General features: G+C 57.9%; 70 protein-coding genes and 7 pseudogenes. 30 read left to right on the forward strand and 47 right to left on the reverse strand.

Annotation, left to right across the window (positions count from 1 at the left end; genetic code table 11):
• The 4 genes and pseudogenes from IB263_RS34000 to IB263_RS32535 form a co-directional block, all read right to left on the reverse strand.
• A pseudogene (locus IB263_RS34000) lies at nt 1-200 on the reverse strand (DUF4118 domain-containing protein); the annotation flags it as partial.
• Between the two features lie 250 nt (nt 201-450).
• A complete protein-coding gene (locus IB263_RS32525; protein WP_029742525.1) occupies nt 451-1,218 on the reverse strand; it encodes an SDR family NAD(P)-dependent oxidoreductase in 768 nt (255 codons plus the stop codon).
• Between the two features lie 192 nt (nt 1,219-1,410).
• On the reverse strand, nt 1,411-1,674 hold the full coding sequence (locus tag IB263_RS32530; RefSeq protein WP_049810946.1) for a hypothetical protein: 264 nt from the start codon (nt 1,672-1,674) through the stop codon (nt 1,411-1,413).
• Between the two features lie 535 nt (nt 1,675-2,209).
• Nucleotides 2,210-2,689, reverse strand: a complete 480-nt coding sequence (locus IB263_RS32535) for a MarR family winged helix-turn-helix transcriptional regulator (protein ID WP_192439563.1) — start codon at nt 2,687-2,689, stop codon at nt 2,210-2,212.
• Nucleotides 2,690-2,735: 46 nt separating this feature from the next.
• On the opposite strand from IB263_RS32535, the gene IB263_RS32540 reads away from it, so the two are divergent.
• The 4 genes from IB263_RS32540 (at nt 2,736) to IB263_RS32555 (ending at nt 7,377) form a co-directional block, all read left to right on the forward strand.
• The gene (locus IB263_RS32540) at nt 2,736-4,253 is read left to right on the forward strand and encodes an FAD-dependent oxidoreductase (protein ID WP_060520177.1); all 1,518 of its coding nucleotides are present in this window, start codon (nt 2,736-2,738) and stop codon (nt 4,251-4,253) included.
• A complete protein-coding gene (locus IB263_RS32545; RefSeq protein WP_060520149.1) occupies nt 4,250-5,224 on the forward strand; it encodes a zinc-binding alcohol dehydrogenase family protein in 975 nt (324 codons plus the stop codon). The genes IB263_RS32540 and IB263_RS32545 overlap by 4 nt, the downstream gene beginning before the upstream one ends.
• Nucleotides 5,221-6,453, forward strand: coding sequence for an MFS transporter (locus tag IB263_RS32550; RefSeq protein ID WP_060520150.1), 1,233 nt, complete (start codon nt 5,221-5,223; stop codon nt 6,451-6,453). The genes IB263_RS32545 and IB263_RS32550 overlap by 4 nt, the downstream gene beginning before the upstream one ends.
• A 327-nt stretch (nt 6,454-6,780) precedes the next feature.
• Entirely contained in the window at nt 6,781-7,377 is a 597-nt protein-coding gene (locus IB263_RS32555; RefSeq protein ID WP_029742815.1) for a DUF308 domain-containing protein, read from the forward strand.
• A 127-nt stretch (nt 7,378-7,504) separates the two neighbouring features.
• Here IB263_RS32555 and IB263_RS32560 read toward each other — a convergent pair whose 3' ends face one another.
• Nucleotides 7,505-8,446, reverse strand: a complete 942-nt coding sequence (locus IB263_RS32560) for an AraC family transcriptional regulator (RefSeq protein ID WP_029742814.1) — start codon at nt 8,444-8,446, stop codon at nt 7,505-7,507.
• Nucleotides 8,447-8,537: 91 nt separating this feature from the next.
• On the opposite strand from IB263_RS32560, the gene IB263_RS32565 reads away from it, so the two are divergent.
• Nucleotides 8,538-9,515 (forward strand): oxidoreductase, encoded by a 978-nt coding sequence (locus IB263_RS32565; RefSeq protein ID WP_029742813.1) that lies wholly within the window; start codon nt 8,538-8,540, stop codon nt 9,513-9,515.
• Nucleotides 9,516-9,782: 267 nt separating this feature from the next.
• On the opposite strand, the gene IB263_RS32570 is transcribed toward IB263_RS32565, so the two are convergent.
• From IB263_RS32570 to IB263_RS32590, 5 genes are all read right to left on the reverse strand, one after another.
• Nucleotides 9,783-10,229 carry a carboxymuconolactone decarboxylase family protein gene (locus IB263_RS32570; RefSeq protein WP_029742812.1) on the reverse strand — a complete coding sequence of 149 codons (447 nt, stop codon included), beginning with the start codon at nt 10,227-10,229 and terminating at the stop codon, nt 9,783-9,785.
• A gap of 94 nt (nt 10,230-10,323) precedes the next feature.
• The gene (locus tag IB263_RS32575) at nt 10,324-10,764 is read right to left on the reverse strand and encodes a cupin domain-containing protein (RefSeq protein WP_371814290.1); all 441 of its coding nucleotides are present in this window, start codon (nt 10,762-10,764) and stop codon (nt 10,324-10,326) included.
• 10 nt (nt 10,765-10,774) lie between these two features.
• On the reverse strand, nt 10,775-11,527 hold the full coding sequence (locus tag IB263_RS32580) for an SDR family oxidoreductase (RefSeq protein WP_029742810.1): 753 nt from the start codon (nt 11,525-11,527) through the stop codon (nt 10,775-10,777).
• Nucleotides 11,528-11,538: 11 nt separating this feature from the next.
• The gene (locus IB263_RS32585) at nt 11,539-12,051 is read right to left on the reverse strand and encodes an Rrf2 family transcriptional regulator (RefSeq protein WP_029742809.1); all 513 of its coding nucleotides are present in this window, start codon (nt 12,049-12,051) and stop codon (nt 11,539-11,541) included.
• A 122-nt stretch (nt 12,052-12,173) separates the two neighbouring features.
• Nucleotides 12,174-13,058, reverse strand: a complete 885-nt coding sequence (locus IB263_RS32590; protein ID WP_244496893.1) for a zinc-binding dehydrogenase — start codon at nt 13,056-13,058, stop codon at nt 12,174-12,176.
• Between the two features lie 275 nt (nt 13,059-13,333).
• On the opposite strand from IB263_RS32590, the gene IB263_RS32595 reads away from it, so the two are divergent.
• Nucleotides 13,334-14,959: an ISL3 family transposase gene (locus IB263_RS32595; RefSeq protein WP_089046219.1), complete on the forward strand. Its 1,626-nt coding sequence runs from the start codon at nt 13,334-13,336 to the stop codon at nt 14,957-14,959.
• Here IB263_RS32595 and IB263_RS32600 read toward each other — a convergent pair.
• From IB263_RS32600 to IB263_RS32620, 5 genes and pseudogenes are all read right to left on the reverse strand, one after another.
• Nucleotides 14,947-15,438: a hypothetical protein gene (locus tag IB263_RS32600; protein WP_210338368.1), complete on the reverse strand. Its 492-nt coding sequence runs from the start codon at nt 15,436-15,438 to the stop codon at nt 14,947-14,949. The genes IB263_RS32595 and IB263_RS32600 overlap by 13 nt on opposite strands.
• Nucleotides 15,439-15,923: 485 nt before the next feature.
• The gene (locus IB263_RS32605; RefSeq protein WP_060520151.1) at nt 15,924-16,715 is read right to left on the reverse strand and encodes a hypothetical protein; all 792 of its coding nucleotides are present in this window, start codon (nt 16,713-16,715) and stop codon (nt 15,924-15,926) included.
• Nucleotides 16,716-16,827: 112 nt separating this feature from the next.
• Nucleotides 16,828-18,144 carry an alpha/beta hydrolase gene (locus IB263_RS32610; RefSeq protein ID WP_371814291.1) on the reverse strand — a complete coding sequence of 439 codons (1,317 nt, stop codon included), beginning with the start codon at nt 18,142-18,144 and terminating at the stop codon, nt 16,828-16,830.
• 99 nt (nt 18,145-18,243) lie between these two features.
• A pseudogene (locus IB263_RS32615) lies at nt 18,244-18,609 on the reverse strand (arylsulfatase); the annotation flags it as partial.
• A pseudogene (locus IB263_RS32620) lies at nt 18,610-19,060 on the reverse strand (SUMF1/EgtB/PvdO family nonheme iron enzyme); the annotation flags it as partial.
• A 690-nt stretch (nt 19,061-19,750) separates the two neighbouring features.
• Here IB263_RS32620 and IB263_RS32625 point away from each other — a divergent pair.
• The gene (locus IB263_RS32625; protein WP_244496894.1) at nt 19,751-20,728 is read left to right on the forward strand and encodes an AraC family transcriptional regulator; all 978 of its coding nucleotides are present in this window, start codon (nt 19,751-19,753) and stop codon (nt 20,726-20,728) included.
• Nucleotides 20,729-20,791: 63 nt separating this feature from the next.
• Here IB263_RS32625 and IB263_RS32630 read toward each other — a convergent pair whose 3' ends face one another.
• The 4 genes from IB263_RS32630 to IB263_RS32645 all read right to left on the reverse strand — a co-directional run bounded on the left by IB263_RS32630 (nt 20,792) and on the right by IB263_RS32645 (nt 25,592).
• A complete protein-coding gene (locus tag IB263_RS32630) occupies nt 20,792-22,777 on the reverse strand; it encodes a mechanosensitive ion channel family protein (RefSeq protein WP_060520153.1) in 1,986 nt (661 codons plus the stop codon).
• Nucleotides 22,778-22,979: 202 nt separating this feature from the next.
• Entirely contained in the window at nt 22,980-24,422 is a 1,443-nt protein-coding gene (locus IB263_RS32635) for a DUF1254 domain-containing protein (RefSeq protein WP_029742861.1), read from the reverse strand.
• A 46-nt stretch (nt 24,423-24,468) separates the two neighbouring features.
• Nucleotides 24,469-24,738: a hypothetical protein gene (locus tag IB263_RS32640; RefSeq protein ID WP_371814293.1), complete on the reverse strand. Its 270-nt coding sequence runs from the start codon at nt 24,736-24,738 to the stop codon at nt 24,469-24,471.
• A gap of 53 nt (nt 24,739-24,791) precedes the next feature.
• Entirely contained in the window at nt 24,792-25,592 is an 801-nt protein-coding gene (locus IB263_RS32645) for a DUF2092 domain-containing protein (protein WP_082566492.1), read from the reverse strand.
• A 1,650-nt stretch (nt 25,593-27,242) separates the two neighbouring features.
• On the opposite strand from IB263_RS32645, the gene IB263_RS32650 reads away from it, so the two are divergent.
• Nucleotides 27,243-27,455, forward strand: coding sequence for a hypothetical protein (locus IB263_RS32650; protein ID WP_134888074.1), 213 nt, complete (start codon nt 27,243-27,245; stop codon nt 27,453-27,455).
• A gap of 548 nt (nt 27,456-28,003) precedes the next feature.
• On the opposite strand, the gene IB263_RS34395 is transcribed toward IB263_RS32650, so the two are convergent.
• The gene (locus IB263_RS34395; protein WP_246811152.1) at nt 28,004-28,216 is read right to left on the reverse strand and encodes a hypothetical protein; all 213 of its coding nucleotides are present in this window, start codon (nt 28,214-28,216) and stop codon (nt 28,004-28,006) included.
• Nucleotides 28,217-29,035: 819 nt separating this feature from the next.
• Between IB263_RS34395 and IB263_RS32655 the strand changes: the two genes are divergently transcribed.
• Nucleotides 29,036-29,296 (forward strand): hypothetical protein, encoded by a 261-nt coding sequence (locus IB263_RS32655; RefSeq protein WP_034796848.1) that lies wholly within the window; start codon nt 29,036-29,038, stop codon nt 29,294-29,296.
• 366 nt (nt 29,297-29,662) lie between these two features.
• On the opposite strand, the gene IB263_RS32660 is transcribed toward IB263_RS32655, so the two are convergent.
• Nucleotides 29,663-30,301 (reverse strand): hypothetical protein, encoded by a 639-nt coding sequence (locus IB263_RS32660; RefSeq protein WP_060520155.1) that lies wholly within the window; start codon nt 30,299-30,301, stop codon nt 29,663-29,665.
• Between the two features lie 849 nt (nt 30,302-31,150).
• On the opposite strand from IB263_RS32660, the gene IB263_RS32665 reads away from it, so the two are divergent.
• Nucleotides 31,151-31,351, forward strand: a complete 201-nt coding sequence (locus IB263_RS32665) for a hypothetical protein (protein ID WP_029742820.1) — start codon at nt 31,151-31,153, stop codon at nt 31,349-31,351.
• Between the two features lie 399 nt (nt 31,352-31,750).
• Here IB263_RS32665 and IB263_RS32670 read toward each other — a convergent pair whose 3' ends face one another.
• The 3 genes from IB263_RS32670 to IB263_RS32680 all read right to left on the reverse strand — a co-directional run bounded on the left by IB263_RS32670 (nt 31,751) and on the right by IB263_RS32680 (nt 33,624).
• Nucleotides 31,751-31,984, reverse strand: a complete 234-nt coding sequence (locus IB263_RS32670) for a hypothetical protein (RefSeq protein ID WP_029742822.1) — start codon at nt 31,982-31,984, stop codon at nt 31,751-31,753.
• A 256-nt stretch (nt 31,985-32,240) separates the two neighbouring features.
• The gene (locus tag IB263_RS32675) at nt 32,241-33,353 is read right to left on the reverse strand and encodes an exo-alpha-sialidase (protein WP_089046318.1); all 1,113 of its coding nucleotides are present in this window, start codon (nt 33,351-33,353) and stop codon (nt 32,241-32,243) included.
• Nucleotides 33,337-33,624 (reverse strand): SemiSWEET family sugar transporter, encoded by a 288-nt coding sequence (locus tag IB263_RS32680; protein WP_049811000.1) that lies wholly within the window; start codon nt 33,622-33,624, stop codon nt 33,337-33,339. Before IB263_RS32680 ends, IB263_RS32675 begins: the two co-directional genes overlap by 17 nt.
• Before the next feature lie 829 nt (nt 33,625-34,453).
• Here IB263_RS32680 and IB263_RS34895 point away from each other — a divergent pair.
• Entirely contained in the window at nt 34,454-34,780 is a 327-nt protein-coding gene (locus IB263_RS34895; protein ID WP_089046307.1) for an autoinducer binding domain-containing protein, read from the forward strand.
• A gap of 116 nt (nt 34,781-34,896) precedes the next feature.
• Here IB263_RS34895 and IB263_RS34900 read toward each other — a convergent pair.
• Nucleotides 34,897-35,100 (reverse strand): annotated as a pseudogene (locus IB263_RS34900) (integrase); the annotation flags it as partial.
• Nucleotides 35,101-35,218: 118 nt separating this feature from the next.
• Between IB263_RS34900 and serA the strand changes: the two are divergent.
• Nucleotides 35,219-36,457 carry a phosphoglycerate dehydrogenase gene (gene serA, locus IB263_RS32690; protein WP_060520969.1) on the forward strand — a complete coding sequence of 413 codons (1,239 nt, stop codon included), beginning with the start codon at nt 35,219-35,221 and terminating at the stop codon, nt 36,455-36,457.
• Between the two features lie 255 nt (nt 36,458-36,712).
• Here serA and IB263_RS34905 read toward each other — a convergent pair whose 3' ends face one another.
• On the reverse strand, nt 36,713-37,057 hold the full coding sequence (locus tag IB263_RS34905) for a DUF982 domain-containing protein (protein ID WP_181432645.1): 345 nt from the start codon (nt 37,055-37,057) through the stop codon (nt 36,713-36,715).
• A 90-nt stretch (nt 37,058-37,147) separates the two neighbouring features.
• On the opposite strand from IB263_RS34905, the gene IB263_RS34570 reads away from it, so the two are divergent.
• Nucleotides 37,148-37,276, forward strand: a complete 129-nt coding sequence (locus tag IB263_RS34570) for a hypothetical protein (protein ID WP_255381751.1) — start codon at nt 37,148-37,150, stop codon at nt 37,274-37,276.
• Nucleotides 37,277-37,337: 61 nt separating this feature from the next.
• Here the strand turns inward: IB263_RS34570 and IB263_RS32700 are convergent, their stop codons facing one another.
• Nucleotides 37,338-37,559: a DUF982 domain-containing protein gene (locus tag IB263_RS32700; RefSeq protein WP_371814292.1), complete on the reverse strand. Its 222-nt coding sequence runs from the start codon at nt 37,557-37,559 to the stop codon at nt 37,338-37,340.
• A 59-nt stretch (nt 37,560-37,618) separates the two neighbouring features.
• Nucleotides 37,619-37,789 carry a hypothetical protein gene (locus IB263_RS32705; protein ID WP_089046309.1) on the reverse strand — a complete coding sequence of 57 codons (171 nt, stop codon included), beginning with the start codon at nt 37,787-37,789 and terminating at the stop codon, nt 37,619-37,621.
• Nucleotides 37,790-38,303: 514 nt separating this feature from the next.
• Here IB263_RS32705 and IB263_RS32710 point away from each other — a divergent pair.
• Both IB263_RS32710 and IB263_RS32715 read left to right on the forward strand, forming a co-directional pair.
• On the forward strand, nt 38,304-38,513 hold the full coding sequence (locus tag IB263_RS32710) for a cold-shock protein (RefSeq protein WP_029742828.1): 210 nt from the start codon (nt 38,304-38,306) through the stop codon (nt 38,511-38,513).
• 560 nt (nt 38,514-39,073) lie between these two features.
• Nucleotides 39,074-40,003 carry an NAD(P)/FAD-dependent oxidoreductase gene (locus IB263_RS32715; RefSeq protein ID WP_029742829.1) on the forward strand — a complete coding sequence of 310 codons (930 nt, stop codon included), beginning with the start codon at nt 39,074-39,076 and terminating at the stop codon, nt 40,001-40,003.
• A gap of 87 nt (nt 40,004-40,090) precedes the next feature.
• Here IB263_RS32715 and IB263_RS32720 read toward each other — a convergent pair whose 3' ends face one another.
• Nucleotides 40,091-40,351 (reverse strand): hypothetical protein, encoded by a 261-nt coding sequence (locus IB263_RS32720; RefSeq protein WP_029742830.1) that lies wholly within the window; start codon nt 40,349-40,351, stop codon nt 40,091-40,093.
• 77 nt (nt 40,352-40,428) lie between these two features.
• On the reverse strand, nt 40,429-40,680 hold the full coding sequence (locus IB263_RS32725) for a hypothetical protein (protein ID WP_029742831.1): 252 nt from the start codon (nt 40,678-40,680) through the stop codon (nt 40,429-40,431).
• Between the two features lie 604 nt (nt 40,681-41,284).
• On the opposite strand from IB263_RS32725, the gene IB263_RS32730 reads away from it, so the two are divergent.
• The 5 genes and pseudogenes from IB263_RS32730 to IB263_RS32750 all read left to right on the forward strand — a co-directional run bounded on the left by IB263_RS32730 (nt 41,285) and on the right by IB263_RS32750 (nt 46,195).
• Nucleotides 41,285-41,944, forward strand: a complete 660-nt coding sequence (locus IB263_RS32730; protein WP_029742833.1) for a DUF6766 family protein — start codon at nt 41,285-41,287, stop codon at nt 41,942-41,944.
• Between the two features lie 426 nt (nt 41,945-42,370).
• The gene (locus IB263_RS32735) at nt 42,371-42,658 is read left to right on the forward strand and encodes a hypothetical protein (protein ID WP_143556440.1); all 288 of its coding nucleotides are present in this window, start codon (nt 42,371-42,373) and stop codon (nt 42,656-42,658) included.
• 434 nt (nt 42,659-43,092) lie between these two features.
• Complete coding sequence (locus tag IB263_RS32740) at nt 43,093-43,596, forward strand: ferritin-like domain-containing protein (RefSeq protein ID WP_029742835.1); 504 nt, start codon at nt 43,093-43,095, stop codon at nt 43,594-43,596.
• A gap of 375 nt (nt 43,597-43,971) precedes the next feature.
• Complete coding sequence (locus tag IB263_RS32745) at nt 43,972-44,874, forward strand: hypothetical protein (RefSeq protein WP_060609069.1); 903 nt, start codon at nt 43,972-43,974, stop codon at nt 44,872-44,874.
• A 198-nt stretch (nt 44,875-45,072) separates the two neighbouring features.
• Nucleotides 45,073-46,195: pseudogene (locus IB263_RS32750) on the forward strand (zinc-dependent alcohol dehydrogenase).
• 249 nt (nt 46,196-46,444) lie between these two features.
• On the opposite strand, the gene IB263_RS32755 reads toward IB263_RS32750, so the two are convergent.
• From IB263_RS32755 to IB263_RS34410, 6 genes are all read right to left on the reverse strand, one after another.
• On the reverse strand, nt 46,445-46,627 hold the full coding sequence (locus IB263_RS32755; protein WP_060609066.1) for a hypothetical protein: 183 nt from the start codon (nt 46,625-46,627) through the stop codon (nt 46,445-46,447).
• 204 nt (nt 46,628-46,831) lie between these two features.
• Entirely contained in the window at nt 46,832-47,050 is a 219-nt protein-coding gene (locus IB263_RS32760; protein ID WP_060609062.1) for a hypothetical protein, read from the reverse strand.
• 113 nt (nt 47,051-47,163) lie between these two features.
• A complete protein-coding gene (locus IB263_RS32765; RefSeq protein WP_146243048.1) occupies nt 47,164-47,505 on the reverse strand; it encodes a hypothetical protein in 342 nt (113 codons plus the stop codon).
• 864 nt (nt 47,506-48,369) lie between these two features.
• Nucleotides 48,370-48,699 (reverse strand): hypothetical protein, encoded by a 330-nt coding sequence (locus IB263_RS32770; RefSeq protein WP_192439565.1) that lies wholly within the window; start codon nt 48,697-48,699, stop codon nt 48,370-48,372.
• A gap of 1,491 nt (nt 48,700-50,190) precedes the next feature.
• Nucleotides 50,191-50,496: a hypothetical protein gene (locus IB263_RS32775; protein WP_089046304.1), complete on the reverse strand. Its 306-nt coding sequence runs from the start codon at nt 50,494-50,496 to the stop codon at nt 50,191-50,193.
• A gap of 418 nt (nt 50,497-50,914) precedes the next feature.
• Nucleotides 50,915-51,382: a hypothetical protein gene (locus IB263_RS34410; protein WP_246811156.1), complete on the reverse strand. Its 468-nt coding sequence runs from the start codon at nt 51,380-51,382 to the stop codon at nt 50,915-50,917.
• Nucleotides 51,383-51,844: 462 nt separating this feature from the next.
• Here IB263_RS34410 and IB263_RS32785 point away from each other — a divergent pair, with 462 nt between their 5' ends.
• From IB263_RS32785 to IB263_RS34415, 5 genes are all read left to right on the forward strand, one after another.
• Complete coding sequence (locus IB263_RS32785; protein ID WP_192439566.1) at nt 51,845-52,204, forward strand: hypothetical protein; 360 nt, start codon at nt 51,845-51,847, stop codon at nt 52,202-52,204.
• Nucleotides 52,205-52,248: 44 nt separating this feature from the next.
• Complete coding sequence (locus IB263_RS32790; RefSeq protein ID WP_089046223.1) at nt 52,249-52,695, forward strand: hypothetical protein; 447 nt, start codon at nt 52,249-52,251, stop codon at nt 52,693-52,695.
• A gap of 333 nt (nt 52,696-53,028) precedes the next feature.
• Nucleotides 53,029-58,458, forward strand: a complete 5,430-nt coding sequence (locus IB263_RS32795) for a HAMP domain-containing protein (RefSeq protein WP_210337840.1) — start codon at nt 53,029-53,031, stop codon at nt 58,456-58,458.
• A gap of 10 nt (nt 58,459-58,468) precedes the next feature.
• Entirely contained in the window at nt 58,469-60,142 is a 1,674-nt protein-coding gene (locus IB263_RS32800; protein ID WP_060520799.1) for a response regulator, read from the forward strand.
• Between the two features lie 255 nt (nt 60,143-60,397).
• Entirely contained in the window at nt 60,398-60,838 is a 441-nt protein-coding gene (locus IB263_RS34415; protein ID WP_246801983.1) for a hypothetical protein, read from the forward strand.
• Between the two features lie 321 nt (nt 60,839-61,159).
• Here the strand turns inward: IB263_RS34415 and IB263_RS34420 are convergent.
• Nucleotides 61,160-61,387 (reverse strand): annotated as a pseudogene (locus IB263_RS34420) (CsbD family protein).
• A gap of 94 nt (nt 61,388-61,481) precedes the next feature.
• Entirely contained in the window at nt 61,482-62,348 is an 867-nt protein-coding gene (locus IB263_RS32810; RefSeq protein WP_110819832.1) for an alpha/beta fold hydrolase, read from the reverse strand.
• A 610-nt stretch (nt 62,349-62,958) separates the two neighbouring features.
• On the opposite strand from IB263_RS32810, the gene IB263_RS32815 reads away from it, so the two are divergent.
• Both IB263_RS32815 and IB263_RS32820 read left to right on the forward strand, forming a co-directional pair.
• Nucleotides 62,959-63,249, forward strand: coding sequence for a hypothetical protein (locus IB263_RS32815; RefSeq protein ID WP_034800005.1), 291 nt, complete (start codon nt 62,959-62,961; stop codon nt 63,247-63,249).
• Between the two features lie 47 nt (nt 63,250-63,296).
• Nucleotides 63,297-64,295: a YihY/virulence factor BrkB family protein gene (locus IB263_RS32820; protein WP_089046235.1), complete on the forward strand. Its 999-nt coding sequence runs from the start codon at nt 63,297-63,299 to the stop codon at nt 64,293-64,295.
• A 766-nt stretch (nt 64,296-65,061) separates the two neighbouring features.
• Here IB263_RS32820 and IB263_RS32825 read toward each other — a convergent pair.
• The 5 genes and pseudogenes from IB263_RS32825 to IB263_RS32845 form a co-directional block, all read right to left on the reverse strand.
• On the reverse strand, nt 65,062-65,955 hold the full coding sequence (locus tag IB263_RS32825) for a DUF72 domain-containing protein (RefSeq protein WP_090428909.1): 894 nt from the start codon (nt 65,953-65,955) through the stop codon (nt 65,062-65,064).
• Nucleotides 65,956-66,041: 86 nt separating this feature from the next.
• Entirely contained in the window at nt 66,042-68,357 is a 2,316-nt protein-coding gene (locus tag IB263_RS32830) for a glycosyltransferase family 4 protein (protein ID WP_110819831.1), read from the reverse strand.
• Nucleotides 68,354-71,532 (reverse strand): annotated as a pseudogene (locus IB263_RS32835) (glycosyltransferase). The gene IB263_RS32830 and the pseudogene IB263_RS32835 overlap by 4 nt, the downstream one beginning before the upstream one ends.
• Before the next feature lie 8 nt (nt 71,533-71,540).
• On the reverse strand, nt 71,541-73,883 hold the full coding sequence (glf, locus tag IB263_RS32840) for a UDP-galactopyranose mutase (protein WP_110819837.1): 2,343 nt from the start codon (nt 73,881-73,883) through the stop codon (nt 71,541-71,543).
• A gap of 39 nt (nt 73,884-73,922) precedes the next feature.
• Nucleotides 73,923-75,086, reverse strand: coding sequence for a glycosyltransferase (locus tag IB263_RS32845; protein WP_167550738.1), 1,164 nt, complete (start codon nt 75,084-75,086; stop codon nt 73,923-73,925).
• Between the two features lie 479 nt (nt 75,087-75,565).
• On the opposite strand from IB263_RS32845, the gene IB263_RS32850 reads away from it, so the two are divergent.
• From IB263_RS32850 to IB263_RS32860, 3 genes are all read left to right on the forward strand, one after another.
• Complete coding sequence (locus IB263_RS32850) at nt 75,566-76,075, forward strand: ferritin-like domain-containing protein (protein WP_060529765.1); 510 nt, start codon at nt 75,566-75,568, stop codon at nt 76,073-76,075.
• Between the two features lie 117 nt (nt 76,076-76,192).
• On the forward strand, nt 76,193-78,340 hold the full coding sequence (gene catE, locus IB263_RS32855) for a catalase C (protein ID WP_110819830.1): 2,148 nt from the start codon (nt 76,193-76,195) through the stop codon (nt 78,338-78,340).
• Between the two features lie 385 nt (nt 78,341-78,725).
• Nucleotides 78,726-79,055, forward strand: a complete 330-nt coding sequence (locus IB263_RS32860; protein WP_246811154.1) for a hypothetical protein — start codon at nt 78,726-78,728, stop codon at nt 79,053-79,055.
• Nucleotides 79,056-79,287: 232 nt separating this feature from the next.
• Here IB263_RS32860 and IB263_RS32865 read toward each other — a convergent pair whose 3' ends face one another.
• The 4 genes from IB263_RS32865 to IB263_RS32875 form a co-directional block, all read right to left on the reverse strand.
• Nucleotides 79,288-79,929 (reverse strand): helix-turn-helix domain-containing protein, encoded by a 642-nt coding sequence (locus IB263_RS32865; RefSeq protein ID WP_089046231.1) that lies wholly within the window; start codon nt 79,927-79,929, stop codon nt 79,288-79,290.
• Nucleotides 79,930-79,997: 68 nt separating this feature from the next.
• Nucleotides 79,998-80,339, reverse strand: coding sequence for a hypothetical protein (locus IB263_RS34005; RefSeq protein ID WP_162728871.1), 342 nt, complete (start codon nt 80,337-80,339; stop codon nt 79,998-80,000).
• Between the two features lie 90 nt (nt 80,340-80,429).
• Nucleotides 80,430-81,041, reverse strand: a complete 612-nt coding sequence (gene fixJ, locus IB263_RS32870) for a response regulator FixJ (RefSeq protein ID WP_192439567.1) — start codon at nt 81,039-81,041, stop codon at nt 80,430-80,432.
• Nucleotides 81,037-81,215, reverse strand: a 179-nt coding sequence (locus IB263_RS32875) for an ATP-binding protein (protein ID WP_246811155.1), incomplete at its 5' end; no start/stop codon positions are given. The genes fixJ and IB263_RS32875, both read right to left, overlap by 5 nt.

Below are 81,215 nucleotides of genomic sequence, written 5' to 3' on the forward strand. Positions count from 1 at the left end.
AGGATCCCGGGACCGATGCCCCCGATTGCGGCTGCAAGGAGGACGGGGGGCACGAAAAGAATGTAGATTGCCCGATCATCTAGAACACCCATTAGGAAATAGCGAAGGACAAAGGCAATCAAGACCGCGGTGGCGGCAAATCCGTACGCTTTGACGGGTGACGAATTTCTGTGGAGCACGCAATCCGAAATGGTGCGCATGAAGCCGGCCCGACCAGTGAGCATTATGTCTTCTTCCGCGATTCCCAGTTGCACTCGAACTGACGTTTATCATCCAGGCAATGCTGCTGTCACATGGAAAGCCGAACCTCTGCCTTGCCGAAACGGCGATTGGAATGTTGTTTCAGTCCGGATGATGGACCTGATGACGGTCGGGTTGGGGAACCAGTCTTGCGCTTTCGTGACTCAAGTGCCGGTCGCCCAGGGTGTCAAGGTCAGCGGCGCCACGCCCTTAATAGGCGCGAGTAAAACCGCCATCGTGCAGGATGTTCAAGCCTGTCATGTGATCCGAAAACTGCGAAAGCAATCCCTCGACCACGATCGCAACCTCGGCTGGCTCGCCATATTTGCGGAGTGGAACATTGTCCGTCTCGATGGCGAGCTGCGCCTCAAAGGAAATGCCGTTCTTCTGCGCCTTCGTTTCGAGTTTGTCTCGGTACCACGGAGAAAGTGTACCGCCGAGGGACAGGGTGTTGACGTGAATACCTCGGCTTCCAAGCGCGAAGGCGAGCGTTTTGGCTTCGCCGATCCAAGCGGTTCTGATGACGTTGGCCGTTGCGTAGTGGCCCAGGACTTGCGCTGACGAGATGCCGGAGATGATGACGATCTTGGCTCGCCGGCCCCGGGCGGGGTCCGGGTTCATGCGTGCGATCGCGGTTTTCAGCAACCCCAGCGGGCCGATGAAGCTTACCTGAAACAAGTGTCGCCAGACGTCAGGGGCGGGCATTGGATCGTCATCAGCATGCGGTTGCGGTGGCATGAGTACCACCCCATCGAGATTGACATGCTCGCTTTCCATTCTCGATGCGAAAGCATCGATGGCGCGATCCTCACCTATGTCGGTCGCCCATGCCCGGTGCGTTCCACCAAGATCCCCAGCTAAGGCATCGAGTTTGGCCTGATTGCGCGCCACCAGCATCAAAGAATGATGCGGGGCCATTCGTCGGCAGATTGCTTCACCGATGCCACCGGTTGCTCCGGTTATCAGATAGGTTCCCATTTATCGCTCCCCGGACCGCGCGGAAGTCCCACCATATTGCGACCGGCGCTATGAAGCCGTAGCCTCTGTCGTGATTAACTCGACCCTCGTCGCGCAGCTTTGCGGCCACAAAATTATTCCGCGCCGTGGTGTCGGGCAATCATGCAAACGGGTGAACACGCGGTCGCGGATGTTGCGGGTCCAGTCCCGGCGCTAGTGGAGAGTTTTGGGCCAGGTCACATCCACGAACCGTCCAATCGACCGAAGGTAAGTGATAATCTCAGACTTGAGGGATGCGCGGTTGCCGTACCGTTGGGCGATCCGTCTCAATTCCTCTTTGGCTTCTTGCTGCTCGTCGACGTCGCCAAGCACATACATGTCGTTGCCCACGGCGTTGATGTCGCAACCCGCCGCAATCACCTCGGCGACAAAACTCGGGATCTCATGGACATTCATGATACGCTTGCTGTCGGTCATGCAGCCTCGCTTGCTGAACGACAAACGAAGGCGAGGGCATCGGGTTCCGCGCCTCCGCGAGATTGATCTTTCCGAGCAAGGCGAGGTTACGTGTTTGATGTCATTTTAGCGCGCTCTCAATAACAACTGAATTGCCTACCGGAGATAGCCCACTGCGGGTTTCGCAGGTGTTTTCGCCATCCTGACTAGGCCTTCGTCCAGTGGCGGGAGTGTGGATTTCCACACCTTACCTTCTTCCGCGTTGGCGAAAAGCTAAACCAATGCAGAAAGCACGAATTTCTAAAGGTTGCCGGATGCCTGCGCACGATGTTCCTTACGCAACCGAAGGAAAGGACTCAGCCGGGAAAACGCAGGCGCCCTTCATGCTCGGCAAGGTAGTTTAAGTCATCGCATCGCGAGCATCACTGTCGGCATCCTGCTTCTCGCGCTCGCCGTTGTCGCGTTGCGTGTTTGCCTAACCGTTGGACGTTGGGTAGCGTTTCCACAAGTCGTGATGAGTGGTGAAGAATTCCGATAGATTAGCGATCCTTGACCTTCATGTCTTCTTATCGTGTCTGAACGCTTCGGCAAATCGGGACATCAGCCGCACCAGATCTTCAACATCCTTCTCCTCCCATGTAGCGAAGATCGCTCGGCACATCCGCTCGCGCGCTGCATCGAGTTTGTCGGTCATATGCTTTCCCTCCTTCGTTATGTCCGCTTCTCGAATGCGTCGGTCGGCAACGCTTCCCTTGCGAGCGACGAGACCCAGGCTATCGAGCTTACCGACTTGCCGACTAACCGTCGTGTAATCCAACCCTATGCGCTCAGCCAGCTCAACAACGCCGATCGGCCCGAAACGCTCGATGGCTATCAGGAGGCGAAACAGCGCGCGATCCAGCGTAATCCCTGCTTCACGCATGAGTTCGTCGTCGCGCTGGGGACGGTTCATCGCGCTGACGATCTCGATCAAGGCACCGTGAAGATCGCGCATCATCGCGGAGGTGCGTGTATTTTGCACATTGTTTGTTGACATCGGTCCCATCTCCATTTATGTGCATAATACACATATGGAGGCAGAGATGACAAATGATTTCGCTGCAGATGTACTCATCTGCGGAGCGGGTGCGGCTGGCCTGACGCTCGCCATTGAACTTGCGCGGCGCGGGGTTTCCTTCCGATTGATCGATCGGCTGAACGCGCCATTTCACGGGTCGCGCGGCAAGGGAATACAGCCCAGAACCCAGGAAATATTCGAAGACCTCGGCATTCTCGACAAGGCTGTGGCAGCAGGCGGACTTTATCCACGCCAACGGACCTATCGGGACGATGGAAGCTACAGCGATACTGACATGGGCGAGATCATTCAGCCAACGCCGGCGGAGCCCTACCATTTGGCGCTCATGGTTCCTCAGTTCATAACCGAACAGATTCTACGCTCGCGCCTGGCCGAACTTGGTGGCCGGGTTGAATTCGGTCTGGAGTTGAAGGGGTTCGAGCAAGATGAGGACGGAGTTACTGCCTTTGTTGCGCATAATGAGCGCGAAGAAATCATTCGGGCACGCTGGCTGATCGGCGCTGACGGCGGCAAGAGCTTCGTGCGACGATCTCTTGGGATCGGTTTTCCCGGGAGCACGCTTGATGCGCGTGCTGTCGTTGCCGACGTCGATCTTTCCGGGCTTTCCCGTGAGGTCGCTCACCGCTTCGCCAGGGGCGGCGACATGAGTTTGCAGATTTGGATCGGTCCGCTTGCCGGCACAGATCTGTTCCAGATCCAGGGACCTGTCGCGCAAGAAGCGCACGTGGATCTCACTCCCGCAGGGCTGACGAAGTTTGTCTCAGAGCGCACAGGTCAAAGCGACGTCGTCGTGCGCGCTGTCTACTGGGCCTCAGACTACGAAATGAACGCTCGCCTGGCTGACAGTTATCGGAGCGGCCGCGCATTCCTGGTCGGCGATGCTGCCCATGTCCATCCGCCGACTGGTGGCCAGGGCCTGAACACCAGTGTGCAGGACGCCTACAATCTGGGCTGGAAACTTTCTGCCGTGTTGCGCGGCGCGCCAGTTCGCTTGCTGGACAGCTACGAGGCAGAGAGGAGACCGGTCGCAGCCACCATGCTCGGCCTGGCAAGCCGCCTGCTTGACGCCCAGAAGCAAGGAGAGATGCGACGCGGCAGGGACGTCCGTCAGCTCGATATCGACTATCCGTTTTCCGGACTGTCGCTGAATTGCACGGCAACGCAGCCTTCTGTTCCTGCCGGCACGCGTGCTCCAGATGCACCCCTTCGCGGAGCCGGAGGACAGATCACCCGCGTCTTCGATCTGCTGAAGGGACCTCATTGGACCTTGCTGGCATACGAGTTCCCAAAGCAGACGGTCAAGTCACGTGCGGGATTGCACGTTCACCGGATCGGCTCCGATGGCGAGTTTTTCGACGCGTGGCAGCATTTCAAGGACGCCTACTCACTGATGCCGGGAGAGTGCGTCCTGGTCCGTCCGGACGGATACGTTGGCGCCGTCTTCGATGCCGAACGAGACGAGGACATAGAAAGCTATTTGGCTGGAGTGAACCTCACCTCTTTGCAGGAGGAACGCCGATGAAGGCGGCAATCGTCGCGGCGATGGGAAGGGAACCCGTTTTGGGTGAAGTCTCCCCGCCTGCCCCTCTCTTTGGAGAGAACTGGATCAAAGTCACCGCAGCCGCGATCAGCCATGTCGCCAAGGCGCGTGTTTCGGGTGCCCACTACAGCGCGAACGAGGTGTTTCCCTTCGTCGTCGGAATCGACGGCGTTGGCAAGCTCGATGACGGGCGTCGTGTCTACTTTGGTCTTCCCCGACCGCCGTTTGGAAGCATGGCTGAGTACGTGGTCGCAGCACCTCGCTTTTGTGTTCCCCTTCCAGACGACCTCGACGATTTTACTGCCGCTGCCGTTGCCAATCCGGGAGCTTCATCTTGGGCAGCGCTGACAGAACGGGCCCGTTTGCAGCCGGGTGAAACGGTATTGATCAACGGAGCGACCGGAACAGCCGGACGCCTCGCAGTGCGGATCGCGAAATGGCTTGGCGCCGGCAAGATTGTGGCAACCGGTAGAAATCCGATTGCGCTTGGCGAACTCAAGCAGAGTGGCGCCGTCACGACCATCCAGCTCGCGGCAGAACCGGAAGCCCTCGAACGCCGATTGGTGGACGAATTTGAACAAGGCATCGATATCGTTATCGACTATCTCTGGGGAAAGAGCGCGGTGTGCCTTTTGACCGCCGCTGCAAAGGCTGGCCGCGACCGGCCGCCGGTGCGTTTTGTGCAGGTGGGGTCCGCCGCTAGTTCTGAGATCTCTTTGCCGGGTGCTTTGTTAAGAGCGTCAGCGCTCGAGTTGATGGGCTGCGGAATTGGCAGCGTATCCGTGCAAAGGCTCGTTGAAATCACCGGCGAGGTGCTGCGTGCCACGATCCCCGGCAATCTGGACATCAATTTTAGAAAGGTCCCGTTCGCGGATTTCGACAAGGCATGGCCTAAGGACGACAGTACATCGCGTACTGTTTTCGACCTTACTCAGGGGGCGACGTGGGGATGAGCGACACCATGTATCCGAAAACCGCTTCCAAGATGCGCCGGAACTGGCAAACCTTGGCGCCACTCTTTCTGATCGTTTGCATCTATGCTGCTGGAATGGCGTCGGTCCTGCCTGTCTTGCCGTTCTACCTGCGGGACTTGGGGGCAGGCCCGTTCATCTTCGGCCTTGTCCTTGCGACGGAAGCATTCATCCAGTTTGTTGCCGCACCCACCCTCGGTCAGCTGTCAGACAGGTTCGGGAGGAAACGCATTCTGCTTGCGAGCCAACTTATGGCAGCCGCGAGTCTTCTTCTCCTCGCGATTGCGCCAAATGTGTTCGTCGTAATTGTAGCGCGCGCTCTCTTTGGACTGACAGGCGGCAATTTCTCCGCCGCCGCAGGTTACGTCGCTGACCACACGACACCTGAGGATCGGAGGCAGGCCCTTAGTATCCTGACCGGTGGCGTAGGTTTGGGCGGTATTAGCGGCGCCGGCTTGTCAGGGTTTCTCTCTAACACTTCGCTGACAATGCCAATCTTTGCAGCCCTTTTCCTCTCGATCGGCGCTGTTGGGCTGACAGTGTTTGCGCTCAAGCGAGATCAAGGAGCATCTCCTCAGACCACAAGATATCAACGCGAGAAAATCTCGTTTCGTGCCATCTTTTCCTCGCCGGTCGTTCGCATCCTGGTTCTTGTGATGTTATGCCATTTTCTTGCCTACGGCATCTATAGCTCGCAAATGCCAGTCTTCCTCGCGGAGACGTTCATCTGGAATGGGGAGCCTTTCGGCCCCCAGCACCTCAGCATCATCGTCGCGGCTGACGGAGTGATCAACATCTTGGTCCAGCTCGTTGTATTGGGTTGGCTCAGCCGGGGGCTCTCCGAACGCCACCTGATCCTTTTGATGTTCGGCCTGGTCTGCACAGGATTTTTGGTGGCCAGCCTGGCGACCACGGTGCCTTTTCTGGCATTGGCGGTCCTTTGCGTGAGCACAGGCGATGCCATGGCCAAGCCAACATATCTTGCGGCCTTGTCCGTTCATGTGCCGGGAAACCGTCAAGGGGTCGTCATGGGTTCCGCCCAATCGCTCGGAGCGTTCACGGACATTGCATCGCCTCTGATCGGCGGTCTGATTCTCGGTCAAAAACTCTACGGCGTGTGGATCGGTCTGGCGATGGGTGTGGCGGCCATAGGCGCCATGTTGGCGGCTGTAAAACTTCCCGCCACAGATCCGGAAACACCGAAGTCGTAGGCTGAGCTTGATCTGCCTCAGAAGATCCTTCCTCAGCGCCGCCGGCAAACGGTGGCTGCCCTCTCCGACGGAGTGACTGGATAAAGCTCTCAATTCGAGAGAATTATAGAATGCCCTTTCACGCCGCACTCGTCAGCGTGTCGATCCTCTTAACGGTTTTAAGCGGATGCACGACACCGGAACGTCCGATGTATAGTTCGTCCGAGGCCGAACGCGCTCAAATTGCAGGATTTGAGAACATCAGGGCTCACGTTGATGATCCGCGGCCAACGGCTTTAGAACATGACCCCTGGAGGCCGGTCGTCGTGAATGGAAGGCCTACTATGCTTGCCATCTCAGGCGGCGGTTCAGACCTCCCTTGCCGCGAGCGGAAACGAGCAATGGCTCAAGCAATATTACTTCACGCGTGCGGCGTTCTCGTTGTTGTGGGTCACAGCTGCCTTGACCATAGGGCAGCAATCATTTGCGATAACTGCCGCACTCCTGATCGCCTATCCGGCTTGGGACGCCGCCGCGAACGTTATTGACGCGGCCAGGAGCGGTGGCTTGGCGGTCAACCGCAGCCAGGCGATCAATGTCACTGCAAGCTCGATCATGACAATTGCCGTGATCATCGCGTTGACGACGAGCATGAACTGGGTTCTTGGCGCATTCGGCCTATGGGCGATTTTTTCAGGCCTGCTTCAGCTTGGAACTGCCCTCCGGCGTTGGAAAACGAGTGGAGGTCAGTGGGCGATGATCTTGAGCGGCGGCCAGTCCGCTCTGGCAGGCGCTGTCTTCATGTACCAAGCGCAAATGCCGGAGGAACCTTTGATCTCCACGGTCGCCGGATATGCAGGCTTCGGAGCATTCTATTTTCTTGTTTCGGCAATATGGTTGAGTATAAGTCTGTCGCGTCTTGGTACGAGTGAAGTAGAACATTAGACTCCGTGTAGCTCTTGTTAAACAGCAGCTCGCCTCAGTCCTGGACTGGAAGCGCTGACAGATAATGGCGACTTGTTTGCCGTTGTATCTCCCGACGTACGTGACGGGCCCGTCGGGAGGACAGCAGTCACGACTTGACAGCCTCACTCTGCTTTTTTTCGCGATACAGGGCACGGTAACGTGCGGGCGATTGGCCAAGGACGCGGCGGAAGCTGGCGGCAAACGCGCTATCAGACGCATAGCCGAGCGACTGAGCAATCCGTGGCAGTGGCTCGTTGCCACGCCGTAGGCGAGCGGCGGCAAGCCGCATCCGCCAGCCCACGAGATAGTCTATCGGGGATGCTCCGACGGTGGCGCGAAATTTTTCGGCGAATCCGGAGCGGGATTGGCCCGCGAGAGATGCCAGTGCCTCCACCGTCCAGCGGTGCGACGGATCGGCGTGGATTGCCCGCAGTGCCGGAGCCAGGCGGGCATCCGCAAGGCCGGCGAGCCAGCCGGGATGCTGCGCTGTCTGGCGCGCCATATAGGCACGCAGGACGTGGATAAATACCAGCCGCAGGAGGTCGTTGCAGGCAATGCGAGCTCCCGGCGCGGTGCTGTTCCACTCCAGGTCCAACTGTTCAAGTAGCCAGCCAATCGGTCCTGCCTCCTCGCGATCGACGACTACGATCGGCGGCAAGGCGTCAGTCAGGAGTGACCCGTCGACGGTGTCGAGGTTGACGCTGCCTCCGAGGAGCACGAAATCCCGGCCATTGCCCACCGAGACATCGAGATTGCCGCCTGCGAACACCTCTGCCGCCGCCATCGGTTTCACGTTGGGAGCGCTGCAAAGCGTAAACGCCTTGCCGCTGACCACAAGACAATCCCCGGCTTCAATGCGCAACGGCGCCTCTCCCTTCGAAATCAGCCAGGCACCGCCTTCGCGGACCGCATTGAATTTCAGATAGCCCGGTGGTGGAAAAGCGACAGACCATGCGCCTCCGGCGGCAAATCGCACGGAGAACAGCGCCCGCGCATCTATGGCGCTGAGCACGTCGGACAGGGGATCATGAATGTTTTGGACGATCACGACAAAAATCCGGATTCTGCAGGCTGGGGGCTCCGAGAACCTACTTGATATAGGGGCGGGACACCAGAGCCACAAATGAAGGAGTAACAACATGTCCGAACAGAAACCTATTGGATCTCGTTTCAGCGCATTCAGCACGGCGCGCGGGGTTACCGAGGGCATCGATCTTTCCGGCAAGATGGCAATTGTCACCGGGGGCTATTCCGGTCTCGGCATCGAGACGACGCGGGCGCTGGCAGGTGCCGGTGCTCATGTCATCGTACCGGCCCGCAATCGCGAAAAGGCCGGACGCACACTCGCCGGTATCGACAATGTTGTTATCGAAGCGATGGATCTTGCGGATCCCGCATCGGTTGCCGCCTTTGCTGGCAAGATCGTTGCGACGGGCATGCCGATCTCAATCCTAGTAAACAGCGCTGGCATCATGGCAACGCCGCTTGCCCGTGATGAGGCTGGGCACGAGAGCCAGTTTGCCACCAACCATCTCGGCCATTTCCGATTGGTTGCAGGCCTGTGGTCAGCCCTTGTCAAGGCAAACGGCGCGCGGGTGGTCTCGGTATCTTCGCGTGGCCATCAAATCGGACCGGTTGATTTCGACGACATTGATTTCAAGACGCGCCCCTATGACAAGTGGCAGGCCTATGGCCAGGCGAAGACGGCAAATGCTTTGTTCGCGCTGGAACTTGATCGCCGCGGAGCCGCGCTTGGCGTGCGAGCATTTTCATTGCATCCGGGCGTTATCCTGACCGATCTCGCCCGCCATCTTACCGAAGACGAGATCAACTCTTTTGATGTCTACGACGAGAATGGCAATCGTCGGGTCGACCCCGCGCGCGACCTCAAGACGCCGGAACAGGGAGCAGCAACAAGCGTCTGGGCAGCAACGCGACCCGAACTCGACGGCATTGGCGGCGTCTACTGCGAAGATTGCGAAGTCGCCCTGCCGCAGACAGAGACGGATGGGACCAGAGGTGTGGCCCCGTGGGCCATGGATCCACAGGCTGCTGAACGGCTCTGGCTGCTTTCTGAGCATTTAACCGGCTTGCCAGTAGGTGATCGTCGAGGCTGAGGCATATCGGCAGACTAGCGCTTTGCGATGTCGCCAGGCGAGGCCTTTGGGCGGTCGACGACCGGCTACATTATGGTCAGTCGGTATCACGCAGTGGTAAAACAGCGGCTCACCTTCAGAAACACACTGAAGTGGTCGATCCGGATAATACCTTCTGTCTCTGGGAGAGGGCGACGCGGATGGTCGCACCGCCACTGCAGGCCGGAACACCCTGTCGGGCCTCGACGGCCCGGCAGGGGGTGCCTATGCGTTGCGCTACTGGCGCGATCAGGCCTTGGCTGCGACCGGAAGCCTGAATGGCGCCCCAAGGCGATTGAACGCGTTCATCGCGGCGATCGTAATCGTCAGATCGACAAGTTCCTTCGGTTCGAAAGCGGCGGCGGCGGCGGCATAGGCCTCGTCGGAGGCATGGGTCTGGCTGACATTCGTGACTTCTTCAGCCCAGGCCAGTGCTGCTCGTTCCTGCTCGCTGAACAGGTGAGGCACCTCGTCCCACACCGGCACAAGCGTGATCTTATCGACCGACATTGTCTTGCGCAGATCGCGACTATGCATGTCGATGCAATGGGCGCAGCCGTTGATCTGCGACACGCGCAGGAAGACGAGATGAACCAGCTCTTCAGGCAGGTTCGTTTTCTTGGTGACGTAGTGATGGACGCCGAAGAGCGCTTTCGCACCCTCGGGGGCGACTTCGGACCAGTTCATGCGGGACATATTGTTTTCCTTTCTCGTGGACACGGTTCTCCGTTCGCCGGAGAAATCGTCGTTGCTTGTGCAGTAGGGGATGGTGTAGGTCGGGTAGGTAGCGCTACGGCTTGCGCGGCGTCGTCAGGGCGGTGTCATCGGTATCGACGACGAAGACGGCGAGCAGCTTCGCCGGCTCGGTCTTGCTGGCGTTGGCGCTGACGTCGTGGCGGTCTCCCGGCAGTTCGGTGAAGTTCTGACCGGCGGTAAAGATCTTCGTCTCGCCGCCGTTTACGGCGCTTAGGATCGCGCCTTCGAGAACCGTGGCGTAGATAAGTGCGGACTTTGCATGCGTATGGGCAGAGCTGTAGCCGCCGGGGCCGTACTCGACGAGAACGCCCTTCACGCTCTTGCCGGGAACGTCCGGGAGGGGATGCTTGTAAACCAGCCTCACCTTCGCGTCCTTCGTGTCATATGCAAGTCCAGGATTGGCGACGTCATGAGCGGACGCTGTGGTCAGAGAGACCGCAAGTGCAGTAGCGGCATAGAATATGGCTTTCATCATTCTTTCCTGCCTATGCTCTGAGCCACTCGGCGATCGTGATCGCGCCCTTGATGGAGTCTCCGCCGGGAACCAGTGAGCCGGTGACAACGGGAGCGCCGAAGTAGTCTACGGCCGCGTCGGCCTCGACCGGACGAGTGTCGCCCTTGGCATTGAGATAGGTCCGGATGAAGGATCCGAACGGTCCCCGTTCGGGCCCGGCAAGATCGACGGGTCCATTCTTCGGCTCGCCGAGCGCGGCTTCCACCAAAGCAGCGGCGACGTCGCCGGCCGCGATCGGTTGGAAGTCGATATCCGGCACTGTCACCGCGCCGTCGGCCGAGTACGCGTCCACCAGCGTCTCCGTGAATTCATGGAATTGTGTCGCACGCACGATGGTGTAGGCCTGGCCCGATGCTGCGACGGCCTCTTCCTGGGCGAGTTTGCCGGCCATGTATGGGTTAGCGGCCAGGCGGTCCGCGTTGACGATCGAGAGGACGACGTGATGACGCACGCCCGCGGCCTGTTCGGCGCTCGTCAGATTGCGGCTCGACGTGTCGAAGAAGTCGGTGATGACGGCCTTGTCGAAGGACATCATGTTCGACACGTCGATGACGGCGTCAGCGCCCGCGAGGGCTTCGGCCAGTCCTTCGCCCGTGTAGGCGTTGATGCCGTTGTGGGAGCTTGCGACGACGGCCTCGTGGCCGGCGTCCTGCAGCAGTTTCACTGCCTTCGAGCCGATCAGGCCCGTGCCGCCGATGACGACGACTTTCTTCATCTTGGTCATGGTGCTTTCTCCTATGACGAGGCGCGATTGCCCGTCTTGCGTTCGTGGAGTTCGAGGAAGGCGCATCCTCGTGCGGCGATTCCGCCGTCGTCGTCTGCATCCAGATCCGCCAGAAGGTCCGCAACGGACACCTTGGCGAGTTCTGCGCGATAGGCCTTCTCAGCCTTCAGCATCGCGGCGTTGATCTGGCAGGGCTTGGTAAAGTAGCGCTGCGGCAGCGGGTTCGGCCCCCGCTGGCGGATTTCCGCGCAGCGGAAAGCTGGCGCCGGTCCTTCGACCGCAAGGACGATGTCGAGAAAGCTAATGTCCTTAGGCGCCTTGGCCAGCCGATAGCCACCCTTCGGCCCCGGCGTCGTCGCAACAATGCCCGCGCCGGACAGCGCCTGCAGGTGCTTCAGCAGATAGCTCGTCGATACGCCGTGGAGTTCGGCCAGGGCTGCCGCCGAAAGGACGCCGTCTTCAGACAATCCCGCAAGAAACGCCGTGCAGTGGATAGCCTGCTCTACGCCTTCGCTCAGTTTCATGTTGCATCTCCTAATCATGGATATAAAATATCTACGATTTGGGTCGAAGTCAATCCCCGATCGTGGGGTCGGTTCGAAATTCGGAATCTCACTCAGCCCAAGAGCTCACCGCGTATCCGGCATCACCGATAAAAATCTGTCAGAACGATCTTCCCAAACAACCCGCCAGCCTCCATTCGGCGATGGGCCTCCGATGTAGCCGCGAGCGGATATACCGCTCCGATGACCGGCTTAAGCACTTGTCCCATCATCGGCAGAACCTGTTCGGTGAAGCGCTGGACCATTGCTCTCTTTTCCGCCCTCGACCGTGACTTCATGACCGTTCCGATCAGCCGCAGGTGGTTGTGAAGCACGACGCCGAGTGGAATGATGGCGTTGTCATCGCGCCCCAACAGGCCCACTTGGACAAGCCGACCACCGGGAGCAAGACTACGAATGTTGCGGGCGAGGTAGGACCCGCCGACAAAGTCGATGATCAGATCGACCCCGCGAGATGCTGTCGCATCGACGACCTCCGCCTCGAAGTCCGACCGCTGATAATCGAACACGGCTTCGGCGCCCAGCGAAAGCACGTTCCCGATGTTGCCCGCCGAAGCGGTGGCCAGCGCGGTTGCTCCTGCCGCTATCGCAAGCTGGGCGGCCGCAGATCCGATGCCGCCTGCAGCAGCATGAATGAGAACGATCTCGCTTTTTGCGATTTGTCCGAGGTGGGCAAGAGCCTCCCAGCCCGTGACGAAGCTTTCCATGACTGCGGCCGCTTCGATGAAGGACATCCCGGTCGGAATGGCAGCCGCCATCCCGCTGTCGAGCCGCGCATACTGGGCATAGGCCCCGCCGCCGACAATCCCCATGACACGGTCGCCGACGGCAAAGCCGGTTACTTCGTTTCCGACGGCGGTCACTTCACCAGCGACCTCGAGGCCGAGTATGTCACTGTCCCCGTAAGTCTGAGCACCATAGACGCCTTCGCGTTGAAGAAGATCAGCGCGGTTGACACCAGCCGCCATGACCTTGATCAGAAGATCGTCTGAGGCATGGGTGCATCGGCGAGGCGCAGAACATCCGCGCCTCCGAAGTCATCGAAGATGATCGCCTTCATTTGGATATCTCCTTACTTGGAAAAGGCCCGGCGGGCGATGCTTGCAGCAAAGAGTGGTGTCTCACGACTATTGTGGTCGCCGCCTGCGGCCTGACGGGCTGCTTGTCGTTTGGCACTTGAAAGGGGTCTTCCTCAATTTCTGTGGTTAACAGAGTGTTAGCGCCGCAACCGCTATCTGCGGGGATGCGAGCGCAATTGAAATGGTCACCCGGCCCAGGGGTCAAAGTTCTGGGTATTACCCTTCAAGACGAAGAAAACTGGGTTGTTTCTGCCGCTGCGAAACCTGTCGGTATCTGCCCGGATTGTGGAACGCAAAGCCGGCATCGACACGGCTGGCATAACCGCCGCCTCCAGGACTTGCCTGTTCAAGGGCAAGTTGTGAAAATCGAGCTTGCACTGAACCGGTGGCAGTGTCGACACCGGAAATGCGGGCGACGAACCTTCACCGACAGGGTGCCTGAGATTGCTTCACCCTACATGCGACGCACTGAGCGGATGGCTGAAATTGTGGACTTGGTTGGCCACAGGATGGGCGGTCGTCCGGGAGAGCACTTGATGCATCGGCTCGGCATGCCGGTCAGCGACGACACGATCTTGCGGCAATTGAAGCGCGGTAATCCGGCGTCCACACGAAAAGATACTGTTCGGGTCGTGGGTATTGATGATTGGAGCTGGCGGCATTCCTCGCGGTACGGGACGATTATGGTCGATCTTGAGCGTCATTCGGTCGTCGATATCTTAGAGGACCGCAGCGTCGAGAGCGCAAAATCTTGGTTGCAAGAGCGTCCAACGATCGAGGTCGTGAGCCGAGATCGCTGCGGTTTGTATGCTCAGGCAGCCCGAGAGGGCGCCCCGCAAGCCCTCCAGGTGGCTGACCGTTTTCATCTGGTCCAAAATCTCAGGGAGGCGATCAAGGAACAGATGAGCGTCTACGGTCACGCCAATGTTAGACCCATTCTCTCTGAAGATGCTATCGCCAGCGCCAGGTCACAACAGCGCCGTGCCCGCTTGGCGCACAGGCAATCTCGTCAGGAAATATTCGACACGTTTCAAGCTTTGCGGCAGCAGGGCCTCACCTACAGCGAGATTGCAAGGCGGACCGGAAACGAGCGCCGCAGCATCGCGAATTGGCTTACTTCCAATGCACCTCGAGACAGGAATCGGGCGGCATTGAATCCGACATCGCCACTGTATTTCGAAGCTTTTCTGGCTGAATGCTGGAAAGATGGAAACCGGGTAGGGCGCCATCTGTTTTACGATATCAAGAACCGCGGTTACACGGGCAGCCGCTCCAATCTGGAGCGCCTGTTGAAAGTGTGGCGTGAGGTCGAAAACATTCAACCCGACGGGCCGCCTCCGGAGATGGATGTTTCAGAACCCGTTCGCGATCCTGACACGGGCCATATGATCTCGTCTGTGGTGGCCGCAGCTTTGTGCATAAAGCCGCGCCGCTTGCTGACAGATCGCCAGGCCAGAAAGGTCAATGCATTGAAGCAGGGCTCTCGAGCGTTCGCCATAATGCGTGGCTTGGCCATGCGCTTCAACGGTATCTTGCGCAGCAGGAGCCCGGACGCACTGGATGAATGGATCGACGATGCCATCGACACCGAGCTCACGGCAATCATGCGTTTCGCCAGCGTTTTGCGCCGGGATATTGATGCCGTCAAAAATGCAATCGAACTCCCGTGGAGCAACGGTCAAGCCGAAGGGCAGATCAACCGCCTCAAGATGCTGAAGCGAGCAATGTACGGTCGCGCCGGTCCAGAACTGATGAGGGCGAGAATGCTGCCGCTGAATCACAGAAATTGAGGATGAACCCCCTCTCCGGCATTTCCGGCCGGAGAGCCCTTCGCCCGAATCTCCGTCGCGAGATGATCGAGGTATTCTAGCGCTTCGTGAGTGGCGATCAAAGACGTCATACTCTCGTCCGTGCCGGCTCGTATCAGATCGTTTCTAGCATTCTCCACGGCATCATGGATGAACCGGTTTGGATCATTGCATTGCTCGGCAGCCCACCGCAACAATTCACACAGCAATCTTTCGTTAACGCGCATCGCCGTAACGGCCTGGCTCAACATGAGGTTAATTTTCTGGACCTTCTCATCTTTGATCCTGCGGGCCATCGGAATTCTTCCTGATCTACTTCTACGCACGCCTGCGGCCGTTCCAAAGTCCAACGGCGAGGCGAATACATTTGTTCCGCGCCAGAACGCTGCTTGAGCGACGAAGCTGGCGCCCCCTTCTGCACGTTCATCCTGGCCACTCATGATTGAGGCGAGCTGCAACAATGAAACCGCCTTGTGGGACATGGCGCGAGGCGGAGCCTCGACCCGATGCTGACCGGGCCCAGATGGCCCCGTCCCACTTCCTTCTACCCGGGTCTAAACAAGAACTGCTCGAATTCGTGCGGTAATTCGAACAGAGTTTGATCATGGCAACGCGCCGAACGTCCAGCGGTGTTTGCCTCGCGGTCAATAGTGCCTGCGCTTCCGTTGGCGAAAGCGAGGCAGATCGTTTGTGACTCGAGCGGATGGCCACCCGTCCCCAACTGCTAGCCGCCGGGCATTAGTCGTCTCCCGGCCGGAACGCAAGGGATGTTTGAATGATGGAACCATGATGGCTAAAGTCTGATTTGAACTTCAGCATTTTGGCGCCTCCACAGTATCCGGTGTAAAGCATCGCGGCATCGACAGCGTACGGTTCGAGTTCGACATAGCGATCCGGCTACAGGTCGAGGTCGATCCGCTCCAAAGGCTAGAAAGTGCGTGCTTCCTTAGAACCGCACTGTGAGCCCCAGCATCGGACCCTGCTGAGTGACATCGAACACGAATCCGTCATTGCTGTAATCCACGCCCAATGCGCGGTAGCCGGCAATCGCCGAAATCGTATCGTTGAACCGGTAGCCAATTGCTGCCGCCACGTCCCAATCGAGATTAGCGCCACCAGCACCGACAAGGCCCCAGCCGATTAGGTAGATTTCGGATGTGAGCGAATAGGTGCCGCGGAAGCCGGCCAGACCGTCTATCCAGGTTGCCTGATCGATTCTGGTGCGCCCATCGAGAACGCCGCCGTGGAAGGAAAGCTCGCTTTCGACGGACCATACGCGCATGCCAGCAACCAGGTCTAACCGCGCTGCATCGCTATCGATAACGGAGTATCCCGCGCCGAGCAGCCCGGCGAAGGTTTCCGATGTGAGCTCGACGTCTGTCGCAAGCACACCTCTTGGCGTGCCCGACTGCCCCGAAATCTTCGTATACATGACATCGGCAAAGATGCTGTACGGACCGTTGCGGGCTTCGCCGATCGCCATCGCACCGAACTCAAGATGGTCGAAGATGTCGCTGAAACTGGCATCGACATCCACCGCCGGCAGCCCGAACTGAGCAACCTCCCCCGACAATCCGGCCGCCCAGAAATAGGGGGCAAAGGAAAAGGTCCATCCGCTTTCGGTGGTCGTCTGCTGAAGCTCGGGCGTCATTGGGGAATAGATGTCCGTGGCCTTTGCCGTCCCAGCGACGAGGCAAGTTCCGATTGCCGCTAGAGTACGAACGATGCAAATCCTCATGATATCTCCTGTTAGGGCCGCTCTTGCGAGCAACCTTGTTGTAGGTCTTCGTTCAACCCGGCGTGAGACCGCGGCCTGATCAAGTGTCTTTCGGGTGCCGTTTTCTATCGGGCTATGGGTTGCATTTTCCGGATCTCGTCTGATTTTCCTTCCCGCATGCGCTATCGGCCGTGTTCGATCTTGCTCTGCCGGAGGGTCCGACGAGTGTCTCCACATGATGGGCATAGTTTTGCCGGGTATTTTGATCCACGATCGCAGCTGGAGCAGCAACGACCAGGCCGGCAGCGGTACCAACCGTTTGTGCGGCCCCGGCAGTGGCCGCGACGATATGGTCGCCCAGCCCCAGTCTGCTGTCGGTTAAGGTTTGGCCGCCAGACAGACGGTTACCAATCAATTGTACGATTTCGGGCGACTCTGCGAACTTGGTATGGTGCAGATTGTCACCTGCCTTGACCTTGGTGAGATCCACGACGGTGATCCCATCGGCCGCCAGTTCCTCTTTGTAGGGCGACTGCTCCGGATCGATCGCTCCCAACCGGGAGACATTGCCCCAGACGCGCCGAGAAACGGCGAGCGCACGGTCATCGCGGGAAACGAAGAGTGTGAATCGCGGTCGCCGCTTGCCCATGTCGGCAATCTGCGAACCGAAGACGTCGACGTCGACGTCCGGCGCTGCCAACATGACGTTCTTGAACTTTGCCGGCAGCCCGTCGTTGCGGATGGCCATCTGGCGCAAGGATTCCAGCGCCAGCCAATTGCCCATCGAATGTGCCAGGATGGAGACTTCCTTGACCTCGGGATCACGCGCCAGATATTGAAACAAGCGTTCTACGGCGTTGCGCGTATAGTTGGTGCTTTCACGATCGTAACCATAGGCCAACAAACTCCCGCGCGACGGCCAGGTCGCGAGCACCGGCACACTGCGCGCGCCCGAGTCGTGGACGATTTGCGCGAAACGGAAAACTGCGTCCTCGAAATGGTTGTTGAACCCGTGGATGAAGACCAGGACACTGCCGTCCGGGCTCTTGCGCACATGGCTGTTCAACCATTTTTCGGCGACGACGCGGTCAATTTCCTCAGCCTTCAGCGCGGCGAAATCCGTCGCCGGATTCGGTGGAAGCTTGCGCGGCCAGGCGACTTCGCCCGCCTTGCGAACCGTGTCAGGCGGTATCGACACGGTAATGTCGGCGAATGTCGGGCTGAGCGCGCGCTCGCCGCTGAACATCTCGCCCGGTTTTTCCGCCCGGCCTCGGGTCGTCGTGACCAGCATTTCGACTTGAGCGGTCGAGGGATTGGCCGCTACCGGCGCGAGCACCCCTGTCGGACGGCCCGCACATGCAGAGAGCAGCGTCACGCATAAGGCGACTGACGGTAAAAACGGCCAGGATGGTACGCCGCCCTTGGCGTTCCGGAAGAGGCACAGCGTCAATTTAATCGCTCCCGTTAAGCACAGTATGCACGTCGGCAGAAAGAAGAGCGGCGATCGAAACGTCGCCGCGCCAAGGCTCCGAGCGTGCCATCGCTCACTTCAAATTCGATCTTCAAGCTTGCAGTCTAAGTATGCGAGGGAGACTGGAGTGTAGCTGTCTCTGCCCACATCGAAGGCGTCATTCGCCGAAAACGCGAGCGGAGCGGAGCGCGGCACGCGGCCCTTCGCTATCTCTTTGCCATCAACGCGGATAACGACGTCGAGCGGTGCGTCGTGATTGCGGCCGGCCTTGCGTGTTTCGAACTCGATGTTGATCTTTCCGTTCGGCAACGGATCTGACGATTCGAGGCGCGTCCGTTCGATCTCGATCAGATTGTACTCGCAGATGAGCTTGCCGTTCTCGACCCACAAAGCGACACCTCCCGAAAACGCACCCAGAGCGTAGAGCACGCCCTCGGAGTCCGGCCCGTCCGGCAGGGCTAAGCCCCACGCATATTCTGCGCCCTCGAGCCCACCCCTGGCAGCAAACTCCCATTCGGCCTATGTTGGAAGATCCGCTCCACCGCGCGTATGCGAGCGCATCCTGGTCGGAAACATGAACGACTGGATGGTCATCCAGTCCTTTGATGTTGCTTCCGGGGCCGTATGGATGACGCCAGCAGGCGCCATTCACAAAGGACCACCATCGAGTCCAGTCTTGGAGACCAACGGTTCCGTTCGGCTGTTGAAATACCAATGAACCGGCATACAGCATCTCCAGCAAAATACCGGGATAGTCCGCAGGGTCGGGAACGGCATCGGCGAACGTGCGATAATTAGTGGCCGAGACAAACTTGGAAAACTGGGCGTTGGTCACCGGCGTCTCGTCGATGAAGAACCCGTCGACCGTCACGCGATGGGCCGATCCCTCCATCATGCCATCGCGCGGAGAAGTTCCTGGCAATTCGACGTGAGCCGATTGAGAATGCACCGGCGAGTCCCTTCAGTGTGCGTACAAGGAGTTCACGGGCTGACCGCTGCTCCTGTTCATCTCAGTCGTACCTACAATGAAACCAGGCGACGAACTTATCATTTGACGCCACGTCCGGTCTCAGCAACCTTGTTTCACTAGTGATAAATACCACTTTTGATTGTTTTTCAAAGCGCGAATATTCGGAGCTTCGGCCGAGCTTGGCGTAAAAGGATAAGACGCGGCTTCGCTTCCGTTGCATCTTCAGAACTAGATGCCGTGATGATGAATGGGGCGCCCCACGGCTTTGGTGGCTTTTCTCGCAATAGCCCGTCGCAACCGCGAACGCTATTGGTTCAAAGGATTACTAACGGCATGCTGTGCCTTGAAAGCCTGCGGCAAAACTTCCGCCCCGATAAAGTGGGCGCCGTCATCTGCGTATCGAGGGAAACCGAATAATGCGTGGGCACCTTATATCTATACCGATCTGCGGATACCACTTGCCAAATATACCGGCGGTCGAATATGTGAGAACTATTCATTTTCCGCCAGTATCGTTTTCAGGAACCATTTCAGATCGCACCGATTCCCGTGATCTCGAGCCATGTCTTGCAAGGCTTGCCCGCGTTCGTTCGAAGCGAGCTCGGCGAGCGAGCGTTGCTGCGTGCCAACCGCGCCGCGGGCTTCGACGTAGAGCTGATCGAGGATCGCAATGTCTACATTCCTCAGCAGTCCGTGGTGGGCTTCGTCGAAGCCATGGCGAGAGCAGTGGGCGACGCGAATCTCGGTCTCCTGCTCGTGCCCAATATGGACGTTTCCGCGTATGGCAGCTTCGGGCGTTTTATCACTGAAGCGGACACGCTCGGCGAAGCGATCAAACGAAGTATCGTGGCACTGCAGTATCACAGTACTTTTGACAATTTGACGGTCACCACAACGAAGGAGGAACTACGCTTTGGTTACAAATTCGCTCTGGCCGGGTCTCGGGGTTATGAGTCGGTCGCATGTGCTGCTGCTGGCGAACTGCTGAGTCTCTTCAAGGCATATCTGCCTGACCATTGGCACCCCCTTCGCATCGAACTTGACATCCCGACCCCGAGCCATACCTCGCTTTTTGAGAACGTGTTTCAATGCCCGGTGATATTCAATGCGCCAGCAGTGGCGGTGGTCGTTGAGCGGCATCGGTTGATGGCTGCGTCGCGACGAACATCTCGGTCGATCTTGACTCTCGAGGACGTGGCTCGCGATCGTCCAGGGGGTGCACCTCGGAGTTTGTTGGAAATCGCCACTGCACAGATTCGGGCACAACTCCTCGCGGGCGATGTGTCGATCGAGGATGCTGCGCGGACAATGGACACGAGCGTTCGGACGCTGCAGCGTGAACTTCGACAGGCAGGCGCCGACTTTCGTAGCCTGACCAGTGCGGTGAGAATGCAACGTGCGACGGAAATGTTGCGTGATGGGAACGTCTCGATCACCAACATTTCGGAGGATCTGGGCTATTCTTCTCCCGCTGGTTTTTCCCGTGCTTTTCGAAAGGCTACCGGATTTGGACCTCGCGAGTTTCGCGTCAAAGAGAACCTGTCCACTGCTGATCCTGACAGCGAATCCGCAGCACGGAGTGGCGGCCTATAGTCGAACCGCGCTAAAGCCAGTTCCTCTTTCTTCTTCACGTGGCTTTTTACGGAATCGAGCCGGCTAGACGGTGTCCGGCGTAACAGTCTTACCTGGACGCTGCCGCACGGCCAGCGTCGCGGCGGCTGTTTCCTTTTCGTCACCGCTAACTTGAACCACCGGCTGTGCAAAGTCGATCCCATTGTCATGGAAAGCCTGCATCAGCATCGCGTAAGCCTTCCGACGGATCACAGTCTGTTCCCCCGGCTTGCAGGTGAAAGCGATACCAAGTTCGATTCCGTATTCACCGATCTGCTCGACGCCTTTGAGCTTGAGCGGCTCGATAAAGAGCGATCCGAGTTGCGGATCGGCCTGCAATTGGGCGCCGATTTCCTTAATCAGCTTGCGGACTTTATCAACATCAGTTTTGAAAGGGACACGGATGCGGAATTTGTCGACAGTCCAATCGCGGCTAGCATTCTTGATCGCGCCAAGCGAACCGAACGGTACGGTGAAGATTGGCCCACGGTGGTGCCGCAGTCGCACGGAACGAAGGCTGAAGGATTCCACGACGCCTGTATAGTTTCCGGCTTCGATGTATTCCCCAACCCGGAAGGCATCGTCCAATAGATAGAAGATACCGCTGACCACATCCTTGACCAAGGTCTGCGAGCCGAATCCAATTGCAACACCGACCACGCCCGCGCCTGCGACCAGCGGGCCGATTTTGACGCCCATCTCCGAAAGAACCGTGAGCCCCGCGACACACAGAAGTGCTGCTGCCAAGGCGTTGCGGAAAACAGGGAGCAAAGTGCGAAGCCGGCTTTCTCGCGCGAGCGCGTTCGACGTCCCTTCATCGCCAACGTCGCTCAGCTTGCTTGTAATGTAGGCTTTTGCCAATTGCCAGACGAGGTCGATAATGAGCAGAATCACGACGCTGTTGAATGCCCCGGCAATGATCGTCCGGATCAGTGTCACTTCACCGGAAACAAAAGGGAAATTGTGGCGCCAAACGAATGCGACCCAGTCGACCGCTGCAATAAGGATAATAGCCCGCGTTCCGCGGACGAGCAGCACCGACTTAGCGTCCGGTAGGCTTGAACGCGAGGGCGAGAATGAAAGGGTTAGACTGTCGGCAATCGACAATGCGCGGGGCACGAGGGCAAGCATCATGCCGAGCCAGAATAAAGCCAGGAAGTCGCCGCACCAAAGCAGCCACAGGACGACTGCACCCGAGATGCCCATGGCGCGAGAGACACGGCCTTGCAAAGATCCGACATTGCTGGAGCGCTCACGCCAGATCATCGCGACTGCTATAACGACAAGCGGAATGGACAATCCAATAGCAAGAGCCGATCGAACGTCAGCTGCAACTGCAAGCCGCTCGCATATGGCCGAGAATGCCATCGTTGCCGCCAGCAGTGCGACGAATATTTGGGTCCGCGAATAGGAGCGGGCCGACACTATGGACGCGGCCAGCGCGATGCGCAAGAGCGCGGTCGCGAGCCTCCAGGCGATCAATGCGACGAGCGAGTAGAGTAGGACCACACGCATGAGTGGCGGCCAAGTGAACAGAAAAAAGAAGATCGCAACGCTCGCCGTGAATATGGAGAGCGTCAGAATCTCCGTGTAGGCCTGCCCCCGGGGGAGGGCCTCTGGCAGTGAACGACGAAAGATCCATTCGGTGCTAACCGCAATCCCTGCGATGATAACGAACATCAGCGCCGCGGGCACCAAACCGCTGCTCCGTGCCTCTTGCCGAATCGCAGACACGACTCGGGAAAGTTCATCGCCGACCCGAGGCACTGCGGCAAGAAGTGCATTGAAACGGGCACGTGAGCGGGCCTCCCATTCCTCGATGAACCACACTGCCTCATTGTCGCGGGGCTCGGAAAGGGCGTCTTGCTTCCGCTCTAGCCAGACCCTTACGTCCTCATCCTCGAGAAGACGCAGCAGTTCGTCTATCTTGGACGGTTGCGCAATTCGGGCCGCAGGCGTTTGCGCCTGTAGGTTCGTAAGCCCACAAAGGCACAGAAACAAACTGAATAGCAAAGGCCGAAGAATGTACATAGAAGCTCGGTCCACTAGATCAGACCCCATTTGTCAAAAATTGGTCTCCAAAAACCAAAGACAGGGCCGAAACTAACGTGGTTTCATTCATCATGGCGCGGTGTATCTCCATCGCACCATGCTTGCACTGATGGACGTCGATAGTTCGTGTTTGCAGCCGCCAAGGACCGGAGCCGTGGCAGCTGCATGCACGCTGACAGAATCAGCTCACCTTCTTCACCGGCGGTATCGTCCAGGAACCATCAATGATGGAGGGATTGCTCTCGTTGGGCCAGTAGAGCCGCATCATGAGGATGAACTTTCCCTTGGGCGCCGGGAGCCAGTTCGATTCTTTGTCGGATCCGGGCGATTCATGTTGGATAAACAGGTCGATCGAGCCATCCGGATTGGCCTTCAGCGGTTGGCGCGCGCTGATCGAATAGCGATTGAGCGGATTGTCGACAAAGAAGTAGCCCGCATCATACATGGTCAAGGACCAGAATCCCGAAACCGGTGGCGTAAGTCCCTTTTTGAACGTGAGAACGTAATTCTCGGACCCGTTATACGCCCGCTTGATTACCCCGTCGCCGGACTTCAGCGAGGTCGGATAGATCGCATCCTGCGGCCGGTTCGCCCCAAGACCGATCGCAGTGATCAAGGCACGCTGGACATAATTGGTGCCGTAGATGCCGGTCTTGGTCGTGAAGCCCCAGCCGTCGATGTCCTGTACGTCGCCGTCGCTGAATTTGAAATGCGTCATGATGCGCGCGAAGCCGAGCTCAGGGACGCGCTTCACAAAAGCGGGATCGAACTTGGCCTTGTCGAAGTCCTGGCCCGGAACGATGCCGAGTTCGGCGAGCTTTGCGACCATAGGTGCATCCGCGTCGGTCGGCGGGTTTCTTTTCAGGAGCTCGGCAAAGAGGGTGAAGTACGCGATGGCGTCCATGCTGTTGACTTGCTCGCGAACGGCAGTCTCCATATCGATGGCCGGATCGACCTTGCCCTTGGGGGCGGTCCACTCCTTGCCCCATGCGCTCAAGGGATAGAGCTTCACTTCATCCTGCAGCTTATGAACTTCTGCGTAGTCCTCCGGCGTCCCCGTGCAATAGATGCGTCCAAGCAGCCAGACGATGCTTGTCGGCGACTTGTATTGGGTCACGCCTTCGGGAAGTGTTCCTTCCCAGCCTGGTCCGGTAACAACGAACGTCTGAGCCTCGGTGCCTGTGGTACGTTTTCCCGGGACGTCGAAGACAGTTGTCCAGCCATCCAGCATCGGAAATAGGGCATACCGGTCTTTCAAATCGGGCAGGCTCACCACCCAAGGCTCGTCCCCCACATCAAAGAAAGCCGTCGTATAGAGGGTATCGGCGTTCGGCGCCGTCACGTCCCGAAACTTGGCGTCTGGATACTGGCGCAGCTTGATCAGATGCCCCATGGGGCCACGGGTTCCCTCGGGCTCCGCGACGTTGGTAATCACGCGCCGGGTCACTTCCATCGTCACGAGGGGGTAGGCGTAAATGTAGGCTTCGACTGCGAGCGCGAACTCATCGAGCCCTTCCGGCAGATCTGCCACCAAACCGTCGGCGGCACCAGCAGGCCTAGCGAGAGAGCCTGCCGCCAGTACTCCAAGACCGGCGGCCGTCAAGTCACGACGCGTAATATCCATTCTGTCCCTCCATCAAAAAATTGAGTTGCGATGTAATGCACTGAGTTCAGTCGATGTAAACGAGGACGTAACGCCCGCCGTACGGTTGGTAGTAGACCCCGCCGCAATGCCACACCGCGGTGCCATTGACACTAGTGCTGACGCAGCCCGTGGGAAGTGCGGCGACATACATCGTGGAGCGGCGGATCACTCGGCGCGTGGTACGGCGGGCAACACCGGCGACACTTCCTGGTGTCAGCGGGCGTCCCACGACCGCCTGCGCCTCGGGTACGATCGAACCGAACGGCGCGGGAACGAGAGTGTCTGCCGCAAGCATCGCTAGGCCGGCGATGGCGACTGAAAGGATCTTTCCGTGCAGCTTGCTCGTCGTCATTGCCCCGTCTCCAGAGAAAGCTCGCCGGTGACATCGGCGTGGACGTGTTCCAGCTTGTTGGCAGCCGCTGGCGGCGTGAATTTAAACTGCGCGGCGTCGATTCCATCCCACTTCCAGTTGCTGAGCCGCAGCGTATACTGCGGCGCCCCGGTCGTCCATTTGGTCGTGATCACATATTTGAGCGGCAAAGGCCCGCTGCCCTTGCTGATCCAGATCTGCCAGTCGACGATATCGGTCCTGAAGGCGAGCTGATCGCACTCCACCCCGTTGACGAATGCCGATCCGACAACGATTCCTTCTGTCACGCCGTCAGTGAGGACGGCATAAGGATCGCCTGATAGAAATTCCGCTCCCGGAGCGTCAAGTCCGGTAGTGGCGCGAAGCTCCTCGGCTGCATCTTCCACACTTTGGCCGGGGCTCTGCAACTGCGCGTAAACGTTCCGTGTTTTGTCATGCAGTGATATCGTATCGCCATCGAATATCACCTCCGCGCTCGCAAGGGGGCCCATGCGCTTCATTCGAAAACCTTGTGCGCGATCGACGGCGATGGAGCCGGAGGCGCTGTACTGGATCTTCTGACCCTGCAGATTGACGACTTCCTGATCCGCGTCGTAGGCGACACTAAGAGTCTGCGTCGATTTGAGATTTTCGCTCATTGCGGCGAGGATCCGCTCGGCCTCCGGCTCGATTCTGTTCTGCGCCGATACCGGCCAAGCCACCACACTACCAGCAACCACTAACATCCCGGTAAATCGGCGCCGCCAAGCCGCGCTAAGTAACCTCAGTCCGCCATTCATTCGCTCACCCTGAAGCCTCGTTGATTTCGCTTGCCGGCCAGGACTCGCAACAGTTCTTGCTCCTGCGAACAACTTGGTTGTGAAGGCCCCCCAGCCCGTGGCATTACTGCTGTATTTGCCGCGTTTCTTCTTACCATTTTACGCCAAGTTGCACTTTCAATGTTACATTCAGCGCACGCTTTCGGAATAAGGTTAAAGGGGTCGGGGCAGCGGACGTTGCAGCGACACGCAAATCTGCGGTTGATTTTGAGGAGTCTGATCGCGTCGCAGTAAGGCGATCCGGCTTGCGTTCAAATGTCAGGAATGCGGGCGAGACCGCAAGCAAAGTCTCGGGCGCCGAATACGTCGGTATTGGCATGACTGCGCAAATCATTGACTTGGCGTGTGACAAGTTGGGTCCATCGGTGCCCTCACATGCATTTCCGATTGGAGAGCCCTCCGCCCATATCTCCGTAGCGAGGTGATCGAGGTATTGGAGTGCTTCGTGAGTGCAAAGACGTCATACTGTCATCCACACCAGCGGCAGGGGACTTCACCCCTCAAGCGCCCGTCATCCGGCTTCCTCCGCTCCGCGTTCGTTGCGAGCAAGCAAGTGCCCGCAGGAAAAGCGATGACCGACAGCAACCGACGCCTGGGAACCGCCCGAATGGTTTCGGTGACGTCAACCATTACTCGGGTCGGCTGCTGATTGGTCAGCCGTCCGTGGAGAACCATTTGCTGCTTGGCGAGTTGGATCCTAGCGAAACCCAAAGAGTGGCAGCATCGGGATTGGTAAGAGAATGCGGTGCTCCTTTTCCAAATCGCCGGGGAACGCGCAACAGATGAGGAGGTCTCTGTGTCAATTTTCGTTCTAATCAGTGCCGCTTGCATCGTGCTCGGCGTACTTCTCCTTTGCTGGGAGGCACTTGCGGGGCGCCCATTGAGCCGTCCGCGTACTTCCGACGATGGCGCACCTCCGACACTTGAGCCAAAAGGACAAGGCCTTGGCTTCCTCGGTCCAACGAGAAATTGGGCGGGGCTCAGCCTGATTGCGGCAGGCATGATCATATTCCTCTTGGTTCCTTGATGAACGATCGACCTGGCCGCGTGCGGCCCGAAAGGGGGCAGTACCGCGGACGGCGAGATCGCTCGATAGTGAAGGCTTGACCCATCGAGGTTTTATCGCCGCGCGCTGATCCGTATCGCCCCAAATCGAGGACTGGCCGGTGGTCGATCGTTTGATTCTGCAAGCCGGCGTCACCGGACGGGTTTGAGTCCGAGAGCCGATCTTGGACACAGATAACATGAAATGTTTGCCATTTTTGCAGCGGCGCTGAGGAGTAAATGACGAATGGCGCAGTGTCGCTGCTATAAAGCACCGAGACCGCGGAACATTTCCTTTCGGCTGTGTTTGGACGCATACACCAGCCGAGTGGACGGTGGTGCGCGAACCGAGGAGAACGAAAATGCCAAACCAAGGCGGCCAAGGCGGCAGCAGCGAGCAAAATCGAAAAGCTGGCGAGCAAGGTAGCAAGAACGAAAACAAGCGTGCATCCAGCAGCCGAGAAAGCGGAAGCGGGAAGAGCTCCGGGTCCGGGGGCAAGAAAAGCGGATCCAGTGGCGCCTCCAGCGCGAGCCGTAGCAGCGATCGAAAGAGTTGAGGTCTTTAAGATGGCAAGCGGACAAGGACGCGAACGACCTGATGATCCCGTGGGCAATGGTAATGGTGTTCGACACAGCGATGAGCAGGATCCACGAAAGCCCCTCCCCGGATCTGATGAAGAAAACGCAGATGAGGAATTGGACGACGACGAAGAAGATGAAATCTCCCCACGGGAGCCGGAGCCCGATGAGGAAGATCCCGATCTGCCGGCTCGCGAGTAGAACCCGCTGGGTTTTCTGACGTGAAAAAGGACCGCCCGCCAAAGCCGCGGGCGGTTCTTTTTTGCCTAGCCTACCCTGAGAGAACTTCGGAGCTGGGAAAGATTGGGGCCCGCAGCAATCCATGACCAGAAACTCGCACTTGGAAACGGCGGTCGAAAAAGTACGAGGTGTGCGATGAGATGCTGCGTTTAGCTACTACTGACCGATTAACAGGCTCGCGGCCCTTCTGGCTGGTTGGTAGGCGTGCGGGTGCAAGGGTGGTTGCTCTTCGCGATCGATGGTTTATGGACGACTGCGGAGACGGCTTTATCGACACGGATGGATTATGCCCCACCGGCGCCGACATGCGCGGGAGTGATCGACTTTCACTGACTGTTTCACGAACGATCTGGCGGTTCGCTGTCGAAGCCCACGTCCCATTCTTTTTTCCCGGGCATCCTGAGAGCCGGTGATGACGGTCGGTTCGCGCTGGCAACCCCGTAGGCCTCGCGGTCCGCCTGGGATGGGCGAACCCCGCCTGGGACGCGGCGAACGCTTCGGTCTCGCGTTTATTCTCCACCGCGGCGTTCCTTCGCTTTCAAGGCGTGGGAGGGGCGGTTGCGCTCGGGGTCATTGTTTGTCTCGCCCACGGCGTCACATGCCGTGTCGGGGTCGTCTTTGGCTGGTAGATAGCCACGCGGCCTAGACTCTTTGGGGCCCTCCCAGCGGGGGGATTGGTCGGTCGTACCGGGCGCGCCGTCCCGAGGTTTGTTCATACCCATAGTCACGTCTCCTTTCCGGTATTAACTGCTCCGTCTTCTCAATGTTCCGTTTGCTAGGGCAATCCTCCCGTCTTGGGTGAGGCGGGGCAACAGGTTTTGACTCTCGAGACACGAAGCGCAGAAAAATCGAGAGGATCACCGGAGCAGCCCTGGACAGGAATTCTAGATTTCAATTCTGGAACCGAACCAGTATTTGGGACTGCCCGCATGTTGTCAGACCGTCGTCGCGGGACTGCCGTGGCTCCGCGCAAAGCTCCGGAGAAAAAGGAGGAAGAGGTGTAACGCCTTGGCGGATAGGCCGCCAAGGCGCACGGGCAACGGCACTTCAGGCTCATAAGCATGCTTTGCAGAATCCCCGCTTGTCGCTATGAGGCACAGACGGATAAGACCGTCGCTTCTATTTCGAACATTGCCGGCGGGTGGCAGAGGCCGTCCAGGGTAACGAGGCCCAAGTCGTGCCCTACCTGCATGATGTTGTCGAAAGGGGAGGGGATGGACTCTCGACCGTCTACCGGAGGAGGGATTCCCCGAGATCCTGGCGGCCGTCAATGCGATGTTACGCCGCGACCACGAGGCCTAGGGAGGATGCCGTTCGCCGGGCGGCGGCGAACGCCTTGTTTCGGCGTGTCAAACAGGCCGATCACGAGGGCAACCTCGCGCAGGTCGAGACGCTGGGGAGAATGGCGCGAAGTACGCAGAGAGCCTTGTGCTGCTGAATACGCTACGAAAATCACGAATAGCGAGGTGCTCCACGGAACCGACGGCCGGCCCCAAAAGTTTGTCACTCCATCGGAACCACTGCTAAACGGGAGGAATCCAATGAGCAGTTCGACGACCACCGACCATGACGTAATCCGTAAATGGGTTGAACAGCGTAAGGGCCGGCCCGCTGCGGTTCGCACGAAGGGCAAGGGTGGCATTCTTCGGATCGACTTTGGCGAGAAGGACGAGGACCTTGAAGAGATCAACTGGGATGAGTTCTTCGAGATTTTCGAGAGCAGCCGGCTTGCCTTTCTTCATCAGGAGAAGACGGAAGGCGGCAAGACTAGCCGCTTCAACAAGTTCGTCGAGCGTGAGTAGACGGACTAGATGGCTCGCCCCGGGTCTGATGAGAGGAATTCCTGGGTGAGGATTCCATCTGCGCGGAGAAGCGATTGCCAAGCGACGCATCGTGCGTTTTGTCTGCCCCCGCTGGATACCGCCTCTTTTACGCGGGGATAGCGATGTGCGAGGTAAATGGCGACGAAAACGGGTGGCGTTGTTGCAAATGAAGGAAACCTCTGGACCAGTCTGATATGGTCGCCATTGCCTGCCGACGGGGCGTCGCGAGCATGACGCTCGTTGACCGGGAAGTCGGCGCGTTCTACTCGAATTGTCACCGTGCTTACGTCGGGGACTGGGAGCGGCCCGTCCGCGACCAGCAGGAAAGTTCCACAGACGGCACTCCTATCGAAGGAGACCGTCGCTCCCGAATTCGTCCCATCCGCTCAAGCCGGTCGCGGCTTCGTCGGCTCGCTCGCTTGGTTTGACTTTTTCCTTTTTCCTCAGCGACCGCGTCAACTTCGCCTGATACGCGGCCCGCCTGCGATTTTCCGCTTTCGCCGCTATATCTTCTTCTCGCCACTCATCCACGGCGCCACGGTCGAGTAGATCTTCGACGACACGAGGATCGAATATGTGAAAGGTGATCTTCCTTGCGCGTCCTTGTAGCCTCACCGTTCGCGTCCCGGCGCTGGGCAGACGACCGTCTGCGAGCCAGCGCTTCCGCTCTGATGCCGTGATCGTCAGAATATCCTCGATCTCTCGAGGAATGATCGGAAGGTTGGCGATGCCGTCCAACGCGCTGGAGACGGCCGATGCCGTAGCTCTGAAGGCTGTCTTCGAAGTCTCTGGCATGACGAGGATCAGCCCGCCTGGCTGCATATCCAGCGACTTCCGGATCGTGGATGGTAGCCGGGACCGGATTTCCTGCAGAATACCCTTAAGCCTGACACCAGATCCGAGGGTCGCCACCACGGGAAGCGGCCACTCCCTGATCAGTTCGGGATCGTCACTTTCCTTGCTCTTTGTCTTCGTCTTGGGCATTCCGCAGGAGATGGTGTTGAAGGGGCCGCGCGTCAACGGAGCTTGGGATGATTTGCCACGTTCCCTCCTCATATCTGTGTCGATGCCGAGTTGGTTTCCGGTCATGGGACCGCAAAACCCCGTTTAGAACTGAGGAGATGCCCAGGTTCCGGCGGACCGCCGGAACCGACGCCTACCTCGGTCGATCGGCCGTTACATAAAGCTGGGTGCGAGCCGAGGCGGCACCAGCGCTGACATTGACGCCAATCAGCAGCATGGTATCGCCTTCCGGGCTGTACTGCTCAAACCAGTGCCGAGCGAGCTCCCGGATCGTTTCAAGCCGGACACCTTGCGATTATCGTTTACGGTCTCCTTTTCCGGCCAACGCGCCGCTGCGCCTCAGCTTCGAAATTTCAGCGTCTGGACTTTTACTTGGAACGGGCGAGTTTCATGCGTCAGGACTTTTACCTTTCGCTCACAGAGGGCCAGCCAAACTGACTCGGCACACGCCCGCGATGATACGCGGCACATCTCAGCGAGCCGGGCACGGTTCACCGTCCAGCGGCCGGTGAGGAACATGAAAGCGGCGATTGAGCCGATAACAATCCGGAGCGCAGCGATAGGCAGGCATAGGGATTCCAGGAATGGCGCAAGATCAAAAGCGCCCGCGCGACTGGTTCGTGATCGTCGAAAACGATTATGTCCTTCAGCTCTGATGAGCCGGCGTGGGCTAAGCGGCGCGCGCTGTTATCATAGCGCGCAGTGCTGGCTGTTGAGGAGGCCAGCATCACTGGAACCAATTCGGTGGCACTCGAGTTAGTCGACGGATGCGAACCGTACTACAGCCCTCCTAAGTTTGAAAGTCTTGCCATGCGCTACGAAGACACCAAAGAGCAATACAGTAAGGTAGTGCGTGGCTGGAATGCGCGTTACGACCTGAATGAGTTTATCGCGCAGCATGGGCTGCAACCACTGGCCGCGCGCGAACTCTTTGCAAAATTCGGACCGTACAAAGTGGATCTGGATCGCAAAGTCGCAGAGCTACGGAAGGCAGGGCACAAGAATCGCTGATCCGTCAGCGGAGCATTCTTGCCGAGACAATGGCCAGACGACGCTTCGTGAACTCATCGGCCGCACCTGTCTGTGAATCAATCTAACCGATCCCGAAAAAGGCTAGAATTGCGATCACAATAACGACGAGGCCGACGAGATAGATAATCTGGTTCATGTCACCTTCCTTTCCCCGAATCAACGGCTGCCAAGCCAATAGGTTCCTCGGGCCACGTTCGGGAATGGTTTGCGCAGTTGAGATGCGTCTTATGGCAAAGCGATCACACCCGGTATTGATGATTGCGAGCCAGGTTTCATCGATCCCCGCGGGCTGGAAAGACCGAGCGCGGTCATCGCCCGGCTGTGTCCAAGTCTGCGGTCCCAACTCCTTGTCAGGCGCTCCTTTCCCGTGCATCCATCTCACCGGTTGCGTCTCTTCCACTCGCGATATGGCGCGAGCAACTGACCCGGAAATCGCTTTTCAATTTCTTCTTCGGTTATTACAATGCGCGCCAACACCTCGTCGCGTTCCGCGCCTTCGACACGTTCACTCGCAGCCTCCAGATCAGTCATGACCGAAAAGACTTCGTCCTTTGTCATCGCCTCAAGTCGGTAGGCGAAATCTGCGACGGGAATGTTGTTGAAGTTCGCCATGGTTCACCTCCAGCCTTCCCAGCCCTAAAGCTAAATTCGCCTCGAAAGTTCCCGGAGGCCTACCGCAAGGGCCGTCCTGACAAAATATCGATGTGGATTTCCTTAGTGGCTGGACCTCCCTTTCAGCAAAGCCAAGCACGACGTGTCCCGATCAGACCTCGGGCCGATGCGATACTGTCAAAGTCGCACGACGTGTGCGACCTTCGTCTGAATTCCCATGCATGCCAGTCCGACGGGGGCCCAAATGGATTGAGTCTCAACTTAAGGTTGGTACTTCTAGGATAGAAGCTGCGATAAAGCGCTCCGGGCCATCTCGATCGTTGAAGTAGTATACAACAATAATCTTGCCGTCCTGTCTAACCAAGGCGCATGGATAACCTAGGTCCGCATCGTCACCATCATCGCGGAGAACCGCCGGTTCGGACCATGTTCCGCCCCTATCGCGGCTGACGACAGCGCTTAGTCCGAAGGGTGGATCTCGAAAACCGTAGAGCAGCACCAATCTTTCGTCGGGCAGAGCGACAAGCGCAGGCGGATTGCCCATGATTCCCGTATTCCGGACAGGCGTACCGACACAGGACCAAGTCCGCCCCAGATCCGCTGACCGATATGCCTCCAGCCAGAACCGATCATGGGCCCTACGACGAACGACTGTGTAAATCGTGCCGTCTGCGAGGCGCGTGGACGACGGCATGATGGCGTACCCCGTCTGTTCATCCCAGACGAATCCTTCCGAGGAAAAACTCAATCCTCCGTCCTGCGTGCGGGCGCAAAGGATACGACCTTCTGTCCCATCGGCTTTCGGCGCGGTGAGCATAAACAAAGCGTCGTGTCGGCCCAGCGTTATGATGTCGGTACGCGCAGAGAGCGCCTCTTCGTGAGACTTCAACCCTTCGAACCTAAAAGGCCCATTCCACGAGCGAGCACGGTCCTTGCTGACGTAAAACCAGCTCACTGATCGCCCCGATATCCCGGTGCGGGCTGCCATGACGACTTGCTCGCCATCGGCAAAGTCGATCGGGGTGGGGAGAGTAATGAGATCAAACGCCGGGTCCACATTGGGTCCTGCTTCCAAGTCCTTCGTTAAATGTTCGTCCGCCGAAAGACTGCGCGCACCCGGTACGCTCCCACAGAATGGTTCTGCCTGCCAAGTCAGGCCGCCATCGAGGCTTCTCGCCTGAACCGGAGTGAACGCGTGATGCTGATCTTCGAGATGAAGGTTTTCGCTTTCCCTTCCTAGACGGCCTGTGGCGAAGACGCAGACAATTTCGTCTCCCCACGCCCACACGCCGTAATTCGCGGGCCATCCCGCGAATGCGCCGAGTCTCCGATATACGATGGTATGAATCGCTTCAAACCTTGCGGTCATCTCTTCTATTCCCGCGCTCGCAGCCTCCAAGCTTCCGCAAAAGGATGAATGCTGAAAGGCAAAAGCAAATCGCATTGGCGATAATTATCGGCCACTCTCCTTTGAGGACACCAAAGACAGTCCACAGCGCAAAACCGGTAACGGTGAGAACGTACATCCGGGCAGAGAGCGCCGAGGTATCGCCTGTTTTTACGACCTTCCATACCTGCGGAACGAAGCTACCCACTGAGCAAATTGAGGCGAGATAGCCGATGAGCAGCGTTGCTTCCAAGTGTTCTCCATAAACGTGCGACCAGGATTCTAGCCGGGCACCGCCGCAGCCGCTGTGACTGTGAGCAGACCGAACAGAGAGCCTTGCGAAATGTTCCTCGCATAGGACCGGCCTTGGTCGCGGTGAGCTAGCGAAAGGCTGGCAATACTTCGCGTGCCATGTCCGCCGATCGAGTTTCCTGCCGCAGCCAGAATGCACTGCTCGCACCGACTTCAAGATCCTCTGCACTTTCTTCGATAGGCCATCCAGCGCGGCATGCGGTTAGTCTGTGACGGGGAAGCCAGCCAAGGTATCGCACACCCAGCAAATGTTGCAGTTTCGTAATCCGCGTTATGTCATTAACAGGTTGTTTGCTAATGCGTTTTTATGGTTTGAGAATACGCGAATTATTTCAGTTCCCTACGGATCCCGCGATCGGTGAGGCCTTCGCGATAGCCGATTAATTGTGTCATCCCCTGACGGAGCGGGGTACTGCTACCGGAACGGTTGGTCCCTGTCGGCCGAGACTTTGGATAAAAAGGGCACATAGGCTTCTCGAAATTCCAATTTCCCGAAGGACGTTCCCTATTGCTGTGTTGCGCCCAACCCCGCGAACGGTGTTTCGCGCGTCGCACACTGTCGGTTCCTACAATTCGAGCTGCGATATTCTGCCGTTAGGATCTAACCCCGGTGCCAAGGCGGGGGACGTCATGTCCGAATTTCGAAGCGCTCGTCTGAGGGTCGGCCATCGCATACTGTCCCTGTCGTTGAGGACGCTACGGGCTGCGAAGTATCAGGACACCTCTCGCCCGCTTTGAGTAAGCTTTGCGGGCGATACGGCGTGTCTCACATGACGTTTCTTGTCTGGGCCGGAGGAGCTTCTCATTCGTACCCGTATTATTGCACCACCTATCCAGAGGCCTGGGTTACGACCTATCTCGAACCGGGCTACTTTGACGTAGATCCGGTCCTCGACATTATCCGGTGGGGGTTCCTGCCCGTGGACTGGTCTTTTTCGAGCTCCGGTCAGATCCGTCCGCACCCATGGCATAGGTTCTTATGGTTTGACCATTCCCATCCGTGGGCCAAATGGCGAACGCAGCCTTTTTCCGTGACTTTGGCGCCTTCCCAGACAGCAATGGACACATTGCGAACTTCTTTCATTCACGAAATGTAGGTCCTTGCAAGCCATCTCCATGAAACTGTGTTTGAGGCGGTCGGTTTTCGAAGGCTCAGCCGTATTCGCAAACTCTCGCGACGAGAGACACAGTGCCTGCAATTGCTCGCAATGGGCCGGATCGCTTCGGGGAGGGGCATGCCGGGGCGGGCAGCCTCAGTAATATACCCGATCTCAATCCGTGAGCCGAGAACCACGTTGGGTCGGGGGCAGGCCTGCTTGCACCGGCATTTCAGGATTAGATGGACCGACTGGGGCGTGAGCGCCCGTCGGTCGATGCTACGGAACCCCGGTCCTTCACCGGTGCAGGCCTTAGCAAGCGCCGCAGTACCTTGAGTTTTTTTGCCGTATCAGTGTGTTGATATTTGCCTGTCCGGCCGCTTAAATCTTCAAAGTCGCTGAAGCCATTTCGACCTTCCGGACATCGGAGCAACATTTATGACCCGCCAACTTTCTCTCCCACGCGAGCGAATTTCCGTGCTTCTCCTAGAAGGTATTAGCCAGACCGCTGTGGACTACTTTTCTTCGTCCGGCTACACCAACCTCGTTCATTTACCGAAGGCGCTCGACGACCAGGATCTTAAGCGCCACATCGCCGACGCTCATATCATCGGCATTCGTTCCCGCACGCAGTTGACGGACGAGATTTTCGAATCCGCCAAGAAATTGATCGCCGTCGGCTGTTTTTCCGTCGGTACGAACCAAGTCGATCTGGATGCTGCGCGGCGGCGCGGCATTCCGGTGTTCAATGCACCTTATTCAAACACGCGATCGGTGGCCGAGCTTGTGATCGGCGAAATTATTATGCTGACACGGCAGATCTTTCCGCGCTCGGCTTCGGCGCATCAAGGTGGGTGGGAGAAGTCCGCTGTCGGCAGCCGGGAGGTCCGCGGCAAAACGCTTGGAATTGTCGGCTACGGCAATATCGGATCGCAACTCAGCGCGCTTGCCGAAAGCATGGGCATGGTCGTGCGCTACTTCGATCTTTCAGATCGGCTGCGCCGGGGCAATTCGGAGTCGATGGCCTCGCTCGGCGACCTTCTCGAGATCTCTGATTATGTGACAATGCACGTTCCCGAAACACCCTCGACGCATAACATGATCACTGAAACCGAATTGCGCCGCATGAAGAAGGGCGCCATCTTCATTAACAATTCTCGCGGGACGGTGGTCGATCTCGATGCGCTTGCGAAAGTCCTTAACGACGGGCATCTGGCGGGTGCCGCGGTGGACGTGTTCCCTAAGGAGCCGGCATCGAACAAGGAGCGTTTTGAGACGCCGTTGCAAGGTTTGAGCAACGTCATTCTGACGCCGCATATCGGCGGCTCCACTGAGGAAGCCCAAGAACGCATCGGCGGAGAAGTTTCAAGGAAGCTGGTCGAGTATTCCGACATCGGCTCAACAATGGGCGCCGTCAACTTTCCGCAAGTGCAACTGCCCGAGCGCCCGAACGGCACGCGTTTCATTCACGTGCATGAAAATCGCCCCGGCATGCTCATCCAACTCAACGAGATCTTCTCGTCGCGCGGGCTGAACATCGTCGCTGAGTTTCTTCAGACGCTTGGCGACACGGGCTATGTGGTGGTCGAGGCCGATGGCATTTCCGAAAATGCCGACGAAATTCTTCAGGCTCTACGCGAAATTCCTGGAACGATACGAACGCGATTAGTCTACTGACAGCTGTTAGGGCCGATCTGTTGCGGGGCAATAAGGGTGTTTTCGCGGGACAAGTGAAGACGTCCAATGCTTAGAATGCTCGATTCCAAGGGCTCGAGCGTTTCTGCCTGGGCAGACTACCGAATGCGACAAAGGAGGGTCGAGCTAACGCGGGACATGGCCAACGTATGCTGGCCGGGCTCGCGAGCATTCGCCCAAAAATACGCACCCATTGATGGTTTGACGGAAGAGTGGATTGGCAGAGCATGAGGCACGTCAGGCCGCTGCGTTTGAGCAGATGGCAGCGGAAGACACCGACCCGCAGGAAGTCTGGAGGACGCGCCGATGACCGACTCCCCCGAAATGATCGTGTTGTTCAACAACAGCCACTTTCGCCTCACGAGCTGCGGCAAGGAGAGCCAGTCTAGCCCGCGTTGGAGAGCATTTTCCTTCGGTTGCGCGAGCGCAGAAGGCGAGGGCGCGCTGAAAGGCCGGGCCGTAGGTCACCGGCCATCTCTCGGCCAGGACGAACATGGCGTTTCGAGCGTCTTTGATCTCTATCGCACGGGACATTCCCGGAAGCAAACTTATAAGGGTGCTATCCCAGGTCGCAGCAAGCATTTCGAATTTCCCTGTCTCACCGGGGCTATGAATGCAAATCGTGCGCAGGTGGTTCCGTGTTTTTCGTGAAATTTTTAAGAGGCGGACGGCGTGAACGAGATCACACTCCTCACGGACGAACTCGCCGAGCTCGAAGCTCAGATCTTCGGCATCGGGATCAGGATGCACTGGGTCGATGGCGTGAAACTGCAGAAGCTGGCGGTGATCCATTGCCTGTGACCGGAGCAATCGGTCTCTGGACTCCCTCGAAAAGCGGGTGGGCAGCATGACGAGAGTCAATTCAGCGCAATCTTGTAACCTTGGCCTCGGCGATCGCCGCGACGAACGCTACTCGGGCTTGTTCCCATGGGTAGGTACCAACCATTGCGTCCCTGCATTTATTAACGGCGTCGAAGTAAGCGACGCCCGAGGCGGCAGGCCAGTTTTCACCAAGCAGGACCGTGGCCTTGTTCGGTGTCCAGACTATCTGCGCCCCGTCGAGCTCGGGAAGTTCGATGATCACGCACTTGTTCCAGCTCTCAACCACGGCTGTTCCTTTTCTTTATGCTTGCTCCCCCGCCGTCAGACGTTGAGCTTCGGTGGCGTGTCGTTCTCATCCGGGTTCGGGTTGGGAACTTCGTCAGGAAGGATGTCGGGCTCCGGTTCCTCGATCGGTGGCTGTGGCACGTCCGGGGGCATGTCCGGCGGGAAATCAGGTTGGGGCGGCCTCGGGATCGGTTCGGTAGGCATCATGATGGACTCCTGTTTAGGAGGGCAACTGATCTCGCGTTGGGATTGTTCCGATCTTTCGGTCAAGGTGCCAGCATGATCAAGCTTCACCTCCCATACCCGTCGGTCTGGGGCATACGACGGCTGGGGCGCGAAGCGCCGGCTGTCGCCGACCTACACGAAATGGCGCACTGACGCTAGTTTCTTCATCAAAGTCGAGGCTGACACTCGGCAGGAACTTCTTCCGTTAGCGATCCGCCGAGCGCATCATGCAGCAAATGCCAGACCGCGGCGTCCGATGGGAGGTGGTTCGTGCGCCGCTCGAATAAGTGACTGCCTGTGCGCGATGCGAAGATAAAGTCCCCATTGACTTGCTAGCGACACATTCGGTCTATAAATACACAGGCATCGATATTTGCTTGTTGAGCTTTGTTTTCTCGCCTTTCGCGTTCAAGCCGACCTTCCCTCTCAAAGTCGATCTATCTGCCTTGGCTGTCACAATGTCGGTCGGGGAATCATGATTTTGAAAGGAATTGTCATGAACACTGGAACCGTAAAGTTTTTCAATAGCGCTAAGGGCTTCGGCTTTATCGAACTCGAGAACGGCGGGACGGACGTATTCGTTCACGCATCTGCTGTCGAACGAGCCGGTCTGCGTTCGCTTGTCGAGGGCCAAAAGGTCACCTTTGACATCGTTCGGGACGCACGCTCTGGCAAGAACGCAGCTGACAACCTCGCAGCTGCCTAAAAAATTCGCTTCTGGCCACTGACCACGGATGTACTGGCAGTGCCGCTGAGGCGTGTGTAGAAGGTCGGGTTTTGCCCGGCCTTTTTTATTGGCAACGTGGTCTGTTTGCCCGCCCGCTCCGCGTTTTCGGCCGGGGAAAAATGGGGCTCGTCTATAAGAGCGACGTTCTCGAACTGTTCTGCGCGTAAGAAGCGCTGGATGCTTGGCTCTCAACCGCTGCGAGATTGCAACGGAAAAGAGGGTCGAATGTTCATTAACCCGTAGGGATTAGAAATCCACTTTTGTACACGCCCCGTTCTCACGCCGTTCGGCGCCTATTAGCGATCAAACTTTCAGTAGAAATTCAGGGTTTTTCTCGGAAGAGAGAAGCGGGTAGCTCGCTAGCTTCGGGGACGCGCATCATTACGTGAGGCGTGCGTTTCACCCATAAATCAGCAAGGCCCCGCCGGAAAAGAGGATCGCGCACCAAGCCATAGAGGGTGCATTGGCGCTCAGAGGGAACCGTTGCCCTCTTAGACAGTTGAACCCTATTAGGCCGCAATTCCTGCTGAGATCTGCCCATGAACCAGTCCTCGAATGGACGAATCTATGACTGCATCGTCGTTGGCGGTGGGCCAGCGGGCCTTACCGCTGCTATATATTTGGCACGCTACCACCTCTCCGTTTTGGTGTTCGACGATCAAGCAAGCCGCGCCGCCAGTATTCCCGTGTCCCACAATCATGCGGGCTTCCCAAACGGTGTGAGTGGCGAAGAGTTGTTGGCTCGTATGCGAACGCAAGCGGAGCGATACGGGGCCTATGTGAGGTATTGTCAGATTACGGAGCTGCGCAAGAGAGGTTCGCTGATCGAGGCGATGTCCCCGATTGGTCATTGGAGGGCGAAAACGGTGCTTCTGGCGACCGGGGTCATCAATCGGCGACCGCAGATGCCGGCGGCCGTTCATGATGACGCGCTAGCCCGGGGGCTTCTGCGGTACTGTCCGGTTTGCGATGGGTTCGAGGTTACGGATAAAACCGTAGGCGTTATAGGGGTTGGGACGAGAGCGTTCCAAGAGGCGATTTTCTTGAGAAGCTATACGCGCCACCTCACCATTATCTCGTGCGAGGATAGGCCTCATTTGAATGAGACGCAGATTTCTGAACTTCAGGAGATCGGCGTCAAGCTGGAGCGCGGTCCCGTGAGTTCCATCGAAATCGCGGGCGATCTTCTCGTCATAAACACACCAGACCATCGTCTCTTCTTTGCTTCGGTCTATCCAGCGTTGGGCTCGGACGTGCGGTCGGATTTAGCATCGCGACTGGGCGCTCGGTTATCACGTGAAGGATGCGTGTCCGTCGATGCCCATCAAAGGACGACCGTGAGCGGCTTGTACGCGGCGGGGGACGTTGTACAGGGGTTGGACCAAATCAGTCGCGCAATGGGGCAGGCGGGCGTTGCCGCCACTGCCATCCGAAACGATCTGTGCGAGCAAGTGTTGCGGGTGCGGTAAAAGAGGCCGGACGGTCTCAGATGCAGTTGGGCCGCCCGGCCTATCATTTGTTGCTCCGATAGTTCCACTGCATAATCTTGAGGCGATCTATCGATCGGCAGCAGTCACCTTAGTTGTGTTCGGAATGACTTCGAGAACCAATCTCAGCTCCACCAGCAGGGCATGATGCTGATCGAGAACTTGGATGCTGATCATAGAAATTGGGTCCTGCGGAAGGCCGTCAGCCGCCATCTCCGCCAGGGTGACCTTTGCCTCTTTGATCGCCGCCTGTTCATCTGCGAATTCGAACGCCCGATCTTCGGCGCTGAACCCTTCCTGATCAGTTGTCCTGAAGTAGAAATTTGGCATGTGATGTTCTCCTACTGTCATATCGATACACGGTCTGCCGCGCAGTCGCTTCAACCTCAGAACCGGAGGGATGGCGCCTAGCGTGTCGTGACCACGTTCTTAAGCAATCGGGTGACATCGACCTCGATCCGCGCGCAATCGGAGTCGAGTTCGGCCACATGACTGGAATTCCGGCCTTCAACTGCCCGCACCTGGTCGCGCTGATGAGCCGCAAATCCGTACGCGCGCAGGAGATCTTTCAGCTCGGGAACGCGCAAAAGCTCGATCTGGGGACGATATGTGGGCAATTGTATCAGTAAGCGCGAGCGCCCTATTGCTTCGAAATCCAACGACGTGCCTCCTAAGTTATGTTTTGGGCATCCAGTCGCGAACGGCGAGAAAAGTTCCTCATGCCACGTGCGGACGGGGGTGTTGAGGCCCCGAAGGGCGACGTTGCCGCGCTTGTAGGGCTAGGCGCTTGCTGTCTTCTCTGTCGACGCTCTCTAGAAAATAACATTGTGTTTGAGGAACCGATTGGAGGTGCCCCGGTTTGGAAGGCCACAGCTACAACGGAGTATCCAATGGCAGGATCAACGGAACCACCCTGCTCCGCAGGGCGGCGGCCAGCAGAGTCGCCAGGAGTGACCAAGGCAACGACCAGGGTGGCCAGCAAGGGGGCCGCAGCGAGATCGAGGTGGCACGGGTACTCCTCTTCCAAGAGTTTCCAACCTGAGGCATGGCCGATGACCGACCATCAGGTTAAGCAATGATCGCCAACATTTGTCTTAACTGTAGTTGCGGGACCTTCGCCATTTGCTCCGCGTTATACACACCGCAACGCGGCGCACGTCCAGCCATGTCTGAGCGGCCTTCGTTAATGGCACGAAAGGAGAAACCCACCGGCAGGCGTGACTGCGGGCATGGTCTGATCCCTAGCTAATTGTGGAGATCTGAATGAAAATACTGCGCGACAACGGCCTGACGATCGTATTGCTGCTGGCCTCGTTGGGCACGGTGGTGGGCATGCTCTTTACCGGACTCCACGTCTATAACGACGAATTGGCCGAACACGGAGGGCAAATGGTAACGCTGCCAGCTTACCTTATAAGCGGTCATTTCCTCTCCGCCTTGTTCGAGAATTGGGAGTCGGAGTTTTTGCAGATGAGTGCCTATGTGGTGCTTACGGCGTTCCTGTTCCAGCGCGGCTCAGCAGAGTCAAAAGATCCCGACGAGCCGTCATCCCAGAATAGCAACCCTGCGGACGACCAAGACAACGCCGAAGCACCGCTGCCCGTAAGAATGGGCGGCATGGCAAGCTCTCTCTACTCCTATTCGCTCGGTTGGACATTGTTTCTCCTCTTCGTACTCAGCTTTCTAATGCACGTGAGGGAGAGCGCGTCTGCGCAGGCGGTTGAGGCCATGCTGCATGGGCAGCAAGCACCTTCGATTGGCGAACAATTCTTCAGTGCGAGGTTGTGGTTTGAGTCTTTCCAAAATTGGCAATCGGAATTCTTATCGACTGCAGTTCTCGTCGTCCTATCGATTTTTCTGCGGTTTCGTGGGTCCCCTGAGTCGAAGACGGTCTCCGACCCTCATTCCAAGACAGGAGCATAGACAGGTAAAAGGGCCGGCGGATATTTACTTTTGGATGTCCTAGCGCTGACAATCCGTTCACGACAGCGCTCGAGAAAAACCAGGTTCCGCTGCTGCGCCGACCATCGCGATGGCAGCTACTCTGGCTGTTTCCATGGTAGAATGTTTCCGCGTCGTTCATCGACAGGTGGAGTGGCAGCGCTACGCTCACTCGCCGCCGCGCTCGCGGCTTGCCGAACCATGCGGCGCACCCGCCTTGGTAGCCCTGATAACGGTGTTCCGATTCCCTGCGCGGGCTCGCAATTCCGCGGTAGCCCAGCCCGCGCAGAATTTCTGACCGATTTCGCGGGGAGAAGGACCTTGGTCGTGGAAGACGTCCGCCCCAGCTCCTGGGCTCGGCGAAAGATTCATCTGTTGCACCAAGCCGGGCGTTAAGGAGGCGGTGCTGTGAACACGAAGCTGCATACTGACGGATCATTTCAAGCCGTGCGTCAGGCGATCGACGATGCGGGCCAGGCGTTCGCGGGCGGAGGCGCCGATCATCATCGCGACGCCCTGCAACACCTTGGTCGCGTTGTAATGAACTCACTGGCTGAGATCATTGAAACTGACGGCGGCACAGATGGTCCGACGGCATCGCCCAGGATATCGAGGATTGTTATCAAAGGGTCATCGATGAAGAAGAAGCCGCGGAACCGGACAACGCAGCGCGGCAATCTACTCAGGGAACGATGAACCCTCGACAGCAGGGAGGGGGGGCGATGAGCACTGGCCCGGACCTGCTGCAGATTTCCCTTGCACGCATAAACATGGAGCGCTCCGAACTCGAAGAGGCCGGCGTGATCGATAAGGGTATCGACGGCGACAAAGCATAGTCGAACTTCGGACGCGACATTGATACTTTCATTGTCAAGCTGCCGCAAAGTCGACTCGCTGCGTTAGCCGCGATGATCCAGAGACGAGCAAATCGTCAACGTTGACGGCATCTGGGGGGAATGCGGGATGGCTCGTTGAGCGACGGCTAGGAGCGGACCGTGGCGCGCGCTAGCGGCAACAGAGGTGCCGTTGCCGGCAGTGTCAACAGCCCGTGATTATTTCCTGACCCACGGAACGTGCTTCCTGCTCGATGGTTGGGTAGGTCTCTCTCAATAAAATGATCGGACCCTAAAATTCCTGAGAAGACATTGAACGACCTCTTCCTTGACACGCTGAAAGATATCTACTTTGCCGAAAAGCAAATCGTGAAGGCCCTTCCTAAAATGGCCCGCGCCGCCCAGTCGGAAGAGGGCAAAGCTGGTTTCCTGCAGCATCGTGATGAGACTGAAGGACAGATCGAGCGTCTCGAGCAGGTGTTCGAACTGATTGGCAAATCTGCCCGCGGCAAGACCTGCGAAGCCATCCAAGGGCTCATCGCCGAAGGCGAAGAAATCATGGAAGAATACAAGGGCACGGCCGCACTGGATGCCGGCCTCATTTCGTCGGCCCAAGCCGTCGAACACTATGAAATTGCCCGCTATGGGACGCTCAAATCGTGGGCCGCTCAGCTTGGCCTCGATGCGGCCGTCCCGCTCCTCGACGCTAATCTCCAGGAGGAGATCGCCACCGATCAGAAGTTGACGGCACTTGGTGAGGTTGCGGCAAACCCGAAGGCGTCCAAGCGGGCGGCCGAGTAGACCACCTCAACGAAAAGCCGCGCACATAGTTGGTTTTTCATTTCGCATCGGCGTTGGACGGTCGGTGGCGCATTGCGACGGCACACGCCGGACGACACAACGCCCCTACCGTTGCAGACTGCACGCAGCCGAGGCATCTCATCACCCTTTTTGCCGACGGGCATGGAACCTTTTCATGCGGCAATGTTTGGGTGAAGGCGCTCTCAACCGTAACCGCTCCAGAACAATCACGATCTGGGTTCATGGTTAGCAGCGGTTGGGCCGCGTTTAGCTTAAGGAGGTACGTCGATGGGTCGCGGTATTCTACTCTGGCTACTTGGTGTCCCGATACCGATCATTATTCTGTTGATGCTTTTCATGCGATAGGAGGCTGCCATGGCACCGTCAGTGCTTGCCGATGTTTCAACACCGGCCGAATCATCCGTTCCAGCCGTCAGCTGGGCGCCGATCATTGCAGGTGCCTTCGCGGCCTCTACATTGACGCTCATTCTCATGCTCGTTGGCTCAGGCCTTGGCCTTACATTGATATCACCGTGGTCTGGGGAATCCGCCAGCGCCACCACTTTCGCGGTCTCAAGCGCCATCTGGCTGGTGATCGTCCAATGGCTCTCGTCGGGCCTGGGCGGCTATCTGACCGGGCGCTTGCGCACCAAATGGGTCGGGCTTCATACCGACGAGACCTTTTTCCGTGATACAGCGCATGGTTTTCTGGCCTGGGCGCTAGCAACGATGCTTGTCGTGTTCGTCCTCGGCTCCGCCACCTCCGCTGCAGTCGGAACGGGGGTGAAGGCAGTTTCCTCAGTCGCGTCAGGCGCGGCCCTTGGGGCGTCAGCGGGCGCAACGAGCGGTCCTGAGGTGGGCGATTCGAACGGGATGCCGTCTTATTTTGTCGACTCCCTTTTCCGTCCAACCGATCCCGCTCGCCTGACGGCGCCGGGCGCCGAGGGCGATGGAGCCGCAGCAGCGCAAGCTTCCCGAATTCTGGTCGCGAGCGCTGCGGCTGGCGAAATGTCGCCGGAGGACAAGACGTATCTGGCCCAGTTGGTCGCGGCACGTACCGGGTTATCGGAGGCCGATGCGACAACCCGGGTCGATACGGTACTTGCGCGGATCGAAGAGGCCAAGGTCGCCGCTCAAAAAGCTGCTGACGCTGCCCGAAAGGCGGCTGCGACATTTGCCCTTGTCGGCGCCTTATCTCTCATCATCGGAGCATTCATAGCGAGTGCCGCAGCCGCCCTTGGTGGACGACAACGGGATGACCTCGAAACGCTTTCCTGAGGGTCCTTTAGCTAAGCTTTGCATTCTACCTCTTCCTCGACGTCCTTTTTGCCGGGGCAATGGTTGCCTCGGCATCGCTGATCGACGTGTAGGCGGCGCCGCGATTTCACTATCGCTCTGCTTGCTCTACTGCTCGTCGTCACGACGAAGACCAAGGTGCTTGGCAGGTCTGACCCAACTGATCCAAAGGAGACCACGATGAAAGCCCTTTGCTGGCATGGTAAGAACGACATCCGGTGTGACAGCGTCCCCGACCCGCAGATCGAGGATAGCCGCGATGCGATCATCAAGATGACGGCCTGCGCAATCTGCGGCTTTGGGTCACGAGTTCATGGGCGAGGTCGTCGAAGTCGGGAGCGACAACAAGAAGCTCAAAGTTGGTGATCGGGTCGTCGTGCCCTTTACGATTTGCTGTGGCGAATGTCCGCAATGTCTCAAAGGCAACTGGTCTCTATGCGAGCGCAGCAATCGTACCCCCGAGAACGCGGCGAAGGCATTCGGCTATCCGACAGCGGGTCTGTTCGGCTATTCTCATCTAACCGGCGCTTACGCCGGCGGTCAGGCCGAGTACGTCCGCGTCCCCTATGCCGATATTTCGCCTATCATCATTCCGGGCGGAATGACCGATGAGCAGGCTCTCTTTCTCGGCGACATCTTTCCAACCGGTTGGATGGCCGCTGCGAATTGCGAGATCGAAGCCAGCGACATTGTCGCGGTGTGGGGATGTGGCCCGGTCGGCCAGTTTTGCATTAAAAGCGCATTCATGCAGGGCGCCGCCCGCGTCATTGCCACTGATAATGTACCGGAGCGGCTCGCTCTGGCGCAGTCGGCTGGCGCCGAAATCATCAATTTCGATGAAATCGACTGCACGATTCCCGATTATATCAAGGAAATGACTGGCGGGCATGGCGCGGAGAAGTGCATCGACGCAGTTGGCGCCGAGTCTCATGCCACCGCCTCGTTTGACGCCATCGTTGACAAAGTTAAAGCAGCGACACTGATGGGAACCGACCGACCCCACGTGCTGCGCGCGGCGATTATGGCGTGTCGGCCGGGCGGAATCGTCTCCGTGCCTGGCGTCTACGGGGGCGTTCTCGACAAAATTCCGTTCGGCGCGGCGATGAACAAGGGGCTGACCATCCGGACGGGGCAGACGCATGTCAATCGCTATTCGCTCGAGCTGCTTCGCCGGATCGAAGAGGGCGAAATCGACCCCGGCTTTATCATCACGCACCGTGCGACGCTTGAGGATGGTCCCGGTCTCTACGAGACCTTCCGTGATAAGAGGGATGGTTGCATCAAGGTAGTGCTGACCGCCTGACGGTTCACGGCGGCCGCGGGGAAAGGACACAGACGACCGTGCCCAGGCAACGAGAACGACCCCGAGCATCAACATTGTCGGCATTTGCGACAAAATGCTCTCGCAAAGCCCTCGTCATTCTTGACGGGTCACGGCGTGCGCTAGGAAACAGGGGGGCGAGCCGTTAACGGGCCGAGGGCGGTCGTCGGCATAACAGCAACGACAAAGATGCCAGAACGGTCGCGCGAGACAAGTAGAAGAGGCCTGAGCTTAGGTCGCTACACCAGTGACAGGGTTCACTTCCGGTTTTTCACTCGTATCCTTGGCGTCAGGAGGTTGAACGGTTGGCGGCGCGATCGATTCCTCGTCGCGGTGCTTTTTGCGATCGGCGGGGTGATGGACGTCTTCCGGCTTCGCCTGCTCAGGCTTTGCATTGGTGACTTTGGTTGCCATAGCGATACTCCTTCCCAGTACAACGGCCCTGGATAGGTGCGGGTTCCGCATACGGAGGGTTTCCATGTCATTTGATCGCGAAAAAGCTGGCCCCGAAAGGCGACTAACGAGCCCACAAGGCTCCGGTGTCAACGAGGGATCAGAAGCAGACCTTGTAACCTCGGCCGACGAAAAAGGTGGCTTCTCACCTTCAATTCTGCCTCGTCAGGTACACGATGGGCGCGAATGCTGACTAGCTCTATAGGCCGATCGGCCACCAACTCCCACCTCAGGTGGCGCGATCTCCGTTTGGTTCAGCAATTCCTGCGTTGAAGAGTGCTCCTGAACTTCGCCAATCACGTAGCTGTCGTGGCCGACAGCAGGGACGTCGCAGGCTGCTTCGATGAGGTCAGAGACGAAGAACGGGATTTCGCTGGCGTCCATCTGACGTCGCCTTCAGTCATGTTTGGCCCTACTCTGAGGGCGGGGAACTGAGCGGCCGCCCGGATCGATAGGAGCGAAGCTCACGCGTAACCCGCTGGACACGATTAATCTGGTCATTCACCTGCGTGACCGGGATCGCCACTACCGTGAGCGGGACCGTCACCAGTGCCGGGGTCGCCGCCACCGCCGTGGCCCGGATCATCCCCCTCCGTGCCGGGGTCGCCGCCACCGCCGTGACCCGGATCACCACCGCCCGTGCCGGGGTCGCCGCCACCGCCGTGGTCCGGATCACCCCCGCCCGTGCCGGGGTCGCCAACATTGCCGTGGCCCAGATCGCCAGCGCCGGGGCCGCCGCCACCGGTAGATGGGGTGCCTGGGTTTCTGCCAGCACCCGTTTTGGTGTCGGTCTTACCCGGATTGCCTTTCGATATTGTCGGGACGATTGCACTTGTCACCGCGGCCGACAGCGGCTCGCATTGTTCTTCTGCAGCCTCGACCATCCGGTTTGCCGGCCCACGGGGACTGCACTGCCCGGGGAAAACGGAGCGCTCAATCATCTGTCCTTGTGCTGGGGTGGCTGTCGATAAAAACCCGGCCGACACCAGGGCCAGACCGGTGCTTATCAGAAGTTCACGTATCGCGTTCATTTTCGCCTCACTAAATTAGCTTCATGCAAAATAAACTTGAGTGAGGGAAATGGTTCCGTCCGACGCGTGGCATGGGACCTTTGTCAGCGCCTGTGGGACCAAGGTCCCATGTGGAGGATCTTGGCCCGCGTCTGAAAGCGAACCGCAGGAACGGAAAGGCTGTTCTGGTGTCGTTGTCAGTCCAGGGCGGAGTAATAAAATCGCTGCGCGAATAGTCTATTGCTAGGGGCTGGCACGGAGAAACGGAGCCTGGAAGCGACCGAGCGATCACAAAAAGGAATGGCCCCGTCGCGGGACGACGAGGCCAGAGGCGCTTATCGAAGAGACTTCACTTGGGGACGATCGTGAAGCTCGGGCCTGATCTCGATCGGGGAAACGGGATAAGGACAATTGAGAAACGCTTTCGTTATGAGAGTTCCTGGCCTCCAATAAGAAACGGTCCTGAAGTCAACGACGGGGCCGAGGACAGTGTGCTTTGTTGGGCCAGGAGGTTGGAAAAACGCTGGGCCCTTCCCGACCTTGATCGGTTCCTGTCTCTGTGCGGCGATGGCGCTGGGCCTCAGTTTCGCTAAGGCCATCAGGCGCGTAGTTTTTGAAGTGGTAGGCAACGGTAAAAGGCAGCGCCTCCAGAGGGCGGGCAAGTGTGGCCCGCGGGGGGCGGGGTTTTGATTGTTATTCAATCACCCGTTGAACCAGTGCCGGGATCCCCGCCGCTGCCGGTGCCATGATCGCCGCCACTGCCGGTGCCGGGATCGCCGCCACTGCCGGTGCCAGGATCGCCGCCACTGCCGGTGCCAGGATCACCGCCGCTGCCGGTGCCGGGATCACCGCCGCCGCCGGTGCCAGGATCGCCGCCGCTGCCGGTGCCCGGATCACCGCCGCTGCCGGTGCCAGGATCACCGCCGCTGCCAGTGCCGGGATCACCGCCGCTGCCGGTGCCGGGATCGCCGCCACTGCCGGTGCCAGGATCGCCGCCGCTGCCGGTGCCGGGATCACCGCCACTGCCGGTGCCGGGATCACCGCCGCTAACAGGAGTACCCGGGTTGGTGTTACCGCCCGGACTGGTGGCGGTCCGATCCGTTTTGCCATTCGTTGTTGTCGGGGCGATTGCGTTTGTCGCCGGCAATCGCTCACATTGTGCTCCTCCGGCTCCATTGATCTTGTTTGCGTCTCCAATCGGGCCACACTGACCCGGGAAAATGGAGCGCTCGGCGATTTTCCCTTGCGCCGGGACGGCTATGAATAAGAAACCTGCCGACACCACGGTCAGACCGGTGCTTATCAGAAGTCTATGTATCGTGTTCATTTCGACCTCACTAATTTAGCTATATGTTATGTAATCTTTGGTGAGGAGAAAGGTTCCGTCGGACGACTCGGCTTAAAAACTTGCCTACAGGGCTAGGGTACTATCCTGAGTGTTTTGGGCGCCGTTTAGGGGCGAGCTTTAGTTCCTCCGGTTGAACAACGAGATGCTGCGACCGTCGTGTCTAAACGAAGCAAACTGCTTCCGCGAAATCTTGGGGGCATGAAAAGGAATGGCCCCGTCGGGGCGCGACGAGGCTAGGGGATCTTGTCGAGAGACTTCACTGGGGAAATTTGTGGGAGCCCTGCGCCTAACCCTCTATCGGGGAAACGGTATCAAGACAAAGTGAGAACACTCGCATCTTGAAATAGTACCTGCGCGCCAAAAGAAATGACCCCGTCCCTTTGGACGGGGTCTTAGAGCGCGCGTGGTATACGAACCGTGCTACACAATAGGACTCCATTCTTAAAACTATCGATGGAAGCCCTGCCTTTGATCCGTTGCGGGAATCGATCATCGGTATTCGAGAACGGTTGCCGATGCGGAATGTTCCCTCGGCGGCGGAGGACCACCAGCCTGAAACTTTTACGCGGCCATATGGGACTGAAGCCCGATGGCGGAATCGAGAGCCTGTCTCGCTTCGCTTTTGAAAACGCCAGGTTTGCGCAGGCCCGCCCGACCTTTACCCTGTCGCGTTTGCCGCAACTTGGGTGAGCTGCCCTCAGCAGCAGGCGCAACCCGGCGGTTCCGAACCAGATAGCGTTCTGGTAGGGAGGTTTCATCCGTATTTCCAAACCGATACTCATCGCGATGAAGTTTGCAAGCAGGTCAGCGGGCCTGCTGGTACGTGGAATGTTGCGTTTTGGCGCAAGCCGTTTCGAAGACCCTTCGTGTGAAGGCAAGATCTTGGAGGCCAAGATCTTGGATTGCGAGTTTGGGCCGAATGCGCACTGACATCTCGCATAAAAGGAGTGGAGTGCGCGCCATATCGGGCTTCGACGAAGCCTCAAAGGTGAGTGCTCAAAAGGTGAGTGTGCAATTACGCCGCCTTCATTCTCCCATCGATTGATGGGTTCAAGTTTTGTCACTGCGGGCAGGGGCGAGTTTCAGCTCGATACAGGCCTGCCTTGGCAGCCCGATCCTTGCTTTGTGAACCTGACTAACAAAGCTTCCAGCGACGGCGAAAGAACTTAAAGCCGCTTGATCGGCAACGCTCGAATGACAATCTCTTGCTGGCCAAACGCACACTCCAATTCATGGCGATAAACCCGCCACCATAGCTGGTCGAGGTTTTCTGTCATTACTTCCGCCACAACGATCTGATCACGCTCCATTTCAGCTCCGGATACCCAATTTCCTTCCGCGGGAGCATTCCTGTAAAACGTTATGCCGCCGAAGGCCTCCGCAAGTTGATGCCGAACGGTATCGAACATTTGGGAACCGAACGGTTGCCCATCTTGTCGTTTGAGAGGCAGTAAGATCTGGATAAGATGCATGTCCGGTTCCTTGATTTCGAGCAGTCCAATCCTCTAATTGCCAGGTGGTTTCTTCCAGCGAGATAAAAAGCCACAGTCATCGTCAATGACCTGCCCCTCGTAGGATCAGAAATGCTTGCGGACCACTGCTCTCACTCTTCGCGTAAAGTCATTGCCGTGTTTCGTTAGACGCCGCCAACCCACCCTGCAAAGCACCGCGTTCAACCACCAGGACCGAGAAATGCGCCTGCGGAAACAGTATCGGCTGCAACTCCCGCGGCTTCAATCGCCTCCTGCTTGGCCGCAGCGATGCTTGTGGTGGTAAGTCTTTTCATACCGCTCGACATGCGTCCGTGCTTGCAGGCTTCCACATTGAACAGGGGAGGGTGAGCCAACAAGGGATTTGCAAACCCTTCGATCCCGCCGGTATCGCGACACCTCATGCCTTAGGGTCTTGTTTCTCTCCCGCGCTTTTGCCGTCGGAGCTTCGCGAACGCTCCTCGAAACGTTCCTCCCCTTTTGCCAAGGGGCTTCCTTTTTGGAGTTCAATCCGGCGCTCCTCTCGTTGGGCACTCTCTTGAAGCCCTCGCGCAGACTCGTTGCCCTCGGGTTGTTCATCCCTCGGCCCTTGAGCCGAGAGCGCCTCGGAGGTCGACTTTTGTTCGGCGTCAGGCATTGCTGAACTCGCGCTCGCGGACTCATCGGCCGAGCGAAATCTCTTCAAAGCTGCGCGAACCTCATCTTCTTCCCATCCGGCCTCGACGGCCGCGGCGACCCATTCGGTTTCGAAGTCTTGCCAACTGTCCCGCCCTTCATGAGCTGAAAGAATGGACGAGAAGCACTGGTAACAGTCGGCCGACCTCTCCAACGTGCCCTTCGCAGTTCTTGGGGATGCAATGTATGTCATGATCTCGGACCTCGTATCTGACGGAGCGATCAGGCAGCGAAGTGCAAGGACCTGCATTCGCTATCACTGGCGCGCAAACCTTCGGCCTTTCAAAATGTTCCTGGGAATTTCAAACGGAGGGTACGTCGTCGGCCAGGCAAAAAGGCGTGACATGGAGCCGTTGCCGCACGATCGGAAACTCCTGAAGATCCGTGCAGCCGACGTCGTTGCGCGCGCTTCACCCAGGTTACGTAACAATCCTCTCGCGGGGGGCCCTCTAACCACAGGCTCATCGCCTATGAACCGCCTTGCCCAGGCTTGCAAGGAATTCGCCACCTGAACTCCTCCCGGCGTCTGGCGCGATGAACTCTATCAACCCTTGAACGAGCGCAGGTGTCTTTTCACATTTGGACGGAACCACCGTCTCTCGTGCGGGTTTCACTGATGGCCGGCCGCCAAGTTCGTTCCGATGGAGAAGTTGCAATGGTAAATATCAAAGCAAAGGGGTTTGAAAACCTCGCGCAGTTGCAAGAACATCTGGCTGAGCTCGAGGAAGAAAGCCCTGCAGACGAGCAGGTGCCGGAAGCCTCCCCTTCCCCACAGGAGCAGATCGCAGAATTGCGCCGAGAGCTCGCTCAATTGCAGGCGCGGCTGGTGCCAATTCACGCGAAAACAGAGGGGTTGGACGTTCCATCGCGCCGGGACGTCCATATGTGGTTGAGGATCGTCATAGCGGCGGCGACAACGCTCGTACTCGCCCGCGTGGTTCAACACTTTCGTCCCGGAGCACCGGGTGCAGCGATCCTACGGTTGCTTACGGCTCGACGTGACGGCAGAATCTGATCCCTACAGGCAAAAGGCCACGGTGAATACATCGGGAGGATCCTATGTCGAACGACAATGGAACGGATGACAGAAATAGCCAGCCAACAGCACCTGGAACCACGTTCGGACGCTCGCTCGAAAGCCAGGCGCAAATGGCGGACGCGCGAGTTGTTGCGACTGGTGAAGCGGTCGAAACCCTCAACGTCTACCGGCTTGTTCCCATTGCGGAGGCAAATGATCCCCGCTGGGCAAACGCTCCACCGCACGGCGTGGTTGTGGTGGCTGCGCGCACTGCCGGGGATGCCCGGGTTGTGGCGGCCGGCGGCGAGCTGGATTTCATGGAGGTCGACGCGGCTCCTGCGGAGGACGTAACGACGCTGCAGGCAAGTGCGTTTCGATCCGAAAAACTTTACAGCGTGGTCGAGATTGAAAGAGGAAGATCGGATCTCAGGAGGGGCGTGCTTTCCGGTGCGATCTCGGTCGGCAACATCCGGCCGACTCAGGAGTAGAATCATGTAATCCGTTACCGTCGCCAACATCTTGCGACCAACCTTGGGTCGGGGGAGACAATTTCCACCGCCTTGTACTGTCTGCATTCCACCCATTGATGTTGAGAAGGGGGCCGAGACAAGTGGCGCGGCATTGACCGGGATGTCCCCCGCCTCTTCTGCTTTGTGCAACTTGGCTTTTCTTCGTCGAAGGCATCGCGTCCCATTGGACCAGAGCGTTCCAACAAGCCGCGCGGTGCCCATGGCAATTTGTGGGTCGAGCGGTAGATCTATCTTGCCTCAACGGAGAACACCAAGGTGGGAAGACAAAGTGGCGATGTCCGGCGTGACAATATGGGCTCAGTCGATCCTCTGGACCCGGCAATCATGGCGGGCGAAGACGCACGCGCCTTGTTCGAAGCACTGCTCGCGATGAAGCGAGGAGACTTCTCGGTCAGGATGAGGCTTGACCTGGATGGTATCACAGGAAAGATAGCCGATACCTTCAACGACCTGGTCGCCGCCAACCAGAAGATGGCTCAGCAGCTAGCGCACGTTGGTCAAGTGGTGGGGCGCGACGGACGCACAAGCACCCGAGTCCGCTTCGGGCTTTCCGACGGGTCCTGGTCCGATATGGAAGACTCCATCAATACGCTGATCGATGATCTCGTATGGCCCACGGCTGCCGTAACCCGTACGATTGCCGCAGTCGCCAAAGGCGATCTTTTGCAGACCGTTCCGCTCGACGTCGATGGTCGCCTCCTCAAGGGGGAGTTTTTAAGATCCGCGAATATCGTCAATACGATGATCAAACAGCTCAGCGTATTCACCTCGGAAGTCACGCGCGTCGCCCGTGAAGTCGGCACTGATGGCAAGCTCGGCGGCCAGGCGCAGGTCCCTGAAGTCACCGGCGTCTGGAAGGACCTCACCGAAAGCGTCAACTCGATGGCGTCAAACCTGACGGCACAGGTGCGCAATATCGCCGAGGTTACGATCGCGGTTGCCAACGGCGATCTGTCGAAAAAGATCACCGTCGATGTCCGCGGCGAAATCTTGCAGTTGAAAGAGGCCATAAACACGATGGTGGATCAGCTTCGCTCTTTCGCCTCGGAGGTAACGCGTGTTGCACGCGAAGTGGGAACGGAAGGAAAGCTCGGCGGCCAAGCGCTCGTGCCAGGCGTTGCCGGGACCTGGAAGGACTTGACGGACTCCGTCAACGCCATGTGCGGCAATCTAACGGCCCAGGTTCGAAACATTGCACAGGTCACGACCGCGGTTGCCCGAGGAGATCTCTCGCGCAAGATCACTGTCGACGTGTCGGGAGAAATCCTTGAGCTCAAGGAAACCATCAATACGATGGTCGACCAGCTGAATGGCTTTGCAGGGGAGGTAACGCGCGTCGCCCGTGAGGTTGGCACCGAGGGGCGTCTGGGCGGGCAAGCACAAGTCCCAGGCGTTGCCGGCACGTGGAAGGACTTGACCGACAGTGTGAATTCCATGGCTGGTAACCTCACGGCTCAGGTTCGAAACATCGCCGAGGTGTCGACCGCCATCGCCAACGGCGACCTTTCACGCAAGATTACCGTCGACGTGAAAGGCGAGATCCTTCAACTGAAAGAAACGCTCAACACCATGGTGGACCAGTTGAACCGTTTCGCTTCCGAAGTTACTCGCGTCGCCCGCGAAGTCGGTACCGAGGGCAAGCTTGGCGGTCAAGCACAGGTTCCAGGCGTTGCTGGCACCTGGAAGGATCTCACTGAAAATGTGAACTTCATGGCATCGAACCTGACGGGCCAGGTGCGAAACATTGCCGAAGTCACGACGGCCGTGGCAAGGGGCGATCTTTCGCGCAAGATCACCGTCGACGTCAAAGGCGAAATCCTAGAGCTCAAGAATACCATCAATACGATGGTCGATCAGCTCAATGCCTTTGCCGGCGAGGTTACACGCGTGGCGCGCGAGGTCGGGACGGAGGGCAAGCTTGGGGGGCAGGCGCAGGTCTCCGGTGTCGCGGGCACCTGGAAGGACTTGACCGATAGCGTCAACTCGATGGCCGGCAACCTGACGGACCAGGTCCGCAACATCGCCGAGGTCGCGACCGCGATTGCCAACGGCGATTTGTCGCGCAAGATCACCGTCGATGTCCGCGGCGAAATCTTGCTCCTGAAGGACACGCTCAACACGATGGTCGATCAGCTGCGCTCGTTCGCGGGGGAGGTGACCCGTGTGGCGCGCGAGGTCGGTACCGATGGCCGACTGGGTGGCCAGGCTGTTGTTCCCGGTGTCGCCGGCACATGGAAAGATCTGACCGACAACGTCAATCTGCTTGCGGCCAACCTGACGACCCAGGTGCGCAACATCGCCGAAGTCACCACGGCTGTCGCGCGCGGTGATCTCTCCCGAAAGATCACGGTCGACGTCAAAGGGGAAATCCTCGAACTCAAAAACACCATCAACACGATGGTCGATCAGCTCAACGCCTTTGCAGGCGAAGTGACGCGTGTGGCCCGCGAAGTGGGTACCGAGGGAAAGCTCGGCGGACAGGCGCAGGTGCCGGGTGTCGCTGGAACCTGGAAGGACTTGACCGACACGGTAAACGTCATGGCTGCCAATCTGACTGAGCAAGTTCGTGGTATCGTGAAGGTGGTGACTGCTGTTGCAAACGGGGACCTCAAGCAGAACCTGACGGTTGCCTCCAAAGGCGAAGTTGCCGCTCTTGCCGAGACGATCAACAACATGACGGGTACGCTTGCAACCTTCGCCGACCAGGTCACGAGCGTGGCGCGCGAAGTGGGTGTCGAGGGCCGGCTCGGCGGGCAGGCAAACGTTCCTGGCGCCGCCGGGACCTGGAAAGACCTCACAGGCAACGTCAACTTGCTCGCGGCAAACCTGACGACGCAGGTCAGAGCGATCGCTGAGGTGGCGACGGCTGTGACGAAAGGTGACCTGACGCGTTCAATCCAGGTCGAGGCCCGCGGCGAGGTGGCCGAGTTGAAAGACAACATCAACACGATGATCGGCAACCTAAGGCTCACGACGGAGCGCAACACCGAGCAAGACTGGCTTAAGACTAACCTGGCCCGGTTTACCAATATGTTGCAGGGGCAGCGCGACCTGACATTGGTCGGGCGGATGCTGCTGTCCGAGCTCGCAGCGCTGGTCGGCGCACACCAGGGCGTCATCTATAAGGTTGATAGCGACGAGCGCCGGTCGACACTTTCGCTTTTGTCGACTTATGCCCACGGGATCGATGCTACCCACCCGGCGCGTCTGGATTTTGGTCAGGGGTTAATCGGACAATGCGCGAGCGATGCACGCCGTATTCTCATTACCAATCTGCCGGACAACGTCGTTCCGATCAGTTCAGGCGTGTTTTCCGCACTTCCCAAGAGCGCGATTGTGCTGCCCGTTCAATTCGAGGGTCAGGTCAAGGCAGTCATCGAACTAGCCTCGGCTGGCGATTTTACAGACCTGCAGTTGTCGTTCCTGGACCAGCTGACGACATCGATCGGGATTGTGCTCAACTCGATTGAAGCGAACATGCAGACAGAGGGACTGTTGAAGCAATCGCAGCAGCTGGCAACGGAACTTCAAACCCAACAGAGAGAGTTGCAGCAGACCAACGAGCAACTTGAACAAAAAGCACAGCAGCTCGAAGAGCGAAACGTCGAGGTCGAAGGCAAGAACCAGGAAATCGAGCAAGCCCGCCGGGCTCTGGAAGAAAAAGCGACCGAACTTGCACTGACATCGAAATACAAATCCGAGTTCCTTGCCAACATGTCCCACGAGCTGCGGACGCCGCTAAACTCGATCCTCATTCTGGGTCAGCAACTAAGCGACAATCCCGACGGAAATCTGTCGGGTAAGCAAGTGGAGTTCGCCAAGACAATTCACGGAGCCGGCACCGATCTCCTCAACCTCATCAGCGATATCTTGGACCTTTCGAAGATCGAGTCCGGGACGGTTTCGGTCGATGCTGAGGAGATATTCATCAACAACCTGCTGGAGATGATGTCGAGGCCATTCCGCCACGAGGCCGAAAACCGCAACCTCAGCTATTTGGTGGAGATCGGCGACGACGTTCCCAGAAGCGTCATCACAGACTCCAAGCGATTGCAGCAGATCCTCAAGAACCTGCTGTCGAACGCGTTCAAGTTCACCGCAGAGGGCGGCGTGACGCTACGGGTGACCGCGGCAACGGAGGGCTGGTCTTCGGATCACCCCTCGCTCCAACACGCTCCCTCAGTGATCGCGTTCGAAGTGTCTGACACCGGGATCGGCATTTTGCCGGAGAAGCAACGCATTATCTTCGAGGCATTTCAGCAGGCTGACGCTTCGACCAGCCGCAAATACGGCGGCACCGGGCTCGGTCTCGCCATTAGTCGAGAACTAGCAAACCTCCTTGGCGGAGAAATTCAGTTGCGCAGCACCCCCGGGATCGGCAGCACCTTCACGCTCTTTCTACCGCTGACATATGTGGGTGCGTCGACGGCGCTCAAATCTGTTCCTGCTCCAACCAATGTGGTGCAACTGGCGGAGGCTGCAGCCGCATGGCGCGGCGAGAAAGTGGCTGAACAGATGGATGATGATCGCGGCGTGATTGAACCCGGCGACGTTGTTCTTCTGATCATCGAAGACGACGCTCACTATGCGCGGGTTCTTGTCGACCTTGCCCGTGACAACGGCTTCAAGGTCCTGGTCGCCAGCCGCGGTAGCGACGCATTGGATCTCGCCCATGAGTTCAAACCCGCCGCGATATCGCTCGACATCTTCTTGCCGGACATGCTCGGATGGACCGTACTGAGCCATTTGAAGCAGAGCGCGGCAACACGACACATCCCGGTCCAGATCATCAGTCTCGATGAAGACCGGCAGCACGGCCTCGCGCGAGGTGCCTTCGCGTTCATGACCAAGCCCACCACCGCACATAGCGTGGGCAAGGCTTTTTCGCGATTAAGAAACTACGCCGAGCCCCGTCGCAAACGCCTCCTTCTCGTCGAAGACAACGAGGCCGAGCGCATGAGCGTCACCGCACTCCTTGGTGACCATGACATCGACATTGCGAGCGTGGGGTCCGGTGCGGAGGCTCTGGTCGCCCTCCGTAACGATCCCATCGACTGTGTGGTTCTAGACCTGACGCTCCCCGACATGACCGGCTTTGAGGTTCTGGAGAAGATTCGGGACGACGATGACATCGTTGAAGTGCCGGTTGTCGTATTCACGGGGCGAGAACTCTCTCCGGAGGAAGACGCACGACTACACTCCATGGCACGCAGCGTCGTCGTGAAGGGAGTGGAATCGCCGGAAAGACTCCTCGACGAAACCGCGTTGTTCCTCCATCGGGTGGTAGCTGACATGCCCGCGGCGAAGCAAACCATGCTCGAAGAGCTGCACAGTTCGGATGAGGATCTGCTCGGGGAGGCCGTGTTGCTCGTCGATGACGATGCGCGTAATATTTTTGCGCTAAGCAGCGTGCTGGAACGGCGGGGTATGCGGGTGCTGACAGCGACGACCGGCAGCGAAGCCATCGAGGTCCTTCAAAACGAACCAGGCGTTGCCATCGTTCTCATGGATATCATGATGCCCGGGATGGACGGCTATGAAACCATGCAGGTCATTCGATCGGATTCGAAATTCCGCAGGCTTCCCATCCTTGCGCTCACGGCCAAGGCGATGAAGGGAGATCGCGAGAAATGCCTGGAGGCAGGCGCTTCGGATTACCTTGCAAAGCCGGTCAATACTGAGCAACTGCTGGCAGCTCTTCGTATGTGGCTTCATCGTTGAGGGTTTGGGCATGAATCCTGTCAACATTCTTCTTGTCGATGATCAACCGACGAAATTGCTGAGCTACGAAGTGGTCCTCCAGGATCTGGGTGAAAATCTCCTGAAGGCGCAATCCGGACGGGAAGCTCTGGAGCATCTTCTTCGAAGTGACATCGCCGTAATCCTGGTCGATGTGTGCATGCCGGAACAGGACGGGTTCGAACTCGTCAGCATGATCCGCGAGCATCCGCGATACCAAAACACGGCGATCATCTTCGTGTCGGCCGTCATGATGGCGGAACCCGACCGATTGCGCGGTTACGCCGCTGGCGCTGTCGATTATGTTTCGGTCCCGATCGTACCGGATGTCCTACGTGCCAAGGTTAGGGTCTTTGCGGATCTCTACCGCAAGACCCGCGAGCTCGAACGTCTCAATGCGGAACTCGAGAACCGAGTCCGCGAGCGCACAGCCGAGCTGGAGGCGTCTGCGACCGAACTCCGGCAGCTCAATGAGGAACTCGAACAGCGCATCGAACAGAGGACGCGCGAACGAGAGGCAGCGCTTGCGCAACTGTTCGAAGCGCAAAAGCTCGACACCGTGGGTCAATTGACTGGCGGTGTTGCTCATGACTTCAACAACCTGCTGATGGCGATCCTCGGCAGTTTGAAGCTTTTGAAGAAGCAGCTCCCTCAGGGAGGTAAGAGCGAGCGGCTGGTCGAAAACTCGATCCAGGCGGCCGAGCGTGGTGCCGCATTGACCCAACGCTTGCTGGCGTTCGCCCGTCGTCAGGAACTGAAACCTCAACCGATCGATTTCCTCGATCTTTTTCAAAACATTGAAGACATACTCGTCCGCGCTCTTGGCCCCGGCATCGACGTGCGAAAACACATTCCCGCATCTCTTCCGCCGTTGCTCGTCGATCGCAACCAGCTCGAGCTTGCCTTGCTCAACCTGTTCGTGAACGCTCGCGATGCGATGGTAGGTGGCGGCACGCTTGTCGTGTCGGCTGAGGAGGATTTAACATCGATGCCCGTTAACCTCAAGCCGGGTCGCTACGTGCGAATAACGGTTTCGGACAGCGGTGAAGGCATGGACGAGGCCACTGTGGCGCGCGCGACCGAGCCATTTTTTACCACCAAGGGGCAGGGAAAAGGGACGGGGCTCGGCTTGTCGATGGTCCACGGCCTTGCAGCTCAATCCGGCGGTGCCTTGAGCCTTTCGAGTAGAAAGGACGAAGGCACTACCGTCGCGCTTTGGTTGCCCGTCGCCGAAGATTCCGTGCCGGCGAGCACGCCCTTGGAAACCACCGCGCTCGAGGTTTCGCAAGTCCAAAGTCCTTTGAGGGTACTTGTAGTCGACGACGATGTTCTCGTCAGTATGGGGACAGCCGCTATGCTGGAGGATCTCGGCCATACCGTTGTGGAGGCATCTTCGGCAGCCACCGCACTCGAGATCCTTGGATCGGGACATACGTTCGATCTCGTTATCAGCGACCAGGCGATGCCAGGCATGACGGGTGCGGAGCTGGCACGTTTGATTTTCTCGTCCTATCCGGGTCTCCCAGTGATCCTTGCTTCGGGATATTCTGAGTTGCCCGACGATGAGGGACTTCAGGCGCTCTTGAGAATGACAAAGCCGTTTACGCAGGAAGAACTACAAACAACGATCGGACGCGCGGTGGCCCACCGGGCCACAGCCGCTTGAGAACTTCGTCACGTGCTGAACATCGCAGCAATGATGAAGCGTTCGGAATTCTCGCGGCTGTTGAAGTAGTAGACGGCCAAAAGGGAATCGCCGCCCGACAGGAAGGACACAGCCGATGTCTGGTCCGCCGCATCGGCTTGGATGACTGTTTCCGAACGCCGCTAGGCGACAGCCTCTATCCATAGCTCGCGCGTGCCAAGCCACTTCAACGTTTCCAGCTGACGATAATCAAAGAAGCTGCGGGTGGCGTGGGGGGTGAGCCGATCGCTGCGAAATCTTTCACGCGGAACCCGGCGGGCGCAGACTGAGCTCAGGCGTCACTTCAGAAAGGCGCTTGCTGCAAGCTCACATCTCGATCACGACGATGTGTACTTTGCCGAAGGAACGGGAGTTTGGCTCGATGGTTGGTCCAACATCTACTGGATCAAGAGGAGATTCACGATGCTAAAAACAATGTTAACGGCAGCTGCGCTGTTTGTTGCAGCGACGCCTCCCGCATTTGCCCTATCGGATATCGTGTGTGACCAATCGAACATGTCGAAGCTCGAGAAGGACGTAAAGAGCATCAAAGACGAGATGAAGAAGGACTACGCAAACAAAGAACTCGCCATGGCAAAGGAGGCGCTTGCATCAAACGACAGCGACAAATGCAAAACGCACATGTCGAATGCGATGAAAGGCAATGACCCGATGTGATGGGTGAGCGGATTCGGAGACTCCCTTTTCAAACCGGCGCTGTTGCCAGACGGAGTGTTGATGCAATATATCGAGCATTGGAGTGGTTGCCCTTCCTTTCGCTCGACTCCAGCGGCGCGAGCGCTGCAGCCACCTCCAAAAAACCTTGAGGCCCTCGAGGGAGTCGGAGGGTCTCAAAATGCCCACGTCGCCTTCGTGCCACGCGGTCTTTTAAGCTGCCCCAACCTCTGATTTGGTGCCGGACGCGGAAAGCTTCGCTCCAAACGGTTCCCGCCGCTCCTAAATCAAAATAGTCCGCCCCGCCAAGGCGGGCAGACAACGTCACCAGGTTTGCCGGCCATACCAGTCGTCGATGTCTTGCCGGACGCGATTCTTCTCGAGGCCGTAAGGCTCCTGAATCTTCACTTCTAGCTGATCTTGTTTTTCCCCTTACTTGATCAAGATCGTCGTCGGTGAGTTTGCCCCACTTTCCTTGATTTTCCCGTTGAATTGCTTGCAGTTACCTTCATGCGATCCGGCGGCGAAACGCCTGGCGGCTCCTTTGTTCACCGGTTTGTCCAGATTGGGGTTTGAGGAGGGTGATCGACCTAATGGCTGCTTCGCTTCGCGGGATGGCTGGCGGGTGTGAGGCTGAAGAAGAGGACTAGATTTCGATTTGGCTTAGGAAGCGAGCAAGTGCCTTCGACAATTCCTCGGGTGCTTCCTCAGCCATATGATGGCCTGAACTGATGGAGTGGCCCTCGACCTTCGTTGCCCGGGGGCTCCAGACCGCCAGAACATCATCGTAGAGATCCGCGAGGTCGTCCAACCTGGACCATAGACACAACATCGGGCACTCGATCAACCGGCCGGCCCGCCGATCGGCGAGGTCGTGTTGCCTATCGACACCCAGCCCAGCCCGGTAGTCTTCAAGCATACCGTGAACAACGGAAGGATTGCGGGTGGCGGCTCGGAAGTCCTCATAGGCAGCCTGACCCATCGGTTCCATTTCGCCGCCGTACCACGCATCCGGATCGGCAAGGATTGCGCGTTCCGGCTTATCAGGGACGGCAAAGAAAAACCAATGCCACCATTTTCTCGCAAACTGCTCACCAGTTCGTTCGAGAGCTTCCAGGATTGGAACAGCGTCGAGTACGACCAGGTGCGTGACGCTGTCGGGATGATCCATTGCGAGCCGAAACGCGGTGTAGGCGCCACGATCATGCCCGACAACGGCAAATTGAGTATGTCCAAGCGCCCCCATCAGCTCGACGCATGCGGCAGCCTTGGCCCGTTTCGACGAGCCGGAGTGGTCAGGCGTATCCTGCGGAACATAGGATTGACCAAATCCCGGCAGATCTGGACAGATAACCCGAAAGGTGTCTGCCAGCCGCTCCGCCACCTTCCACCAGGTGACGTGGGTCCGGGGGTGGCCGTGAAGCAATAGAACAGGCGGACCGCTTCCGCCATGTCGCACCCGCAGCTGGCCAGCTGTTACAGGTATCGTTTCAAGTTTGAAGCCCTCGAACATGGTGGTGCCATGAGTGCCATGGGGCCGGTTTGCATTATATCCGGGGCCGCAGATCGGTTAGTAACCGAAGAACCTCTAGCAAAGTCCGATAGTTCCAACCGAGTGTCTGCCTCCCCCAACAAATCGTGGGCCCCACGGGTTAGCATTCGGAACACGTCCGACGCCCTGTCACGCCGCCCATTCTGGCCATCATCACGTCCGCAGGACTTCGTCCATTTGTGTCTCCCGTCGGCGCAACGTGGGAATTTTACTTCGGCGCTTTTGGCGAATTCTCGCCCGTCAATGGTCGAAGAAAGCCACACGGAGGGATAGCGGCGGCATGAAACCCTTCCAGCAGTTACGCTCGACAAGCGCGGAAGCGTCCGCTTGGGGGCGAAAGCGACGAGCGCCCTGCGGAACGTTCAAGCTTCTCGCCGGTTTTGGCCTGAGAGAGGAGCCAGTTATGGGAATCAACGAATCAAAAAGCGGCGCGCGAGGTACTCCATCACATAGGCTTGGGATACTTGTCCGGGGCCGATTGGAACTTTCCGTCTTTTAGCGCGCTTATCGGATTTGCGGCCAATGCCAGTCGAGCGATGAAGCCCGCCTGCCCAGATCAAGGAAAAAGACGATGCGGAATTCAGTTGCCGCGGTCATTGTCAGCGTTTCGCTCGGCGGATGCACCGCTGGCGTCGCGACTTACGGCTTCTCGCCAAACTTAGAACCGATACCCGGTAGCATCACCTATCGCGGCCAGCCTCGCACCAAGCTGACGAAAGCACCTGTAGGCAGCATCGTGCCACACGAGTTTCGAGACCAATTCGGTCGGCGCGTTTCTGAGATCTATGTCATTCAGCCGGATCGCTCTCTTCGTCTTGTCTCCCGACGCAGGCAGACATTTGATTTTTTCGATGACGATTAAGGGGGCTTGGCATCCGTAGATTGACGGACGAAGAAATCGCAGAGGCGATAACTTTTAAGCGGCAAGAGGTCGATGTGACGAAGTCAAGGGAAGCCGTGGAACCGGGCAGGGGGCGAAATGCTTCAACGCCTGAAGAGATACCGCCGAAAGGCATTCGCGATGTCTTTTGGCGTGTTGTTTCAGAAATGTTCGAGGAGCGTGTTTTCCTGATCGCGGCGGGGGTGAGTTTCTATCTTCTGTTGGCACTCTTTCCCGCTCTTGCTGCCCTCGTGTCCTTTTACGGCTTCATCGCCGATCCCATCGACATCGGAACCCATATGAGCGTGCTGGACGATCTGTTGCCACCCGGGTCTTACGCTCTGATTTCGGACCAGTTGAAATCTTTGACCTCCCAGAAGACGACAACGCTTAGTTTCGGTTTCGTCAGCGGCCTGTTCATCTCGCTCTGGAGTTCTGCCAATGGCATTTCGGCGCTTTTTGATGCCATGAACGTCGCCTATGGCGAAACTGAGAAGAGGACATTCGTCACCCGGACGCTGCTTTGTCTCGCATTCACGTTCGCCGGGTTGCTTTTTGCGGTGGTCCTGATCGTGGCTATCGGCGTCATTCCCGCCTTGCTGGCGTATCTGTGGCTCGATCGGTGGACTGAAATCCTGACGAGGACGGTGCGGTGGCCGATGATCCTCTTCCTCGTCGCTATCGGCACGGCCTCGATCTACCGGTACGGGCCGAGCCGCGAGCGGGCGAAGCTACGGTGGCTCAATTGGGGTGTCATATTCAGCACGTTTATGTGGCTCGCCGCCTCATGGCTCTTTTCCTTCTATTTGCAGAATTTCGCGAACTACAACGCGACTTACGGCGCTCTCGGCGCGCTAGTGGGTTTCATGATGTGGGTATGGATTTCGACGGTTATCCTCATCATAGGTGCTCTGATTAACGCGGAGCTCGAACACCAGACAGTCGTCGACTCCACCACCGGTATACCGCTCCCGATGGGTGAACGCGGCGCCTACGTTGCTGACACACTCGGCAAAGCTGCCGACTAGGCGCGTAAAGCCACGTCGGTTCGCGCACCGCTCTCCGAGGCGGGGGATCTGCAGACCCGAATGAGCCGATCACTCTGAAGGTCTGGTGTGCGCACCGTCAGCAAGAAACGCTCCAACGACCGACGTTGTGGCGCGTGCTCGGCTCCGTTCTCGTGCCACCGACACCAGTGCGCTCGGCGTTCGCACTTCGACGAAACCTCAAGCCGCGGCAGATCGCGTTCGCTTATCGCTATGAATTCCATGCGCGATCTCCCAGGTCATCCGCCCTCCGGGAAGAGCGTGCACAAGTCCAGGGTGAACTGCCGAATGGCCGGTCCAGCGACACCAACGTCGGGTTAGCTGTGCCCTTCGATTTCCGCGGCCGGTCTGCGACTAAGCCCGAGAGTTCGCAAACTCCTGCTTCGTGAGGCCGATGCACTAGCGCATACCCGGCAGACGCAAGCCGCCGCGGCGCGCCTGCTCAGTAGATCCTGGCGCATCTGCGAACCTCGCTCTTTTGTCGGCCTTTTCCGTCGTGCCAATTCGATCAAGCTCCTTCCCGGCGCCGATCTCAGGCGCTGAGTGAATGCCCGCAGGGGCGGTCAACTGCCTCATTGCTACGAACGGCAATTGTCGGAGGCCCCGGGCGGGAGGTCCTGGTGGAGCTCACCGCTCGACCCCAAAATGCAGGCCATATAGTCCCAGATGGTGAAGGGGGGTCGCACGGCGGCCCTTCAATGTTTCCGATAGAGATGGCGAGCCAGATAGGGCTATAGGCAAAATCTGATCAAAGGGGAGCCCACTCGAGCAGCAGCTCCGACAGGCGCTTGGCATTCTTGATCGCATGACCATCACGATCATTGTTGAAGTAAGCCCAGACCGTTTTCGCTCCGCTTCGGCGGATGCGTTCCGCCCATATCCTCAGTTCGGCGTCACTGTAATCGTGCCTATACCATTGATATGGCCCGTGAAACCGCACATAGATGTCATCGCAAGTCTTCACGAGGGCGTCGGGCAGCCGAGGGCCACTGCAGGAGCAGAAAATAGTTCCATTTTTCTCAAAAGCGTCGAAGACGTCGTCATTCCACCAACTCTTGTGGCGGAACTCCACAACGTTTCGACGGGAAGGGTCAAGCTGAGCCAGTATGGTGTGCAACATCTCGGCGGAGTAACGGACGCTTGGAGGCAATTGAAACAGAAAGCAGCCCATCTGGGGGCCGAGAACGTCGGCTATGTAGCCAAAGTCCTTGACCAAGGTGCTGGTGTCGTCGAAGCGCCTGACGTGGGTAATGAGCTCACAGACTTTGACCGTGTAAACAAAATTCGGTCCTGCTTGTCGCAGCCAATTCCTCACCGCGGCGATCGTCGGCCATGAATAAAAGGGCGCATTGAGCTCCACCGTTTGGAACTGCTGGGCATAGATGGGAAACCACTTGCTCGAAGGAATATCTGCCGGATAAAGCTGTCCTTTCCAGTGCCAATAGTACCAACCCGAGCAGCCGATATGGAGGCCGTGTAACAGGTCCCGCGGAATGGTGAGCGCGCCTCCATTCGTCCCCAGCGCCAATCTCAACGCATGCATCTTTTCGGCCCGGCCTATATTCGCAAGCCGCTGCCTCTGTCGGCGCTGCGCGCGACGGGCGCGACGTTCTGCGAGTTCTTCCGAAGAGCGCTCCACCATCTGACAATCCGCCGTTTTCCCTGGTCAGAAAGTCTCGAGACGGGATTTGGTCCCTGCTTTCCAAACACCTATCCATCTTTGCGCCATTACATCCGTGAAGCACGCGAACTCCGGGGCGGAGCATCATGTTTGTTTGCGATTTCTTGAAGAAATGCCTCGATCGTTTTGACCTGATGGAACAACTGATCCGCCAACGGCCTGTAAACATTGCGAAGAGGTGGCGTTGGTTCAGCTGACAAAAGGCCATTGTCGCAAGGGCGACCGTCATCCCAGCCCGCATGATTGGCAATAGGATAAAGACATACTGCCTCTATAGGCACTCCCCACATCATAGCAGCCCTGACTTCTTCGCCGACATATGCCAGCCAATCGGACCGGCGATCGCCTTCAGTACCCGTCTCTGCGATCAGCATTGGCCTGCCATATCGAGCGTAGGTTTCGACAAGAATTTTGCGCAATGGTTTGTAGAGAGGGTGTTCGACGTCGATCGTCGGGCCGCCGTGGATCCACTGGTTGTTGTGGTAGTAGTTGACGCCGATGATATCGAGATACTTTTCCGCGCCTCCCAACTGGGGCCACAAGCGTCCCGAAATCATGTCCCAGGCTTGGTATTGTGCCAATCGATGGCCTTCAGCAGCAAGTCGATCGCCTGGTCGCTCGGGATCGGCCAAAACATTGATGGCCGGCTCGCAGTGGACAAATCGGGCCCGAGGCTCGACCTCAAGAATAGCATCCATCGCCGCGATCGAGGCGCGCGCAAGCTGCACCTTGAGCTCAAAGCCCCTGCGCCCTGCCCAAGGGTTGAGGTAAGCAGCATCTCCACCCGCCCATGAAAAGAAAGAGATTTCGTTGACAGGCACGAAGAACGGCGGGGCCGCGATTTCGCTTCGCAGGAGTTTTGCGGCAGCCCCCGCAAAACGCGCAAACCGTCTCACAAATTCAGGCGACCATATATCGATATCATCGGGCCAGCCGTAGTGCATAAGATCCCAGATGACCTGCGTTCCGGTGGTGCGCGCTGCGCGCATTAACGGTAAAACACTGCTCCAGTCATATGTTCCGGGCAGTTGCTCGACCAGATGCCAGCGAAAACCATCCCGTACGCTGCGGATATGATGGCTCGCCAGCTGACGGTAATCATTTTCCGCATATTGTTCGTGTTTTATCGAGGCTATCATATCCAGGCGCCGACCCCGACCCACCCCATCCCTTGGTCGGACGCGGTGGGTGGAACATTCAAAGCCTCCTTGGAAGAAAGACTGGAACAGTCCGGTCGGAGCGCACGGCGTCCTTTCCTCAAGGACTTCGTCAAAAAGCGCCTGCCACTGCGGAACCACCGCTTCGACGCTGTAAGTCTTCTCTACATGCAAACGCAACTGTAGACCGAAGCTGGCGCGCAACTCCGGCGATCCGGCAAGCATTGTGACGGCCTCTGCCACTGCTAGTGGATCGTCATGTCCGACAAAATAGCCAGAAAGGCCGTGTTTGATCTGTTGTCGTGAACCGTTGTCGGCCGTTGCAATGACCGGAAGGCAGGCGGCCCCAGCCTCAGAAATGACATGGGGCATGCCCTCATCCCGCGAAAGCCAGACGAACACGTCGAACGCTGCAAGCAGGTCCGCGACGTCGACCCGGTCACCCAGGAAGCTCAAGACGGCATCCAATCCAAGCTTGCTACACAGAGCCTTCAGATGCTGCGCATATTCGGGCATGAATGCATCTGGTCCTCCCACGATCACAAAGCGCATGGTGTGATCTTGTGCGTGAATAATCGCGGCCGCCTCGATGAAGGTCTCGACATTCTTTTTTGCATCAAGACGCCCGACCCAGCCGACCAGGATCGTGTCGTCGTAGATGCCGAGTTGCCGGCGCGTTGCAGACCGCCGGCTCGGCTCGAACTCCTTGAGATCGACCATAGATGGGATCTCTCGGGCATCACATTCCCGCCCAGGCATTCGAGACGCGGCGGCGTCGCGAATGGATCGACAGACACCCACATAGCGACTGGTCAAATGTTTCGGTCCGCTCAAAGCTTCCAGGACCAGGCCACCATGCTCGATCAACGGCGGGCGAATGTGCAGCCGTTCAAGTGCCGGGTAAATGTCTGCAACATTTTGACATGAAACCACCACGTCATAAGAAGGAATTTTGTCGGCGAGATAGGCAACGGTCTCTTCGAGCGACATGGAATAGGGCGCAGTGTCCACTTCGATGCCCAAAGCCCGCAGCTGCTGATGCGTCTGCGCGGGCATGCCGTCCTTGTGCAAGCATGCGACCACATCGATTTTGTAGCGCGAACGGTCGATATTGGCCGCAAGAAGACGAACCTCGGTTTCCTCTCCTCCCACCACCAACCAGCCGAAGACGAAGAGGACGGTCTTGGGGCGGCATGATCCCGTCATGGCCCCACCTTGAAGACGATCTGCAAGAACTCAAACCTCCGCTGCAGCAGATCCGAAAGAAACTCCGGAGCATCCTCGAAGGGGATCACATGGGTGATCATGTGCTGTTTGATCAGTTCGCCCTCACGGGCCAACAGGTCGATCGTTTCGCCCGCAAGCCGGCGTTGGCTCCAATGCGATGAAAGACCGCGTGGAACACGATTGATCTGCGCGCAGCGTATGTTAAGGCCATTGTGGTGAAACTCCTCACCCAATCTCAGCCTGTCAGCTCCACCCTGATAAAATGCCAGGTCAATCACGCTCCCCTGGGGTCGTACGGCCTTGAGTGCGACGTTAAGGCTTTCCGAATGGGCCCGGGTCTGAAACACGATATCGGCTCCGCGGCTTGCAGCGCCGTCGTGCCAGTGCGTCTTCACGTGTTGCCAGGCGTGTTCCTCTGACATTGCCTGAATGCCCATCGCCTCTGCCTTTTCTCGGCGGAACTGTGACGGATCCGCGACGAGGACCTGGCAAGCGCCAAGGGTCTTGGCAAAGAGCGCTGTGAGCAAGCCTACGGTCCCAGCTCCGATAACCAATACGCGTCGACCGATGACACCGCACCCCAGGAAGGGCAGTGCCGTTCCGAACGCATCGGCATCGGCATGGAGAATGCCATTGGCAGCTATCGGGCCCATTTGTGCGACGAAGATGCCAAGCAACGGATCGATCGTGGTGGGAAGTGGGACGAGAAGGTCGCAAAACGGGTCGGCTACATGGCCGGTCTTGTGGGCGTAGGTTGCAGCGACGATATCGTTTGTTGCGTAGCCGGCGGCGTTTGTGTCTGCGACCCGTGCCACCTCCATGTAGCCTAGAAAGGGGACGGGATATGTCAGGTCAGGTTCGTTCGCTATGAAAACCCCCCGCTCGCGGTCGAAGCGCGAGTGAAAGTAGGGGTTGGTGTTTTTGAGGAACGTTAACTCGGTCCCGGCCGAAAACCCGGTAAAGAGTGTGTCGAGCTGTACGTGACCGTCGGCTGGCGCCTCTTCCTCATATTCCAGGAAGTACATTTTGCCAGGGCGCTCGACGCCGAGGGATCTTATGGTGCGGCTGAACATCGGCACAATTCCTAAAAGTTGTGGAGGTCGATGGGCTGACCGGTTTCGGCAGACTTGCTCAGAGCTAAAGCAATGCGGTGGGTCGCGAGCGCCTCATGGTAAGGGCAACGAATGCGATTTTCGCGGCCCCGCACCGCATCGACGAAGTCGCGATCTTCCAGCCGCACCGGGTCTCCGTCGGCCCGGCGCACCGGCCTCCCCGCCCCGACATCCACCATGATGTCATGGTCTGTCAGTTCAATCGCCAAGCCATCGGCAAAGAGGTTCAATCCCATGTGATGCCCCCACTTCAAGGCACACGTGGACGCAATGTTTCCGATTGCACCTGTTGCGAATAAAAAGCTGGCCGTGCTCGAAGTGGCAACATCGAGATCAGGAAAGTCATCCCTTTTTCTATGCGTCGTCTGGCCGAATACCCGGACGATATCGCCGACAAGATAACGGGCGAGATCGACGATATGGGTCGTCTGTTCGACGGTTTGCCCGCCTGATGTCTCCTTTTTCCACCACCACTTCGGGGGTGGAGTCTGATCGAGCCAGTAGCCCGAAACAAGTTGCGCAGGGTTCTCAGCCAGGCATCGGCGCGCTTCCTCGACGGTGTCGAGGTATCGCCAGTGATAGCCCACCGCGGTAATCAGGCCGGCCGCAGCAATGCCCGCGGCGAGCTCCCTGGCAAGATCGAGATGCAGGCTGATTGGCTTCTCGACAAAAAATGGAATTCGAGCCGAAATGAGCTCTCGCTCGACATCGCCATGCGCAAATGGGGGGACACAGATATAGGCGGCATCCAGTTCCAGTTCGCCCAGCATCCGGGCAGAGGAAGTAAAGGCTCTGGCGCCAAATCGGCCTGCCGCATGCTGGGCCCGTTCGATGGCGGGATCGGCAAAGCCGACGAGTTGCACGTCGTCGAATTCCGCCAAAATATCGAGATGGCGGGACGCGATCCCGCCCACTCCAATAAAACCGATGCGCGTGCGTTTCATGGTTCGATGCTCTCTTTCGTTGGCGACCGCTGAATGGAGAACGGATCGGTAGATTTCTGCGGTCTCCTCGACCATCCGGGCTGCGGTGAATTGTTGCTTGAACCTTCGTCGCTGCGCCTCTCCCGTGCGAGCTGCCCCTGCCGGATCGGCTAGGACGGAGATAATCCCCTCAGCAAGCCCTTCCGGATTGCTGGGCTCGACAAGGAAGGGATGCTCGTCTCCAAGAGCGTCAATCGTGCCTCCGATCGCTGTCGCAACGACAGGGACCCCCACCGACATCGCCTCAAGAACCACCAGCGGCAGCCCTTCGAACAGCGATGAGAGAACGAAAACGTCCGCCGATGCCAGCAGCGAGGCTATGTCGTTGCGCTGCCCTGCAAACAACACAGCGCGTTCAAGTCCGAGCTCTGCGACCAAATCCTTCACATTGCCGACTTCAGGACCGGTACCGACCAGTAGCAGCACAGCATTGGGGAATTGTTGCAGGACGCGAGGCATCGCTCTGACCAAGGTCAGGTGGTCCTTCTGCCGTGTGAAGCGCGCAACCGATATAAGGGTGTTTGATCGTTGGGAACCCCACTCAGACCGCACCTCGATGCCATCGCGAAGCGGTGGAATTCCGTTTCGGACAACCTTGATCTTGTTTGGATCGACGCTCTCACTCGGGAAAGTCGACCGCGCCGCGGGGGAGACGACAACCAGTCGCTCGACGAAGCCAAGGCCCTCGCAGAACGCCGCCTTCTGTTCTCCTTCGGTGAGGAGAAACGGCAAATGCTCCGTTCTGATAACCGGAACACCTGCGACTTTTCCGGCGTGTGCGAGCCCATGGCCTTCCCAGCCGATGCCTGCGTGAACATGAATAAGATCGGCATCGACCGATTTCAGCCACAAGCCGCACTCGACGATGTCGTCGAACTCTTTGACCGCCAAGCCGAGTGCGAAGGCTTTCGAAGCAAGGTTGCCCTCGCATCCTCGCGGCATCACCATCGTAACTTCAAAGCGTTCGCTCAACCCCTCGCCGAGAATAAGCATGTGGGCACCCATGCCCGATGCATCGCAGCTATCGGTCGCAAGGACGAGCTTTTGTTTTGGCTTCATGAGAGGGCTCATCGAACACCCAAGCTATGGTCCGCCGTGTCCCTGGCCGCAAATCGCTTGAAAGTCGAAAGTGCCTGACCCACAACCTGGTCCATGTTGTAGTAGCGGTAGCTCGCCAGTCGTCCGACGAAGGTCACATCGCTGCGCGAGCGAGCAAGAAGCGCGTACTGGTTGTAGAGCTCCTGATTTTCGGGCCTTGGGATCGGATAGTAAGGGTCTCCGGCTGAACACGCGTACTCGTGACACACACTCGTCTTGGGATGGACTTGCCCGGTGATGTGCTTGAATTCGGTCACTCTCGTGTAAGGAATCTCTTCAGAGGGAAAATTTACGACCCCGACGGGCAAAATTCGCCGCTGGTCGTAGGTCGTGTGTTCGAACCGCAGGCACCGGTAAGGAAGCCGACCATACTGATAGTTGAAGAACTCGTCGATCGGTCCGGTGAAGATGATATGCGTGCCGGGGAACTCATCCCGGACATCTCTAAAGTCGGTGTTGAGCCGAATATCGATGCGATCGCTATCCAGCATATTCTCAAACATCTTCGTGTAGCCCTCCTTTGGCATCGCCTGGAAGGTGTCCTGGAAGTAGCGATCGTCGGTGTTCGTGCGAGTAGGAATGCGGGCGGTAACTGCCTTGTCGAGTTGAGAAGGATCCAGTCCCCATTGCTTGCGCGTATAGCCCTCGAAAAATGTCCGGTACAAATCCAATCCGACCTGCGCGATAACGACGTCCTTCGAAGTGCGCACCCGGTCCATCGGCTCCGCCTTGGAGGCGAGGTACTGGGCAGCCGCGTCGTCGTCCTTCAAATCAAGTCCGTACAGCCCATTGAGGGTTGTGCGATTGATCGGTATCGGCAAGAGCTTGCCCTCTACATCAGCAAGCACGCGATGTTCGTATGGCCTCCACGCGGTAAAGCGCGAAAGATAGTCGAAGATCATTTCGCTGTTGGTGTGGAAGATGTGCGGGCCATATTTGTGAACAAGAACGCCATGTTCGTTGTAGAAATCGTACGCATTGCCTGCGATGTGGGATCGCCGATCGCAGACGAGCACATTGTGCTTGCCTTTGTTTGCCAGCCTCTCGGCAAGGACTGCCCCAGCAAAACCGGCGCCGACAATCAAAAAATCATAAGCACGGCGCCTAGATCTCATTTTTGCCGGTTTTCGCGAAATGGGCGATATCGAGCGCAGATTTGTTTCAGCCGCTTCCTGCACCAATCCGTCCATTTTCCGGTGAGTCTCATCCCATGAGACCGTCGACAGAAATTCATCGACGCCTTTCAGCCATTTTCCTGACCGGGGCTTTAATTTCATTGCGGCTTCGCATGCCTCAACGAATTCGCTCGCATCGGATGCAAAGAAGACCCCGCTGATGTCTTTGTATTGACGCACGACGTCGACAACCGGCGTAGTGACCACGGCAAGCCCGGCTGCCAGGTATTCCGGGGTCTTTGTCGGGCTGATAAACCGGGTGGCCTCATTCATGGCAAACGGCATTAGAGCCACGTTCCACCCAGAGAAATAGGCAGGCAGGACCTTGTAGTCCTTCTGGCCGAGGTAGTGGATGTTGGGTGCGCGAGGAAGATCCTCCTCCCTGATCTTGGCCACCGGACCAATGAGAACGATTGACCAGGACGGCCGTCGTGCCGCCAAGACGCTTATCAGTTCCAGATCAAGACGCTCATCGATGACTCCGCAAAAACCGAGGACAGGGCCAGCAAGATCCGCTTGGTCCGGTGGGCTGATCGGCACCGTTCGTGCCGACCGAAAGTGCCCCACATCCACGCTGGAGGGAAAGGGATGAATGTTGTCATGCAGGAGGCGCTTGGCGTCGTAGAGGCTATGGCCACCTGTGAAGACCACATCAGCCCGATGCATCAGCTCACGCTCCAGTTTCACCATATTTGCCGGCGCGAATCTGAAGTTGGCAAGTTCGTCCATGCAATCATAAACAATTGCGGCCGCATCGACATGCCGGGCAAATGGAAACATCATTGGTGTGTAGAACCACAGGACTGGCTTGGGATGACCAACAAGGTCCAGAAGCTCGTCGAGCAATCCGGCCAAACCCGTGTTTCGTTGTGCCTCGGTCCATTCCCTGGGAATTCGGGGCCTAACGGATTTTACGGTCGTGCCCGCGAAAGGATGGATTTCCAGATAGGCCAGATGGTGGTCTGTCGGAATAAACTCTTCAAAGAAGTAGACGTGTCGGTCGCGAGCAAACCGCTTCATGAGGTGTTGTGGCCGCTGCACGACATAATCCCACCGCAGGTGTGAAAAACAAATCACCGGCGCGCGAGCATTAGAAGAACTCTCTTTTTTCTTCAGATCTGCGGTTAGAACATCCATACTCATTCCGCGCTGAGATGTTCGTAGGCCCGAACAACTTCAATTGACGCGCGCCTCCTTGTTTGCTGACTGTTCGGCTCGAATGAGCTGGCGAAGTTTCTTGATGGAGTGTGGCCAAGTCCAAGATCGGAGGACTGCGTCGCGCGGACTAAAGTCGGTAAGCCGCGACAACATCTGGGCAATAGCAATATGAAACTCGTCCGAGGTTGCGGTCGCGCCGGTCTGCGGGGTTATGTATTGCTGGCCGCATCGCAGTTCGGCGTTGGCAAGTACAGGCAAACCTGCGAGCATGTATTCGGTGAGGACCGCCGGGGCCCCGTCATCGACCCCGCACACCACGCCCATGCGAGCGAGATTCATCAACCTGTTGACCTCCGCGAAGGAGACGCCTGGAGGTCCGACAAAGTCGACATCAATCTGCAATTCCGCCGCGTGTTGACGCAACTGATCCGATCGATCGCCGTAGCCGAAAACGCAAAGTGCGCGCACGGACTTCGGCATCTTGGCGAGCGCGTGAAACAGGACATCGTGACGCTTATAGGCTTGCGCGGCGGCTACATAAATTATGTCGTAAGGCTTGGCCCCCTCGATTGGGTAGAACATCGACGGTGCTGCAAATTCCGGACCGATCGGAAGGACCGCGGTGCGTTTGCCCGGGTGACACGCCTCGACCTCGCGGCTCTGTTCTTCTGATCCGGTCAGGATCAGATCGAAGTGGCGGCTCGTGGCGAAAGGGACCCGCAACGCCGGCGCGTCGATCGAGTTATAGATTTTGAAGCTGTTTCGACAAGCCTGCAGGATTTCCTCATCGACCCCTAGGCCCCAGACACAGAGAATATCCGGAGCGCCATAGATCTCGATATGAGCAAGCATGTCGTCCGACGAAAACGGAGGGGTGTTACCGTCGAGGTGGAACGAGCGCCGTGTCAGGAAGGAACTTTCTCTTACCGTTGGTGGGGGGCCGCTGGCCAGCCAATGGCTCCAGATCTCCGCCCGATCGACTAGGCCATCGGCTACGCAGGCAATTGGCATTCGTTCGAGATAGCTACCCTTTACCTCGACATTGTCTTCTGCGGTTGGCCGAGCAGCCAAATCATCCGCGAAAGTCGATGCCCAGGCCGCCAAGCGCTCTGACTTAGTCGGGACTGTTGAAACCGGTGGCCAGCCGTCCTGGAAATCACTGATGACGACAATCTTTCGCATTACTCACTTCGCACATCTACAGTCGCGAACGTCTTGACGACCACCGCGTTTGGGGAAACGGAGTTGTATTTGTCAGGAATCTAATAGTCTCGGCTTGGAACCGCCGAGCACACTGTTTGTTCCAGTTTTGGCCAACTTAAATTTCCCAACCCATCTATTCAGGACCACCGGTGTCAATCGAGTTCCCATTGGTGGCGCCGATTCTGCTCACGAAAGCCGAACTTCAAACGTCCCTGAACACGGGATCGTCAGAAGGAAAAAGGCATCCTGCAGAAAGAAAGAAGGAGTTCACTGCGTCGCCGATCTTTGGCACTGCGAGTTTTCGACGCTCCTTTTCACAGAAACCGGAACATAGCCGGCGCCACAACGTTTGGTGTGGTCTGAGGTCATGCGGATTGATGACTTGGTGACCCTCACCTGTGAACTGTTCAAAGAGTGAACTGATGTAGTTCAACTCGAAATGAGAGAAAGGCCACCAAATGGCTACGAAGACGAAAGTCCTGAGCGATCTCTTCCACGATACCCTCATGGACATCTATTTCGCGGAAAAGCAAATCCTCAAGGCGCTCCCAAAGATGGCACGGGCTGCGCGGTCTGAAGAAGGCAAAGCTGGCTTCCTCAAGCACCGGGACGAGACCGAAGGTCAAATCGAGCGGCTGGGGCAGGTTTTTGAGATTATCGGAAAACCTCTGCGGGGTAAGACATGTGAAGCCATCCAAGGCATCCTCGCCGAAGGCGAAGAAATCATGGAAGAGTACCGTGACAGTCCCGCCCTCGATGCCGGCCTCATCTCGTCGGCCCAGGCGGTCGAACACTATGAAATTGCCCGCTATGGGACGCTCAAATCGTGGGCCGCCCAGCTTGGTCTCGATAAAGCCGTTCCACTGCTCGACGCCAATCTCCAGGAGGAGATCGCCACCGATCAAAAGCTGACGGCACTGGGCGAAGCTGCGGCAAACTTAAAGGCTTCCAAGCAGGCCGCCGAGTAGTCCAACTCGACATGGAGAAGCCGCCGTGAACGGCGGCTTTTTCATTCCGGCACAGGCAAGTGCGCACTCTCCGCGTAGTCCCCCGGCCAATCAATTCGAAACAACGGAGTTCGCCCCATGGCCAAGAAATCTCAAGAAAAGTCGACCTTGAAGCAGCGGGAAACTGTGACGATCCATGATCAAAAGGTGCGCCGCGGGGAAGGAGGCGAGCTTCACCAGATCGCGGAAGACGATACGCCCGTCCTGACCACCGCTCAGGGCGGCCCCGTTGCCGACGACCAAAACTCCCTGCGCGTTGGGCCACGCGGTCCGCTTGTGATTGACGACTTTCATTTCCGTGAAAAGATTTTCCACTTTGACCATGAGCGCATCCCCGAGCGGGTAGTCCACGCTCGAGGCTATGGAGCGCACGGCTATTTCGAAACCTACGAGTCGCTCGCCGCCTATACCCGGGCTGATGTTTTTCAGCGAGCAGGTGAGAAGACACCGGCGTTCGTCCGCTTTTCCACAGTTGCCGGCAGCAAGGGGTCGTTTGATCTTGCCCGCGACGTCCGCGGTTTCGCGGTAAAAATCTACACCAAGGAGGGCAACTGGGACCTGGTAGGCAATAACATTCCTGTCTTCTTCATCCAGGATGCAATCAAGTTTCCCGATATTATTCACGCGGTGAAGCCGGAGCCGGACCGCGCCTTTCCCCAGGCGCAATCTGCCCACGATACATTCTGGGACTTCATCAGCCTCACGCCGGAAAGCATGCACATGATCATGTGGGTGATGTCGGATCGCGCGATCCCCCGCTCGTTCCGGTTCATGGAAGGGTTTGGCGTTCACACCTTCCGCCTCGTCAATGCAAAGGACGAGTCGACCTTCGTTAAGTTTCACTGGAAGCCGAAGCTGGGCCTCCAGTCGGTAGCCTGGAACGAGGCGGTGAAGATCAATGGCGCCGACCCGGATTTTCACCGCCGCGATCTTTGGCAGGCAATACAGTCGGGCAATTTCCCGGAATGGGAATTGCAGGTTCAGCTTTTCGATCAGGAATTTGCAGACAGCTTTGATTTCGACGTGCTTGATCCGACGAAAATCATTCCCGAGGAGGTCCTGGCGCCCCAGCCGATTGGACGGCTCGTCCTTGATCGCATGCCGGACAACTTCTTTGCCGAGACCGAGCAGGTAGCATTCATGACGCAGAACGTTCCGCCTGGCATCGATTTCAGTAACGATCCTCTCCTACAGGGGCGTAACTTCTCCTATCTCGATACGCAGCTGAAACGTCTCGGCAGTCCCAATTTTACCCATCTTCCGATTAATGCGCCGAAGTGTCCCTTCGCGCATTTCCAGCAGGACGGCCACATGGCTATGCGCAATCCGATCGGTAGAGTGAACTACCAGCCGAACTCCTTTGCGGAGGGGCCACGGGAATCGCCGATGAGCGGCTACCGGCATTTCCCCGCCGAAGAGACAGGGACGAAGGCGCGGCTACGGCCGGAGAGCTTTGCCGACCACTACAGCCAGGCTCGCCAATTCTACATTAGCCAGACCGCTCCCGAGCAACGCCACATAGCGGCCGCGCTGACATTCGAGCTGAGCAAGGTCGAAACGCCGGCTATCCGCGAACGGATGGTGTCCCATCTCCTCAATATCGACGAAACGCTAGCAACCGCCGTTGCCCAGAAGCTCGGCTTCCATTCGATGCCAAGCCCGGCTGATGCGGCGATGCCAACCCGGCAGGATCTTGAACCGTCCCCAGCGCTCAGCATCGTGGAACGCGGACCGAAACGCTTCGAGGGCCGCAAGCTCGGCATCCTGATCACCGACGGTCTGGATGCAGCGTTGTTAAACGGCCTGACCGCGGCGGTCGCCAAGGAAAAGGGGGCCTGCGAACTTGTCGCTCCGAAGGTCGGGGGCGCTACGGCCTCGGACGGGACCTGGATAGAAGCACATCACATGATCGATGGCGGTCCCTCCGTGCTGTTTGACGCCGTCGTCCTGCTGACTTCGGCTGACGCCATCGACGACCTCGTAAAGGAAGCCACCGCCCGCGATTTCGTGGCGGACGCCTTCCAGCATTGCAAGTTCATCGGCTACGACCCCTCGGCGATGCCGTTGATCGAAAAAGCCGGGATCGCCGATGGCCTCGATGAGGGTACAATCGAGCTTCCAGGCGAAAAGGGAATATCCGATTTCGTCTCGACGCTCGGCAAGCTGCGCGTCTGGGCCCGAGAACCGTCGGTGAAGCTGGGTAAAGCGTCGTCGCCTCCAGACTAGGCTCGCTGAGATCCCGCGCGCCAAACACGGGACCTTGGCCGTGGATGGTGGTGGCGTGGATCAAACGATTCGTCGCTGTGGACTGGAGCCGTTGCGGTGATGCTTCCGAAGCTCGCGCAATCGCATCCCGTGGTTGACCGAGCAGAGGCCGACAGCAGGGAAGTGCCACTTCGGACTCACGCGCGACCCGCGCATTTTCTCAGCGTTCCAGAGCGAACGATTCACAGCTCAGAGGCCGCTTCGACGAGTCCGGAAACTCGGCCAGTGGCTTTGTGTGTGGTGTGGGTCGCAGAGCCACACCACAGCTACATAGCTCTGGCTTGATATCGAGGAGGAGCCACTCTGTGTTAGACGAAATCTAGATTTGTCAGACACGAGGCCTGTCATGGGAAAGCACAGTGGAACGGGAGAACAGCCAGGGGCAACGCTGCGTGCAAAGCGCGTGCGCTGTGCGAAGGTCGGCAAGTTCACTTGTAGCAGCAGATTGATGCGGTCCATGAAAGCGGCTGAGCATTCCGGCCTGCTGGGCGAAAAGAGCAGAAAGAGCGGCGGTAGGATCAGCACCGCTCTTATCGAACAAGCCAACAAGCACACCGGCATCGAAAGCGATATGACCGAGTTCGCTTTGGCAGCCGTAGCGCTTGACGACGATTTCGGATCCGCTTTTCGCAAGATCCGCCGTACCGTCAACCCCGACCTGAAACTCGGCTTCTGATTTGTCGGACTTTAATTTCGACGCCGCGGTTCGCAGGGGAAGGTTTGATCGCGGACGCACGCTTTCAAGGCGCAGGGATAGAGGACTGCCTTCCTTGACAAGCCGGTTGAAGCCGGTCTCGAACTGCTGCTCGATAACTGCGTAGGCCCTTGCGACACCGCGTTCGGTCTGCGTTGGCAGTCTTGTTCGCCCCAAAAGCGGGTGTATCGCGGCCGCGATCCCGATGAACCGCCTATTCGCTCATCAGTCGTAGCTTTGTGAGGTTCAATACCTCGACCGCGCGTGCGCTTTTGAGTCGAATCACCCCCATGGATCGCAGCTTAGAGAAGCTTCGTGAAACAGTCTCGATCGTCAGCCCAAGATAGTCGCCGATGTCTGTCCGGGTCATTGGAAGGTCGATCGTGCCGTTTGCGCCTTGACGTTCGAAAAGGTCAACGAGGAAGACGGCCACTTTTTCAAGCGCGCTCTGCTTTCCGACGACCAAAAGATGCTCCTGCGCCCGCACCATGCACTCAAGCGCCAGAGCCATTAACTCTGAAGAACAGCGGCCTCGTTCTTCGAAGGTTAGGATTGTCAAACCCGTAGGGGCGATGCTTTCAGCGAAGAAGCTGCGCATGGTCCGCGCTTCGAAACCGAAGGTCTCTCCGGCAACGTGAAACGCAACCACCTGCCTGCGGCCGTCGGCGAGCAGACGGAAGATCCGAACAGCTCCATACTCGATCCGATAGAGCGTACCCGCCACCTCTCCCTGGGCATAGATTTCAGTTTCTGCCCCGTAGAATGAGATTGCGCGAGGCCGAGCAAACGAACGACCATCAAGGGCTACGGCGGCATTGAAGCTGAAGGAGGGGATGGAAGCGGTAGAAGCGTACATGGGACCGACCCTTTGTTGACGGTCAGATCATGACGAAGCATGGCCGCGTGCGAAATTCGTTCGTTCCACTACGCGTTACTACGTAGTGCGGCCAAGGCGGCGATTACGTCAGAACCGGAGAGAGGCTTGTGAAGGACGAGAATGTTCCGGCCCGGCCTCACCCGGTCAATGTCTTCATCTGCAAGCAATACCACTCGCTTGCCGGCCGCCAGCGCCAAGCATGCTTCGATGTCCGTCGCCGGCAGTGATCCGTCAAGGACCAGGATTTCCTCGACGGAGCTCCGTTCTTTTGCTGCTATCCATGACCCGAACTGCTCGACCTGGTATCCATGCGCCTCCATTGCGAAGACCAGGGAGCGGAGCAAAGCTTCGTCTTTCACAATCGTGACGACAGGTGGCGGGCTGGACACTGCGGTTCCGTGGGTTCGAGGCGCGATAATTCCTCAAACTTTGCACAGACGGAAAGTATCTGCTTTGTTCCAGATCAACACGATGGCGCGCTAGTCTGAGGCCTCTGCTGCAAGAGACATCCTTACAAGTTCTGGTAGGCTGCGGGCCTGCATTTTCGCCATGACGTTCGCCCGGTGAACTTCAACGGTGCGCGGGCTAATGTCGAGAGCAAAGGCGATCGCCTTGTTCGGTTGTCCAGCAACGACCGCGGTTAGAACCTGACGCTCGCGGTCGCTGAGGGTGCCGATGCGCGCCCGAATGTCTTCAGCTCTCTCTATGGGCGACGACGCATCGCTCAGACGCTCAGAGGCGCGTCGAATCGCTTCGACCATGGTGTTGTCGTCAAAAGGCTTTTCAATGAAGTCGACAGCTCCCGCTTTCATCGCGTCAACGGCCATCGGTACATCCCCGTGCCCCGTTATCATGATCGACGGGATCGGTGTCTTGAGGGCGGCCAGTCGGCGAATGAGATCCAGTCCGCTAAGATCGGACATGCGCATGTCGGTAATGAGCACGGCTTGTCGCAGATTGGGAGCAACGGAGAGGAAGGCGCTGGCGGACTCGTGCACCCTGACACCCAGTCCGTGCATCGTCAGCATAAATGCGAGCGATTTCCTGACCGCCTCTTCGTCATCGACAATATGCACGGTGAAGTCGTCAATCGGCATCTTCTTCCTCGTTGTATTGCGGCAAGGTAAAGCTGAAGCGCGCGCCGCCCAAACTCCCGCTGAAGACGGTTAGATCGCCACCATGCGCCTCGACGATGCGCTTGGAGATCGACAACCCAATGCCCATGCCACCAGCCTTGGTCGTTGTGAACGGCTTAAACAAGTTGG

Origin of the sequence: Ensifer sp. ENS03, from assembly GCF_014852035.1 — a bacterium.
Lineage (GTDB): Bacteria > Pseudomonadota > Alphaproteobacteria > Rhizobiales > Rhizobiaceae > Ensifer > Ensifer adhaerens.

Excerpts from the sequence above, each read along its gene's own strand:
- IB263_RS32525 (WP_029742525.1), bottom strand. The coding sequence starts at position 1,218 with ATGGGAACCTATCTGATAACCGGAGCAACCGGTGGCATCGGTGAAGCA.
- IB263_RS32530 (WP_049810946.1), bottom strand. The coding sequence starts at position 1,674 with ATGACCGACAGCAAGCGTATCATGAATGTCCATGAGATCCCGAGTTTT.
- IB263_RS32535 (WP_192439563.1), bottom strand. The coding sequence starts at position 2,689 with ATGTCAACAAACAATGTGCAAAATACACGCACCTCCGCGATGATGCGC.
- IB263_RS32540 (WP_060520177.1), top strand. The coding sequence starts at position 2,736 with ATGACAAATGATTTCGCTGCAGATGTACTCATCTGCGGAGCGGGTGCG.
- IB263_RS32545 (WP_060520149.1), top strand. The coding sequence starts at position 4,250 with ATGAAGGCGGCAATCGTCGCGGCGATGGGAAGGGAACCCGTTTTGGGT.
- IB263_RS32550 (WP_060520150.1), top strand. The coding sequence starts at position 5,221 with ATGAGCGACACCATGTATCCGAAAACCGCTTCCAAGATGCGCCGGAAC.
- IB263_RS32565 (WP_029742813.1), top strand. The coding sequence starts at position 8,538 with ATGTCCGAACAGAAACCTATTGGATCTCGTTTCAGCGCATTCAGCACG.
- IB263_RS32570 (WP_029742812.1), bottom strand. The coding sequence starts at position 10,229 with ATGTCCCGCATGAACTGGTCCGAAGTCGCCCCCGAGGGTGCGAAAGCG.
- IB263_RS32575 (WP_371814290.1), bottom strand. The coding sequence starts at position 10,764 with ATGATGAAAGCCATATTCTATGCCGCTACTGCACTTGCGGTCTCTCTG.
- IB263_RS32580 (WP_029742810.1), bottom strand. The coding sequence starts at position 11,527 with ATGACCAAGATGAAGAAAGTCGTCGTCATCGGCGGCACGGGCCTGATC.
- IB263_RS32585 (WP_029742809.1), bottom strand. The coding sequence starts at position 12,051 with ATGAAACTGAGCGAAGGCGTAGAGCAGGCTATCCACTGCACGGCGTTT.
- IB263_RS32590 (WP_244496893.1), bottom strand. The coding sequence starts at position 13,058 with ATGGCGGCTGGTGTCAACCGCGCTGATCTTCTTCAACGCGAAGGCGTC.
- IB263_RS32595 (WP_089046219.1), top strand. The coding sequence starts at position 13,334 with ATGCGAGCGCAATTGAAATGGTCACCCGGCCCAGGGGTCAAAGTTCTG.
- IB263_RS32605 (WP_060520151.1), bottom strand. The coding sequence starts at position 16,715 with ATGAGGATTTGCATCGTTCGTACTCTAGCGGCAATCGGAACTTGCCTC.
- IB263_RS32630 (WP_060520153.1), bottom strand. The coding sequence starts at position 22,777 with ATGTACATTCTTCGGCCTTTGCTATTCAGTTTGTTTCTGTGCCTTTGT.
- IB263_RS32635 (WP_029742861.1), bottom strand. The coding sequence starts at position 24,422 with ATGGATATTACGCGTCGTGACTTGACGGCCGCCGGTCTTGGAGTACTG.
- IB263_RS32640 (WP_371814293.1), bottom strand. The coding sequence starts at position 24,738 with ATGCTTGCGGCAGACACTCTCGTTCCCGCGCCGTTCGGTTCGATCGTA.
- IB263_RS32645 (WP_082566492.1), bottom strand. The coding sequence starts at position 25,592 with ATGAATGGCGGACTGAGGTTACTTAGCGCGGCTTGGCGGCGCCGATTT.
- IB263_RS32650 (WP_134888074.1), top strand. The coding sequence starts at position 27,243 with ATGGCAAGCGGACAAGGACGCGAACGACCTGATGATCCCGTGGGCAAT.
- IB263_RS34395 (WP_246811152.1), bottom strand. The coding sequence starts at position 28,216 with ATGGGTATGAACAAACCTCGGGACGGCGCGCCCGGTACGACCGACCAA.
- IB263_RS32655 (WP_034796848.1), top strand. The coding sequence starts at position 29,036 with ATGAGCAGTTCGACGACCACCGACCATGACGTAATCCGTAAATGGGTT.
- IB263_RS32660 (WP_060520155.1), bottom strand. The coding sequence starts at position 30,301 with ATGCCCAAGACGAAGACAAAGAGCAAGGAAAGTGACGATCCCGAACTG.
- IB263_RS32665 (WP_029742820.1), top strand. The coding sequence starts at position 31,151 with ATGCGCTACGAAGACACCAAAGAGCAATACAGTAAGGTAGTGCGTGGC.
- IB263_RS32670 (WP_029742822.1), bottom strand. The coding sequence starts at position 31,984 with ATGGCGAACTTCAACAACATTCCCGTCGCAGATTTCGCCTACCGACTT.
- IB263_RS32675 (WP_089046318.1), bottom strand. The coding sequence starts at position 33,353 with ATGACCGCAAGGTTTGAAGCGATTCATACCATCGTATATCGGAGACTC.
- IB263_RS34895 (WP_089046307.1), top strand. The coding sequence starts at position 34,454 with ATGACGTTTCTTGTCTGGGCCGGAGGAGCTTCTCATTCGTACCCGTAT.
- serA (WP_060520969.1), top strand. The coding sequence starts at position 35,219 with ATGACCCGCCAACTTTCTCTCCCACGCGAGCGAATTTCCGTGCTTCTC.
- IB263_RS34905 (WP_181432645.1), bottom strand. The coding sequence starts at position 37,057 with ATGCTTGCTGCGACCTGGGATAGCACCCTTATAAGTTTGCTTCCGGGA.
- IB263_RS32705 (WP_089046309.1), bottom strand. The coding sequence starts at position 37,789 with ATGATGCCTACCGAACCGATCCCGAGGCCGCCCCAACCTGATTTCCCG.
- IB263_RS32710 (WP_029742828.1), top strand. The coding sequence starts at position 38,304 with ATGAACACTGGAACCGTAAAGTTTTTCAATAGCGCTAAGGGCTTCGGC.
- IB263_RS32715 (WP_029742829.1), top strand. The coding sequence starts at position 39,074 with ATGAACCAGTCCTCGAATGGACGAATCTATGACTGCATCGTCGTTGGC.
- IB263_RS32720 (WP_029742830.1), bottom strand. The coding sequence starts at position 40,351 with ATGCCAAATTTCTACTTCAGGACAACTGATCAGGAAGGGTTCAGCGCC.
- IB263_RS32730 (WP_029742833.1), top strand. The coding sequence starts at position 41,285 with ATGAAAATACTGCGCGACAACGGCCTGACGATCGTATTGCTGCTGGCC.
- IB263_RS32745 (WP_060609069.1), top strand. The coding sequence starts at position 43,972 with ATGGCACCGTCAGTGCTTGCCGATGTTTCAACACCGGCCGAATCATCC.
- IB263_RS32755 (WP_060609066.1), bottom strand. The coding sequence starts at position 46,627 with ATGGCAACCAAAGTCACCAATGCAAAGCCTGAGCAGGCGAAGCCGGAA.
- IB263_RS32760 (WP_060609062.1), bottom strand. The coding sequence starts at position 47,050 with ATGGACGCCAGCGAAATCCCGTTCTTCGTCTCTGACCTCATCGAAGCA.
- IB263_RS32775 (WP_089046304.1), bottom strand. The coding sequence starts at position 50,496 with ATGCATCTTATCCAGATCTTACTGCCTCTCAAACGACAAGATGGGCAA.
- IB263_RS34410 (WP_246811156.1), bottom strand. The coding sequence starts at position 51,382 with ATGACATACATTGCATCCCCAAGAACTGCGAAGGGCACGTTGGAGAGG.
- IB263_RS32785 (WP_192439566.1), top strand. The coding sequence starts at position 51,845 with ATGGTAAATATCAAAGCAAAGGGGTTTGAAAACCTCGCGCAGTTGCAA.
- IB263_RS32790 (WP_089046223.1), top strand. The coding sequence starts at position 52,249 with ATGTCGAACGACAATGGAACGGATGACAGAAATAGCCAGCCAACAGCA.
- IB263_RS32795 (WP_210337840.1), top strand. The coding sequence starts at position 53,029 with ATGGGCTCAGTCGATCCTCTGGACCCGGCAATCATGGCGGGCGAAGAC.
- IB263_RS32800 (WP_060520799.1), top strand. The coding sequence starts at position 58,469 with ATGAATCCTGTCAACATTCTTCTTGTCGATGATCAACCGACGAAATTG.
- IB263_RS32810 (WP_110819832.1), bottom strand. The coding sequence starts at position 62,348 with ATGTTCGAGGGCTTCAAACTTGAAACGATACCTGTAACAGCTGGCCAG.
- IB263_RS32815 (WP_034800005.1), top strand. The coding sequence starts at position 62,959 with ATGCGGAATTCAGTTGCCGCGGTCATTGTCAGCGTTTCGCTCGGCGGA.
- IB263_RS32825 (WP_090428909.1), bottom strand. The coding sequence starts at position 65,955 with ATGGTGGAGCGCTCTTCGGAAGAACTCGCAGAACGTCGCGCCCGTCGC.
- IB263_RS32830 (WP_110819831.1), bottom strand. The coding sequence starts at position 68,357 with ATGACGGGATCATGCCGCCCCAAGACCGTCCTCTTCGTCTTCGGCTGG.
- glf (WP_110819837.1), bottom strand. The coding sequence starts at position 73,883 with ATGGATGTTCTAACCGCAGATCTGAAGAAAAAAGAGAGTTCTTCTAAT.
- IB263_RS32845 (WP_167550738.1), bottom strand. The coding sequence starts at position 75,086 with ATGCGAAAGATTGTCGTCATCAGTGATTTCCAGGACGGCTGGCCACCG.
- IB263_RS32850 (WP_060529765.1), top strand. The coding sequence starts at position 75,566 with ATGGCTACGAAGACGAAAGTCCTGAGCGATCTCTTCCACGATACCCTC.
- catE (WP_110819830.1), top strand. The coding sequence starts at position 76,193 with ATGGCCAAGAAATCTCAAGAAAAGTCGACCTTGAAGCAGCGGGAAACT.
- IB263_RS32860 (WP_246811154.1), top strand. The coding sequence starts at position 78,726 with ATGGGAAAGCACAGTGGAACGGGAGAACAGCCAGGGGCAACGCTGCGT.
- IB263_RS32865 (WP_089046231.1), bottom strand. The coding sequence starts at position 79,929 with ATGTACGCTTCTACCGCTTCCATCCCCTCCTTCAGCTTCAATGCCGCC.